Raw genomic sequence first — 111604 nt, forward strand, 5'->3', positions numbered from 1 at the left:
CGCGCGCCGCAATTACGCCATCGCCGCGCATTGACCGCGGCGCGACGTAACGCTAGGCGAGAAAGAACAGTGCCTGCAGGAGAGGAGCCGCAATGAACCGCAACGACGTCAATCCTGTGGGCGAATTGACCTTGCGGACGCTGGCCATGCCTGCCGACGCTAATGCTGCCGGCGACATCTTCGGCGGCTGGGTGATGGCTCAGATGGATCTTGCCTGTGGCATCCGGGCGGCTGAACGCGCCAAAGGCCGCGTCGTGACGGCTGCGGTCAAGGAGATGTCGTTCGCCAAGCCGATGAAGGTGGGCGATACGCTCTGCATCTATATCGACATCACCAGGGTCGGCCGCACCTCCATGACGCTGCGCGTCGAGGCCTGGGCGCAACGCTACCTCAGCGACCTGATGGAGCGTGTGACCCACGCCGATTTCGTGATGGTGGCGCTCGACAGCCAGGGTAAGCCGACGCCGATTCCCGACGAAAAGTAGCGACACCGACAATGTCTGCCCCGCTCACGCGCGCCGCCTATCTCGACCTTCTGGCGTTGGCGCGGCGGCATGCTTGCAGGGGTGTCGAGGCGGACGATCTTCTGCAGGATACGCTGGCGGTGGCGCTATCGTCCGGGCGCGCGCCTTCTATCGAAAACCGCGCATGGCTTGGCGGTGTGATGCGCAATCTTGCGCGGATGAGCGCGCGCAGCGCAGTGCGCAGGAGCAATCGCGAAAGTCAGGCAGTTTTGGCAGCGCCGGTGGCGGACGAGCCGCCGCCCTGTGCAGCGCTCCCTCAACTCGACGGACTGGCGCCATCTCTGCGGATCGTCGCGGTGCTCGCGCTATCGGGACACAACAAGGCCGAGATACGCTCTCTCCTGCGCATCTCCGACGAGGCGCTGCGCCAGCGTATTGCAGCACTCCGGCGCGCGTTGGCCCGGTTCGGCCGGGAAGTGCCGTCCGGCCTGCCGGCGCTGCACGGTGCGCTTGCGTTCGGCTCCATACGCCGCGGCCTGTTGCCCGTCGTGCGCGCCGGCTATGTCGATTTCGCCAGCCACGATCCAGACGGTCATCCGATCGCCTTCAGAATTTCTCGCCCGGAGACCTCACAAAACCACCACCGGCGGCAACTGACGGGCGCATGACAGATCAAGGAGCAAATCCATGCTTTCCAAATCCCGCATCGGCAATATCTGCTATTACGTCAGTGATATCGACCGCACGGAGGCGTTCTACCGCGATGTGGTGGGTCTCGACGTGCAGCGCATGGATGACGACGGCGACGGCAATGCGTGGCTGATCGCCAGCATCGCCAACAATATCGACCTCCTCTTCTTCAGAATGGAGTCCCGGCCGGGCAATTCGCCGATTGTCGTCTTCGATCTGGCTGAGGGCGGCATTGACGATGTCGTCGAGGGGCTCGCGCAAAAGGGCGCGACCATCGTCACGCCGGTAAGCCACGCGCCGGGCGGCTGGTCGAGCGAGTTCGCGGACCCCGACGGTCACCAGATATCGGTCTACCAGACCGAGGATGCGCCGCGTTCGCGCAAATAGCGTAACGTTTCGATCCTAGACCTGATCCGCATCGAAACGGGTGCGCGCGTTATTGATCTTGCCGATGTTTGCGCGCGCCCACAGCGCCAGCCCCTTGACCGGCACGCGCAGGTCGCGGCCCAAATCGGTCAGCTCGTAATCGACGCGCGGCGGGATCGTCGGATAGACGGTTCGCGTCACCAGCCCGTCGCGTTCGAGGCCGCGCAGGGTGGACGTCAGCATCTTCTGCGAGATGTTGCCGATCAGCCGGCGGAGCTCGTTGAAGCGCATGGGGCCGTCGCTGAGCAGTTCCACCACGAGCACCGTCCACTTGTCGCCGACACGGGACAGCACGTCACTGACAGCCTGACAGGCGGTATGGTCACGGTGACTGAGTGTCAACAAAGTGCCTCCTTGTGCGCTGCAAAACCAGTCTCCTATATAGCCCCAGTATCCAAAGGATACCATGCTTTCCGTGAAAGGACACAAAAATGGCAAAGCCAAGGATTGGGGTAATCATCGGTTCAACGCGCCCGGGCCGCTTCGGCGACAAGCCGGCGGAGTGGATCGCCGAGCGCGCAAAGGCCACCGGCGAGTTCGAGGTCGAGATAGTCGACCTGCGCGACTATCCGCTTCCGTTCTTCGACGAGCAGGCGTCGCCCGCATACGCCCCCTCGAACGCAGATGGCGCCAAGGCGTGGCAGGACAAGATCGCCAGCCTCGACGGCTACATCATGACCGCCGCCGAATATAATCGCGGTCCGACGGCAGTGCTGAAGAACGCGCTCGACTACGCCTACAATGAGTGGAACAACAAGCCGGTGGCCTTTGTGGGCTATGGCGGCGTCGGCGGTGCCCGCGCGATCGAGCAGCTTCGGCTGCATGCGGTCGAGCTTCAGATGAACCCGATCCGCAATGGCGTTCACATCGTCTGGGCCGACTACGCGCAGATCGCCTCCGGCGACAAGAAACTCTCCGATTTCGCGCACCTGAACGACGCGGCCGACGGCATGCTGAAGCAGTTCGGTTGGTGGACGAGGGCGCTCAAGACCGCCCGCGATGCCGACAAGGCCGCCGCCAAGGCTGCCTGACGATTATCTCTCCGGAACGGCGCGAACCCGGTTCGCGCCGTTCCGAGACCTCATGGCATATGTTCGCGGTGGGTCTTGATCGAGCGGATCGCCAGCACTTTGTCGATGCGGCGGCCGTCGAGGTCCACGACCTCGAAACGCCAGCCGAGCGCGTGCACGGACTCGCCGGTTGCCGGCAGGTGATGCATGTGCGACAGCACGAAGCCGGCAAGCGTCTGGTAGTCACGCTTTGCTGGCAGCGTTACCCCCAGCAGATCAGCCATCTCGTCAATCGGCATATAGCCGGCAAGCAGCCATGAGCCGTCGTCGCGCTGCACGGCGACAGCTTCTTCCTCATCATCCAGATCCGACTTGAAGACCCCGGTGATCGTCTCGAGGATGTCGGCGGGTGTGACCACGCCTTCAAAGTCGCCATACTCGTCATGAACGAGCGCCATTGGCATATCGGCTTCTTTCAAAGTCGTCAGCACATCGAGCGCGTCGGCGTTGTCGTGAACGATCGGCGCAGGATGGACGAGCGTACGCAGGTCGAACGTTCGCTTTCCGACAAGTGCGGCCAGCGCCTCCCTCGTGCGCACCACACCGATCATCTGGTCGACGCTGCCGTCGGCGACCGGCAGCAGCGCATGCCGCGCTTCCAACAGCTTGGTGCGCAGGTTGGCCTTGCTGTCCTTGGCGTCCAGCCAGTCGATCTCCGTTCGCGGCGTCATGATCGCGCGGACGCTGCGGTCGGCGAGCCGCATCACGCCCGCGATCATCTTGCGTTCGTCGCTTTCCACGACGCCGTGGCTCTCAGCTTCCGCGATGAGGCTTACGATCTCCTCGTCGGTCACCTTGGAGGCGCCTTCGTCCGACTGGCCGAGCAGGCTCAGCACCGTCTTGCCCGAGATGTCCAGCAGCCAGACCAGCGGAGCGCCGAGCACCGACAGGATATGCATGGCAGGCGCGACACGTGAGGCCACGCCCTCCGGGTTGCGCAGGGCAATCTGCTTGGGCACGAGTTCGCCGATGATCAGCGATCCATAGGTGATGAGCGCAACGACCGTGCCCACGCCGAGCGTGCCGGCCAGGTTTGGGGAAAGCCCCAGTTCGGTGAGCCAGGAAGACATCCTCAGGCCAAGCGTCGCGCCCGAGAAGGCGCCCGACAGCACGCCCACGAGCGTGATGCCGATCTGAACCGTGGAAAGGAACCTGCCCGGATCGGCGGCAAGTTTCGCGGCCTTTGCGGCTCCCGTGTTACCACGCTCGGCCATCGCGGCGAGACGCGCCGGCCGCGCCGAGACGACCGCCAGTTCCGACATGGCCAGCAGGCCGTTGACGCAGATGAGAACAACGACGATGGCGATTTCGACTGTAAGCATGATTTCCGCTTAGCACCGACAATGCCTTCGCGCGACAGGAAACTTGCTGCGCTTGCGCCCGACAGGCCTACTTGCAGGCGACGTAACCGTTGCGGCGGTTCTTGATGTCGAAGTGGAAGTGGTCAGCGTGCGCTGCGTTGTAGCCCGGTCCGAGAACGGTGCTGAAATAGTCGCAGCCACCTGTGCGGACATTGTTGAGCAGGCTGCGCTGGCGGAAACTGAACCAGCCCGGCTTGCGCACGTCGATGTCGCTGCCGTTCTTGAGCTCGATGCGCATAACGTCGAGCGCGTTGCCCTTGGAATGCTCCGAGGCGACGCCACCCGAACCGGCGATGTTGCGGCAGGAATAGCTGGAGCCCTGATGGATGGTCTTCACACCGCTCAGATAGCGCCAGCGCGCAGCGGGCGCGAGTTCTTTCTTGGTCCAGCTCGCAAAGGCCAGCGCCATGTCGCAGCTCAGCGTTGCGGCCGGCTTCATCTGGATATTGCCGGACAGGCGGCTCACCTGCACCGGGTGGTCGATGCGGCAGGACCCTCCCTGGTTGATCGGCGCCAGATCCTGATAGGTGGCGCCCATCCTGCGCAACTGTCGGCGGCACTCAACTTCGCTCGCGGGCATTGCCGCGCCGGGCGAGGCGCGAGGCGTCGACAGGCGAGGGTAGGCGGCCGTCATCGCGCTCAGTGGCGCGAGCCTTGCAAGTCCCCGCGGCTGCGAGATGGAGGAGGTCTGCGCGCCGACATCGACGGTCGGCGTCAGCACGCTGCTGACCGAGCATGAGGTGAAAGCGAGCGCACCCGCACCGATCGCCGCCGCCCGAACCAGGGTGCGCGCGCGTCTGCGGATCGATCCAAAGAGTTTCGCTGCCCCGCTACGCAATACTTTGGGCATCCCGTCTTCCCTGTCCCGTACGCTTGTAGTCTAGGCGGGAAGGGTAAAGGAAACCTGTGCGGGCGGATTCACCGCTGTGGCGGCAATGGGGCAGCTATTCGCACCACGTTCCACCGTTTCGCCTTCGGGCGAGATCGAAATGGAAGTGGTTGGCGTGGTCCGCGTCACTACCGGGGCCGAGCACGGTCTTGAAAGGACCGCACGCTGCCTTCTGGATGGCCTTGACCAGCCTGGAACGGCGCGGGGCCGCCGATCCATGCGCCTGGACCTCTATGCGCGTTCCATCTTCAAGCACCAGCGCACCCCAATCGAGCGCGTTGGCGAAAGCGTGTTCGGATAGCTTTTTGGAGCCGTTGCGTGGCCGGCACACATAGGCCGATACCTGTTCGATGGCGGCGAGATCCGATCCGAATGCGCCTCGCGTCAGCGGGCCGGCATGGTCCTGAACGAACCTCGCGGATGCTTCCGCCATCGCGCATGTCAGCACCGCAGGCGGGGTCAGTTCGACATCCTTTGAAAGCCGCGAGACCGTGACTGGATGCGTTGCCGAGCAGCCCAGGTCATCCGCGAGCGGCTCGTGCTCCTCGAAGACAGCGCCCAATGTCTCAAGCCGTTCTCGACATTGGGCTTCTTCGGCCGGCATGGCCGGTGGAGTTGTCGTTGCCGGTTGCGCCGGCTGGGTCTCGGTGGTCTGCGGCTTCGGGTCCGGCGCGGCCATCGTCGCAGGCAGTTCGCCGACCTCGGCTGCGTATGACCACCCCGGCAAGGTCAGGCTCGCCAGCAACAACAGCATCAGTCGGGATTTCTGAAGGAGGCGCATCATGTTGACGTGGGCGTCAGGGCAGGCGGCGGCAACAGTCGCGCCCTTCACTTACCGTAACGGAGCGTTGCAGGCATCAGGCTCCGATCGCTTCGAGGCCCTCTTCAAGCCAGTCGCCGAGCATCGGCATGCCGAGCAGATATTTCGTCGCGCGCCGTCCGGCACCGCGCTGGCGGGCCTCCGCGACGGCGGCCTCCCATTCGGAGGCGTCGAAATCGCCGCGACCGATCCAGGCGATCGCGATCAGTTCGGCGGCCTCGTCGACATTCAAGTCGTTCATGAGGGCGCGCAGCTCGCGCTCGGTCAGGTCTTCCGCCTCCTCCTCGGCCAGCCCGTCATGATGGTGCGAATCGTGCGAGCTGTCGTCCAGCTCGATCTCGTGTTCACTCCCTGCCTCGTAGTCGTGGTTAAGCGCGGCGCTGATCGCCTTCGCCTTCAGCACGAAGAGCCGCACCGTATCGGGGCCGATGGTCAGCTCCCATTCCTTCTGGATCCGTTTCTGCAACGTCTCGCTCCCTGAAGAACGGTTCATCATAGCGGATTTCTGGTGATTTTCATGTCGGAGTTGTGCAATGGCTGATCTTCGCTTTCCTCTCGCGCAAAACGGTCCCGCATGTCGTTCCTGCTGTCGCCCAAGGTGTTGCCGGTGCTGCTGCTTGTCGCGTCCAACGTCTTCATGACGCTGGCGTGGTACGGCCATCTCAAATTCAAGACCGCGCCGCTCTATATGGCGGTTTTTGCGAGCTGGATGATCGCGTTCGTGGAGTACTGGCTTGCGGTGCCTGCGAACCGGATCGGTCATTCGGTCTATTCGGCGGCCGAGCTCAAGACCATGCAGGAAGTCATCACTCTGGTGGTCTTCGCGGTGTTTTCGGTGCTTTACCTCAAGGAGGCGATCACCTGGAACCACCTTGCCGGCTTCGCCCTGATCGCGGGCGGCGCAGCCCTGATATTCAGGGGGTGAAGGGCGGGCGGCGAAGTGACGCTGGTCTGGACCAGTCAAAATTCTTCGTGAAAAACGCGGCAGAACCGTTATATTTGGTCGAACAAGCAATAAACGGTTCGTTGGCCGCGGCTGCCGGACCGTTTTCTTTTTGTGTCTCGCGCCATGGATGCGCGGACCGGAAAAAGACAAAGGAAAGGGTCGACTGACATGAACAAGGTCCCGATGACGGTCGGTGGGTTCGAGACGCTGAAGGAGGAGCTGCGCTGGCGCCAGCAGGAAGAGCGTCCGCGGATCATCGAGGCGATATCGGAGGCGCGTTCTCATGGTGACCTTTCGGAGAACGCGGAATATCACGCTGCCAAGGAATCGCAGAGCCTCAACGAAGGCCGCGTCAACGAACTCGAAGATCTGATCGCGCGCGCCGACGTCATCGACGTGTCGAAGCTGTCCGGCGACAAGGTCAAGTTCGGCGCGACCGTCGTGCTGGTCGACGAGGACACCGAGGAAGAAAAGACCTACCAGATCGTCGGCGACCAGGAAGCCGACGTGAAGGCCGGCCGCATCTCCATTTCCTCGCCGATCGCGCGGGCGCTGATCGGCAAGGGCGTCGGGGACGAGGTCGAGGTCAATGCGCCGGGCGGCGCGCGCGGTTACGAGATCGTCGAGCTGCGCTGGGCGTGAGCCAGGCGGAGCAGGCCGGGACACCGGCGCGCGTCGCCATGTCTCGCGTCCTTGCGATAGCGCCGAATTTCAAGCGCCGACTTTCAGGCGTCACGAGCACCATCATCCAGCTCGTGCCGCTGCAGGCCGCGTCGATCGGCATTGTGACGCTGGGCCCGGGCTTGCCCGACCATTTGCCGAAGATGCGATGGTGGCAGGTGCCGGCGCTGATCAAGCGCCCGGCGGGTGCACGCTTCCGGGTCTGGCATGCGCGCCGCAATGTCGAGATGCTCGGCGGCCTCATCCTCAGGGACGTGTTCCGCGCGCCGCTGAAGCTTGTCTTCACGTCCGCCTCACAGCGCGCGCATACCGGCTGGACGCGTTTCCTCATTCGCCGGATGGACGAGGTTGTCGCCACCAGCCGCAAGACGGCTGGCTATCTCGAAGTGCCACATAGCGTCATCATGCACGGCATCGATACCGGCCGGTTCCACCCGGCCGAGGAAAAGGCCGAGGCCGTTCGCGCGCTCGGGCTCGACCCCGCGTTTCGCTATGTCGGCTGCTTCGGGCGCGTGCGGCGGCAGAAAGGCACAGACCTGTTCGTCGATGCGATGGTTGCGCTGCTGCCGAAACATCCCGAATGGGCAGCCGTGGTCGCCGGACGTGCGACGGCGCAGCACAAGGCCTTCGAGGACGAGTTACGTGCACGCGTTGCCGCCGCCGGCCTGTCGGACCGCATTCTGTTCGTCGGCGAGCATCGCGACATCGAACGCTGGTATCGGGCGCTGTCGTTGTTCGTCGCGCCGCAGCGCTGGGAAGGATTCGGGCTAACGCCGCTCGAGGCGATGGCAAGCGGGGTGCCGGTCGTGGCCGCGGATGTCGGCGCGTTTTCCGAGCTTGTCGAGGAAGGCGAGACCGGCACGGTGATCGCTCCGGACGACCTCGCGGCAATGACGGCAGCGGTAGAAGATTACCTGCGCGATCCGGAGCGGGCGGAACTTCACGGGGAAAACGGCCGCCGGCATGTCGCTGCGCGGTTCCGGCTCGAAGGCGAGGCGGAGCGGTTGATCGAGATTTACAGGCGGCTTGGCGGAACGCCTCAGCCGAGCATGTAGAATGAATTGTAGCGCGAGCGCCCCACCGGTCGGTAGCCGCGGTTCTTGAAAGCAGCCCTGCAGGCCGGGTAGTCGTCGCTTCCGTTCGGACGTTCGATGACGATCCGCGCGGGAAGAAGTTCGCCGTCACAAGTCTCGAGAAACGGAGCCAGGACACGGTCCTCGTGCCCTTCGACGTCGATCTTGAGGCCGTCAATCCGAGTTGTTCCAGCTTCCGCGAGTATGGAAGGCAGGGTGCGGATCACGATGCCGCCTTCGCTGTCGTCGGCAAGCGCGGCGCTGGCAATGTTGTTCTTGCGCAGACTGAGAGACCCCGTGCCTTCATGGTCGCTCACGGCGCACGGGAAAATCGCGATGTTGTCGATGCCGGACGCCGTGGCGTTCCAGGCGAGCCGCCGTGCCATCAGCCGGTTCGCGTCGATAGCCACCACCTTTCCGGCTGGGCCTGCCCGCTTCGCAAGGGGAAGCGTGTAGAGGCCGATATTGGCCCCGATATCCAGAAAGGTGCCGCCCGAAGGAACGCCTTCGATCAGGAAATCCAGATCGGCCGCATTGTAATTCGGATTAAGCAGAAGCCCCGATTGAATCGAGTTGTCCAGGCCGCGAAGGCGATACGCGCAATCGCGGAACCGAACGTCCAGAGGTCCACCTGCGCTCCCCATAACGGCACGGGTGACCGCACCGCGGAAGAGGCCACGGTGTAGAAAGCTGGCGCGGGCAATCGCTATCAGCGCCTTCTGCCGGCCATCGGGCGCGAAGTGCCCGAATGGCAGGTGCTCGTCTCGATCGACGCCTTCATGCTCTTCGCTGGAAAGCGGTCTGGTTGTCGCGGTCATTGTCGAAACCCTATTCGCCGATGCCCACGAGCCCCTCGTCCTTCACCTGGCGGATAGTCAGTGCGGTACGCACGGTGTCGACGTTGGGGGCTGAGGTCAGTTCCTCGATGACGAAGGTCTGGAAAGCGGTGAGGTCGCTCGCCACGCAATGCAGCATGAAATCCGACTCGCCCGAAACCATCCACGCGCGCCGCACGATCGGCCAGTTGAGCGTGCGGGCGGCAAAAGCCTTCAATTCCGCTTCCGACTGGTGGTGAAGCCCTATCAGGCAGAAGGCGACGACATCGAGCCCCAGTTCACGCGCGTTGAGCAATGCCCGGTATCCACGGATGATCCCCGCATCCTCGAGGCGCTTGACCCGCCGCAGGCAGGGCGGGGCGGATATGCCGACGCGGCGCGACAATTCGACATTGGTCATCCGGCCGTCATCCTGAAGCTCCTTGAGGATCTTCCAGTCGATGGCGTCGAGGTCGGCCTTAATGGGCATCTGGTGGTTCCGGGTGGGCGAGGAGAGAGAATCTGTCGCGTTTCGGTCGCGAAACTAGCGGATAATGTCCCAGCATCCAAAGCTTTTTGGCCGCTTTGCGCCGGTAGGTGAGGCGGGAGAACGACTTTCCCCAGCCTTTGCCGGGCGGAACAATTCGTCGCCTTGCAACGGCCGGGCCACAACACCTAGATTAGCGGCAACAATTCCACAGCGATTTTGCGACGCGCTCCGGCGCGCAGCAGCAGCGGCAGAAGGCAACGTCATGACAGCGAAACACGCGCCTGTCCTCATCATCGGTTCGGGTCCGGCCGGCTATACGGCGGCGATCTACGCCGCGCGCGCAATGCTGGAGCCGGTGCTGATCTCCGGCATGCAGCAGGGCGGGCAGCTCACCATCACCACCGACGTCGAGAACTATCCCGGCTTCGCCGACCCTATTCAGGGGCCTTGGCTGATGGAGCAGATGCTGAAACAGGCCGAGCATGTCGGCGCCGAGATCGTCACCGACCTCGTGACCAACGTCGATCTGGACGTGCGGCCGTTCCGCATCTCGACGGATTCCGGCACGGAATACACATGCGATGCGCTGATCGTCGCTACGGGCGCGCAGGCCAAATGGCTTGGCCTGCCTAGCGAGCAGACTTTCATGGGCTTTGGCGTTTCGGCTTGCGCCACCTGCGACGGTTTCTTCTACCGTGGCAAGGATGTGGTGGTGGTCGGTGGCGGCAACACCGCGGTCGAGGAAGCGCTTTACCTTGCAAACCTCGCCAAGAGCGTGACGGTGGTTCACCGCCGTGACGAATTCCGGGCCGAGCGCATCCTGCAGGATCGCCTTTTCAAGAAGGACAACATCAAGGTTCTCTGGGATCATCAGGTCGACGAGATCGTCGGCGATGTGCGCAAGGCGCCGCTGCCGCCGTCGGTGACCGGCCTCAGGCTCAAGAACACCAAAACAGGCGAAGTGACTGAAATGTCGACGGATGGGCTGTTCGTCGCGATCGGCCATGCGCCGGCCGTGGAACTGTTCGCAGGCAAGCTCAAGCAGAAGCTGAACGGCTATCTGTGGACGGCACCGGATTCGACCGTGACCGATGTGCCGGGCGTTTTTGCGGCTGGCGATGTCACCGACGATATCTATCGCCAGGCGGTCACGGCGGCTGGTCTCGGCTGTATGGCCGCGCTTGAAGCCGAGCGTTACATCGCTGAAATGGAAGCGCACCGGGAAGCGGCGGAATAGCCGTCCCGCAATCTGGTTGAGGGGACCGGAAAATGGCTCTGGACTGGGACAAGCTGCGCGTTTTCCACGCAGCCGCGGAGGCTGGGTCGTTCACCCATGCCGCCGAGAGCCTGCGCCTGTCGCAATCGGCGATCTCGCGGCAGGTGAGTGCGCTTGAGCAGGATGTCGGGGTGGCATTGTTCCATCGGCATGCACGCGGCCTCGTTCTGACCGAGCAGGGCGAAATGCTCTACCAGGCGGCGCACGAAGTGCTGATGAAGCTCGAAAGCGTGAAGATGCGCCTCACGGAGGCCAAGGACCGGCCGTCCGGGCCGCTGCGCGTCACGACGACTGTCGGCCTCGGCTCCGGCTGGCTGACCGAGCGCGTGCAGGAGTTCCTCGACCTCTATCCGGAAATCCAGCTCCAGCTCATCCTCGCCAACGAGGAACTGGACCTGACTCTGCGCCAGGCCGATTGCGCCATCCGCCTGCGGCAGCCGCAGCAGCCGGATCTGATCCAGCGTCGCCTGTTTACGGTGCACTTCCACCTCTATGCAGCACCTTCCTACGTTAACAAGCACGGCAAGCCGCGCTCCATAGACGAGCTGGACCAGCACCGCATCGTCAGCTTCGGCGAGCCGGTGCCGTCGCATCTCGCCGACATGAACTGGCTGGAGACGGCCGGGCGTCCGGAGGGATCGAAGCGCGTGGCCTCGCTGCAGATCAACAACATCATGTCGATTAAGGCCGCAGTACAACGTGGTGCAGGCATCGCCATGTTGCCCGACTACATGGTCGAAAAGGATTCCGGACTGGTCCAGCTCATGCCCGAGACGGAGGTGCCGTCGTTCGACACCTATTTCTGTTATCCGGACGCGATGAAGAACCAGGTCAAGCTGCACGTCTTCCGCGACTTCCTGATCGCCAAGGCGCGGAGCTGGTCATATTGACGCCAGTCGCTGCCCGGCAGGGTGGCAGGTTGCCCGGCAAACAAGCCATGCGCGACCTGCATAGGTGCAATGCAAAATACCTTGCTTGCATTTTGGGCAGATAACGCTCATATCCTAATCATCTCCCGGGCGCGTTCCTCCTCCCATTAGCGCCCGCGAGTGTTCCCCTCTGGAGGTTTTGCCTAACGGCACTTCCAATAACTCAGCCGGATCTTCCCAGATCCGGCTTTTTTCTTGTCTGCATGCCTGATTGTTGCTCGTCCGCAGCCGCGAATGCCGGGAAAGCGGGCACGTAACGGTGACTTGTAACCCTCCGTAAGCTGCGCGAGCGCGCGCAGGTCGGTTAGAAGTTGAAGTCAGGACGCGGTGGCGCTGAGGCGTAGCGGGAGATGGGGGCATCTGTCGCAACGAAGAGGCGTTCAGGCAAACGCCGTGTCCCACTCACAACCGTCCCGGCTTGTTCCGGTAATATGCGGCGGGCCTGCCGAAATCGGACGACACGATGGCGGTCTGCAAGGAAACGGCGCCTGGCTATCATCCAGACGCCGTTTCTTGTTTGGGGATGGTTCTACGCGGCCTTGCCGTTCGCGTTCATCACCTCGTCGGCAAGCCTGCCGGTCAGCTCCGCCATGTGATCGAAAGTCGCCACATAGGTGGCGACGCCCGCGGTTGCGGATCGCAGCTCGACGATCAGGTTTCCAATCTCCGCCTGAGGCATCATCGCCTCGACCACGTCCCATCCGGGCCAGCCAGGTCGGCCGTCGAAGCCGAGGATCTGGCCGCGCCTTTGCGGGACGATCGCGGTGACCTTCGCGGTCGCTTCCGATGGCGTGTAGATTTCCACTTTCAGCACCGGTTCGAGCAGAACCGGCGAGCAGGCGGCCATGCCGTCCTTCATGCCCAGCCGTGCGGCCTGCTGGAACGCCATGTCGGAGGAGTCGACCGAATGGTAGGAGCCGTCGGCGAGGTTGACGGCCACGTCGACGACCGGAAAGCCTAGCGGCCCGGTCTTGAGATAGTCCCGTATGCCATGCTCGACCGACGGTATGTACTGCTTCGGTACGACGCCGCCGGTGATCGTATCGGTAAACTCGAAGCCCGCGCCGCGTGGCAGCGGCTTGATGTCGAGGACCACGTCGCCGAACTGGCCGTGGCCGCCGGACTGCTTCTTGTGCCGGCCGCGTTGAGTGACCGATTTGCGGATCGTCTCCCGATAGGGGACCTGCGGCGTGTGGGATTCGACCGGGATCTGGTATTTGCCCTCCAGCCGCTCGACGGTGACGCGCAGATGCATCTCGCCGTGGCCGGATATGATGGTCTCGCCGGTATCCTGGTTCTGCTCCATCGAAAGCGACGGGTCTTCCTGCAGCAATTTCTGCAGGCCGGTCGAAAGCTTGACGTCGTCCTTGCGCTCCCTGGGCCGCAGCGCGGCGGTGAAGACGGGAGAGGGCACATCGAGCTCGACCAGCCCGGATACGCCTTTCGATGTGCTGATCGTGTCGCCCGTCGCGAAGTCGTCGAGCTTGCCGAGCGCGACGGTTTCGCCTTCTTCCGCCGCCGGAATCTTGGACTGGTCCTTGCCAAGCATTCGATAGATGCCGGAAACCTTGCCCGTGGTGCCGGAGGAAGAGAACACCTCCGTCGCATCGGAGATGGTCCCGGACAGCACCCTCGCCAGCGACAGCTTGCCGCCATGCGGCGTGTGGATCGTCTTCATGATCTGAAGCGCGGATTGGCCGGACGGCACGCCAAGGCGCGCGCGTGTCGCTTCCGAATCGGGAGAATCGTGGCGGATCGCCTTCAGCAACCGGAGCACACCGTTGCCCTTTTCGGCCGCGCCGATCAGCACCGGGGTGACGACGCCTTCGCGCAGATCGGCGGCGAGGTCGTCGAAGATGCTGTCGCGCGGCGGCTCGATCTCCTCAAGAAGCTGTTCCATGAGGAGGTCGTCATGGTCGGCCAGCGTCTCCAGCATGGAGAAGCGCGCCTCGATCTCGCGTGCCTTGTCGTCGTCGGGAATGTCCGCGATCGAGCTTTCGGCATACTCGCGATAGATGTAAGCGCGCTCCAGGGCGAGGTCGATCGAGCCTATGACGATGCCGTTCTTGCGCAGCGGGATCTGCCGCAGCAGAAGCGGGATCGAGCTTGCCGGCTGCAGGAGCTTCAGCGTATCGCGCACGCCGACAGTTGCCTTGTCGATCTTGTTGAGAAACAGCATGCGCGGCACGCCCATCGCGTCGAGCTGACGCATGATGAGTTGCAGGGCGGGAAACTTCTTCTCGTCCGGTTCGGCGACCACCACCGCAAGATCGCAGGCAGCCAGCACTGGCTGGGCCTCGAAAGCGAATTCGACGGAACCCGGGCAGTCGACGAAGGTGATGCTCTCACCCAGGAATTCGGTGGTGGCGAAGGTCGCCTCGACGCTCATCTGGTGGGCACGGGCTTCCGGCGTGTGGTCGCCGACGGTGTTGCCCGACGACACCGCGTTCTGTCGCGGGATTGCGCCCGTTCGCGCCAGAATCGCATCGAAAAGCGTTGTCTTGCCGCTCGCGAAGGGACCGACGATGGCTATGCATTTCGGTCCCTTGCGTCGTTCTCCCGCTCTTGCACCCATGATGACCTGACCTCCTCTCACGCGTTACCTCATGAGCGGCGGCCGGCCTTCGGCCGTCGCATGACCACGACGGCTCTGCGGCCGTGCGGGGCCATGTGATCATCGTCCCACGGGATTTGGGCGAGAGCAAGTGGGCGCCGAGGAGGCAGTGGACGCCGATGGCTGCAGCGTCTATCGAGGCCGTATGACCATCGACAAGACACCAGCCGCCGAAGAAACCAGGTTCGCGGCGCTACGCGCGAAGCTTCGAAAGCTCTATCATGGGCGCACGCGCGCCGCCCTGCGGTTCCAGCTTGCCGTTACCGTCGTTGATCTGGCAGCCATCGTTTTCTTTATCGCGTCGCCGATGCTGCGCGACCGGCCGTCGTTCCTGTGGATCGACTACACCGTGGCCGCGATCCTCGGCATCGACATCGCCGCGCGTGCACTGGCTTCGAGCGATATCGGGCGCTGGTTCAGGCAGCCGACCATCTGGGTCGACTTGCTCGTGCTGGTGACGCTGCTCTTTCCGCAGACGCTCGCCAATCTGGGGTTCCTGCGCATCCTGCGCTTGTGGACGCTATCGCGCAGCGGCGTGCTTTGGGGGCCGCTCGAGCGCAACGGTTACGGCGAATGGCGCGAGACTGTGCACGCGGTCATGAACCTGCTGACCTTCCTCTTCGTGGTCACAGGTTTCGTCTACACCTTCTTCTTCAACGAAGGGTCGGGTGTGGTGGGGTATGTCGACGCGTTCTATTTCACCGTCGCAACCGTCACGACCACAGGCTTCGGCGATATCGTGCTGCCCGGCACGTGGGGCAAGCTGACGGCGATCGTGACAATGATCGTCGGCATATCGTTATTCGTGCGGCTGGCGCAGGCGATCTTTCGGCCGGCGAAGGTGTTTTTCCCGTGCCCGCAATGCGCGCTTCAACGGCATGAAATGGATGCGGTCTACTGCAAGGCCTGCGGCCACATGCTGAAGATCCCCGACGACAGCGACTGACCGACGCCGGGGAAGCAGGACTATTCCGCTGCTGTTGCGTGCTGCAGGGTCAGTCCCTTTGCGGTGCGATCCCCGAAGCCCTTCCAGTAGGTGTGCTCCGGCTTGGGATTGCCGTTCTCCTCCAGCGCGAAAACGCCGTCCGCCGCATTGGGAATAAGATCGAGATAGGCCTCCATCTCGTTGTCTTTTTTGAGATATTTGCCGAGGAACGCGGTGACGAAGTGCTGGGCGATGTTGTTCATGCGCACCGTATCCCACACCGCGTCGGCATAGTGTTCGAAGGGCGCGAACCCCAGCTTCTCCGAATGCTTCCACGATTGCGCCGGCGCCGGCATGGGCGCGGCCGCGTTGTGGTTCGCGTTCTCGAAAGTCAGCAGGAAGCGCTCCGGCGCGTTGACGCTTAGATCGTAGATCGTCTTCACGCCGCCTTCGTAGAGCGAGACATCGTCGACGCTGCCCGCAACGATGAAGACGGGCTTGGACACGCCCTTCAGCCCTTCCGCATCCCAGAAACCTGTATTCATGCCCCATGGCGCGAAAGCAACCACGGCCTTGACCCTCTCGTCCGGCAGCGTGGCATAGGTGTCGGACCCCGACAGATGGATCCCCAGCGTGCCGTCGGGTGCGCCCCAGTCATATTCCGTGCTTGCCTGGGTTACGCCGGCTCCGGCGCTGATCATCGCGCCGTATCCGCCCATCGAATAGCCCACTATCGCCGCGTTGTCGGGTTCAACCATGCCGGAGAGGAAGCCGTCCGCCTCGGCGGAAAGCCGCTCCATCTCGTTGAGGACGAACTTCTGGTCGAGCGGGCGATTGACCAGCGTTGAGCCGAACTTGTTCTGGTCGTTGTAAGTGGAGTCCGTGTGGTCGATGGAAGCAACCACGTAGCCCTTGGTCGCCAGGTTCTCGGCGAGATGGCTCAGAAGGAAACGATTGCCGGGATAGCCGTGCGAGATAATGACGAGCGGGTAGGGGGCGTTGTCGCCTGCCAGCGGCTCGGCATCGCGCACCGCCCTGCCGGTCAGTGTGACCTGCGTTTCGCCGTCGCGCAGATAGACACCTTCATAGGTCCCGCCCTGTTCCGTCGTATCGGCCGGATACCAGACTTCGACCGTCAGTGGACGGTCGTAGCGAGGATGATCCTTGCCAGCCTCGACATTGACGATGTCGATCTGGTCCGGGTTGACCAGTTCGATAGTTCGTACGCCGATCGCCTGCTGGCCGTGCGCGGCGAGCTCCGGCGCATCCGGGCGAACCATATCGATCCGGTTTTCCTGTGCCGCGGCGATCCCGCTCCACATTGCTGCTGCCGTTGCCACGATCGTAACCTGTTTCAGCATGGGTCTTCCTCCCTCGCGTTTTCGCCGGACGTTGCCGGCAGTTTGCACACGCAGACGACAATCGCACAACACAAAGTGCAGTGGAGGCTTGTTCAACGAAAGAGCCCGGCCGACGGGCCGGGCTCAGGGAGTGCCTCAAATGGCGAGGCGAAGCTGGCGCGTGTCGCGTCAGGTGAGCGAGCCAGCGAAGCGCTGGATGCGGGTGCAGGCTTCCTCCAGCAGCGCGTCCGACGTCGCGTAGGAGATGCGGAAGTTCGGGCCGAGACCGAAGGCCGAGCCATGGACCGCCGCAACACCTTCGGCCTCCAGCAGTTCCGAGACGAAATCCTCGTCGGTCTCGATCACCTTGCCTGCGGGCGTCTTCTTGCCGAGCAGATCCTGGCACGACGGATATACGTAGAACGCGCCTTCGGGCGTCGGGCAGGAGAGGCCGCGTGCCTGGTTCAACATCGACACGACCAGATCGCGGCGCCCCTGGAAGAGCGTCCTGTTTGTCTCGATGAAATCCTGCGGTCCGTTGAGCGCCTCGACTGCGGCCCACTGGGCGATCGAGCAGGCGCCCGAGGTCTGCTGGCCCTGCACCATGTCCATCGCCTTGATGATCTGAAGCGGGCCTGCCGCGTAGCCGATGCGCCAGCCTGTCATCGCATAGGCCTTGGAAACGCCGTTCATCGTCAGCGTTCGCTCGTAGAGGGCCGGTTCCACTTCGGCGAGCGTGCGGAACTTGAAGTCGCCATAGGTCAGGTGCTCGTACATGTCGTCGGTCAGCGTCCAGACATGCGGGTGCTTCATCAGCACGTCGGCCAGCGCGCGAAGCTCGGCCTCGGTGTAGGCCGCGCCCGACGGGTTGGACGGCGAGTTCATCAGGAACCACTTGGTCTTCGGCGTGATCGCCTTTTCCAGCGCCTCGGCCGTCAGCTTGAAGCCGTTGTCGATCGACGTCTCGGCAAAGACCGGGGTGCCGCCGCAGAGCGCCACCATCTCCGGGTAGCTGACCCAGTAAGGACGCGGGATCACGACTTCGTCGCCGGGGTTCAGCGTGGCGATGAAAGCGTTGAACAGAACCTGCTTGCCGCCGGTGCAGACAATGGTCTGCTCGGGCTTGTAGTCCAGATTGTTCTCGCGCTTGAACTTCGCCGCGATCGCTTCGCGTAGCGGCGTGATGCCGGCGACCGGCGTATATTTGGTCTCGCCGCGCCGGATCGCTTCGACGGCCGCGTTCTTGATATTGTCGGGCGTGTCGAAATCCGGCTCGCCGGCGCCCAGCGAAATCACGTCGCGTCCTTTCGCCTTCAAGTCGCGCGCTTTCTGCGTCACCACGATGGTCGCGGAAGGCTTTACGCGTGAAAGGGCATCGGCGAGGAAGGCCATAATCAAATCTCCGTTCCGGGAAAGGCCGCCCTTCGCGGCCGCGCGTTTAATGTCGCATTGCACACGGAATCGCAAGCGCGGAAAGCGCGAAGCGTTGGTGCAGCGCGGCTCCGGACTGCCGTTAACAGATAGTAAATCCTTCGGTGGGAAGGTCCCACGATGGGGTAAATGCGGGCAGCTTGGAGGACACTGCGTGTCGCGCAGCACAATCTTGGCGCACATCGAGGAGCAGGACGACGGCACTGCCACGGGCATATGGGAACCCTACGTGCTCAGGTCGGCATTTCAGCCGATATTTGCGCTTGGCCACGGCAAGCTCAAGGTTACGGCCTATGAGGGGCTGATCCGTCCCTTCAAAGATGAGCAGAGCGTCCCGCCTCAAGATTTCTTTCTGGCCATACCGGCGGCAGAGCGGCTCAACGTCGAGACTTTGACGCGTACTCTCCATGTGCTCAATGCGGGCAGGTTCCTCGATCCGGAAAAGATGCTGTTCGTCAATTTCGACCCGTCGGTTTTCCACGCGCGTCAGATTGCCGACATGACCTTGCATGAAATGCGCGTCACCCTGAACGAAGCCGGCATCGACCCGCGCAGGGTCGTCTGCGAAGTGACCGAGCAGAAGTCGTCGTCGCAACAGGCACTTGCCATTTTCGTAGAGACATTGCGCAGCAGCGGCTTCCAGGTCGCAATCGACGACTTTGGTGCGGAGGCCTCCGATATGGAACGCGTCGAAGCGCTGAGACCCAACATCGTCAAATTCGACGCGCGCTGGATTTCGCGGCTGATGGAAACCAAGCCGGGCTTCGCCCTGCTGTCAGTGATGGTCGAAGAGTTTGTGTCCAAGGGGATCACCGTTATCTTCGAGGGCATTGAAGAGAACTGGCAACTCGAGGCAGCGGAAGCCGCCGGCGCGCATATGGTGCAGGGCTTCCTTCTTGCGCGGCCGGAAGTCGTGCCTGGCAGCTTCGGCGCCGGTGCAAGCGCCGGCGCGACATCATCTGCTGGAGCAGCGCCGGCAGCTTTCGCCAGATATCCCCACCCAACCTTTGGACGGCGCAAGTCTTCATGAGACCGCAGCGGGTACCTGACGATGCGATTTCCGCTGACGAAATAGGGATCGAGACCGCGCGTCTCGGCGACTTCATCCTTCGCAGCGCGTTCCAGCCGGTCTACCAGCGCAAGGCAGGTGGTCTTGTCGCTGCGCATGCCGAAGGTTTCCTACGGCCTTTCAGAGACGGCACTCCAATGCCGCCGAGGCCCTATCTCGCCTCTCTGCCGGCCGGAGAGCGCGCCTTCGCCGAGCGTCTTGCGGCTGCGCTGCATCTCGGCAACTACCGACATTTCGATCTGCAGGGCCTGGACTGCATAATCGGGGTTGGCTCGTCGCGGGGATTTGCCGAGGACATCGCCAAGCTGCTGGACCGTGTGGAACTACCGGTCGATCGCATTACCAGCACTTTCCGCAACCTTGCCGCGTTCGATTTCGAGACCATACCTGATATTGTCCGGACGCTGCGAGGGCACGGCCTGCGTATCGCGCTTGGCGGCATCGCCGGCGAGCCGCCACCGCTGGACCTTATCCGTACGGTTGCACCGGACCTCGTGCGTATCGACGGGCTGTGGTTTCGGCGAGTGGCGGAAAGCGAAGGCGCTTCGCGGCTGCTGCCGCGGCTGGTCGAGGGGTTTCAGGCCGACGGCGCGCAGGTGTTGATCGAAGGTATCGAGACGAGGCGGCAGCTTTCGGCTGCGCTCGACGCCGGTGCGGACCTCTATCAGGGATTCCTGCTTTCCGCTCCGCAACTGGCCGGTACGGCAACGGATGCCGCCGAGATCGAATTCTCGGAGATGTTTGCCGGCGAAGCCAAGGTGATCCCTCTGTTCGGCGGGCGACGCTGAGACGCATCAACGCCGCTGAAGAGAAGAGCAATTCTTGTCATTGGCGCCTGTGACGGCGATCGCGGATAGTGCCACGACCGCGAACACAGGGAACAGCCATGCTCACAGTCTACGGAATGCACGACAGCGGCAATTGCTACAAGCCGCGCCTGCTGCTGGCCAAGCTCGGGCGCCCGTTCCGGCACGTCGAGGTCAACTCGATCACCGGCGAGACCCGGCGTCCCGACTATCTGGCGAAGAACCCCAACGGCAAGGTGCCGCTGCTGGAGTTCGAAAATGGCCGGCTTCTGGCCGAATCGAATGCGATGCTTCTCCACTTCGCCGAAGGGACGCGCTTTCTGCCTGACGACGCATACGAACGCGCGCTGGTCTATCAGTGGCTATTCTTCGAGCAATACAGCCACGAACCGTTCATCGCGGTTCGCCGGGCGCTGAGGAAATATCCGGAGCGGGCAAGCCAGGCGACGCCCGAACGCATGGAGCAGTTGCTGCAGGGTGGGCACGCCGCGCTCGCCGTCATGGAGGACCAGCTCGCGCATACGCCGTTCGTCGCGGGGCAGGCGCTCAGCATCGCCGACATCGCGCTGTTTGCCTATACGCAGGACGCGGACTACGCCGGCTACGAGATGGCGCGCTTTGCGAACGTCGTGGCCTGGCTCGCCCGGGTGCGCGCCGACGAAGGCCACGTGCCGATCGACTGGCTGCCCTAGAATCTGCGCGCGGTTTAAACGCAGACTTTCGCCTGATTTTCGTTTCGCTCGCGTTTCTCTGTGGAATGTTCGCCGCGAAATTTCATGAAAGTGAAACAAAACTGTTGCCGAGCCGTCATAGAGCGACAATACTCCCGATTGCGGAGCCGGCTACCGGCCGCGCAGCCTTGGGTTGCGCCTGGTATCCCGGATCTTTCGCCAACGAATTAAAGGGAGCGTAACATGAAGACCCAGGGCTTTGCGGCCGGACTCGCCGCGACATTCACCGTTCTGTCCACATCCGCGGCCTTCGCCGTCACCGAAATCCAGTGGTGGCATGCGATGACCGGCGCCAACAACGAGGTCGTGGAAACGCTCTCGAAGGAGTTCAACGAGAGCCAGAGCGACTACAAGGTCGTTCCGGTGTTCAAGGGCACCTATCCCGAGACGCTGAATGCCGGCATTGCCGCATTCCGCGCGAACCAGTCGCCGCACATCATTCAGGTCTTCGACGTCGGCACCGGCGTGATGATGGCCGCCGAAGGCGCGGTGAAGCCGGTGGCCGAAGTGCTGTCGATGGGCGGCGGAGCGTTCAACAAGGACGAGTACCTGCCGGGCATCGTCGCCTATTATTCCAAGCCCGACGGCACGATGCTCTCGTTCCCTTACAACTCCTCCTCGCCGATCCTCTATTACAACAAGGACATTTTCGAGAAGGCCGGCCTCGACACCGAAAACCCGCCCAAGACCTGGCCGGAAGTGTTCGAAGCCGCCAAGAAGATCAAGGAATCGGGTGCTGCATCGTGTGGCCTGACCTCGACCTGGCTCACCTGGATCGGGCTCGAGAACTTCGCTGCCTGGAACAATCTGCAGTACGGCACGCAGGAGAACGGTCTTGCCGGCACCGATGTCGAGCTGAAGATCAATGAAGGCCTCTTCGTCACCCACTTCCAGAACCTTGCCGATCTCGCCAAGGACGACACGTTCCGCTACGGCGGCCGCACCTCCGAGGCCAAGCAGCTCTTCCTGTCGGGTGAGTGCGCGATCCTGACGGAGTCTTCGGGCGGTCTCGGCGACGTGCTGAAGTCCGGCCTCAACTACGGTCTCGGCCAGCTTCCCTACTATCCGGAGGCAGAAGGCGCACCGCAGAACACGATCCCCGGCGGCGCCAGCCTCTGGGTGTTCGGCGGCCACGAGGACGCGGAGTATGAGGGCGTCGCGGCCTTCTTCAACTTCCTGTCACAGACCGAGATCCAGGAGCGTCTCCACCAGGTGTCCGGCTATCTGCCGGTGACGCTGGCAGCCTACGAGGCGACCAAGGCCTCTGGCTTCTATGACGAGAACCCGGGCCGCGAGATCCCGATCACGCAGATGATGGGCAAGGCACCGACCGAGAACTCGCGCGGCGTCCGCCTCGTTAACCTGCCGCAGGTGCGCGACATCGAGAACGAGGAGTTCGAGAAGATGCTTGCCGGCGAGCAGACTGCGCAGCAGGCGCTCGACAACGCGGTGGAACGCGGCAACGCTGCGATCCAGCAGGCGATCGGCAACTAGCAGTCCCGTCTCTCATCCCGGCCGCCCGCGCGACATTCGCGCGGGCGGCCCTTTCACCGTGGAGGAGGCTTCTTGTCCCCGCGCGTCACCTTTCCCAACAAGATCCTGCCCTATCTGCTGATCGCGCCGCAGCTCGTGATCGTGGGCATCTTCTTCTACTGGCCGGCGAGCCAGGCGCTCTACCAGTCGGTCTTGCGGGAGGACCCGTTCGGGCTGCGCAGCACCTTCGTGGGACTGGCCAATTTCCGCCGCGTGCTGGCGGAGCCGAACTACATCAACGCGCTGCAGAACACGGCTGTGTTCTCGATAGCAGTCGCTTTCGTGGCGATGTCGATTGCGCTGCTGCTCGCGGTGATGGCTGACAAGATCATCCGGGGCAGGGGCATCTATCGCACCATGCTGATCTGGCCTTATGCCATCGCGCCGGCGATTGCGGGCATGGTGTGGCTGTTCATGTTCAATCCGGCAATGGGCACCTTCGCCTACATGCTGCGCTCGTCCGGCTACCAGTGGGATCCATTGCTGCGCGGTGATCAGGCAATGGTGCTGGTGATCGCCGCTGCCGCCTGGAAGCAGATTTCCTACAATTTCCTGTTCTTTGTCGCCGGACTTCAGGCGATCCCGAAGACGCTCATTGAGGCTGCCGCGATCGACGGCGCCGGCGAGACCAAGCGCTTCTGGACGATCATCTTCCCGCTGCTGGCACCGACGACCTTCTTCCTGCTGGTCATCAACACGACCTATGCATTCTTTGATACGTTCGGCATCATCCATGCCGTCACCGGCGGCGGACCGGGCAAGGCTACCGAGACGCTGGTCTACAAGGTCTACAATGACGGCTTCGTCAATCTGATCCTCGGCGACTCCGCCGCGCAGTCGGTGATCCTCATGGTGATCGTGATCGCGCTGACGGCCATCCAGTTCCGCTACGTGGAAAAGAAGGTGCATTATGGCTGAGGCCGCCACCCAGCAGTCGACGGCGACCGCTCTCGGCCGGCGCGAGCAAGGCGCGATGCTCGGCATCAGCCGCAGATCGCGCTACATCGCCCATGCGATCCTCATCGTCGGCGTGTTCATCGTCGCGTTCCCGATCTACTACACCTTCGTCGCCTCCACCCATTCGCTGCAGACCATTCTGCGGCCGCCGCTGCCGCTGCTGCCCGGCGAGCACTTCTTCGACAATTATTACGAGGCGCTTTTCGGCGGTGTCGGCCGCATCGGCGGGGTGGGCGTCGGCACGCTGCTGTTCAACACGACCGTCATGGCGCTGGGCATCGCCATCGGCAAGATCGTCATTTCGGTGCTGTCAGCCTTCGCGATCGTCTTCTTCCGCTTCCCCGGCCGCATGTTCTTTTTCTGGGTGATCTTCATCACGCTGATGCTGCCGGTCGAGGTACGCATCCTGCCGACATACAAGGTCATGGTCGATCTCGGCCTGATCGATTCCTATACCGGCCTCATCCTGCCGCTGATGGCATCGGCAACCGCGACGCTGCTGTTCCGCCAGTTCTTCATGACCATACCGGGCGAACTGGTCGAGGCGGCCCGGGTCGACGGTGCAGGGCCGTGGCGCTTCTTCAAGGACATCCTGATGCCCCTGTCGAAGACCAATCTGGCGGCCCTGTTCGTCATCATGTTCATCTACGGCTGGACGCAATATCTCTGGCCGCTGCTCGTCACCAACAGCAACGACATGAACACGATCGTCATCGCTTTGCGGAAGATGATCTCGTTTGCTGATGCGGATACGGAATGGCACCTCGTAATGGTGACCTCGGTGTTCGCAATCCTGCCGCCGATCCTGGTGGTTCTGTTCATGCAGCGCTGGTTCGTGAAGGGCCTCGTCGAAACCGAGAAGTGAGAAACCAACCTCCATGGCGACCGTCGAACTCAAAGACGTAAGAAAAACCTATGGCGGCCGCGTCGAGGCCGTGAAAGGAATCTCGATCGACATTCCCGATGGCGCGATGTGCGTGCTCGTCGGCCCTTCCGGCTGCGGCAAGTCCACACTCCTGCGCATGATCGCGGGTCTGGAGGAGATCACCTCCGGTACGGTCTCCATTGGCGACAAGGTGGTCAACACACTGGGGCCGGCCGAGCGCGACATCGCCATGGTGTTTCAGAACTATGCGCTCTATCCGCATATGAAGGTCTACGACAACATGGCCTATGGGCTGCGCAATCGCGGCATGGACAAGGACGAAATCGACCGGCGCGTGCGCGATGCGGCTGGCACGCTTGGACTTGCCGAGCTTCTGGAGCGGCGCCCGCGCGAACTTTCCGGCGGCCAGCGCCAGCGCGTGGCAATGGGCCGCGCCATCGTCCGCAGTCCCAAGGCGTTCCTTTTCGACGAGCCGCTCAGCAACCTCGACGCCAAGCTGCGCGGCCAGATGCGCATCGAGATCAAGAACCTGCAGCGGTCATTGGGCGTCACAAGCGTCTATGTCACGCACGACCAGGTGGAGGCGATGACGCTTGCCGACACGCTGGTGGTGATGAACCAGGGGCTGGCCGAGCAGGTCGATACGCCCATCGCGATATACGAGAGGCCGGCGAGCATCTTCGTTGCGGGCTTCATCGGGTCGCCAGCGATGAACCTGCTTGCCGCCGAAGGCGGCGAAACGGGCAAAGGTCTGAAGCTCGCAGCCGGCGGCACGGTAAAGCCACGGGAAACGAGCCTTCCGGACGTCGGACGCAAGGTTCTGCTCGGTGTGCGGCCGGAGCATCTCACGCTGGTTTCGGCTCGCAACAACGCCGACATCGAGATGAAGGTCACCGCGGTCGAGGCGCTCGGCGCCGACACGCTTGCTCACGGCTATCCGGTTGACGGTGATGCGCGAGCGGGTGAGCTGATCGCGCGGCTGCCGGGTACCGTGCGCGTTGCCGACGGCGACGTGCTGCCACTCGCGATCGACGCCGGCATGGCGCATCTGTTCGACGCAGGCAGCGGCAAGCGTATCTGATATCTCGAAGCGGGAAATCACTCAGGGCAACCAGGCCGGCCGCGCGCGTGGCGGGCCGCCAGTACATCCGTGACTTGCCGCGCCATCACCGACACGGGTCGATGGCGCATGCGGCCAGCCATGATTGCCGAAGGTTCCTGCCGGCGCATTGCGCCATCTTTCGAGGAAAGACCGGTCAAGCGCCTCGCGGCGCGACCAGCAGGAACAGACCCTATGTGGTCACCGATCCCCGGCCTTTCAAGAGGCAGTCAGGAGACGTGCCTCCACCGAGCCTTCCCGCCATGGTCGCTCATGTTCGAAACGACATCGTTCAATGCGTCGATGTCGACATAATAGAAGCGCGAGAGCTGGACGGCGATCTCGTCGCTCCCGAAACCGCGCGCGATCAGAAATTCGGCGGCAACGGTGAGCTCGGCCGGTTCCGTCAGCCGGCGTTTGGCGTAGTCATCGGGTGGAAGCAGCATCATTTTCGATCCCTGTCGTTCTGTTCTTTTGGTTTTGACGCAGGCGCGCGTACCCGGAACCAGGGAACTCGGGGGATACAGGACGAATACTGGGAGAGAAGAACTAGTCGGGACAACCACGGTCGATTCGACATCCCAATTATGTCAGCTTCCCCTGCATTCACAAGAACAAGGGCTGCGCTCGGCAAGCTTAGGGAAAGCCGCCCGGGATGGTCCTAGAATGCGAAAGAGGCCTGTGCTGGCGGGGGAGGACCTAGCTGTACGCCCTCATGGGACAGCAGCCTCTCCTTGGTGACGGTGCCACCGGGCGCCGAAAAACCGCCAATCTTGCCTCCGGCGGCGAGAATACGGTGGCACGGTACAACGAGGGGCAGGGGATTGCGCCCGAGCGCAGCGCCGGTCTCACGCGCCATCTTTGGAAAGCCCGCGCTGTCAGCCAGCTCTCCATAGGTCGTCACTTCGCCCTGAGCCAGCTTGAGTGCTGCCGCATAGATCGCCCGCCGGAATGGGTCGATGCCGGTCAGGTCCAGCGGTAGTGCTGAAAAGTCGATCGCCTCGCCGGTCGCGTAACGCCGGATGAGGGCAACCGCCTCGCCAACGAAGGCCGGAGCCTCTTCCGCCTTTCCAGCCGCACCGGCAGACCAGCGCGCCGCGCGGTGCTCGGCAGCTTCATAACTCCCCTCGGGCAGAGCCAGATGAGTCAATCCCGTCTGGCTCCACGCAATCGCAATAAAACCGAGCTCCGTCTCGAACACGAGATGATGCTGGGAAGGGACTTCGCTCATCGACCCGGCCTTTTTTGACTCAAGCAGAGCGTATCACAATGGCGACACAGAACATAGAGGGAACGAAGTGTGCGCCCAATGTTCCTGACAGTTGCTGCACGGCACAACCTGTCTCAGTCGTCCAGATGCCTGGCGATGAAGTCGCCGGTTGCGCCGATGAGCTCGTCGACCTGCTCCACGCCGGCGAAGGCGTTGAAGACATGGTCCATCTCGCGGACGAACAGCGTGGCGTCATCATCGTCGTCGTCGCGATAGTCGAGCAGGATCTGGCCGGAGGCTGGCTGCGGAAACACCACGTCATCCTTGGTACCGACGGCGACAAAAAGCGGATCGTCGTATTCCGTGATCTCGGCGACCGGATCGACCTCGAACAGGCTCTGGAAGAATGCAGGCTTCAGCTCGATCTTGTCGCCCCAGGGTAGCGTGGCGGTCACCGGGGTATCGCCACCTGAAAGTCCTTTCTTGACCGTTTCCGGTCCGAACATCATCGTGATGGAGGCTGCCATGTTGACGCCTGGCGCCCAGAGCGCGACCGCGTCGAGGTCGTGCTCCGTGCGGCCGGCCACGGCCGCGCCAACCGCGCCGCCCATGCTCCACCCGACAAGTGCCAGCCGATCGTCGTCGACCCGGCCGGACCTTGCCAGCCAATCCAGCGCTGCAAGCCCGTCGGCGATGTGTGCATGCAGTGTCGAATCGGCGAAGTCGCCGTCGCTCTCGCCGTTGAACCGATAATCGATGCGCAGGCTGGCGATGCCTTTTTCTGCCCACATGCGCGCCGCGCGTGCGAAAATGCCTTCGCCGACCGCTGGGATTTCCAGCTCGTCGCGCGAGCCGGTGAAGCCATGCAACAGCAGGATCGCGGGCGGGTTGTTCACTCCATCAGGCAGGTTGAGCGTGCCGACGACCTTCATCCCCTCCACTTCGAACGAGATCGTCTCCTCGGCAGCCAGCGCGGGCAGGCAGGCGACGCAGAGTGAGGAAGCGAGTGCAAGGCCATGAAAACGGTTCGGCATGGGAGGTCTCCAGATTGGGCTGGATTTCATTCTACTGCCGTAAAACTGCGACCAGCAAGCGCGTCGCGCGGCGTTGCTTCGCGGCGCGCTTTCAGTTAAGGCAACGTTGGGTGGGACCACGAAATCAACGAATGATGGGCGCGGCCTTGCCTCGTTTCCGCTTCACAATCGCTGCCGGCGCACTGCTCTGTACCGCACTTGCATCCGGATGCACCTCGACCGATCTCGGCCTCGAGCCGGAAATGTCGTTCGCAAGCTCCGATCCGGTCCTGCCTGAAACGGTGGAAACGCTGCCGGCGTTTTCGACGGATGCGTCGACCGACGCCGTCGTGGCAAGTGCTTTTGCGGGACCGACGCCGGATAACCCTGCCGCGGCGGTTTTCATGCCCGGCAAGGCGGTGGCGCCACGCAGCCCGGAACTCGATGCGCTGATCGCACGCTACGCCGCTCAACACGAAATTCCTGTTTCGCTGCTACGGCGCGTCGTTGAGCGTGAAAGCACCTTCAATCCCGCTGCGCGCAACGGTCCCTATTTTGGGCTGATGCAGATTCTGCCGCAGACGGCGCGCACCATGGGCTATCGCGGTACGCCCGAAGGTTTGCTCGATGCCGAGACAAATCTCATGTACGCGGGCAAATATCTGCGCGGGGCCTACATTACCGCAGGCGGCGACCATGATCTGGCAGTGCGTTTTTATTCACGCGGCTACTACTACGACGCCAAGCGCAAGGGCCTGCTTGAGGAGACAGGACTGCGGCCGGCCCGCACGCGCATGGCGAAATCGTCCTGAGCGCGAAACCGAGGAAGAAGCCGATGACGTTGTCGCGAAAGCTGCTGATCCTTTCGGTCGTCGCCCTGTGCGGCGTCAGCCTGCCCGCCGCTGCGGACGAATGCGCCGATCCGCAGGACCAGACCACGATGAACATCTGCGCGGGCAAGGAATTCGATGCCGCCGACAAGGCGCTCAACACGGCCTATCGCGAGATCGTCGGCCGGATCGGTGACGACCACAAGACCAGGGCGTCGCTGACCGCAGCTCAGCGCGCGTGGATCGCGTTCCGCGACGGCGAGTGCGCGTTCCAGGCAAAGAGCGTCGAGGGCGGCAGCATCTACCCGCTGATCGTGGCGGACTGCAAGACGGCGCTCACCGAGGCGCGGACGGAACAGCTCAAGACCTATCTCGACTGCGAGGAAGGCGACATGAGCTGCCCGGTTCCACCGGCTGACTAGCCGTCCTCCTCAAGTCCCGATCGGCACCTTCAGCTCCTGCCCGGGGAAGATCACGTTCGGGTCGGTAACGAGCTGCGGGTTCGCACGCGCGATCCGCTGGAACTGTCCGGAATCGCCATAGTGCTGCTGGGCGATCTTCGACAGCGTATCGCCCGCCTTCACCAGATGCAGGCGGGACCCGACATAGCCCGGGACGATGCGTGGGCCGTAGATCACCGGCACGATCACCTTGTTGATCTCCGAGCCGTCCTGCGCGCTTTCCTCGAACACCTCGACGAACAGCCGGTCGAGCTGGAACGCGGCGCTGCCGATCGCCGCCTGCACCTGGAACTGGCCGTGCTCGCCGGTGCCGCCGCCGACATTGAAGAAGCCGGTGCGCTCGTCGTGGCCGTCATGGACGCGCCAGTTGAGCGTCGCCTCGAAGCCCTGGCCGACCCCGGCGATGAGCACCGGGTCGCCGACGATGTCGAAAGGCTGCGGCTGCTGTATGGAATTGGGCATGGCGATACTCCCTCGCTCGCTTCTGGTCTCGCCCGTCCGTCCCGTTTCCATATTAGGCGAAACTGAAACAGAAGGGGAGGACCTGTGCGTTGCAGATAAACTTGCCGTGAATCGGGAGATGGGACCGTGATTTCGCCGCCGGTTTCGCCTAGCTGCGAGACATGATAAGCATCACCCGCCGCACCGCGCTCACCCTTCCCCTGCTGCTGCCGCTTGCGACCGCCGCCCGCTCTCAGGACAACGAGGCCAACGCCGAAGCCGTCGCCGCCATTCTGGAACGGGCGGAGGTGCTGGAGCCACTGAAGGCGGTGGTGGTGTGTCGCGACGGACGCATCATCGCCGAGCGCGGCTATCGCGGCCATGCGCCGGGCGACCCCACGAATATCAAGTCGGCCTCCAAGTCGGTGGTGTCGGCAATGGTGGGGATCGCCATCGACAAGGGACTGCTGGAGGGAGCGGACCAGAAGATCGCGCCGCTGCTGCGTGCCGAGCTGCCGGCCGAACCGGACCCGCGGCTGGAGCAGATCACCATCGGCAACCTGCTTTCGATGCAGGCCGGGCTGGGGCGCACGTCGGGCCCGAACTACGGGCGCTGGGTGGCGAGCTCGAACTGGGTGCGCGCCGCGCTCGCCATGCCGTTCGAGGACGAGCCGGGCGGGCGCATGCTTTATTCGACCGGCTCGACGCACCTTCTCTCGGCGATCCTGACCCGTGTGAGCGGCCAGACCATGCTGGCGCTGGCGCGGGACTGGTTCGACCCGCTCGAGGGGTTCGCCATCGGCGGCTGGGAGCGCGACCCGCAGGGCATCTATCTCGGCGGCAACCAGATGGCGATGTCGACGCGCTCGCTCGCGGCCTTCGCCGAGCTCTACCGCAATGGCGGACGCACCCCCGACGGCACCCGGATCGTGTCGGCCGGCTGGATCGAACAGTCGTGGCAGCCGCGCACGCGCTCACCCTTCAACGGCTACCGCTACGGCTATGGCTGGTTCCTGCACGAGATCGGCGGGCAGGAGGTGCGCTTCGCCTGGGGGCATGGCGGGCAGATGGCCTATATCGTGCCGGCGCTGTCGCTGACCCTGGCGATGACTTCCGACGAGACCCGCCGCTCGGCCGAAAACGGCTACCGCAACAGGCTGAACGACCTGCTCGCGGAGATCATCGGAGTGGTGGTTTAGCTTTCGCTTGCCTTTGGTTTTCGCTCACGCGCCGTTTCGCCGCCTGCGGCGGCTGGCGCTCCGCGGGGGCGGGCCATAGGGCCCAACGCCCGGTCGGGCTTGCGGCCCGTGGCCGGTTGGTTCTGACCGCTCCATCATGACGTGTCGGGTCGCGACAGCGCTTGTTGAGCGAACCATTGCAGGTCGGCGAGGACTTCATGGATCTCGCGGGTGGAGCTACGCCGCGCGCCGGGCGGGCGACCGGGGCGCAGGGGCGACAGGCGGCGGACGCGCCCGGCCGTCACCTCGCGATCGCGCCGCGCCCGCCAGCGGGCGAAACGGCGGGCGTGCTTCGGCAAATCGTCAAGGGCATCCGCCAGAGCACGCAGCCTGAGGCCGAGCCGTGTCGCATCCAGCGGATCGTCGGGCGCCGGCGGCTGCGGGAGCGGCCGCCGGTCGGCCGCGCCGGGGAAGGAAATGCGCGGGGCGCGATGCGGCGGCACATGACGGCGGGGCCTCGGCAGGCGGATCGGGTCGACAAGCGACAGGCTGGGCGCCGGTCGCGGACGGGCAGGAGCTGTGATCGCGGCTGCCGCCCCGGTGGCCAACGGCGAAACGGCGATGCCGAGGCGGCGCAGAGCGGGCGCGGCCGGCTGCGGCGCGGGCTTTCGCGGGCGTGCCGGCGGCAGGGTGACGACGAGGTCGCGCGCAGCGACGACGATCAGCCGCCGTGCCGCCGCTTCCGCTGGACGCAGCAGCCGCAGCACGGCGCGGTGGAGATGACGGGGGAGCGCCGGGCGGCTTTCGGAACGCATCCCCTCCGGGTCCCCGCTGCCTCCGGCAGTGTCCCGGCCGTTCTCAGACGCTTCGTTGGGGCTAGCCACCTGTTGAGCCCAGCCCTCGGCTATGGCCATTTGCCCTTCCGGGCGTTCGACCCCCTCGAAAGGTCCACTGGACCTTCCGATGCCCCCGAAGGGCCACCGGGGTCTCACCGTTCGTTCGCCCGGAAAGCCAAATCGTTGGCTTTCCGTCCCGCTGCGCGGATCGCTCCTCACCATGGCGACGAGCATGGCAAGCACGCGTTTCAGCGCCTCCCGGTTCCTCTCGATCGCCACATGCCAGTCCATCGCCGTTCCTCATTCCGGTCCGGCGTGGGATTGTCGGGCGAGCTGGGGGGAGGTGGATGGATTTTTTGGGGGGGGGGAAGGAGCGGCCTCGATCGTTTCAGGTTTCACAGAAACGCCCCCTCCACCATGCTTCGCACGGTCCCCCTCCCCCGTGAAACAGGGGAGGATCCAGCGCTGCGGACGGCCACGCCCTCCGTTCCTCCCCTGCGAAGCGGTGGAGGGGGCATGCCATTGCTCAATGGCGCTTGCGGCCCGCGCCTATTTGGAAGCGTAGATGGTGCACCGGCCGGCAGAGGAGAGCTTGTAGTATTTGAAGGCGGCGTTGCAGTTCTCCAGCGCGCGCTCCTCGGCAACCTTCTGCGACGGGGCGTTGAAGGAATGCCCGCAGAAAAAGGCTTCGACGTTGAAGCTCAGATGGGTCTGCGCATAGGCGGAGTGGCCGGAGGCTTCGACATAGGCTTTGTAGACGTCCTGACAGACGCCTTCCGAGTCCATGAAACGCGGGCGGTGGCGAACCTGGCCGGCACTGCCGGCAAGCGACTCCGCAATAGCGGCAACCGGCCCGGACAACACAACAACCCCCGCGAGCATCAAGGCAGATGCTCGCCGCACCGATATCGCTTTCATGTATGCACCCCCGCATTGAAAGCGCCAGATTAGCTACAGTCTATGCGTGTGGAAAGTCTGTGGATCGCGAAATTCACATCTGTGGCGCAACGCGTCGCCGTTGTTACCGGCGGGCGGCTGAAAAGGGCAGATCGGGGCGGGGAGGGGGTGGACAGGCGGGGGTGAATTTTCTTCCATGGCACGACACCGCGCCGGCCCGGCGCGCCACGTTCACCGCCGAAAACACCCGGAGATGTCCCATGTCCAGAATGCCCCTGCCGCTTGCCGGATCGTGCCGCTGCGGGCGCGTCGAAATCCGCGTGACGAAACCGCCGCTCGCAACCAGCGCCTGCCACTGCCCCGGCTGCCAGAAGATGTCGGCCAGCGCCTATTCGCTGACCGCGATCATCCCCGCCGACGGCTTCGTGGTGACCAAGGGCGAGCCGGTGATCGGCGGCCTGCATGGCGACGACATCCATCATTATTGCTGCGGGCACTGCATGACGTGGATGTTCACGCGCGCCCAAGGCATGGACTGGTTCGTAAACGTGCGCCCGACCATGCTGGACGACGCCTCGTGGTTCCGCCCCTTCATGGAGACATACACCTCCACCCGGCTGCCCTTCGCGCAGACGGGCGCGGTGCGCAGCTTCGACAAATTTCCGGATATGGAGGAATATGAGGGACTGGTGAGGGAGTATCAGGCCTGGGTGGCGTGAGGAAGTCAGCCCACAAGCCTGTCATAATCGGCATGCGTGCCAATCCAGAACCAGATCATGTCGTCCCCATCCCTGACGGCCAGCGCGCGGTACTGGAGGCCGACACGAGCCGACCAGAAACGGCCAGCTTGTTTGAAATGCAGTGAAGGGTGGTAAGGATCGGCCTTCAGCCGTTCGAAGTTGCGATCCGCAATTCTTTGGACCGCCGCTGGCAATCTCTGGTAGCAATCCCAGAAATCGGCAGTGGCGAAATGGTTCACAGTGGACGCGTGCGGCCGTCGCGGTGGGCGGTGAGAGCCCGTTCGGCCAGCGCATCGAGTTTTCCGGACGCAGCATCGCTGTCGATACGGGCATCCCAATTGGCGGCATCGAAGGCGGCGAACCACGCGCGGAAATGTGAGAGCTCCTCGGGGCCGAGCGCCTCGATCTCCCGCTCGATTTTTTCAAGCTTGGTCATGACCGAAATTTAGCATTGCCAAATCCGGTGGCAAGGGGTGTTGCGGCGTGTCCTCCGCCCTTTCAATTTATGCTTGTAACGTGAGCCGCCTTGCGGGCAAAATGCTTGTGGGAATGGGGGGATTCATGAGCAAGCTGCCGAAGAAGTTCGTCGATCGGGTTGGCGCCAACCTGAAGAAATATCAGCGTGTGGCAATCGCACAGCAAAAGGCCGACGTGGCGGAGGCGGATACTGTCACCGTGGTCAAGGATATTCTGGCCGACGTCTTCGGCTACGACAAATATGAAGAGCTGACCTCGGAACACCAGATCAAGGCGACCTATTGCGACCTTGCGATCAGGATCGGCGGCAAGCTGCGCCTGCTCATCGAGGTGAAATCGGCGGGAAGCAGTCTTGCCGACAACCATCTGCGGCAGGTGATCGACTATGGCGCGCATCAGGGTATTCACTGGGTGATCCTGACCAACGCGGTCGAGTGGCGGCTGATCCGCATCTACGTTTCCAACCAGATCAGCCACGAGGAAGTCTGCCGCTTCATTCTGCCCGACATGACGCCGAGGAACGAGGACCATCTGAGGCAGATGTTCCTTTTCGCCAAGGAGGGGCTGACGACGGACGCGATGGACGCGTTCCATCAGCAGGCACAGTTGTTCAACCGGTTCACCGTTGCCGCGATCCTGCGCTCGGAGCCGGTCGTCGCCGTGGTGCGGCACGAGCTGCGGCGGCTGTTCCCGGACCTCAAGGTGGCGCCTGAAAACCTTGCCGCGCTGATCGAGCACGAGGTGATAAAACGCGAGGCGCTGGAGGGCGACAAGGCGAAGGAGGCGGCAGTGCGGATCAGGAAGGCGCAAGGGAAGATTGAGAGGGCGAGGAAGAAGGAAGTGGTGATGGTTGTCTGAAGTACAGCGATTCTCCGCGTCTCCATGGGCGATCAGAGTGGATCACAAAATCTCTGAAACTTCGGTAGAGGTTGATCCAATCTGCGGATTTGGATTTCTTCGCTGTTGTAATTACACGTGCAAGTTTTTGGGAGAATAAAATGAATGATTCCTTCTACGTCTGTTTCTATAAAGGTCGAGATGGAGATCGAATAGGCCATGGAGTATCATCCAAAAACGAATTTCCCAAAAAGCTTAGCATAACTATTGATCAAGATAATGGAAAATCTGATAAAAAATTTGGAGAAATATTTAAAGAATTTTGTGATTCAATGAATGGTTATATGGACATGATGCCTCTTCTTGCTGGAATTGGATCTGCTATAACATATAATATTCGTGAATCAGAATTGGTGAGATTCTGCGAAGAGAATTCTTTATCAAGATTATCAGATGGCAATAGAGAAATATTCGAGATTCCTCTTAGCAGAGTTGGTGACTTTAATTCAATTGATTTGCGTCATCGCGGCGGACAGCTCGTCTCAAAGCAAATTCCTAAGATGCTATTGATGGGTGTCGTAAGCAGTCTGGATCACCATATTGCTCAATTAATGAGGGAAGTTGTTCGCCGTAACCCTGCGATGCTTTCATCCAGCGAAAAAAATGTTTCTATTCAGGATGTATTTCTTGCTGATTCTATAGATGAGTTCAAAGAAATACTTATAGAAAGGGAGATTGAATCGGCAACAAGGGAATCGTTCGAGGATCAGATTGGGTGGTTTGAAAGGAAAATACCCATCAAAGAATCTATAAAGATGCAATACGATCTATGGGACGAATTAATTGAGGTTATTGAAAGAAGAAACCTATTCGCTCACGCTAATGGAATTGCTAATACTAGGTACATTAAGAAAACATCTAGGGGTGAAAGATCAAACAAGATATCGGTAGGTCATGAGTTATTTGCTTCAAGCAAGTATTTTTCTTCGTCATTAGACAACATATGCGAGTTTGGCGTGAAAATATGCCAAGTCATATGGCGAAAAATAGACGAAGATGATTCTGCTCAGGCAGATAAGCAACTTGGAGATTTTGGATTCAATCTTATTGAGAGAGGGGAGTATAAATTGGCGTGCCGAATACTGGAATTTTCTCTTAATCTTAGAGGAAAGAGAGATGAAGCGCGCCGGCGGGTTAATATCGTTAACCTGGCAAATGCTTACAAGTTGAGCGGTAGTGAAGAAAAATCACTTAAGCTTCTTGATGGTGAAGATTGGGAAATTGTATCAGACGAGTTTGCGGTTAGTGTTGCGGCGGTCCGGGGTGACGTCGATCGTGTCGGATATTATATGGCGAGGATGGCCCAATCTGGTGATTGGACTGGTGAAGAATTGGAGCAATGGCCAGTCTTTTATCATGTTAGAGATGACGCTCGATTTATAAAGGCATTTGAAGAAGCATATAAGCGAAAATATTCCCCGGCACCCAGAAGCCGCAACAGAATTCTTGAGAATTTCTACAAGGCGTCGAAATCAAAAAAAGGTCTGACGAAAACTGGGAAGCAACTGGAAGTGGTTATAGAGGCAGAGCGAGAACCATTGCCAGCATCTCTCCGTACACAAGAAAAACAACGAAAAAAAGCGACGAGAGCCCGAAAGATACGAGAAGTCATATCTTAAAAATACCCCTGCAGCGGCCGAACCTCCAAACTCCCCGCCTTGAGCGCGGCGATCGCTTGCGCGGCGGCGGCCGCACCCGCCATGGTGGTGTAGTAGGGCACCTTCTGCATCAGCGTGGCGCGGCGGAGGGATTTTGAGTCCGAGACGGCTTTCTGGCTGTCGGTGGTGTTGAAGACGAGCTGGACCTGCCGGTTGCGGATGGCGTCTTCGATGTGGGGGCGGCCTTCGAGGACCTTGTTGATCTTTTCCGCCGCCACGCCGTTTTCGGCCAGGAAGCGCTGGGTGCCGCCGGTGGCGAGCACGCGGAAGCCGAGGTCGGCGAGCTTCTTGACCGAAGGCAGGATCTTGACCTTGTCCTCGTCGCGCACCGAGACGAAGAGGGTGCCCGCGCGCGGCAGGTCGACGCCGGCGCCGAGCTGGCTCTTGGCGAAGGCGAGCGCGAAATCGGCGTCGAGACCCATGACCTCGCCGGTGGACTTCATCTCCGGCCCCAGCAGCGTGTCGACGCCGGGGAAGCGGGCGAAGGGGAAGACGGCTTCCTTGACCGCGACGTGGGAGAGGGCTGCGAGGTCGGGCTTTTCGCCATAATGGGCGAAGGCTTCGTCGAGGCTCTCGCCGGCCATGATGCGGGCCGCGATCTTGGCGATCGGGCGGCCGATGGTTTTCGCCACGAAGGGCACGGTGCGGCTGGCGCGCGGGTTGACCTCAAGGACGAAGATCTCGCCATCCTTGATGGCGTATTGCACGTTCATCAGGCCGCCGACGTTGAGGCCCTTGGCGAGCGCGGCGGTCTGGCGCTCGAGTTCCTCGACCACTCCCTTGGTAAGGGAGCGGACGGGGAGCGAGCAGGCGCTGTCGCCGGAATGGATGCCGGCCTCCTCGATATGCTCCATGATGCCGGAGACGTAGACGGACTTGCCGTCGCAGAGCGCGTCGACGTCGACCTCGATGGCCTCCGACAGGTAGGTGTCGAACAGCAGCGGGTTCTTGCCGAGCAGGGTGTTGATCTGGCCGGTCTTGTCGTTGGGGTATTTCTGCTTGATGTCCTCGGGCACGAGGCCGGGAACGGTGTCGAGCAGGTAGGTCTGCAGCATGCCCTCGTCGTGGATGATCTGCATGGCGCGGCCGCCCAGCACGTAGGACGGGCGCACGACCAGCGGGAAGCCGAGCTCGGAGGCGACGGTGCGCGCCTGCTCGACCGACCAGGCGATGCCGTTGTGCGGCTGCTTGAGGTCGAGCTTCTTCAGGAGCTTCTGGAAGCGGTCGCGGTCCTCGGCGAGGTCGATCATGTCGGGCGAGGTGCCGAGGATCGGGATGCCGGCCTTCTCCAGCGCTTCGGCGAGCTTGAGCGGGGTCTGGCCGCCGAACTGGACGATGACGCCGGCAAGCTGGCCGGCGGCCTGCTCGGCGCGCAGGATTTCCAGCACGTCCTCCGGCGTCAGCGGCTCGAAATAGAGCCGGTCGGAGGTGTCGTAGTCGGTGGAGACGGTCTCAGGGTTGCAGTTGACCATGATCGATTCGTAGCCGGCATCGGCCAGCGCGAAGCAGGCATGGCAGCAGCAATAGTCGAACTCGATGCCCTGGCCGATGCGGTTGGGACCGCCGCCGAGGATGACGACCTTCTTGCGGTCGGAGACCTTGGCCTCGTCGGCGAGCGCGCCGGCGAAGGGCACTTCGTAGGTCGAATACATGTAGGCGGTCGGCGAGGCGAACTCGGCAGCACAGGTGTCGATGCGCTTGTAGACGGGGTGGACGGCGAGCTTTTCGCGTTGCTTCGCAACGTCTTCGGCGTCCTTGTTGACAAGCGAGGCGAGGCGGGCGTCGGAGAAGCCCATCGCCTTGAGCATGCGCAGGTTCTCCGCATCCTGCGGCAGGCCGTGCTGGCGGATGCGGGCCTCCATGGCGAGGATGCCGGCGATCTGCTCGAGGAACCACGGGTCGATGCGGCACATCTGGTGCACGTTTTCCAGCGAGGTGCCCATGCGGATCGCCTGGGCGACCATGCGCAGACGGTCGGGCGTGGGCGTGCCGAGTGCGGCGCGGATGGCGTTCTTGTCGTCGCCGTGGTTGAGGCCGGGGATCTCGATCTCGTCGAGGCCGGTGAGGCCCGTTTCCAGCCCGCGCAGCGCCTTCTGCAGCGATTCCTGGAAGGTGCGGCCGATGGCCATGACCTCGCCGACCGACTTCATGGCGGTGGTGAGCACATTGTCGGCGCCGGGGAACTTCTCGAAGGCGAAACGCGGGATCTTGGTGACGACGTAGTCGATGGACGGCTCGAAGGAGGCGGGCGTCGCGCCGCCGGTGATGTCGTTGTCCAGTTCGTCCAGCGTGTAGCCGACGGCGAGGCGCGCCGCGACCTTGGCGATGGGGAAGCCGGTGGCCTTGGAGGCGAGCGCCGAGGAGCGCGACACGCGCGGGTTCATCTCGATCACGACGAGGCGGCCGTCGGCCGGGTTGACGGCGAACTGGACGTTGGAGCCGCCGGTCTCGACGCCGATCTCGCGCAGCACCGCGAGCGAGGCGTTGCGCATCATCTGGTATTCCTTATCCGTCAGCGTCAGCGCCGGCGCGACGGTGATCGAATCACCCGTGTGGACGCCCATCGGGTCGAGGTTCTCGATGGAGCAGACGATGATGCAGTTGTCGGCGCGGTCGCGCACGACCTCCATTTCGTATTCCTTCCAGCCCAGCACGGACTCCTCGATCAGGACTTCGGTGGTGGGGGAGGCGTCGAGGCCGGAATTGATGATGTCGAAGAACTCGGCGCGGTTGTAGGCGATGCCGCCGCCGGTGCCGCCCATGGTGAAGGACGGGCGGATGATGGCGGGCAGGCCGACATGGTCGAGCGCCTGGGCGGCGATGCCCATGGCATGCGCGATGTAGCGCTGCTTGCGGTCGCCTTCACCGAGGTTCCATTCGGTCTCCAGCGCGTCGAGCGCGGCGTCGAGATCGGCGGGGTTGGAAGCCTTGAGCTCGGCGCGGCGGGCCTCGTGCTGCTTGCGGTCGGCGTCCTTCACTTCCGACGCGTTGGCGAGCATGGAGCGCGGCGTCTCCAGCCCGATCTTGGCCATCGCCTCGCGGAAGAGCGAGCGGTCCTCGGCCTTGTCGATGGCCTCGGCATTGGCGCCGATCATCTCGACATTGTAGCGCTCAAGCACGCCCATGCGGCGCAGCGAGAGCGCGGTGTTGAGCGCGGTCTGGCCACCCATGGTGGGCAGCAGCGCGTCGGGGCGCTCCTTGGCGATGATCTTGGCGACGACTTCCGGCGTGATCGGCTCGATATAGGTCGCGTCGGCCAGCTCCGGGTCGGTCATGATGGTGGCCGGGTTGGAGTTGACGAGGATGATGCGGTAGCCCTCGGCCTTGAGCGCCTTGCAGGCCTGTGTGCCCGAATAGTCGAACTCGCAGGCCTGGCCAATCACGATGGGGCCGGCCCCGATGATCAGGATCGACTTGATGTCGGTGCGTTTTGGCATGGAAGCGTCCGTCGGTTCGGGCTTGCCCAAGCGCCGGACGGGGATTCTCCGTTTTGCGCTGACGCGTCGCGGAGGCCCTGCCGGTTCGGGGCAAGTGAAGATTCTGTCAGGCTAGGCGGGCCTTATAGGGTAAGGAGAAGGGGTAGGGAACCCCGGAAATGGGGCGAGCGGCGGCGAAGCGTCGCGGCGTGTGGACGTCGTGCTAGCGAAGCTGCCTGAAACGCTCCGAATAGGAGGGAAATGGCGCGGCTGCGCTGCGGCGTACGGTCTCGCTCGGGCGCTCCCCGAACTCGCAGCGATAGTCGGCTGCGAAGCGGCCGAGATGGCCGAAACCCCAGCGAAATGCGACGTCGGTGACGGAAACCGATCCTTCTCCCGCGATGAGCTCGTAGCGCACACGGCGCAGGCGTTCCCGGGTGAGCGAGCGCAGCGGCGAGATGCCGAGGACGGTACGGTAGCCGAGTTGCAGGGTGCGCGGCGCGACGCCTGCCGCTTCGGCGATGTCGAGCAGGGTGATCGGTCGGTCGGCGAAGGCACGGATATACTCTTCGGCACGGCGGACATGGCGCGGGGTCGCGCCCGACGGGGTATCGTCGAAGAACAGGCTGCAACTGTTGGGCTGGCCGCGCAGGAAGAGCTCCATCAGGCGCTGCTCGTTGAGGGCTGCCTGAAGCGTGGGGCCGCCGGCGGTTTCCTCCGCGGCGTGGAACATGGCGTTGGCCATGCCGCGCCAGGCGAGCATGTGCGGCCGGGTGAAGTCGATCAGCGGGTCGAAGACGACGGGGCCGGGAAGGCGTCGGTCGAGCAGGCGTTCGGCGAGCGCCATGAAAGGCGCCTTGCGCACCTGGATGAGGATCTGCGCGCAGCCCTGCCACCATTGCATCCGGGTGGCGAGGTCAGCGTTGAGCACCGAGGCGACGCTGCGGCTGGTGATGAACTCGCGGCCGCCGTGGCGGATGGTGGCGCCGCCATTGACCGGCATCTGGATCAGGTAGAAATCGCCAAGCTCGCCGGGATCGATCAGAACGTCCGCGCCGTAGCTGATGTAGTTGAGCGAGATGATGTCGCCGGGAGCGTGGTGGTGGACCGCGCGAAAAGGCTTCCTGTCACCGATGATCTCCAGCCGGTGACTGCAGAATTTCTCCGCAACCCGCTCCCGCGCGCAGTCGAGATCGTCTGACTCGAACAGGATATGTGCCGAAAGCGGTGCTGCGTTGCTATGCCCCTCTTTCATGTGCATGCCTGAACACTACCACATGACGATACGTCACAAAGCCGAAAGCGCGACGTGGAGCCGCAGCCGGTCGATTTTTGCGTTTTCCGGATAGTGGCCGCGTGATGCGGATAGAGGGCTGGAAGCCTGCTATCCTAAACAGGGAACGGAACCAATGACGGTCGCAAAGGCCGCATCCTCAAGCAGAATGGGAGCTTCACGATGAGCAAAGACCTCGACAAGGGCATCACCCGCGAAGGCACCGGCCACGCCGGCAAGACCTGGAACATCCTGGGCCAGGTCTATTTTCCCAAGGCGGTGTGCGACAGCACCTTTGCCTTCGAGACAAACAGCGAGCCCGGCCAGTTCGTGCCCGTGCACATCCACCCCACCCAGGACGAGTTCATCCTCGTGCAGGAAGGCGAGCTCGACCTGAAGCTCGACGGCGAGTGGGTGAAGGCCAAGGCGGGCGACCTCGTGCGCATGCCGCGCGGCATCCCTCACGGCTATTTCAACAAGTCGGACAAGCCGACGCGGGCACTGTTCTGGGTCTCGCCGGCGCGGATGCTGGAGGAACTTTTCACCAAGCTCGACAACCTCAGCGACCCTGAAGAGGTGGTGAAGATTTCGGCGATGCATGAGGTCGATTTCCTGCCACCAGAAGCCAACGACTAAAGTTCGGGTGAGGGCGGCCTGCAAATGGCGGCTTTCTGCGTCTGCGATGCTGACGTGCCTTAAACAAGTTCGTCGCCGCACGACCCTAAATCCGGCCATTTTTGGACTCGCCCTGAGCTGAGCTTCGGCAGACCCAACCTGACATGAACTGATCGGGACCGATCTCATCCGGCGCGCCTTGCGCGCCGGGCGGGGAAGCGCGTGCCGGGGTGAGAGGAAAGACGACAATGGTCGAGAGGAAGAAGGTCTTCGTCATTGGCGCGGGCGTGAGCGGGCTTGCAGCCGCCAAGGCATTCAAGGAGCGCGGGCACGACGTGACCGTGATCGAGCGCAGCCACGACCTTGGCGGCGTGTGGGAACCATCGCGGTCATATCCCGACGTTCAGACGCAGAGCCCGAAGGAGCTTTACCGCTACACATCCAAGCCGATGCCGGCCGACTATCCGGAATGGCCCAAGGGACCGCAGGTGCATGCCTATCTGCGCGACTATGCGGACGAGAACGGCATTGCGCCGCTGATCGCGTTCGATACGCGCGTGACGGGGATGAAGCGCCGCGCCGATGGCAGGAAGGGCTGGACGCTGACGCTGGACTCAAACGGCGCGGAACGGGAGGCGGATTGCGATTTCCTCGCCGTCTGCATCGGCCAGTTCAGCGACCGGAACGTGCCGGAATTTCCCGGACGGGACGAATTCGAGGCGGCCGGCGGCAACGCAATCCACTCGTCCGAATATACAGATCCTGCGATGGTGAAGGGAAAGCGGGTGACCGTGCTCGGCTTTTCCAAATCGGCCACCGACATTGCGGTCAATGCGGTGAAATCCGGGGCGAGCAGCGTGACGATCGTCTATCTGGAGTCGGTCTGGCGCATACCCTATTTCATCGGCGGGCTGATCAACTTCAAGCGCATCCTCTACATCCGGGCGCAGGAAAAGATGTTTCCCGGCTGGGGCCAGACGGCGATGGCGCGGCTGAACCACGCGATCGCCAGGCCGTTCGTGTGGGCCAACTGGCGGGCGCTGGAAAGCCTGCTGACGATGCAGCTCAAGCTGAAGAAAACGGGACTTCGCCCGACCAAGCCGATCGAGACCGGGCTCAACTGTTCGGTGCCCATCGTTACGCCCGGCTTCTTCGACATGGTCGCCGAGGGGCGGATAAAGGCCGTGCAGGGCACCTTCGCAGGCTACGAGGAGGGCGGGGTCGTGCTGACAGGCAGGGAGCGGGTGCCAACGGACATTGCCATACTGGCGACGGGCTGGAAGCTCGGCGTGCCCTTTCTGCCCCACGAATATGCCCGCAAGCTGGTGGAGCCGGACGGGCAATACAGGCTCTATCGCATCGTTGCCAATCCAGACCTGCCGGATATGGGGTTCGTCGGGTTCAACTCGTCCTTCTGCACGGTTTTGAGCGCGGAGCTCGCGGCGAACTGGCTGGTGCGCTACGCCGACGGCATGCTGGCGCGGCAGCCCAGCGCCGCGGAGATGAACGCCAATATCGACATGATGCTGCAATGGAAGCGGCACGAGCGGCCGGCCGCCGGCGTGTATGGCGGGCTATGCGTTGCGCCCTATCATTTCAAGCACTTCGACGAGCTGCTTGACGACATGGGGGCCAAGGTGCGCAAGCGCAATCCGCTGGCCGAAAACCTGTCGCCGCCCAACGCCGACGCCTACGCGCGGTACCTGAAGAGCGCGCCGGATTACCGGGCGGCGTGAGAACGGCATGGCCGCGCTGGCGGCGCGGCCATGTGGGAGCCAGAGGCCGGCAGGGTTCAGCCGAGATTGCTGCGGCGCTCGAGCTCGGCCAGTGTTGGTGTTTCCATGGCGAAAGAGCCGATCTGGACATCGCCGGCGCGCTCGTAACGCGTGATGAGGATGCCGTTGGGCGAGAGGCTCGAGGAGGCAAGCTTGAGCGTGCGGGGGGCGCTGCCATTGCCGAAGACGCGCTTGCCCTTGCCCAGCACCAGAGGGAAGATGAAAAGGCGCAGCTCGTCGACGAGGTCGTTCTCGAACAGGATATCAAGCAATTCGCTCGAGCCCTGCGTCATCAGGTCGGGGCCGTCACCCTGCCTGAGTTCGCGCAATGTGGCGACGACGTCGGTTCCGAGTGCCTGACTGTTCTGCCAGTCGAGCGACTCCGGCCGGTGGGTCGCAACGTATTTGGTGATGCGATTGAAGGTGTTGGCGATGTCGGCATTTATCGCATCGAAATCGCTCGCCTCCGGGTCAACCTGGATGTAGGGCCAGTGCGCAGCGAAGATGTCATAGGTGCGACGCCCGAGCAGCAGGTCGAAGGGCTCAGCGAAGTTCCTGTCCAGTGCGGCGCTGAGTTCGTCGTCCCAGAAATTCGGCAGCCAGCCGCCATATTCGAAGCCGCCGCTGGGGTCTTCCTCAGGGCCGCCGGGCGCCTGCATGACGCCGTCGAGCGTGGTGAATGCTGCCGCGATGATCTTGCGCATTGTCCGTTCCTTCCTTCCGTCAACCAACGTTTCGGACCAAGGACGCACGAGGGCAGCCAATCCCGACAACCGCGCACCAACTTTCTGCACGTGGTTACGCGGTCGCCTGGCCGGGCGCGATGACGTGGGTGGGAATTGACGGAAAAGGCCCGCAACATGGTCACGGGCCGGGTCAAGACGGCGATGAGACGCGGCAGGTCTCAGTGGCCCGACGAGAGCTTGAGGCCCACCATGCCGGTTATCAGCAGGGCTACGCTGAGGATGCGACCGAGGGTGGCTGCTTCGCCCATGACCACGATGCCGACAACAAAGGCGCCGACCGCGCCGATGCCGGTCCAGATGGCATAGGCGGTACCGAGCGGCAGGCTGCGCATGGCCAAGGCCAGCAGCCAGAAGGAGCCTGCCATAGCCACCAGCGTGATGACGCTCGGCGTGAGGCGGGTGAACCCCTCGGACTGCTTCAGGAACGAGGCCCAGACGATTTCCAGCAGGCCGGCAAAGCCGAGATAGAGCCAGGCCATGACTTTACTCCTTTCGATCCGATGCCGGCGACGGGTGACGTGCCGGAACTTCGATGCTATATATATCCGACCAGACGGTTTGAAAAGAGGAAAACAGATGGGCAGGAAGAGAACGATCGACAGGGATGCTATCCTGGATGCAGCCGAAGCGATCGTAACCGAGGAGGGGGCAGGGAGCCTGACCTTCGACGCGGTCGCACGGCGCGCCGGCGTCAGCAAGGGTGGCGTGCTCTATTGCTACGCCAGCAAGCAGGAACTGGTAGCCGCGATGACAAGGCGCGACATCGACCGGTTTCTGGGTGAGGTCGAGGCAAAGCGGGAGACGCTTGCGGATAGCGCGGAGGCCGGCATGCAGGCGCATCTGGCAGCGACCCGCGACGAAAACGACGCGCTTGCCGCGCGCGCCGCAAGCCTGATGGCGACGCTGGCGGAATCGCCCGGCCATGCCGAGGTGCTGCGCGACTACTATCGCGACCGGCTGAAGCTGTTCGGCCGTGACGAGCAGGCGCGCATTGCATTCTTCGCCGCCGAGGGGGCGTTCCTGCTGAGGGGGCTGGGGCTCGTCGATCTTCCCGACACGGCCTGGCGTGCGCTGTTCGACCGGATCGAGCGGGAGCTGGTGGTCTCGAGATAGCCAAGGGTTCGCAGCCAGACGTCGCGGACCGGGGGCGCGTCGCGAAAAATTATTCACCCAAATGGTTGACTAATTTTCGTGGGGCGTATATTCAACCATAAGGGTGAATGAATGGACGAAGAAGACCTGTCACGCATTCTGAAGGCCGCGGGCGATACCACGCGGCGCAGGATACTCACGCTCCTCGTACAGGAGGGCGCGCTGAGGGTGACGGCGCTCGCCGCCCATTTCGAGATGTCGCTGAACTCCGTTTCGAAGCACATCAAGGTGCTGGAGGAGGCGGGTCTCGTCACCCGCCGGACCGTGGGGCGCGAACATTTCATCGCACCCGAGCTCGGGCCGCTAAGGCTCACCGAGCAGTGGTTCGGTCAGTTGAAATCGATCTGGGAACTGCGCCTCTCGGCGCTGGAAGAGTTGCTGGTTACAGGAGACCAAGACGATGAGCGAACTGGAACTGACGATAAACCACAGGATCGCGGCCCCGCGTGAGAAGGTTTTCGAGGCGTGGCTGTCGCCGCAGATGCTGTCGAAATTCATGCGGCCGCCGTCCACGACGGGCAATGCGCGGGTGACGAACGATCCCGTGAAGGGCGGGCGGTTCTCGATCGTCATGGTGACGCCCGAAAAGGAAATCCCGCATGCGGGCACCTATCTTGCGATCGACCCGCATTCGCACCTGTCGTTCACCTGGGAATCGCCGCACTCGCTTGACGACAGCGTGGTGACGGTCGACTTTGCCGAGCCGGAGGCCGGCGCCACCGAGATCACGCTGCGGCAGGTCAAGTTCAGGAGCGAGGATTCGCGCGACGGCCACATCAAGGGCTGGACCACAATCCTTGAAGCGCTTGAAAAGTCCCTTGCCTGACTGCAGCCGGAGCACGCGAGAACATCATGTTACTGAATGACAGGAATGCGGTGATCTACGGCGCCGGTGCCATCGGCGCTGCCGTGGCCGAGGTGTTTGCAAGGGAAGGCGCGCGCGTCTTCGTTGCAGGGCGCAACCGGGCAAAGCTCGACCGGGTGGCCGATGCAATCGCCTCGGCCGGCGGGCAGGTGGAGACGGCCGAACTCGACGTGCTCGACGAACGGGCGGTGGACCGCCACGCGGCGGACATCGCCGAGCGCGCGGGAAGCATAGACATCGCGCTCAACGCGGTGAGCTTCCCGCATGACCAGGGAACGACGATCGCAGACCTGACGCTGGACGCCTTCATGCTGCCGGTGGACCGGTTCCTGCGGGCGCTATTCATCACGTCGAAGGCGGTCTCCCCGCATATGGGGCGGTCGCGGACCGGCGTGATCCTGACGCTGTCGGCGCCGGGCGCGACCATGGCGGTGGGCGGGCATCTCGGCCACGCCGCATCGCAAGCGGGGGTCGAGGCGTTCTCGCGCACGCTGGCGGACGAACTGGGGCCACGCAACATCCGGGTCGTCTGCATCAGGCCGCATGCGCTGGGCGATGCGCCGGCGGCCGGCTCCTATACGGGCGAGCTGTTCCAGCCGAAGGCCGAAGCCATGGGACTGACCCTCGACCAATGGCTTGGCGGTGCGGCGCAATCGACCATGCTGAAGCGGTTGCCGCGCATCGAGCATGTGGCCGAGACGGCCGCGTTCCTGGCCTCGGACCGGGCCGGTGCGATGACTGGCGCAGTCGCCAACCTGACATGCGGCGCGATTGCGGAGTAGGCTTGCGGGTGTGACCTGAATGAACCTGGCCCTCTCCCCGACAGCGGGGAGAGGGCTTTTACCGTAGGTGGCCGTTGCGCTCAGAAATGCAGGCCGCAGGCTTCGCGGATGGCGACTTGGACAGGTGACGGCGGCAGGTCTTGCCCGAACGGTCCGGTCGGCAGCAGCGGCGGCTGGGCCAGGAAACGCGGCGTTGTTCCGCGATGCGGCTGGGCGCTGTGGACCAGGAACGGGTGGCACAGATAGACCGTGCCGGCCGGTCCGGTCGCCAGCGTTTCAGCGCAATCCACGCTCTCCGCAAAGCCGTTGGCTGCGAGTTCGCGCAAAGTCAGGCCCGCCTCGCCATGCGGCAGCAATTGCCGCGCGATCTGCCGGTGCGAGCCGATGCGGATGCGTGTCGGCGCGTCGTCCTCGCCGATGTCGGAGAACAGGAACAGCATCAGCAGGGCGCGGCCACGGCTGACCACGTTGGCACGCCATTGCATGAAGTCCGGCTCGTTAGTCCCGAAGCTGACCTCGACATGCCAGCCGATGTCGCCCGGTTCGTCGGCGCTCGGAAACCGCACCGGAAAGGTGCCCATCGCGGCCGGCGCCTGCCAGCGGCCGGGACCGACGAGTGCATCGTAGGCCGCGTGCAGGCGCGGGGTGTTGGCAGCGGCAATGAACGGCTGCTCGGTGAACATGCCCAGCCGTATGACGGGTTGGGTCCAGCCGGCCGGCTCCTCGGGCGACAGACCCATCGCCCGCCACAGGATGGCGCGGGCGTCTTGCGCCAGCTTGGACGCAAACGCATCGTCGATCCTGATGAAGCCGTCCGAAATAAAGGTTGAGATTTGCGCCGGGCTCAGCCCGTGCAAGGTGTCGTTCTGCATGTCGAAATCCTCTGCTCGGCCGCTGGCATAGCCGGGCCGTCATCTTCCTGGCGCACCGCAATGCGCCGGCCTGAACGCGCGGTTCAGCCCAGGAAGAAGGTCGAGGAGGATTTGAATGCGAACTTCATAGCGCCGGCTGGATAGCACGGTCGGTGCTTCAGGTGAAGCCGCCGCCCTCCGAAAACCGGGGCAATCGCCTATGGCTGTTCTCCCCCTCTCCGTCTCGGCTCCGCCTCGACACCTCTCCCCCGCAAGCGGGGGAGAGGAAATGCCGGCCGCAATGCTGGGCGCCTTTCCTCGCCCCCACCACGTGGGGGAGAGGTGGCCGCGAAGCGGACGGAGAGGGGGTGAACGCCCATGGGCGATTGCCCTGCCTGCGAAGCGGTGGAGGGGGCCGCCGGCCGAAGGCGGTGGAGGGGGGCGCGCATCTTTCCCACAAGCGATTGCCCTGCCCGAAAGCGAAGGTCGCCTGGATTTGATGTTGCGGCGCAGCAACGAATTGCCTAAGACCACCCCATCCCGTCAGGACCCGGTGAAAGTCCGGGTGGCTCTTCCGGCCGCCAATCCGCCGGACAACGAACATGCCTGAAACGCCATGCGACCCGCCCGGGCCGACCGTCAGGCTTTCGATACTGCTGGAAATTCATGAAATCCTTGTCCGCCTACCGCGCGCAGTGGTTCGGCAACGTGCGCGGCGATCTTCTCGCCGGCCTCGTCGTCGCGCTTGCGCTTATCCCCGAGGCCATCGCCTTCTCGATCATCGCCGGGGTCGACCCGAAGGTCGGGCTCTACGCCTCGTTCTCGATCGCCGTGCTGATCGCCTTCGTGGGCGGCAGGCCGGGCATGATCTCGGCCGCGACGGCGGCGACCGCCGTGCTGATGGTGACGCTGGTGCGTGACCACGGGCTGCAATACCTGCTGGCCGCGACGGTGCTTGCAGGCCTGCTGCAGATTGGTGCGGGCTTCCTGAAGCTCGGCTACGTGATGCGCTTCGTGTCGCGCTCGGTGATGACCGGCTTCGTCAACGCGCTGGCGATCCTGATCTTCATGGCGCAGCTTCCCGAGCTGATCGGCGTGCCGTGGCTGACCTATGTCATGGTCGCGGCGGGACTGGCGATCATCTATCTCTTTCCACGCCTCACCAAGGCCGTTCCGTCGCCGCTGGTGTGTATCGTCGTGCTGACGACGGTCGCCATTGCCTTCGGCTTCGACGTTCGCACCGTGGGCGACATGGGCGAACTGCCTTCGACGCTGCCGGTGTTCCTGATCCCGGACATTCCGCTGACGCTGGAAACGTTGCTCATCATCCTGCCCTATTCGGCGGCGGTGGCGGTGGTGGGCCTGCTGGAATCGCTGATGACGGCACAGATCGTCGACGACCTGACCGACACGCCGTCCGACCGCAACCAGGAGTGCATCGGACAGGGCATCGCCAATACGGCGACCGCCTTTATCGGCGGCATGGCGGGCTGCGCCATGATCGGCCAGTCGATCATCAACGTGAAGTCCGGCGGGCGCGGACGGCTGTCGACTTTTGCCGCCGGCATGCTGCTGCTGTTCATGATCCTGGTTCTCGGCGACCTCGTCAGCCAGATCCCCATGGCCGCGCTGGTCGCGATCATGATCATGGTGTCGATCGGCACCTTCTCGTGGTCGTCGATCAGGAACCTGCGGGATCATCCGCGCTCGTCATCCATCGTCATGCTGGCGACGGTGGTCGGCGTCATCTTCACGCATAATCTCGCCATCGGCGTGCTGATCGGCGTGCTTCTGTCGGGCATCTTCTTTGCCTGGAAGATCGCGCAGCTCTTCGCCGTTTCCTCGACGCTCAGCGCGGACGGCCGGCACCGCACCTACACGGTCGAAGGCCAGCTCTTCTTTGCCTCGGCGGAGGACTTCATGGCGGCCTTCGATTTCAGGGAGACGCTGGAGAAGGTCACCATCGACGTCTCGCGCGCCCATATCTGGGACATCTCCAGCGTGGCCGCGCTCGACATGGCGGTGCTGAAGTTCCGCCGCGACGGCGCGGAGGTGGAGATCGTCGGCATGAACCTGGCGAGCGAAACGATCGTTGACCGCCTTGCCATCCACGACAAGCCTGGCGCGCTCGACAAGCTCATGGCGCATTGATGATAGCTTATCTTGCACCGTTTGCGACGTTTCGACTTCGCGGCTTAACCTGCACGGCAGGGAGGACACAATGACCGACAAACTCATCGCGCTGGTGGACGGTTCGACCTATTCCAGAAGCGTTTGCGAATATGCGGGCTGGATCGCGGGCCGCACCGGGGCGCCGGTGGAACTGCTGCACGTGCTCGGACGTCGCGAAACCGCAAGCTCCGACCTGTCGGGCTCGATCGCGCTTGGCGCCCGAACCGCTCTGCTGGAGGAGCTTTCGACGCTTGACGAGCAGCGTGCGCGCCTGGCGCAGAAGCGCGGCCGGGCGATCCTCGAGGATGCCGAGGTCGTTCTGAAGCAAGCCGGCGTCGAGACGGTGAGCGCGCGGCTGCGCAACGGCGATCTGCTGGAGGCCGTTGCGGAGGCCGAAGTCGACGCGCGCGGCATCGTGATCGGCAAGCGGGGCGAGGCGGCGGATTTCGCCAAGCTGCATCTCGGCTCCAACATGGAGCGGATCGCGCGCGCGTCCAAGAAGCCGGTCTTCGTTGCCGCGCGTACATTCAGGCCGGTTCGCAAGGTCCTGATCGCCTATGATGGTGGGCAGAGCGCGATGAAGGCCGTGGACCATGTGGCGCGCTCGCCGCTTTTCGCAGGTCTGGACATCCGGCTTCTGATGGCGGGCACCGAGAGCGTGGAGGGGCGGCGGGCCCTGGAGGGCGCGCAGGCGACGCTAAAGGCCGGAGGGCACGAGGCAGCCGCCGAGCTGGTGCCCGGACAGCCCGACAAGGTCATTTCAGAGACGGTGGAACGCGACGGGATCGACCTGCTGGTCATGGGCGCCTATGGCCATTCCCGTATCCGGTCGCTGTTCATCGGCTCTACCACGACGGAGATGATCCGGTCGTGCAAGATCCCGGTGCTGTTGTTCAGGTAGCGGCGTTCAGCGCGTGACCGGCAGGGCGCCGCGGCGCTGCGCACCGCCGGGCCACGCATAAAGGCGGGCTTCCGGCAATGGCGGGGCCAGCGTGTAGACGATGCGGGCCTCCGCACGCGACTGGACGCCGAGGGGGCTTGCGCCCCAGCCCTGCTGGTTCTGCATGCCACCGCGCATGGCGCGCGTGAGGTAACCTCGCCCGAGGCGGAAGAACAGATCGAGGTTCTTCTGCGCGGCGAGTTCGATCAGCGGTGCGAGAGGCGCGGGCGTGGTCATGCTGGGCCGGTTTTCTGGATGGTTGCACGACGCTAACCGCCCTGGTTTAACGCTTCATTAACGCTGACGCGTGCTGCGGGCGATGCGAGAAAGCGGATGACCCGGTGCAACGCTTTCGCTAGTTTGCAGTTGTATTGCGCTTGGCCGAGTGGGCACAGGCCGGGACTTGCGAGGAGCAGACCATGCGTTGGAGAGGCCGTCGGCAGAGCAGCAATGTCGAGGACCGTCGCGGACAGAGCGGCGCACCCGGCGGTTTCGGGCGTAGCGGCAGGCCGATGCAGATCCCCATCGGCCGGGGCGTCGGCGGGGGCGGGCTTTCCGGTATCGTTATCCTGGTTGTGCTGTTCTTCGTGCTGCGCGCATGCGGCATCGACCCGCTGCAGATCCTGGAGGGCGGCAGCGGGCCGGCCAATCCGCAGGTCACTCAGGATGAGGCGCCCGGCAGCCAGCCGAGCGATGCGGAGGCGCAGTTCGTCTCGGTGGTGCTCGCGGAGACCGAAGATGTCTGGAACGGCATCTTCCAGGCTGAAGGCCAGACCTATACCGAGCCGCGCATGGTGCTGTTCACCGATCAGGTGCGTTCGGCATGCGGTTTTGCTTCGGCTGCTTCCGGCCCGTTCTACTGCCCCGGCGATTCGCGGGTCTATATCGACCTCGGCTTCTTCCGCGAACTCTCGCAGCGCTTCGGCGCGTCCGGCGATTTCGCGCAGGCCTATGTGATCGCACATGAGGTCGGCCATCACGTGCAGAACCTGATCGGCGTGCTGCCGGAATTCAACCGGCAGCGCCAGACCATGGGACAGGCCGAGGCCAACCGCATGTCGATGCGGGTTGAGTTGCAGGCCGACTGCTTCGCCGGCATCTGGGCGCATTTCACCGCGCAGAAGGGCCTGCTCGAGGACGGCGATATCGAGGAAGCCATGAACGCGGCGCACCAGATCGGCGACGACACGCTGCAGCGGCGCACGCAGGGCTATGTCGTGCCCGAGAGCTTCAACCACGGCACGTCGGAGCAGCGCGCGACCTGGTTCGCCAACGGTCTGCGCAACGGCCGGCTTGCGGACTGCGATACGTTCAACAACCCGATCTGACGCGCCTTTCCCGACGTGTCAGGTCAGATGTCGATCTCGTAGTAGCCGAGCGCTTCCTCGAGTTCTTCCTGCTCGTAGCCGAAGTGGGATACGACGACGCGTTCCAGCGTCTCGAACGATTCGCGCAGGCTGGCAAAGGTTTCCGGGCCGGGCTCGTTCATCGCGGCTCGGGCTGCGGCCTCCATGCGCTCTATCAGGTGATGGATGACCTCGTGCTCGGCGGCGAGGCGCTCGACCACCTTGCGCAGACCGTCATTGTCCTGCGCCGCAAGCGCCGGAAACAGCATCCGATCCTCGGCGGTGTGGTGGAAGGTGAGCATGCGGCACTCCTGACCGCAGAGACTGCCGAAGACCCGGTAGTTGTGGCTCATCTGCATGTCCGACAGCGCTTCGCCGAGCGCGTCCACCTGCATTTCGCCGGCCGTGACATGCTCCATGACCTGCCGGACTTCGGCCATCTGGCGCAGGTGCATTGCGTGGATCATGGCGAGCCGGCGGCCCTGCATGCGCTGCGGCTCGGTGACGCCCTCGATCCTGGGCGCCTTCGGCCGTGTCGCGTCGTCGAGAAGATCGATGGTGAAACTCATAGGTAAGGGCGTTCCTGCGGTGGGAAGTCGGTTCGAACGAGGGCGGTATCTTTTGGTAACCGCTTCCCTAGATAGGCTGCGGTGACGTTTACGCAAGACGGCACCTTTACGTCACCCGGTCACCTCGATGAAACCATGGCGGTGGCAGGGACGTTGGAGAGGGTCTTTGGGTGCGCCGCGGTGGCGGCGGCAGGATAGCGGGAGGAAGGCTGGTGGCGATCATGCGCAGAACGGCAGTCATGGCGGGCGGGATCGCCGTGGCGCTTGCGGCCGGCCAGGCACCGGAGTTCGCGCAACAGTACAGGCAGCGGCTGGGCGGCGCGATCGAGGAGATGCAGGCCGTGGTCGCGCGCTTCGACGAGGACGCAGCGCGCAGCGGGCTGAGCCGCGAGGAAGCGCTGGCGCTGTACAGCGAATCCGCGGAGACGTTCTTCCGCGACCGTGGCATCAGCATGCGCGAGGCGGTGGCGCGCTATGAAAGCCTTGCCGAGCAGGTGGAGCGCATGGGCGCGATGCCGCCGATCGCGCGGCCGCTGGCGCTGACTCGCGGATACGACGAAAGGCTCGTGCAGGGCGCGTGGCGCGACTTCGAGCCGGCGCTGCCGATCACGCCGCACGGGCTGGCATGGGCGGCAGCCGGGTTCGGGATCGGCGCGCTGGTGACGATGGCGATCGCGCGCCTGCTGGGTTTCGGCCGCAGGCGACGGCGTGCCGGGGCCAGGTAGGCCAGACTAGCGCTCGGCGAGTGCGGGTTCGCCCTTGCGGGCGCGGATGAGGTTGGCGAAGCGGCGGAAGAGGTAGTGCGAATCCTGCGGGCCCGGCGAGGCTTCCGGGTGATGCTGCACGGAGAAGACCGGCTTGCCGGCAAGCGCGATGCCGCAGTTGGAATTGTCGAACAGCGAAATGTGAGTCTCTTCAACGCCTTCCGGAAGGGACTTCGAATCCACCGCGAAGCCGTGATTCATCGATACGATCTCGACCTTGCCGGTGGTGTGGTCCTTCACCGGGTGGTTCGCGCCGTGGTGACCCTGGTGCATCTTGACCGTCTTGCCGCCAACGGCGAGCGCCAGCATCTGATGGCCGAGGCAGATGCCGAAGATCGGCAGGTCGGCTTCCAGAAGCTCCTTGATGACGGGCACGGCATAGTCACCGGTGGCGGCCGGATCGCCGGGGCCGTTGGACAGGAAGATGCCGTCCGGCTTCATCGCCAGAATGTCCTCGGCCTGGGTCTTTGCGGGCACCACGGTGACCTTGGCGCCGAGACCCGCCAGAAGGCGCAGGATGTTGCGCTTCACGCCGTAGTCGATGGCGACGATGTGCATGGCGGGCTCGCCGGCCGTCTCGCCATAACCCTTGTTCCACTCCCAGGGCGTCTCGTTCCACACCGAGGACTGGCCGGAGGTGACATCCTTTGCCAGATCGAGGCCGACGAGGCCGGACCAGGCCTGCGCTTCCTTCGTGAGGGCCGCGACGTCGAAATTGCCGTCCGGCGCGTGGGCGATGACGGCGTTGGGCGCGCCCTTTTCGCGGATCAGGGCGGTGAGCGCCCGCGTGTCGATGCCGCTCATGGCGATGATGCCGCGCCGCTTGAGCCAGTCATTCAGGCCTTCGGCGGAGCGGTAGTTCGACGGTGCGGTGATGTCGGCCTTGAAGACCGCGCCGACGGCGCCGGCGCGCGCAGCCGGGTTCAGGTCCTCGATGTCCTCGCCATTGGCGCCGATATTGCCGATATGCGGGAAGGTAAAGGTGACGATCTGGCCGGCATAGGACGGATCGGTGAGGATTTCCTGGTAGCCGGTGAGCGCGGTGTTGAAGCAGACCTCGGCAACGACGTGGCCGGTCGCGCCCAGTCCGAAGCCTTCGATCACCGTGCCGTCGGCGAGCACCAGAAGTGCGGTGGGCTTCGTCTGCGCCCAGGGCGCGCTCGTGCTCGCGTCGTTCTTGTCGACCATCGCCGTTCTCCGTTCCTGAGAGACCGCGCTTGCAATCATCCCGTCGGCGGGACATATCGCGCAGACTGCAGCCTGGCGGGGACCTTCTGGCCTTCGCCGCGTTATAGATAGTATGGTCCGGTCCATAGGCGAAGGCCTTGGCGCGGTCAATGATCGGCAACGCACGCCGGCGAAACAAAGGAACAGTCATGCGCGACACAATCGCCCAGGCATTGAGGGATGCGCAGAAAAGCCAGGACAGGATCCGCGTCGCGACGCTGCGGCTGATCACTGCTGCGATCCAGGACAGGGACATCGCCAATCGCGGCGTCGGCAAGGAGCGGGTCAGCGATGACGAGATTCTCCAGATCCTGACCAAGATGGTCAAGCAGCGCGAGGAATCGGCCAAGGCGTTCGCCGATGGCGGGCGCCCTGAACTGGCGGCCGCGGAGCGCGCCGAGATCGAGATCGTCAAGGAATTCCTGCCGAGACAGATCGGCGAGGACGAGCTGCGGCGCATCTGCGCGGACGTGATCGCCGAGACGGGGGCGGCCAGCCTGCGCGACATGGGCGCGGTGATGGCCGTGCTGAAAGAGCGTTATCCGGGCCGGGTCGACTTTTCGCGCGCCAGCGCCTTCGTCAAGGAATTGCTGGCCTAGGCTGGAACGCGTCGGCAGGCTTCGTCCTCTTAACCGATCCGTGCGACCATGGCGGGCGTGAGGCCCGCTATGCGATGGGCCATCTGCTCGGCGTTTTCGGGCGCCGGTTCGCCCCGAAGCCAGCGGATGGTCAGCCACATGACGCCGCCCGCGGTGACGGCGATGAGGTCGTCGGTCTCGGCCCCTCCCTCCCGCGCGGCGATCTCGAAGACGTCCGGCAACATGCGACCGGAGACGAAGGATACGATCTCCTCGAAGAAGGCGACGTTTCCCGCACCGTCGAGGATGCGCAGATAGAAGACGCGGTGCTCGCAAAGGTGACGCAGAACCGGCTCGACGTGGCCGACGATATGCGTGCGCAAGGCTTGCGGCGTCAGCGTCCCCAGATCGGACAGCGGCTCGGGCGGCGGGAATGCCGCCTCCAGTCTTGCAAGGCCGGCCACCCTTGCCGCAGCCGGCACGTCGGCGAAGTGCTGGTAAAAGGTGGGGCGGGTGACGCCGGCGGCCTCAACGACCCGCGTTATCGAGATTTCAGCAAGCGAATGCGCCTCGACGAGGCCGGTGACCGCGTCGAGGATCGCCGAGAGGCTGCGTCTGTAACGGGGGTCGTCTTCCCGCGATTTTCTGTTTTTGACATCCGCCACTTTACAAGCCCCTGCCTGCTTACTATTTTACATTTGTAATTTAGTTGTCTGCCGGCTGACCGTCAAGCCCCGGCTTTTTCCAGAGGTGCTTTCATGCCCGCAACGAACCATGTACCGCAACCGCCGCTGAAGCCGATCATCGGCAACCTGACAGAGCTGGACGCGCAGAACCCGGTCCAAAGCCTCATGGGGCTTGCCAGGACGTACGGCCCCTTCTTCAAGCTGAAGATCCTCGATCGCGAGATGTATGTGGCGAGTTCGCAGGAACTCGTGAACGAGCTGTGCGACGAGACGCGTTTCAACAAGCGCGTGCACGCGCCGCTGGAGGAAATCCGCGCCTTTGCCGGCGACGGGCTGTTTACCGCCCATAGCGAAGAGCCGAACTGGGGCAAGGCGCATCGCATCCTGATGCCGGCATTCGGGCCGATCGGCGTGCGCTCGATGTTCGACAAGATGCTCGACATCGCCGACCAGATGTTCGTGCGGTGGGAGCGGTTCGGCCCCGACGCGGTGATCGACGTGCCCGACAACATGACGCGGCTGACGCTTGACACGATCGCGCTGTGCGCTTTCGACTATCGCTTCAACAGCTTCTACCAGAATGAGATGCACCCGTTCGTGGGGGCGATGGTGGGAGCGCTGGCTGAATCCGGCCAAAGGGTGCGCCGGCCAAAGCTGGTCAGCAACCTGATGCTTTCCACGGCGCGTCAGTACCAGGCCGATTCCGACCTGCTTCGCGGCGTCGCGCAGGACCTGATCGCGGAACGCAAGAGCGATCCGAAGGGGGCTGAAAAGGACGATCTTCTCAGCCGCATGCTCAACGGTGTCGACCCGGAAACGGGCGAAAAGCTCTCGGAAGAAAACATCGCCTATCAGATGATCACGTTCCTGATCGCCGGGCACGAGACGACGAGCGGGCTGCTTTCGTTCGCGACCTATCTGCTTCTGAAAAACCCCGAGGTGCTGCAGAAGGCGCGCGCCGTGGTCGACGAGGTGCTGGGCGACGAGGTGCCCCGCGTCGAACATCTGGCACAGCTTCGCTACATCGAGCAGGTGCTGATGGAGAGCCTGCGTATCTGGCCGACCGCCGCCGCCTTTGCGGTCAAGCCGCTGGAAGACACCGTCCTTGCGGGCAAATACAACCTGACGACACGCGATACCGTGATGATCCTGGAGCCGATGCTGCATCGCGATCCGGCGGTGTGGGGCGAGGACGCGGAAGCATTCCGCCCCGAGCGCTTCGCGCCGGAAAGTGCAGAGCGGCTTCCGCCGAACGCGTGGAAACCCTTCGGCACCGGCAAGCGCGCCTGCATCGGCCGTCCATTCGCCATGCAGGAAGCGCAGCTTGTGCTTGCGATGATGCTGCAGCGGTTCGACTTCGTCTTCGACGACCCGGCCTACCAACTCAAGATTCACGAGACGCTGACGATCAAGCCGGACAACCTGAAGATCCGCGCCAAAGCGCGCCGCTCGTCTCAGACGCTGACGCGCGGCAAGCCGCTGACCACGCCGCAAAAGCCGCTTGCGGCTCCGGCAAAGGTTTCGCTGCCGGAGGGCGAAGCCGCGACCCGGCTGCTGGTGCTCTACGGGAGCAACACCGGCTCGTCCGAGGCGTTTGCCGGCAGGATCGCGGCGGACGCGGCCGCCAACGGGTTCGACGCCGTCGTCGCGCCCATGGACGACTATGCCAACAACCTGCCGGCTGAAGGAGCGCTGGTGGTTGTGACCGCATCCTACGAAGGCCAGCCGCCGGACAATGCACGCCAGTTCGTCGCTTCGGTGGAAGACCTGAAGGCGGGGTCGCTGGAAGGGCTCACCTTCGCCGTCTTCGGTTGCGGCAACCGCCAGTGGGCGCGCACCTATCAGGCGATCCCCAAGCGGGTGGATGCCGCACTTGAAAAGGCGGGCGCAAAGCGGGCCGGCGAGCGCGGCGAAGCAGATTCTGGCGGCGACTTCTTCGGCAGCTTCGATAGCTGGTATGCGGGGCTGTGGCCGGCGCTGGGCGAGGCATTCGGGCGGACAATCGCGGTCGCGGAGCCAGCCGCCACGCTCGAACTCGAATTCGTGAAGGGCGGGCGCGAAAGTGCGCTGCGGCTGGGCGACCTCGAACAGGGCGTCGTCACCGAAAACCGGGAGCTGGTCGACATGACGGCGCCCGGCGCGCGCTCGAAGCGGCATATCGAATTCAGGTTGCCGGAAGGCATGACCTACCGCGCGGGCGACTATCTGGCCGTCCTGGCGCGCAACCTCGAGGCCGCCGTCGATCGCGTTCTGCGCCGGTTCGGGCTGGCGGCGGATACGATGGTCGTCATCAACCGTGCGCAGGGTGCGTCAGGTCTGCCGGTAGGCCACCCCGTGAGCTGCGCGGAGCTTCTGTCGAACTATGTGGAACTGTCGCAGCCTGCAACGCGGGCGCAGGTCGGGGCCCTTGCCGCCGCAACGCGTTGCCCGCCGGAGAAGGCGGAGCTGGAGCGACTTGCCGGTGGCGGGTACGACGCAGACGTCCTTGGCCGGCGGTGCAGCGTCATCGACCTGCTCGACCGGTTCCAGTCGTGCCCCGTCACGTTCGAGACCTATCTACAGATGCTGCCGCCGATGAAGGCGCGGCAGTACTCGATCTCGTCGTCGCCACTGTGGAAGCCGGATCATGTGACGCTGACGATCGCTGTGGTCGATGCGCCGGCTCTCTCGGGCGCCGGCCAGTACCGGGGCGTGGCGTCGTCCTACCTCGCATCGCTGCAAGCGGGCGACCGCGTTTCGATCGCGGTTCGGCCCTCCAATGCGCGCTTCCACCCGCCGGCAGACCCGGCAAAGCCGATGGTGATGATCTGCGCCGGCTCCGGACTTGCGCCGTTCCGCGGCTTCCTGCAGGAGCGCGCGGCGCAGAAGGCCGGCGGGCAGGAGGTCGGCCCTGCGCTGCTGTTCTTCGGCACCAACCACGCCGATGTCGACTATCTCTATCGCGACGAGCTGTCGGGCTGGGAGAGGGACGGGGTCGTCACCGTGCTGCCGGCGTTTTCGGAACAGCCTGACGGCGAGGTCACGTTCGTGCAGCATCGGGTCTGGACGGAGCGGCAGCGCGTGGAGGCGCTCTTCCGGCAGGACGCTACGGTCTTCGTCTGCGGCGACGGCAGGCACATGGCGCCCGCCGTTCGCGAAACGCTGATCCGCATCTACCGCGAGGCTTCGGGCGCAAGCGAGGCGCAGGCGGAAGACTGGGCCGACACGGTGGAGCGGGACCACGGGCGCTATGTGGCGGACGTTTTCGCCTGAACGAGGACGGCTTGGAGGGAGGCGGCGGCCATTCCGCCGCCTTCAACCGGGCAGCGCCCAGCATGCCGCCCCCCTCCAACCCCGGATTGGCGATTGAGGCGGGCAGGGCCTTGATCCTCACTCCACAAAGACATGGCCGGCGCGCTCAAGCAAAGCCCGCGATTTGTCCCAGTCGCGGTCGAGAACGAGGATATGTTCCCCGTCGAAGGTGCAGACGACGAAGACGCCGACGCCCTGCGTGGACAGGGGTTGAATCAGCGAGAGCACGATTCCGGTCGCATCGAACGCGAACGGGCCGAGACTGCGAAAGCAGCGCCAGTTGCGGTCTGCGTCCACCTGATCCGGTATCCGGTCCTGCGGGCAGACGATGGTAAGCTCGTCGTCGGCGCGGACTACCGCTGAAAAGCCGGGACCATTGGCCCAGTCCGGGATGGGGGCGTCGCCGGCGAGCCGGGCCAGACCGTAGATGCCTGGAACGACGCGCAGCTTGATTGAACGAGACGGAGCGTTCCGCTTCTTACCGACCGGGTCTATGCGCTCTACTCCGCCGCCTTGAGCCGGGTGCCGCCCAGCATGCCGCGCTCCTCGAGCACAGGATAGGCGATGGAGGCGAGCAGGGAGTTAATCTGCTTCAGGTCGCGGATCGTGTCGAGGTGCAGCGAGCTCGTCTCCACGCTGCGCGGCGTTCCTTCGCGCAGACGCTCGAAGTGGCTGCGGCTGGTCGCGCGCTCGACATCGCGCAGCCGGTCCTTCTCGCGCACGAGCTGCAGCGCGGTTTCGGTGTCGCGTGAGATCAGGACGTTGAAGGCGAGGCGGGCATTGGCAACCACCGCCGCATGCAGGTTCAACAATTCGCGCCAGCCTTCCGGCGTGAAGTTCAGGCCACGGTCGAGCTTCTTGCCGACATGGACCAGCATGTTGCGCACGATGATGTCGCCGACCTGCTCCAGCTTCACGCAGGCGCCAAGAAGCTCCTGCGTACGCCGGGCTTCGTCGTCATTCATCTGGCCGGTGGTGATGCGCGCCAAATAGAGCTTGATCGCCGCGTGCCTGCGGTCCACCCGGTCGTCGAGCGCGGCAAGCGCCGCCATGCGCGCACGATCGGGCTCCTCGTAGAGCTCCATGATGTTCTTCAACATCACCTCGATGGTCTCGCATACGCCGACGACGGCACGGGTTACGTTGGCGAGCGCGCGCGACGGTGTGCCCAGCGCTTCGGGATCGAGCGCGTTCGTATCCTTGTCCTCGAACGAGACCGGAACCGGCGGCGCGGCATAGGCGAGCAGCCGCTCGATCGTGCGGGCGACGAGGCCAGCAAACGGAATGCCCGCAATCACGAGCGCCACGTTGAAGACAATGTGAGCGTGGACGATCTGCAACGGCACGCTCGCGCCCAGCAGTTCCAGCGGCGGGTGCAGCCAGACAATGCCGGCCAATGCCAGCAACGCGCCGATGGCCCGGATCGCGAGATTGCCGAGGGGCACGACGCGGCTGGGCGGCGACATGGTACGCGACAGCATCGCCGCGATCAGCCCGCCGCCGAGGTTTGCGCCGAGCACCATGACGATGCCGAGCTCGGCTGGCACGAGGCCGCGCGCGGCCAGCGCGACGATGAGCAGGATGAACGCGACGCTGGAATGGAAGAGCCAGGTTGCGACGGCCGCGATCAGGAACGCGGTGACGGGGTCGGCTGCGAGGTAGTTGACGACAACCGGCAGGATGCCGCTCTCACGCAGGGGCTCGGAGGCTTCGCCGATGAGGCGCAGCGACAGGATCAGCAGGCCGACGCCGACCAGGATGCGCCCGAACTGGCGCCATGCGCGGCGCTCGGTGGCCAGAAAGATCGTCGTGCCGACGAAGAGCGCGATCGGCACGAGCAGTGGCAGATCGAAAGACAGGAGCTTGACGACGAAGGCGGAGCCCAGATCCGCGCCGAGCACGGCGACCAGGCCTGCCGCACCCGTAACGATACCGGACCCGGCGAAGGAGCCGACCAGCAGGGAGACGGCGGTTGCGCTCTGGAATGCAATCGCCAGGGCACCGCCGGCTGCGACGGCGAGCAGCGGATTGCGCAACGTGCCGCGCAGCTTGCGGCGCAGGACGTCGCCATAGGCGCGTTCGACGCCGGTGCGGACCATGCGTGTGGCCCACAACAGCAGCGCAACGGCGCCTGCGAGATGGATGAGGACGACGGAGCCCGTCATCGCGAGTTGGCCGCGCGGCGGGCGCGGCCGGCTTGGTTCACATGTGAGGCCATGGCCTGCAAATCACCGGAAAGCGTTTTGGTTCCGACAATTATAGCTTAGCCGAATAAACTTTAAATGGCCTATTTCCGACGATGCACAAGTGCTCTGGTCTAGGCGGCGGAGGGCGTTGCTACCTTGTCATCCTTCATGGATGACAGCGGCGCCGGACGTCCGAGGAGATAACCCTGGCCGATCTGACAAAACTCGCTTGCGAGGAATTTCAGCTCCTCGGTGGTCTCCACGCCTTCGGCCAGCACAGGCAGGCCGAGACCGCGCCCGATGCCCAGCACCGCCTTGACGATGGTGGCCGCCTGCCTGTTGGTGTCGACAGAGCGCACGAAGGAACCATCGATCTTGATCTTGTCGAATGGGAACGCCCGCAGGTTCGAAAGGGACGAATAGCCGGTGCCGAAATCGTCCATCGCCACCATCACGCCCAGCGTCTTGAGCTGGCGCAGCGTGGCCAGGGCGCGGTTCATGTCGCGAACGAGGGCCGTCTCGGTGATCTCGATCTCGAGCCGCCGCGGAGGAAGGCCGGTCCTGAGCAGGATCTCGTGGACCTTGTGCGCAAATTCAGGGCTGTGAAGCTGCACTGCCGAGACGTTCACGGCGACAGTGACGTGGCTGTCCCACCCGGCCGCGTCGTTACAGGCCGTTTCCAGGACCCACTCGCCGATCGGGACAATCGCGCCGCTGTCCTCCGCGACGGGCACGAATACGGCCGGCGAGATGCTGCCTCTCTCGGGATGGTGCCAGCGAAGCAGCGCTTCGAAGCCGATCGTCTCGCCGGTGTCGAGCTTCTTCTGCGGCTGGTAGACGAGGCTGAATTCGTTGCGCGACACCGCGTGGCGCAGCTCATGCTCCATCAGCCTGCGCATGCGCACTTCCTGGCCCATCTGCTTTTCGTAGAAGCGGAACGTGTCCCGGCCGTCTGCCTTGGCGCGGTAGAGCGCGGTGTCGGCCTGACCGACCAGCGTCTCGGCGTCGGTGGCATCGGACGGGCAGAGCGCAATGCCGATGCTTGTGGAGATGACCCCGTCGCTGGCCGCGTCACGATTTTCTACACGGAAGGCCTCGAGGACCGCCTCGGCGAGGCGGCTGGCTTCGTGACAGCCCTCGACGCCGGGCGCGATGATGGCAAACTCGTCGCCACCAAGACGCGCAAACATCTGGTCGCTTCCAAGCACGCCGGCCATGGACTGCGCAACGCGCTGCAACATGGCATCGCCGGCTGCATGGCCGAAGAGGTCGTTGATTTCCTTGAAGCGGTCGAGATCGAGGCACAGCAGCGCCAGCTGGCGGCCGTCGTCAGCGCCGTGGGTGGCGATCTCCTGCTCCAGCCGCTCGTTGAAGGCACGGCGGTTGGGCAGGCCGGTCAACGCATCATGCAAGGCCAGATGGCGGATGTCGGCCTCGGCCTTTTTGCGTTCGCGCAGATCGCGCACCGCGTAGACGGTATGCGGGACGCCGTTGTAGCTCATGGTGCGCGCCAGCACCTCGACCGGCAGCCGCTTGCCGTCGGCACGCAGCAGCAGCGTCTCGTCTTCGGGCGTCTTGGTTGCCTGACGCATGATCAAGCGGTCGAAGTCGACCCCGATCACATCCGACAGGGCGAGGCCCGAAAGGGTGAGGAAGCTGGCGTTGGCCGTGACGACGGTGCCGGCCTGGCAGACGACCAGCCCCTCGATCGCTGCATTGGCGAGATCGAGCAGGTGTTTTCTCTCGACATCCGAGCGGCGCAGGTCGCGCAGGTCAACCCACAGGGCCACCGCCGAAAGCAGAAGGATGACGAGCGCGGCGACGGCCACCGCAACGGCAAGCCAGGTCGCAGGAACGGCCGACGGCGCAATCGTCACGGAAGCGTCGGGCCGGATGGAGACGGCAGCCATGGCGATGAAGTGCAGGCTGCAGATCGCGAGCGTGAGAACGAGCGCGGCGACCGGCTTGCTCCAGCGTCCGGACATGGCGAGTGCCGCGCGGATCGCGCATGCACCGAAGATGACGGCGGCGACGAGGGATACGGCGACGTAGCGCTGGTCCCACATGAGCACGCCCTCGACCTCGAAGGCTGCCATGCCGATGAAATGCATGGCGGCGATGCCGCCGCCGATGATCGATCCACCGACGAGGTGGTGGTCAATGTTCTCCCTGATGGTCGCAAGATAGATGCCGAGGCCCGTTATCAGAACGGCCGCCCCAAGCGACAGAAGCGTCAGCGGCATATCGTAGGCCGCCGGCAGGGAAGGCGCAAAAGCGAGCATGGCCACGAAATGGGTGGCCCAGATGCCGAAGCCGATCGAGCAGGCGGTAAGGGCCGTCCATGCCAGATGCACGCGCCCTGTCGCCTTCTTGACGTGATCAAGAAGTGAAACCGCGGTCAGCGAGGATATGGCGCAGATGATCGCGGCGAGCAGCACGAGCCGCACGTCATGGTCTTCGACGATGCAATTGTAGACGGTCAGCATGCAGACAAGCCCCAACCCAGAAGATGAGTCACCAGAAGTACTTGGCTGGATTAGCTGAAGCTTGTTGAGAAACGCTTAAATGGCCGTCGGGCTTTTGACCGAACTCTGCGTCACCGGCCTGCTCGGATGGCAGGCCGGTGACGCAGGAGGCTTTTCGTCCGCAACGGAAGAGACGAGAAATACTCTAGTTCAGCGGGACTGAGACGCCGATCTTACCGCTGTAGCTTCGGGTATCGCCGCCGATGCCGGAGTAAGTGAAGGTCAGCCCCAGCGAGGCGCCGCCCGGCGTTCTGATGTCGGTGCCGGCCTGGATGCGTGCGTGGAAATCTTCGCTGCGCCCACCCGACGCCTCGTTGCGGAACTCGGCAACGCCTTCAAGGCGCAGCTTCGGCTCTATCACGTATCCGCTCTCCGTCAGGTGACGATAGGAGACACCGGGTCCGAACGCGAACTGGCCGACGCTATAGTCGACCGACGGAACGGTCACGCCCAGGCTGTCGACATAGGCCTTCGTGCGCTCGCCGAACCAGGAAAGGCCCGCGCGAGGTGCAAAGGTCCATGCGCCGTGGGTCCACTGGCCGCTCAATTGCGCGCTTGCGAGCCAGCGGCGCGCGTCGAAGTCGTCGGTGAAGGTGCCGAGCGGGTTGATGGTGTTCTGCGACGTGCCGGCCGCGCCCACCACATCGAGGAACAGATGCTCGGAAAGCCTTGCGGTGACATACGGGCCGGCAAGCCAGCCGGTGCCGCGCACGAAGCTGCCGTCCGCCAGCGGGGACTGGCTGAGATGATCGACCTGGAAGAAGGCGCCGACCAGCAGGTTGCGGTTGACCAGATAGTCCGCGCCGACAGAGGCGACGGCGAACTTGCCGTCAGCGCTGTCGCCGTCGAACCGACCATAGGTGCCCTCGAACCATATGTCGAAACGCGACTGCTTTTCCTTGCCGGCCAGCCTGTCCACCTGCGCGAGGCTGGTGGACATCGACAGCACACCGCCGTCGACAATGCCCGGGAGATAGGCCGAAAGCATCGAGACCGGATTGCCCATGGAGGGAGCGGTGCCGTTGAGACGGTCGATGCGGCGCTGCATGTCGGTCTGGTGCGAGAGGATGAGTGCGCCGCGGGCCTCGAGGAACTCGCCGATCATCTGAGTCGCCTTGTCGGCGGAGCTGAGCGAATTGAACGTGCAGGTGACCGTTTCGCCGGCGGTGAGGTTGATGGTAGCGGTGCGGGCCTCGATATTGCCCGCGCTGTCACCGTCGTCGCACGCGATGCCCACGAGCGCATAACCCTCGACACGTCGATCACCGGCGGTGACGACATAGCTGCCGGCCATGAGCCCTATCGGGCCGCTTTGTCCGGAGCCGTTTGCGGTGGCGATCGACAGATTGAGTTCCGGTGTGGCGGACGAGAAGTCGAAAGTGCTGTCCGTTCCGCTGACGGTCTGGCGGATGACGACGGTTCCTAGTGCGCGCACGCGCTGGAGCAGCGACGGTGATGTGCTGCCCGAGTAGCCGCTGCCGCCATTGTAGGTTGCCACGATCGTGTGGTCGCCTCCGGACAGTGCATTGGTTGTCAGCACCGCCGTGCCGCCGGAGAGCGCGACAGCGGGCTGCGCCGTCCCGTCGATCGTGAAGGTGACCGTGCCTGTGGGCGTGCCACTGCCGGTCACCGGTGCGACCGTTGCGGTGAAGCTGACGCTCTCGCCGAGATTCGATGGGTTGCTGCTGGAAGTGACGACGGTGGTCGTCGCCACCTGATTGACGGTCTGCGACAGGGTATCCGACGAGGCGAGGTAGGTCGTATCGCCCCCGTATGCAGCCTCGACCTGCCGCGAGCCCGGCGACAGCGTCGTCGTCGATACGCTCGCCTGTCCGCTCGCGTCTAGCGCGACCGGGGCTTGCGCCGTTCCGTCGATGGAGAAGGTGACGGTGCCAGTCGGCGTGCCGCCGCCCGATGCCGCAGCGATCGTTGCCGTGAATGTTACGGTCTCGCCGACAGTGGACGGATTGGCACTCGAAACGAGCGCTGTTGTCGTTCCGATCTGGTCGACGGTCTGGGTGAGGGTATCGCTGGAGGCGGTGTAAGCGGCGTCGCCGGAATAGGCAGCCTCGATGGTGCGGTTGCCCGGCGCGAGCGCGTCGGTGGCGAAGTTGGCCTGGCCGTTGCCGTCCAGAGCTACCGGAGCCTGCGCGACGCCGTCGACGGTGAAGGTGACGGTGCCCGTGGGTGTGCCGCCGCCGGATGCCGCTGCGACCGTTGCGTTGAAGGTGACGCTGTCGCCGCCGTTGGACGGATTCTGGCTGGATGTCAGCGCCGTCGTCGTGCCGATCTGGTCGACGGTCTGGGTGAGGGCATCGCTGGAGGCGGTGTAGGCTGCGTCGCCGGAATAGGCAGCCTCTATGGTGCGGTTGCCCGGCGCGAGCGCGTCGGTGGCGAAGCTGGCCTGGCCGTTGCCGTCGAGAGCTACCGGAGCCTGCGCGACGCCGTCGACGGTGAAGGTGACGGTGCCCGTAGGTGTGCCGCCGCCGGATGCCGCCGCGACCGTTGCGACGAAAGTGACGCTGTCGCCGCCGTTGGACGGGTTCTGGCTGGATGCCAACGCGGTTGTGGTTGCGATCTGTTCGACGGTCTGCGTCAGCGTGTCGGTCGAGCCCGTGTAGGTGGTATCGCCGGAATAGGCTGCCTCGATGGTCTTGCTGCCGGGAGCGAGCGACGCGGTCGTGAAGGTGGCCTGGCCGCTACCGTCGAGCGTGACCGGGGCCTGTGCGGTTCCGTCGACTGTAAAGGTGACGGTGCCGGTCGGCGTGCCGCCGCCGGATACAGCCGTGACCATGGCGGTGAAGGTGACGCTGTCGCCTCCGTTGGACGGATTGAGACTCGAGGCGAGTGCGGTCGTGGTGCCGATCTGGTTGACCGTCTGTATCAGCGAGGCGGTAGATGCAACGTAGTCGGTGTCGCCGGAATAGTCGGCGGCGATCGTATGGGCGCCTGACGCCAGCGCAGCGGTCGTCAGGCTTGCCTGGCCGCTGCCGTCGAGCGTCACAGGGGTCTGCGGGGTGCCGTCGACGGTGAAGGTGATCGTGCCGGTGGGCGTGCCGCCGCCGGATGCAGCAACCACGGTTGCGGTGAAGGTCACACTGTCACCGGGAGCGGAGGGGTTGAGGCTGGACGCAAGCGAGGTCGTGGTGCCGATCTGGTCGACGGTCTGCGTCAGCGAGGTGTTCGAGGCGACGTAATTGGTATCGCCCGAATAGTCAGCAGCGATGGCGTGGGCCCCAGGCGCAAGAGCGGCGGTGGAGAAGCTCGCCTGGCCGCTGCCGTCGAGCGGCACCGGTGCCTGCGGTGTGCCGTCGACCGAGAACGTGACCGTGCCGGTTGGCGTACTGCCGCCGGTCGTGGCTGCGACCGTCGCGGTGAAGGTAACGCTGTCGCCCAAACTGGACGGGTTCTGGCTGGAGGCCAGCGAGACCGTCGTGCCGATCTGGTTGACCGTTTGCGTCAGCGCGTCGTTGGAGGCGACATAGTTGGTATCGCCGGAATATGAAGCGCCGATCGACCTCGAGCCGATTGCAAGACCGGCGGTGGAGAAGCTGGCCTGGCCACTGCCGTTCAGCGCCACCGGCGCCTGGGGTGCGCCATCAACGGTAAACGTGACGGTGCCGGTGGGTGTGCCGCCGCCGGAGTTGGCTGTCACCGTGGCCGTAAATGTCACTGAATCGCCGACAGAGGAGGGATTCGCACTGGATGCGAGCGCAGTGGTTGTGGCGATCTGGTTGACGGTCTGCGTCAGGGAATCGTTCGAAGCGACGTAGTTGACGTCGCCGGAATATGAGGCGCCGATCGTGCGGCCGCCCGGTACGAGCGCTGCGGTCGAAAATGTCCCCTGTCCACTGCCGTTGAGCGCCACCGGAGCCTGCGGCGCGCCATCGACCGTGAAGGTGACGGTGCCCGTGGGCGTGCCACCGCCGGAAACGGCCGCCACCGTGGCCGTGAAGGTGACCGAGTCCCCGACATTCGACGGGTTGGCGCTCGATGCGAGGGCGGTGGTGGTTGCGATCTGATTGACGGTCTGCGCCAGGGAGTTGCTGGAGGCTACATAGTTGACGTCGCCGGAATATGACGCGCCGATCGTGCGGCCGCCCGGTACGAGCGCCGCGGTCGAAAATGTCGCCTGTCCACTGCCGTTGAGCGCCACCGGAGCCTGCGGCGCGCCGTCTATGGTGAAGGTGACGGTGCCGGTCGGCGTGCCGCCACCGGAATTGGCCGTCACCGTGGCCGTGAAGGTGACCGATGTTCCGACATTTGACGGATTAATACTCGAAACGAGCGCAGTGGTTGTGGCGATCTGGTTGACGGTCTGGGTGAGGGCGGTCGCCGTCGATGAAACGTTGTTGGTGTCGCCGCTGTAGCTTGCACCGATCGTATGGGGGCCGACCGCAAGCGCACTGGTGGAGATCGTCGCCTGTCCGCTGCCGTTGACCGGGATCGGTGTCTGCGGTGTGCCGTCGATGGTGAAGGTCACGGTGCCGGTTGGCGTGCCGCCGCCGGAATTCGGTGTGACGGTGGCCGTGAAGGTGACCGAGGCGCCTACACTGGACGGGTTGGCGCTTGAAGCGATGACCGTGGTCGTGGCGATCTGGTTGACGGTCTGGGTGAGGGCGGTTGCCGTCGACGAGATGTTGTTGGCGTCGCCGCTGTAGCTTGCACCGATCGTATGTGGACCGACCGCAAGCGAACTGGTGGTGAGTGCGGCCTGCCCGCTGCCGTTGACCGGGATCGGCGTCTGCGGCGCGCCGTCTATCGTGAAGGTCACGGTGCCGGTCGGTGTGCCGCTGCCGGAAACCGGCGCAACGGTGGCCGTGAAGGTGACCGCGGCTCCGACGTTCGAGGGATTGGCGCTTGAGGCGAGAACCGTGGTCGTGGCGACCTGGTTGACGGTCTGGCTGAGAGGCGCGGCGCTCGACGAATTGTGGACGGTGTCGCCGTTGTAGGTTGCGCCGATCGACCGTGTGCCGACCGCAAGCGAACTGGTGGTGAGCGTGGCCTGTCCGCTGCCGTTGACCGCGACCGGGGTCTGCGGCGCGCCGTCTATTGTGAAGGTGACATTGCCGGTCGGCGTGCCGCCGCCGGAAGTGGCCGTGACCGTGGCGGTAAAGGTGACGCTGGTTCCGCCCGTGGACGGGTTGAGACTTGAGGCAATCTGCGTGGTCGTGTCGCTCTTCACAACATGATTGGCGCCGGTGCCACTGCTGGCCGCGCAATTGTCGGAGCCAGACGGGGTGAACTGCGCGCTGACCGGATGGGAGCCGACCGGGAGCGCGGTGGTGCTGAACGAGGCATTTGCGCTTGGCGAAATGCCGCTCGGCGGCACGACCGTGATTGCCCCCGACGTCACCGACCCGATCGTGAATGTCATCGTACCGGAAGGCGCCAGGCCGGAATTACAGCCCATCGAACTGACGGACGCGTTGAAGGTGGCGTTGGCCCCCGCGGTCGTTGGATTGACCTGCGACTGAACGGTGGTGATGGTCGGCCCGCCGCCCTGCTGCGACATGGAGAAGAAGTTGCTGTTGGCGTTCCAGCCGCCGCCGATGCGCTGGCCGCTCATCGTGATGGTGTGCGAGAGATTCCCGCTCGACATGTTGGCCGAGGTGATCGCGTAGGTGCCGCTGCATGTCATGGTCTCGTTCGGCTCAAGCGTGCCACCGGGAATTGCGGGACAGCTTGCCGATACTCCGGGGCCATTGGCGGGATCAGGATTGCTCGGGGTGATCGTGTCGATGCTCGTGATCGTGAAGGCTGTCGGGTTCGACAGCTCGTAGGTGAAGGTGATGATCTGACCTTGGCTGTTGTAGCTCGAGGGGTTTGCGCTGATCGTGATGACCTGGGCGTAAGCTGCGGGCGCGGCGAAGGCGAAGCCGACCAGGGCAAGTACAACCGGCAGGCCGGCACGAATCGCGCGGACCGGCAAGTTCGCCAGGGTCGAAATACTCTGAAAGAAAACTGACAAAGCGCGTCTAAACGCGCCGCGTACCAGACGTAGCATTAGCTGCCCCCCGCGTTCGGTATTCTTGTGCCCGGCGCACAAAATGCCGATTATTTGAGCAGCAGAAGCAGTATTGACCCGAGGGTAGGTGAGTCAAGGTACGCGCGCGAAACTATTTCGAGGCACGCGCAATGGTCGCAGCGACGCGGCTAGAGCAGAAGACGGTTGCCGGTCGGCTGTGAATACCGGGCAAGGCGGCGTGCGGCGTGTCGCTTTGCGGGGCGGGCTCGCCTATATGGGGTGATAAAAGAGTTCCGCCGATGCGCTTTTCGCCCTCATTCCTCGACGAGATACGCGACCGTGTGCCGATTTCATCGGTGATCGGCGCTCGCGTGACGTGGGACCGGCGCAAGACGAATGCCCAGCGCGGCGACTACTGGGCCTGCTGTCCGTTTCATGGCGAGAAGTCGCCATCGTTTCACTGCGAGGACAAGAAAGGCCGCTATCACTGCTTCGGTTGCGGGGTATCGGGCGACCATTTCCGCTTCCTGACCGAGCTGGACGGCATGAGCTTTCCCGAGGCGGTCGAGCGGGTGGCGGAGATGGCCGGTGTGCCGATGCCGGCACGCGACGAGCAGGCCGAACGACGGGAGCGCGAGCGCACCACGCTGACCGACGTGATGGAGCTGGCGACGAAGTTCTTCCAGGAACAGCTACAGTCCGCCAGCGGCGCGAAGGCGCGCGCCTATCTGCGCGAGCGCGGCCTCTCGTCGGTAACGCAGCAGGCCTTCCGGATGGGCTATGCCCCCGACAGCCGTAACGCGCTGAAGGAGTTTCTGGCCGGCAAAGGCGCGAGCAGGGAGCAGATCGAGGCGTGCGGGCTGGTGGTGCACGGACCGGATATCCCCGTTTCATACGACCGGTTCCGCGACCGGGTGATGTTTCCGATCGAAGACAGCCGCGGCAAGGTGATCGCGTTCGGCGGGCGAGCGCTTTCGGCCGACGTACCGGCGAAGTACCTGAACTCGAACGATACCGAGCTCTTCCACAAGGGCAATGTGCTCTACAATTTCGCCCGCGCCCGCAAGGCACAGGTGAAGGCCGGCACGGTGATCGCCGTCGAGGGCTACATGGACGTGATCGCGCTGGCGCAGGCCGGCATCGAAAACGCGGTCGCGCCGCTCGGCACGGCGTTGACCGAAAACCAGCTAGAGCTGTTGTGGCGCATGACCGGCGAGCCGGTGTTGTGTTTCGACGGCGACCAGGCCGGGCTGAAGGCGGCGCACAGGGCGGCCGAACTGGCGCTGCCGCTGGTGCAGGCGGGGCGGACGTTGCGCTTCGCGCTTCTGCCGGAGGGGCAGGACCCTGACGATCTGGTGAAGGCCGGCGGGCCGGAAGCGTTTCGCGAGGTGCTGGCGCAGGCCCGGCCGCTGGCGGAACTGCTGTGGCTGCGCGAGACGTCCGGCGGCGTGTTCGACACACCTGAACGCCGCGCCGAGCTAGAACGGACACTGCGCGATCTCACCAGCCGCATCCGCGACGAAAGCGTGCGGCGGCACTACCAGCAGGATATGCGCGAGCGCGTGCAGGCCTTCTTCGGAAGCAATCGCGGGCGCGACAACCGCTTCGGCGGGCAGGAGCGCGGCGGCTACGGTGCAGGGCGCGGGCGGCCGGGGCAGGCTTCGGGCCGGCTGGCGGTGAGCGACAGCCTCGCGCGGTCGGCACTCGTTCGCAGCAGCGGAGGGCCTCTGCCGCTGCGTGACACGGCGATGCTGGTGGCGATGGTCAACCACCCGACATTGCTCGACGATTATTTCGATGCGTTCGAGCATATGAACCTGCAGCACCCCGACCTCAAGCGGCTGCATGCCGCACTGCTCGACGCGCTGGCCCACGGCGCGGCGCACGAGCGGTCGACGCTTGTCGGCGCGCTGGAACAGGCCGGGCTGAGCGGCACGTGGGATAACGCCGTCGCGCTGGTGCGCCGGGCGCGCCTTTGGCCGGCGCTGGAAGATGCCGCACTCGACGACGTGCGGGAAGCCTTCGGCCAGCTTGCCGCACTTCATTCGCGCACCCGCGAATTGCGCGAGCAGCGCTCGAGCGTGGAAGCCGCACTCGCGGAAGCGGTGGAGGGCGGCGAAGAGCAGTCATGCCAGCACCTGCTGCACGTGCTGAACGCCATCAGCGCCGACATCGCCAATCTGGAACGGCTGGAAGCGCTGATCGAGGGGTTCGGGGTTTCGTCCGGGCGGGTGTAGCGGCTGGTCTTCGCTGCGACCATGGCCGCGACTTAAGGCCAATTTGACGCACCGACACACCGCAAGTCTGCTGGCACGTTCCAGCCGGCACCCCTATGACGTCGCCGTTGGGCAGCCGCGCAATCTCGCAGGGACATCATGCATAATCGCTATGGGAAGCTCGCTTCGTGGGTCTACGATCTCGACAAGCCGGTGGGACGGTCCTTCGGCGATGTCGAGTATTATCTTCAGCGGCTTGCCGGATGCGATGGTCCGGTGCTGGAGCCCGCCGTCGGCAACGGACGGATTCTCGTGCCGCTGCTCGAGGCCGGTCTCGCCGTCGAGGGGTTCGACGCTTCGGAAGAGATGCTTTTTTATTGTCGCCAGATATGTGGCGCTCGCCACTTGCCGGCCAATCTGACACGCCAGACGTTCGATACATTCTCTTATGACAAGCGCTTTGCCGCCATCATCGTGCCGGCCGGTTCATTCCAGCTTGTGACCGACGTTGGAACTGCACGGGCGGTGATCGCGCGGTTCCGCGACCATTTGCAGCCCGGCGGCAGACTTATCCTTGATCTCGACCCGGCTGGTGCATTTGGGGGGCCTGCAATGTCGGTACGAAGCTGGGAGACGGATGATGGCGGCCTGCTGACGCTGACCGACCAACGCGTGGAAACCGATCATGTGGCGCAGGTGACGCTGTCTCATCTTCGCTATGAGCTGTGGCGCGAGGGCCGGCTCGTCGACACCGAACTGGATCTCTTCAGGCTGCGATGGTGGGGTGTCACGGAGTTCGGATTGGCGCTCGAGGCCGCTGGCTTCACGGATGTTACGGTCTCCGGCAACTACGCCTTCGGACGCGCACCGCGAGACGGAGACAACATTATCACCTTCGAGGCGCGCTGGCCCGGTTGACGGGAGCATCGTGCGGCCATCTCTTTCGCGAGCGCCCCTTGTCGAAACTTCGACGGCTCTCTACATAGGCGCAGCGAGGCGGATGGCTTCGCAGGATACCCTTGACCGCTTGACGGTTGGGGCAGGCTGAGGAGCATTTGATTCGCTTTTTTATGCCGAATCAGCTCTAGCCGCTTGACCTTCCGCGTGAATGACGGAATCAGGACGATCGCAATCGTGACGGACGAGGTCTGGGCCTCGCTGGGGTAAAAAGGATGCGGCTGCCGTTGGACGGCCGGGATATGCGCCTTATATGCCGTATAGCAGGGTTAATCGGGAATTAAGGCAAACGCAGCTATCGCGGTCTAGGCGCAAGTAGAAACCGATCTTGCCGCGCACGCAGGGGCTTTGACGCCTCGACGAAGCTTCTGCCGCTTGGAGAAAAAACAATATGGCGACAAAAGAGAAGGAAGAGGTCGAAACCGAACGCGAGGGCACGACCGACGGTCCCCTGCTCGACCTTTCCGACGACGCTGTCAAGAAGATGATCAAGGTCGCCAAGAAGCGCGGCTATGTCACGATGGACGAGCTCAATGCCGTCCTGCCCTCCGAAGAGGTCACGTCCGAACAGATCGAAGACACGATGGCGATGCTGTCCGACATGGGCATCAACGTGGTCGAGGACGACGAGGCGGGCGAGGAAGCGGACAACAACAACAACTCCGACGCCGAGGAAGACGCCAACGAGCTGGCAGAGCAGACCGGCACGGCCGTTGCCGCGACGCCGGCCAAGAAGGAGCCGACCGACCGCACCGACGACCCAGTGCGCATGTATCTGCGCGAGATGGGTTCGGTTGAGCTGCTTTCGCGCGAAGGCGAAATCGCCATCGCCAAGCGCATCGAGGCCGGCCGCGAGACGATGATCGCGGGCCTGTGCGAGAGCCCGCTGACGTTCCAGGCCATCATCATCTGGCGTGACGAGCTCAACGAAGGCAAGATCCTGCTGCGCGAGATCATCGATCTCGAGGCGACCTATGCCGGTCCCGAGGCCAAGCAGGCACCGACAGTCGAGCGCGTCGAGGAAGACGACAAGCCCAAGACAGAGGATGCCCGCGGCGGACGCCGTGGCCGCGAAGACGACGACATCACCAATGTCGGCGGCGAGAGCCGCGCCGAGGAAGAGGACGACGAGGAAGACGAGGCCAACCTGTCGCTCGCCGCGATGGAAGCCGAGCTGCGCCCGCAGGTGATGGAGACGCTCGACGTCATCGCATCCACCTACAAGCGGCTGCGCAAGCTTCAGGACCAGCAGGTCGAGGCACGCCTTGCAGCCGCCGGCGCGCTGTCTTCCAGCCAGGAGCGTTCCTACAAGAAGCTCAAGGAAGAGCTGATCACGGCGGTGAAGTCGCTGTCGCTCAATCAGGCGCGCATCGAGGCGCTCGTCGAGCAGCTCTACGACATCAACAAGCGACTGGTGCAGAACGAAGGCAAGCTGCTGCGTCTGGCCGAAAGCTACGGCGTTCGGCGCGAGGATTTCCTGAAGGAATATCAGGGCACCGAGCTCGACCCGAACTGGATGAAAGCGATCGCCAACCTGTCCAGCCGCGGCTGGAAGGAATTCTACCAGAACGAAAAAGAGACCATCAAGGAAATCCGCTCGGAAATCCAGAACCTGGCCACCGAGACGGCGATCTCGATTCTCGAGTTCCGCAAGATCGTGAACCAGGTGCAGAAGGGCGAGCGCGAGGCAGCCATCGCCAAGAAGGAGATGGTCGAGGCAAATCTGCGCCTCGTGATCTCCATCGCCAAGAAGTACACGAACCGCGGCCTGCAGTTCCTCGACCTGATCCAGGAAGGCAATATCGGCCTGATGAAGGCGGTGGACAAGTTCGAGTATCGCCGCGGCTACAAGTTCTCCACCTATGCGACGTGGTGGATCCGGCAGGCGATCACCCGTTCGATCGCCGACCAGGCGCGCACGATCCGCATTCCGGTGCACATGATCGAGACGATCAACAAGATCGTGCGGACCTCGCGCCAGATGCTGCATGAGATCGGTCGCGAGCCGACGCCGGAGGAACTGGCCGAGAAGCTGGCGATGCCGCTGGAAAAGGTGCGCAAGGTTCTCAAGATCGCCAAGGAGCCGATCTCGCTCGAAACGCCGGTCGGCGACGAGGAAGACAGCCACCTCGGCGATTTCATCGAGGACAAGATGGCGATCCTGCCGATCGATGCTGCGATCCAGGCGAATCTGCGCGAGACGACCACGCGCGTGCTCGCTTCGCTGACGCCGCGCGAGGAGCGTGTGCTGCGCATGCGCTTCGGCATCGGCATGAACACCGACCACACGCTGGAGGAAGTTGGCCAGCAGTTCTCGGTGACGCGCGAGCGTATCCGTCAGATCGAGGCCAAGGCGCTGCGCAAGCTCAAGCACCCGAGCCGCTCGCGCAAGCTGAGAAGCTTCCTCGACAGTTGAGTCCGGAAGCAAGCTCAAGCGTTTGAAGCTAAATCGAAAAACCCGGCTACACGCCGGGTTTTTCTTTGTCCGATGAAGTGGGCCGAGAGGCGGGAGCATCCGGCGCCAGCCGCTCCAGCGCGCGCAGCATTTCCCTGATGCCGCGGGTGAGCGGCTTGTCGCGCCGCACGACGCTCGCCAGGGTGCGATGCAGCTGCGGCGACAGGCGAGAATACGAGGCTGCGCCTTTTCGTTTCTCCGCGCCGAGCGACGATGCCGGCAGGATCGAACAGCCGAGGCCGGCCGCGACCAGTTCCTTGATCGCCTCGACGCTGCCGAGCGACATCGCCGGCCTGAACTGGATGCCGGCAGAGGCAAACCATTGATCGACGATACGGCGCGTGTTGCCGCCGGGCTCGAAGAGCAGCAACGGCATTTCCGCCAGTGCGGCAGGGGTCGCAGGATCGGGCAACACGGTGCCCGGCGGGGCGATTGCCACGAATTCTTCCTCCATGACCGGCTGTATTTCGAGAATGCGGCCCGATGCCGGCATGGTGACCAGAGCGATGTCGAGCGTGTTTTCCTCGACGGCCCGGACGATTTCAGCCGTGTTGCCGGTGCTGACGGTGATTTCGAGATCAGGAAAGCGCTCGCGCAGTTCGCGCAACAGCGGCGGCAGGAGGAAGATGCAGGCGGTCGCGCCGGTGCCGAGCCTCACGAGGCCCATCGTGCCGGATGCATAGCGCCCGACAGCGTCAAGCGTGGCCGCGACCTCGCCTTCGATCCTTCCCGCGTGGTGTAGAAGTTCCGCGCCTGCGGGCGTGGGGCGTGTGCCGCGTCCGACGCGTTCGATGAGCCTGACGCCCAGACGCTTTTCGAGCTGGCGGATCTGCAGGCTGACGGCCGGTTGCGTCAGGCCCAGCCGGGTGGCCGCCGCCGAAAAGCCCCCGTGCTCCACGACGGCAACGAAGGTGCGCAGGTAATCCAGATTGAGGCCTCTCATATCAAAGAAAATCTCATATGAATCATCAACAGGCAAATCTTTCCTTATTCTAAATCATCGCGCATGATGGCGGGCATGCAACGTCGAGCGAGCAGGTGAAGCCATGGCTGATGCGGGTGCCCCCAGGACAAGCGTAATCGTTCGCGATGCGGGCGATGCCGATATGGCGGCGATCCGGGCGATCTACGCGCATCATGTGCTGCATGGGCTGGCGACCTTCGAGGAGGTGCCGCCGGCGGTCGAGGAGATGCTGGCGCGGCGTGCCGCGGTGCTTGCAGCGGGGCTTCCGTATCTTGCCGCCGAACTGGACGGACAGGTGGTCGGTTACGCCTATGCCACGGCTTACAGGCCGCGGCCGGCCTATCGGTTTTCGATCGAGGATTCCGTCTATGTCGCCGACGGGCTTGCGGGAAAGGGCATCGGCAGCGCGTTGCTGGGCGAGCTGATTGCGCGTTGCGAAAAGGGGCCGTGGCGGCAGATGCTGGCAGTGATCGGCAACAGCGGCAACGAGGGCTCGATTGCGCTGCACAGGCGCATGGGATTTGCCCATGCCGGAACGTTCACCTCGGTGGGCTTCAAGCTCGGCCGATGGGTCGACACCGTGCTGATGCAGCGGCCGTTGGGTGCGGGCGACACAACGCTGCCTTCAGCGCTGAACGCAGGGTAGCCCGCCAGATCAGCTCTTTGCGGCCACCAGCGCATCGATGACGGCGGCCAGCACCTTGCGGTGATCCTCCGGCGGGGAGCCTGCCTCGATAGCGAGTGCCGCGCGGTCGAACATCGCGCCGAGCTGGGCGGCCAGCGCATCAAGTGGGAGGGCGGACAGGTCGCCGGCCTGCATGGCTGCTTCCAACCCTATCTTGAGGGTGCTGTTGGCGTGGCGGGCATCGATCTCGTCCATCGCCGCGCGGCCCAGTACGGCCGGCCCATCGAGCAGCAGGAGCCGGGTGCGGCCCGGCACTGCCATCGCTTCCAGAAAGGTCTCGCCGCCGCGCACAAGCGCATCGCGCGCCGAAAGGGCCTCGGGGGCCGCGCGGTCGATTTCATCCGCCACGGCCTGCGATTCCGCTTCGACAACGGCGCGCAGCAGGGCCTGCTTGTCGGCAAAGTGGTGATAGAGCGCGCCGCGCGTGACGCCGGCGGCGGCCACGATTTCCGGCGTGCCGGTCTCCGCATAGGATTTTTCGACGAACAGTTTTCGTGCGGCATCGAGCAGCGCGGCGCGGGTTGCCTCCGTGCGCTCGCGGTTGGAGCGGCGCGGGGAATTTGCTTCTTGCATACATGCAGCCTGTATGTTAATTGAATAGATACATGCAGATTGTATGTTAATGGCAAGCGAAAGGGAAGACCATGAAAGCGACCAGCTATTATCCCGTGATCATGACCGGCGACGTTGCCGGCACGACGGCATTCTATGTGGAGCATTTCGGCTTCACGCCGATGTTCGAAAGCGAGTGGTACGTGCATCTGACATCGAGCGAGGACGAGACGATCAACCTCGCGATCCTCGACGGCAGCCATGAGACCATCCCCGAACAGGGCAGGGGCCGCGTGTCTGGCCTGCTGCTCAACTTCGAGGTGGAGGACGTGGATACCGTGCACGACCGGCTGGTGGCCGCCGGGCTGCCGGTGCTGCGCTCGCTGCGCGACGAGGATTTCGGACAGCGCCACTTCATTACCGCCGACCCCAACGGCGTGCTGATCGACATCATCAAGCCGATCCCGCCAAACGCCGAATACGCGGCGCAGTATGCGGAGGAGGCACTGCCGGTCTGACGTCTAGCCGGTGGAGTGAGATCGTCCCGGCTCCGGGCCCACATAGCGGGCGCGGGGCCGGATGAGCGTGCCGGTCTCCAGTTGTTCGATGCCGTGCGCGACCCAGCCGGCCGTGCGGGCGACGGCGAAGATCGCCGTCTCGTGTCCGACAGGCATGCCGAACATGCGCATCATCACCGCCAGCGCGTAATCGATGTTGGGATGGAGGCCCGTCGCCTCGGTAACGAGCGCCGGGGCCTCGGCCGCCAGCCGCCTGTCGACCCCGGCCTTGACGAGCGCGCGCAGCAAAACATCCGCGCGCGGGTCGCCATCCGCGTAGACGCTGTGGCCGAAGCCGGGGATGGTTTCGCCCAGTTCCACGCGGTCGGCCACCCTTTCGGCGATGTCGCCCTCGGCAAGCTCCGTCACGAAACGGGCCGCAAGCGGGCCGGCGCCGCCGTGGCGCGGACCCTTCAGCGCGACAAGGCCGGCAATCAGGGCGTCGTGGAGGCTGAGGCCGGTGGAGACGGCGCTGCGCACGGTCCAGGTGGAGGCGTTCAGCTCATGGTCGGCAAGAAGCACGAGCGCGCGGCGGACGAGCTCGCCGGCGCGGGCCTCGCCCGGCATCCAGGCATCGGCCAGTTGCAGGTGCAGCGGACGCGGCGATGGGTCCGTGCCGAGGATCGCGGCTGCGACGAGGCGCATGACGCGCGCGCCGGCGGCCATGCGGCCTTCGGGCGAGCGGTTGTGGGCGCGGGGATCGGCATCGCAGGCCAGCGACAGGGCGGCGATCGCGCGCGGCAGCGGCTTTGCCGGCAAGGCCGCCTGCATGATTGCCTGCATCTCCGTGCTGACCACCGGCATGTTTCCGGCCTCGAACGGGTCGGCACCGCGCGCGTCCCACAGGATCTGCGCCGTCTGCTCCAGCGTAGCCGTATCGGACAGGGCGACTGCAGGCACGCCGCGATAGATCGGGCCAGCCTCGGTGATCGTTGACACGGAAGAATCGAGCACGGGCATCGCCGCTTCGCCCTGGGTCGTTGGCGAAGCGTTGCGGCGCGCGCGCAGGGCGCGGATGTCGTCGGCGCGATAGCGGCGGCTTCTGCTGTCGCCAACCGCCTCGGAGCGGATCAGGCCGCGGCTGACATAGGCGTAGAGGGTCGCGGGCGTGACCGAGAGCTCGGCAGCGGCTTCGCGGGCGGTGAGATAAGCGGGCGTCGGCGCATTTTTCATATTGATCAAGCTAATCAATATTGATCAATGATGGAAGGGACATCACCTTGTTGCGATGCAGCAGGAGATAGATCGATGATCATTCACACCAAATCGGCAGCAGGACTCGACGGGGTTGCGGCAGCAGTGACCGCGCTTTCTCACGTCGATGGCGAGCACGGCGAACTGATCGTTGCCGGCACGCGTATCGGCGACCTCGCCGAGCGGACAGACTTCGAGGGTCTTGTCGCGCGGCTGTGGAGCGCTGCTTCGGCCAAGCCCGTGAATGAGACGGACGTGCGGCGCTGGCTGGGCGAGGCCAGGGTTGCCGCCTTTGCACGGATGAAAACGGTCCTGCCGGTGACCGATGGCGTGCCGACGATCGAGGCGTTTCGCATCGGCGTCGCGGGAATCTCGCCGGCCGACGGCATGCCGCTGGAGGCAGCCATCGTCGGTGCGATGCCGGTGATTGCCGCATGCCTCGTGCGCCAGGCGCAGGGCGAGGCACCGGTCGAGCCTGACCCGTCGATGGGACACGCGGCGGACCTTCTGCGGATGATGCGGGGCGAGGTTGCGTCGGACGACGAGGCGAAGGCGCTCGATGCCTATCTGGTGACGGTGGCCGACCACGGCATGAACGCCTCCACCTTCGCCGCGCGGGTGGTCGCTTCCACGCAGGCCGACCTCGCGATGTCGGTGCTGGCCGGCTACTGCGCGCTGACGGGGCCGCTGCACGGTGGGGCGCCCGAACCGGTGCTCGACATGCTCGACACCATCGCGACGCCCGACCGGATCGGCGAATGGATCGATGCCGCCCTTGCGCGCGGCGAGCGGCTGATGGGCTTCGGCCATCGTATCTACAAGGTGCGCGACCCCCGGGCCGATGTGCTGAAGCAGGCCGTGGAGCGGCTTGGCGGGCGCGGAACCGACCTTGGTTTCGCGGCCGAGGTGGAGGCCTATGCGCGTCGGGCGCTGGAGATCGCCAAGCCGGATCGCCGGCTCGACACCAATGTCGAGTTTTACACGGCGATACTGCTCGACGCGCTGGGCATTCCGCGGCGGGCGTTCACGCCGGTGTTCGCGGTGGGCCGCAGCGCGGGCTGGACGGCGCACGCCATCGAACAGCAGCGCACGGGCAGGTTGCTGAGGCCGACCGCGATCTATACCGGAGCGATGCCGGAATAGGCATTGCCAACCCTAACGGCGCGCAGGCCGATCACGTTGGACCTATCTCGTCCAGCGAGGAGATTGCAGGAACCGCGTTGTCAGGATGATCATGTCGCGGGGGCTGGCCGACTTGCGCCAGTGCCTCGCCGCTGGTTGACTGGCCCCGGCAAAGGTCGAGGCGGCGTCTGTGGACAAGGTTGATTTCAAGAAGACGATGAAGGCGCTGTGGCAGCCGCCGGCTGGGCGCTTCACTGTGGTCGACGTTCCGCCGATGCAGTTCGTCAAGGTCGACGGGCATGGCGACCCCAACACCGCGCCGGCCTACAAGCGCGCGGTCGAATGGCTCTATTCGGTCAGCTATCCGGTGAAGTTCATGTCGAAGAAGGAATTGGGCCGCGACTATGCGGTGATGCCGCTCGAGGGATTGTGGTGGGCGCAGGACATGTCCACCTTCCTGAGCCGCGACAAGGATGCTTGGTCGTGGACGATGATGATCATGCAGCCGGAGTGGATCACGCAAGCCATGTTCGAGGCGGCGGTGGACAAGGCAGAGGCGAAGTTCGGCGTGCCGCCGGAGACGCTGCGGCTGGAGGCTTACGATGAGGGGCTGAGCGTGCAGGTCATGCATGTCGGCTCCTATGACGACGAGGGGCCGGTGCTGCGCCGCCTGCACAAGGAATTCCTGCCGGAGAACGGGCTCGCCGAGACCGGGCACCATCACGAAATCTACATTTCGGACCCGCGCAAGACGGCGCCGGAAAAGCTCAAGACCGTGCTGCGCCAGCCGGTGCGGCGCTTGTGAGGCACGCCATGCAGACCCAGATCACAGTCGCGACCACCGGCCCCGGCCTTTACGAGATCACCGAGGAAGCGCTCGCCTTCGTTCGCGAGGCGCGGGTGGATGCCGGCCTGCTGACGCTGTTCGTGCGGCACACCTCCTGCTCGCTGCTGATCCAGGAAAACGCCGACCCGGACGTGCGGCGCGACCTCGACGCCTTCTTCCGTCGGCTGGTGCCGCCCGCCGATGACCCATCCATGGGCTGGGTGGTTCATACGACGGAGGGGCCGGACGATATGCCGGCGCACCTCAAGGCGGCGCTGACGGCGGTTTCGCTATCGATCCCGGTGGTGGGGGGGCTGCCGGCGCTGGGCACATGGCAGGGCATCTACCTGTTCGAGCACCGCGAGCGGCCGCATCGGCGCGAGATCGTGCTGCACTTGAGCGCATGATGGCGGTTTCCCTTGGCGCGCCGCTGCCGTTATAGATAAGGCAGTCGGTAGCGGCTGCGCCGTTCGCGCGGCCTGACGGGAGAATTCTGCGATGTCGTTCTGGAAGAAGCTTTTCGGTGGTAGTGGTGGCGAGGCGGCAGAGGAAGCCGCAGGCGAACCCGTGGAGCATAACGGCTTCACCATTCGCGCCACGCCCTTCACCGAGGGCGGCCAGTACCAGACCTGCGGGGTCATCAGCAAGGAGATCGGCGGCGAGGTGAAGGAGCATCGCTTCATCCGCGCCGACCGGTTCGCCGCGAAGCAGGATGCGATCGACGTGACCTTGCGCAAGGCTAGGCAGGTCATCGACGAGCAGGGCGAAAAGATCTTTGGCTGATATTCTGCGATATGCCGTTCTGGCAGCGCTGGTGGCCGCCGTTTCGGCTTGCACGGTCTATGGCGGCGCGGCGACGGCACGCGTCAGCGGAACGTCGGTTGAAACAGCGTCGAGAAGCGCCAGCGTCGGGACGCAGGGCGTCGAAACGCGCTCCAGCCGGACACGTACGGAACTGATATTGCCTGAATAGACCCGCCGGGCCGGGAGGAGGATTTCATGTCGCTCAAGGGAAAGACGCTGTTCATCTCGGGTGGCTCGCGCGGGATCGGGCTTGCGATTGCGCTCAGGGCCGCGCGCGACGGCGCCAACGTGACCATTGCGGCCAAGACGGCCGAGCCGCACCCGAAACTGCCGGGCACCATCTATTCGGCGGTGGAGGAGATCGAGGTGGCGGGCGGCCGTGGGTTGCCGGTGCTGTGCGACATCCGCGAAGAGGAGCAGGTTTCAGCCGCGGTGAAGAAGACGGTCGAGGCTTTCGGCGGCATCGACATCTGCGTCAACAATGCCAGCGCGATCCAGCTTACCGGCACGCTTCAGACGGACATGAAGCGCTTCGACCTGATGCACCAGATCAACACGCGCGGGACGTTCCTCGTCTCCAAAATGTGTATTCCGCACTTGAAGTTGTCGGATAATCCTCACATTCTGAATCTGGCGCCGCCGCTCGACATGGAGGCCAAGTGGTTCAAGAACCACGTGGCCTACACGATGGCGAAGTTCGGCATGTCGATGTGCACGCTGGGTATGAGCGCCGAGTTTGCCGGCGACGGCATTGCCGTGAACTCGCTGTGGCCGCTGACGGCCATCGACACGGCCGCCGTGCGTAACCTGCTCGGCGGCGAGGCGGTGGCTGCGATGAGCCGCTCGCCGCAAATCATGGCGGATGCAGCCCACGCCATCCTGACGCGGCCGTCGCGCGAGGCGACAGGGAACTTTTTCATCGACGAGGAGGTGCTGCGCGCGGAGGGCGTGACCGACTTCTCCGCCTATGCGCCGGGCGCCACAGGCCCGCTCGCGGCCGATTTCTTCGTGCCGGACGAGGTGCTGGCACGGACGGGGACGAAGCTGGCGGGGACGTTCAGCTAGAAACGACCGCCATAAGAGCCTGCGACAGTTCGGCGGCGTTCTCGGCTCCGAGATGGCCCGCAACCCGGACCACGCGCGAGACATCTACGGTGGCGATCTTCCACGGGCGTATGACGGACGGCGCCAGCAGTCCAGTGTCGTTGTCCTGCGGGATAGGGATGTCGCACTCCCATCCCGAATTTGCGGCGCTGGTTATCATCGCAACCCAGATGATGCCGTGCCGGTCGGCCGTCTCCGGTTTGGAGATCACCACGGCCGGGCGGCGCTTCTCGGCAAGACGATCGGCATAGGGAAAAGGCAGGACGACCACGTCCCACTGGCGCGGGACGGGCGCGCTTTCAGAGGTCGGCATAGGCCTCGTCGTCAGCCTCGGTTGCCCACTCGGAGAACGTGGCGAACGGATCGTCTTCTCGCGTCCTCGCCTTTTCGATCAAGATGCCATCGACCGTTTCGACATAACGCAGAACGTCGCCCGGTCCCACGCCCAGCCTTTCGCGGACGGCGGAGGGGATGATCGTCCTGCTCCTGGAGGTAAGCCTTGATGTGAAGCGTCTTCTGCTCATGGTGATAAAATGTCCTGCGGCCACGCCGATTTCAAGGCGGCTCACATAAACATCAGTCCCTGCACGAAATCCGGCACGAGCTGCGTGGCCTTGAGTGCTGCCTTGAGGTCTGAGCGGACGGGCGTGGGAAGCGTTGCGATCTCGACCTTGTTGGAGACTGGGATGCCGGCTTCGAGGTCGCGGCTTTGCTGCTCCAGCATCAGTGTCATGAACAGGCGATGCGCCTCGAGCAGCCTCGCGATCTCGCCGACATTGCCGAGGCCGCGTTCGGCAAGGCCTTCTAGCCTTTGGCGGGTAGAACGGCGGCGGATGTCGTGGCGGATTGCCAGGACGCGGGCGGCAGCGACGATCGGGAAAAGGCCGTGCAGCTTGAGATCGATGCGGCCCTCATCGGTCCGGATATTTCCGAGCAGTGTGAACGGGTTCGAGGCGGAAAACAGCTTTTCGCCCATCAGCTTGGCGAAGACCGGCTGGTTGGCGGCCGCATCGAAAGCGCTATCGAACAGCCGCGCGCCGAGCGACAGGTCGCCATGGACCGGGCGCTGGTCGAAGACGATGTCGACGTTGAGCAGGTCGGCGCCGTTCGACCGCCCCACCCAGTCGGCGATGCGAGCCTGCCAGGTTTCCCGCGAACCGCGCCAGGCTTCGTTTCTGGCCATGACGCCGCCGGTGCAATAGGGGATACCGGCGGTGTCGAGGATGTCCGAGACGTGGCTGCCGAGTTGGGCGAACCAGCGGCAGGCTTCGCTGCCCGGAGCGCCTTCGGTAAAGACGATGGCGTTGTCCTGATCAGGCGCAAGCAGGCTTTCGCCGCGCCCGCCGGAACCCAGCACCAGAAGCGCGTAGGGGCATGGCGGAGAACCGTGGCCGGCCTCCTTCATCGCGGTCTCGGCGAGTTCGGCCGCGCGGCGCGTCATCACGCGCACCTCCTCGCTGACGACGCCGGCGATGATGCGGGCGTCAAGCTCCTCGGCACCGAGACTGCGGGCGACAGCGGGCAAGGTCGCCCAGGCCTGAGCCATGGCTTTGGCGCTGCTGGCCGAACCGATGGCATCGTCGAGGCTGATCGCCGCGCCGGCGCGCAGACGCAGGAGGTCGCGCGCGGAAATGACGCCGACGAGCCTGTCGCCTTCGTCGCGCACCGCCAGGTGGCGGATGTGCAGCCGCTCCATGCGGCCGACGGCGCGATAGACAAAGGCTTCGGCGGCGATGCTGGCGAGCGGACGCGTGGCGATCTCGCCGGCCGACATGTCCAGCGCCTGCGCACCATGGGCGGCGATGCGGCGCATCACGTCGCGCTCGGTGACGATGCCGTAGGCGGACAGCGGTCCATCGGGCGTGCCGTCGGCCGACACGAAGATCGAGCTGATGCGGCGTTCGGCCATCAGGTCGACGGCGTCTTTCGCCGTGGCGTTTTCCGCGATCGCCACGACCGGACTGGCCATCAGGTCGTCGACGCGGTGGCTGTAGGCATAGGGGTCGATCGCGCCGGTGGAGGTGGACAGGTCCGGGCGGGAAACCGGTTCGACCCAGCCGGCACGGTGACCGTCTTCAAGCCGGGTGGACAGGCCCAGGCAGGCGCGTTCCGCTTCGGCGAGCGTTCGCACGTGGCGTTCGGCGAGGTGAGGCAGCAATGCGACGAAAATCTCGGCGGCGGCGCGCGCATCGCCCTTTGCGCTGTGACGGCCGGAAATGGAAATGCCGAGCCAGCTTGCCAGCGTATCCAGCGATTGGTCATGAAGGCGGGGGTTTGCGACCACACCGAGCAGGCGTACGCAGAGCGAGCGGGGTTTCGCCCACGGCAGGCCCGCGCGCGTGGCCTCGCCCTGAAGTACAGCCAGGTCGAAGCCCATCGAATGACCGACGAGCACCCGACCGGCGCGGAACGCGGAGAAGGCGGCAAACACCTCGGCGAAGGAGGGAGCGTCCCGGACATCGCCGTCGCGAATGCCGTGGATCTCGCTCGATGCTTCGGGGATAGGCTCGCCCGGGTCTATCAGTGTCTCGAAAGCTTCGTCTGGCTTGACCCGGCCCAGTTCGATGCCGATGCCGGCGAGTTGAATGATGCGTGCCCGCGCGGTGTCGAGGCCGGTCGTCTCCGTGTCGATGGCAACCGCCTCGAGTGCGGCAAGCGGCATGGCTCCGCTGATGGGCTTCATCGGTTTCCTCCCTCCGCCACACTGTCGCACCGCGCGATGCGTTCGTCACCGGGACGAAAGTTCAACGCCCAAATGAAAAGCCCGGCCGGGGAGGGGGATCCGGCCGGGCTTTCGCCATCATTCCCGTCTGGCGGGAACGGGGCAGGGAACTATCGGCTCGCCACCGGCGAGACGAGGGGCGTGATGCGGCGTATGGCAACGCGGCGGTTCTCACGCGCAGGCTCTTCCGTATCCATCTTCAGATAGGTTTCGCCATAGCCCTGTGTAACCAGATTTTCGGGCGGAATTGCGAACACGTTGGTCAGTGCGATCGCAACCGATTCCGCACGCTGGTCTGACAGGGCCAGATTCGCCTCGTCGGAACCGACAGCATCCGTATGGCCTTCGATCAGGAAGGTTTCCGCCGGATTTTCCTCCAGCAGGCGCTCCATCGCGGTTGCCACACCTTCGAGGCGCGGAATCTCGCTCTCGGAGATCGAAGCGGAGCCGAACTCGAAGGTGATGGTGTCGAGATCGACGCGGCGCACACTGTCGCGAACGCGGGCCGAATACTTCACCTCATCGACGGTGTAGAGGCGACGCACCGGCTCGACCGGCGGCTGGTCGAGGAACTGGTAGTAGGCGTCCTCGTTCTGCACGCGGCGGGCGTCGAGAATGTACTCGTCGCGCGGGATGGTGAGGCGCAACGGCGGCAGGTCTCGGGCCGGGTCGCGCCATTCGCGGCGTTCCTCGCGGTCGCGGCGATCGGTATAGACCAGCACGTATTCCTGACCGTCGGGCATGAAGCGCGAACGGCGGACCACGTCGCCATAGCGATCGCGCACCGTCACGACCTGCACGCCGTTGGGGCGCACAATCGTCTCACGGACACGGCCTCGCGGCAGCTCCTCGTAGTAGACCTCGTCGGCGTCGCGGCCGATACGCTCGCGATCGTCGCTCTGAACCACGACTTGGTTGTTGAGCTGGATCACGAAGCGGTCACCGATCTCGCGTAGAACATCGGTACCTTCGCGGCGCTCGCCACGGTCACGACGTTCGATGCGGCGACCTTCCTCGGCGCGAAGCGACTCGACTTCGACAGGTTCCTCAAGCTTCTGCGCTTCGGCATCCGACGCGGGCGGAGGCCCGGCTTCTTCCTCGAAGGTCAAGCCCTGCTCTTCCGTTTCGCCTTCGCCTTCCGGCTGCTGCTGCGCGGCATCACCTTCCTTCTGGCTGTCGAGGATCGGGGCTTCCTCGCCGGTCGCCTCCTCGTCAGGCGCACCCTCGCCAGACGGGACAGGCTGCGGCTCATCGGCCGGAACAGCCGCGCCTTCACCGGAAGGGATGGGCTGTGGCTTGTCGGTCGGGACGGGTTCGCCCTCGCCGGACGGGATCGGCTGCGGTTCGTCAGCCGGGGCCTGCTCCTCCTCGAACTGGAGACCGGGCTCATCAGCCTGAGGAGCTTCCTCCTCGGCTGCGGGCTCCTGCGCAGGCGCTGGCTCGGGCGTCGGAGCGGGCTCATCGGCTTCCGGAGCGGGTGCTTCCTCTGCGGCCGGAGCTTCCCCGGGCTGCTCGTCTGCGGCCGGAGCTTCTTCTTCCATGGCCGGCTCTTCTTCGGCGGGTGCAGGGGCAGCCTCAGGTGCCGGTGCGGCCTCTTCGGCGGGTGCCTCCTCATCCTGCTCGAACTGCAGGCCGGGCTCGTCATCGGGCGCTGGCGCGGCTTCGGGTTCCGGCGCTGCCTCTGGCTCAGGCGCAGGTTCGGCCGCCGGCTCTTCAGCGGGTGCTGCCTCGGCCGGTGCAGGCGCTTCCTCCGCGGCGGGCGGTGCTTCTTCCGCAGGTGCTGCTTCCTCGGCGGGAGCCTGCTCTTCTGCGGCCGGCGCCTCTTCCTTTGCCTTTTCCTCGGCCTCGCGCTGACGCTTCAGCAGTTCTTCTTCGCTGAGCTGCTCGTCTGCCTGGGCAAGAACAACCGGTGCGGTCGCGCGCGCCTCGCTCACCTTCATTGCTGCCACGGATGGCGCGGCCTGAGCCTGTGCTGCGGCCATGACCAGCGCCAAGGCTGTGCCTGTGAGGATGGGTGCTCGTTTCATCGTGCGGTAAACTCCTGTCCGATCGTCCCGTTCGCCACAGCAACTCGACGCGCCTCCAATGGTTCCGCCGAAGGGGCGAGATGGTCGAAAGCCGGGCAATTTCGCGGCGAAAGCAAGGCGCGTCTCCATGGCGCTTGACCGGACGGGCTCAAGCGCGCAAACCGGCCCGATGACGCAGCCATTCTGGAAAACGAAGACGCTCGAGGCGATGACGCCGCAGGAATGGGAGGCGCTGTGCGACGGGTGCGGCAAATGCTGCCTTTCCAAGCTAGAGGACGAGGATAGCGGCGAGATCTACTGGACGAGCGTCGCCTGCCGGATGTTCGATGTGGATGCCTGCCGCTGCCACGACTACGAACACCGACTGGCGGTGGTGCCGGACTGCGTGGGGCTGACACCTCAGAACGTGCCAACCATCCGGTGGCTGCCGCAGACATGCGCCTATCGGCTGGTTGCGGAAGGCCGCGACCTCTACTGGTGGCATCATCTCGTTTCCGGCAGTCGCGAGACCGTGCACGAGGCAGGCGTTTCCGTGCGCGGCAAGGTGACGGCCAGCGAGACCGACCTTGCCGAACCGGAGGACTATTTCGATTATATGCTGGATGAGGAGCCCTGAAGCCGGCGACACGTCGCTGCCACGGCTTCCGCTGCCGTTTTCCATCCATCCGACTTGCCGCGCGGTGGCTAGAAAAAAACCAGACTGCAGAAAAGGACCAGACCGACATGAGCGAAGCCGAGACCCGCACGCTGATCGAGCGCTACGTCGCCGCCTTCAATTCGGGCGACCGGGACGCCATGCTGGCCTGTCTTTCCGAGGACGTCGCCCATGACATCAACCAGGGCGGTCGCGAGATCGGCAAGGAAAAGTTCCGGTGGTTCCTCGGCATGATGGACGGGCACTATCGCGAGGAACTGTCGGACGTGGCGATCATGGTCAACCAGGGCGGCGGCCGCGCCGCGGCCGAATTCACCGTACGCGGGACCTATCTCGCAACGGCGGAGGGGCTGCCCGAGGCCAATGGCCAGACCTATTCGCTACCGGCCGGCATCTTCTTCGAGATCGATGACGGGCTCATCTCGCGCGTGACCACCTATTACAACCTTGCTGACTGGACCGCACAGGTGGCGAAGGACTGAACGGGTGGACGTGCGCAGGCTCGCCCGCGCGGAAGCCGAAGCGGCCTTCGACGATCTCGCGCGGCTGCGGATCACGGTCTTCCGCGATTATCCATATCTTTACGAAGGCGACCTCGACTACGAGCGGCGCTACCTTGCGACCTATATGGAATCTACGGGCGCTGTCGTGATTGGTGCCTTCGACGAGAACCGGCTCGTGGGGGCAGCGACGGCCTCGCCGCTCAACGATCATTTCGAGGCATTTGCGGAACCGTTCGCGAAGCGCGGGCTGGACCCCGCGAATTTCTTCTACTTCGGCGAATCGGTGCTGGAGAAGCGCTATCGCGGGCAGGGGGTCGGGGTGCAGTTCTTCGAGGAACGCGAAAAGGCGGCGGCGGAAGCTGGCTTTGACGCCTGCGTCTTCTCCGCCGTCATAAGGCCGGCGGATCATCCGTTACGGCCGGCCGGCTATCGACCACTCGACGATTTCTGGCGGCACCGGGGCTATGCCCGCATCGAGGGGCTGACCACCGGATTCTCCTGGCGCGATGTCGGGCAGGCGCAAGAGACAGTCAAGACAATGGAATACTGGACAAGGCGGATCGACCGGGCCGGCTGAACGCAGGATGAACGGGCGGTTCGCGGCAGGTTCAGCTTGCCGGTGGCAGTGTGCGGCCCATCGCAACACGCACAGCGCTTCCGGAGACGACCATGCTGAAGATCATCAAAACCGCCGCCCTTTCCACCCTTATCGGCCTCGGAGCACTGTCGGCCATGCCGGCTGTCGCGCAGGCGCAGAACGGCGGCATCTATTTCGGGTTCGGCAATTCCGGTCCCAATGTCGGGCTTCATTTCGAGGATCGCGGCCGTCATGATTATCGCGAACGCCGCGGTTATCGCGACCATCGCCGCCACGCCTATCGCGACCGTGGCTGCTCGCCCCGGGAGGCGGTTCGCAAGGCCTATCGCATGGGCCTGCGCGACGTTCGCGTGATCGGTTCCGGCCCGCGCACAGTGCGCGTGAAGGGTCGCGGCCACGGCTACCGAACCGCGATCATTACCTTCGCCGACCGGCACAACTGCCCGGTGATCCGCTGATCGCGGGTATTTGAGGCGGAATTGGTGGGCCCGGAGGGACTCGAACCCCCAACCAAGCGGTTATGAGCCGCCGGCTCTAACCATTGAGCTACAGGCCCCACCGCCGCTGACCTAGTTGCTTTTTTGCTTCGGCACAAGACTGCCGCCGCAATCCACCCATAATCGCTTCCTATGCCGATCCCGTCTCGGGAAAACAACTTATTGGAGAACCAGATGAACCGCAGATACCTGCCGATGCTGCTCGCGGCAGCGATGACCCTGCCAGGAGTGGCCATGGCTCAGGACTCTCAACCCCGGAATACCCCGCGCGTCGTTGTGACCGGTGAAGGCGAGACCGCTATCGCGCCCGACATAGCGATTGTCAGCCTCGCGGTGATGCGGGAAGCCGAGACCGCGCGCGATGCGCTCGACGCCAACAACGAGGCCATGAGTGCCGTCATCAAGGCCATGAAGGATGCGGGTATCGAGCAGCGCGATATCCAGACCGCCGGCCTGCAGATCAACCCGCGCTATGTCTACCCGCAGAACAATTCTGGCGAAGAGCAGCCTCGGATAGTCGCCTATCAGGTCTCCAACACGCTGACGGTGCGCGTGCGTGACATCGCGACGGTGGGTGAGGTAATCGATCGCTCCGTGACGCTTGGCGTCAACCAGGGCGGCAACATCACTTTCATCAACGACGATCCGGCAGCCGCCACCACCGAGGCGCGCAAGCGCGCGGTCGAGGACGCGATGGCCCGTGCCCGGACGCTTGCCGAAGCCGCCGGCGTCGAGCTCGGGGGCATCCTGGAACTCTCGGAGCAGTCCTTCGCACCGCCGCCGATGCCGCTCGGCGCCAAGGCCTATCGGATGGAGGCGGCTTCCGACGCGGTGCCCGTCGAGGCGGGCGAAAACACCTACAGGGTTCAGGTCAACGTGACCTTCGAAATCAAGCAGTAACAGAACAGGGCCGGCGCGAAGCCGGCCCTTTTTCGTTGGGCGAATGGCCAAAAATCCCGGACGGCGATCGTCGCCGTGGTTTGATACGACGATTGCACGCGTGCTATAGGCAGGCGCGCCCGTGAGGCCGCAGCACGGCGACGGGCGGTGCTGTTGAAACCTGTCAGGAGGTCGAGTTGGTGGTGACAACAAGCGTTAGCGGGGCTGGGGCCCGCGTGGAAGGCGTCGGCCCTGTCGGAAACGCAAGCGCGCTAACGCTTAAGTTGGCGCTGGTCGCGTCGGCTTTGACACTCCTTTCGGCCTGCGGCTCATCGGGTCCGATGTATCGCGGCGCGCCCCCGGCGGGCATGACCGACGCCGAGTACCGATGCCAGCTGGACCGGTCGCAGTGTCCCGTCCAGATGTCGTGGCCGGAAATGAAGGGGCCCACCGGCGATATGGGCGCCCCCAAGTAGAGGCAGCCCTTCATGACGCTATCCCGGTAGATGCGGGCGGAAGCCGAAAGCGCCGGGGAGTGCCGGCATCATGTCGCGTGAAAGAATGCCCGACAGCCGTGCGAAGGCTCGGAAGGCCTGTTGAGCTTTTTCGGCTGCCTCGACATCGACCGTCGCGGCAAAACAGGCCTTCAAGGCCGCTTCGTAGACCCGGCCCTGATGATGCGGCCATGCCAGCAGGAGATCCAGCGCCTGCTCGGCGCTGTAGACTTCACTGATCGGTTCGCCCGGTGCTGACTGGATACGCACCGGCAAGCGGAATTGTGCGGCGTCCATCTGACTTTTTCCCTGTATCTTTTTGGGCAAAACGCACGACACGGCATTGAGTTGCGACAGGGGTGCGGGGCGGGATGGTCAGGACTGCGCGACCGAAGGTGCCCGGACGCGCGTTGATTCGAGGGGCTGGCCCTGCCGATCCCAGTCCTCCCAAGCGGGAAAAGCGAGCGTGGGTGCTCTTCCGATGGTTTCCAGCCGATGCTGCCAGCGATCGAGCTGCGTGGTGAGTCTGGTCGAGAGGCTGTCGTCCTGTTCGTAAACATAGCCGTGCCCCTGCACACCGAAGGTCCAGAACGGGGCGAGCACCGTAAAGCCCATATAGTGGAGCGAATAGTGCAGCGGCCACAGCATGGTTTCCGGGTCGCCGCCCCGTGCGCCTGGACCGAACGCCGCTTCGGGCGCGCCCGTTGTGATCGATAGAATTGCCCTGCGACCGCGAAAATGGCCCGCGTCGTAGCGCTTGCGGCTGGTGTAGAGCCCGCCATTCATGAACACGCGGTCGAACCAGCCTTTCAACATGGCGGGCGGCCCGTGCCACCAGAGCGGGAACTGGATGACCAGCAGATCGGCCTTCGAAAGCGCCTCGATTTCACGGGCCACATCAATAGGCACGGTGTCGGTCTGCCATGCGTGGCGTTGCTCTGCGAGCGCGGAGAAGGCCGCTGGGTCGGAGCGATTGCGATAGTGCTCCGCCGCCTCGACGGGATCGAAACGGGACGCGTAGAGATCCGATACGGTGACTGCTGCGCCGGTCGCCTTAAGGATGGTTCTCGCGCGCTGCGTCAGCGCGGCGTTGAACGAGGCGGGTTCCGGATGAACGTGAACGATGTGAGCCTGCATGTCGATCTCCCGATCTCTTGTCCAGGAGAGGGTAATGTGTTCAATTTTGTTTATCGATAGACAGAAGTGGCGACGGGAGTTTCAGAATTGAAAGGAGCGATGGACTGGCCCGATTATTCCGTGCTGCTGGCGATTGCCGAATCGGGGTCGCTGGCGGCAGCGGCGCGTTCGACGGGCCAAAGCCATCCGACGATGATGCGTCGCCTCAACGCCATCGAGGCGCGGCTCGACGCGCGCGTATTCGAACGGTTTCGCGACGGGTATCAGCCGACCGTGGCGGGCGAGGCGCTTCTGAAGGCGGCGCGCGACATGCGCGAGATCGCAACGGAGGCCGAACGCAAAGTGGCCGGACGCGACAATCGTCCGACCGGCAGCGTCGTCCTGACGACGACGGATACGCTGTTTGCCAGCTTGCTCGCGCCGATACTTGCGCCTTTCCGAAATGCTTTTCCGGGCATTGTGCTCGATATACGCGTTTCGAACGATGTGTACGATCTGGCGCGTCGCGATGCCGAGATCGCGCTGCGGCCGTCTTCGGACCCGGAGCTCAATCTGGCGGGGCGGCGGCTGGGGCTCATCCGGCAGGCCCTGTACGTGCCGGCGGAAACGAACGGGACTGTCGATAAGGTGCCGATGCTGGGTCTGTCGGCAGACATGCCTTATGGCGCGCTTCACGCGTGGATGAAGGGTGCGGGACTGGATGCGCGTTGCGTGCTGCGCTTCAACTCCATTCTTTCGATGTATAACGCCGCGCGTATCGGTGCGGGAGCGGCGATCCTGCCGACCTATCTCGCCGATGACGATGCGTCGCTGCGCAGGACAGGCGAACCCATCGCGGCGCTGGAGACGGAGCTCTGGCTGCTCGTTCATCCCGATCTCAGGAAGACGGCGCGCGTTCGCGCCGTTCTCGACTATCTCGCCGGCAATATCCGTCTCGACTGACGGGCACGTGCCGGTCGCGGCCATTCGACCGCGCCCGGCGTCGACGGATCAATCGTCAAGTACGAAGGTGACTTTGAGGATGACCTTGTAGGATGCGATCCGGCCGTTCTCCACGGTCACTTCCTGATCCTTGACCCATGCGCCCTTGAGGTTGCGCAGGGTGTTCCCGGCACGTTCGATGCCGACATTGATGGCGTCCTCGAAGCTTTTGGTCGATGTCGAGGAGATTTCAGTGATGCGTGCTACGGACATGGTCTTCTCCCTTGCTGCCCCACCCAGTCTCGCAACGGGTGCCAACGGCGATCGTTCCGTAGCGGCTTGCCCGCGTCGGGCGGCGCGTGCTCAATGGCGGCGCCAGGGCAAATGGAGGCGCAGGTGGCGAAAACGGTTGGCGTGATCCTCGCGGGCGGCCGCGCTTCACGCATGGGCGGCGGCGACAAGGCATTGCTCGAGTTGGGCGAATCGACCCTGCTCGACCACGTGATCGCCCGGCTGCGACCGCAATGCGCGGCGCTGGCCATCAACGCCAATGGCGACCCGGCCCGCTTTGCGCGTTTAGGCCTTCCAGTAATTGCAGACACGATCGGCGGCCTGCCGGGGCCGCTGGCTGGCATTCTGGCCGGGATGGAGTGGGCCGCCGCGCGTGGCGGCGATTCGCTGGTTTCGGCCGCAGGGGACACGCCGTTCCTGCCGGGCGACCTCGCTGAACGTCTAAGGGATGCCGGTGGCGGTGGGTTGGCGCTTGCGGCCTCCGTCGATGGCGAGGGCGTGCAGCGGCTCCATCCGACCTTCGGCCTGTGGCCGGTGGCATTGCGTGGGGATTTGCGGGCCGCGCTGGAGCGTGGGGAGCGCAAGGTCGCCACATGGGCGCAGAATCACGGCGCTGCCGTTGCGCAGTTTGCTGCCGGGGAGGGCACGGATCCGTTCTTCAACGTCAACACACCCAACGACCTTGAGCGCGCGCGCGCGCTGCTTGCCTCGAATCCTGCCTGAACTCAGGTGATGAAGGCGACGGTCGAGGCGATGGCCATGACCACCGCGACAAGGATGAGCACGGCAAGAAGGCGAGGCAAACCGAAGACCATCGCATAGCCCGCAACCCACGCGGCCGTGGCGGCGCCGAGCGCGTAAAGGAAGGTGCTGCGGTCGCCGGCGGCGATGCCGGCCGCCATCAGCCCGCCTACGGCCAATGCACCGAACACGACGATGATGGCGATGGCGTATCTTTCGAGGTCGTTTTCCATTGTCTGTCCCTTGGCGCATGCGGAAAGGAAACGGCTGGCAACGTTCTGACAATCAATCGCGGCGCACACAAGACCATCGTTGCGCAAAACGTGTGGGGGGTGCGTTGAAGCTGAGGGCCGCAGGTGCGATTGTCTCCCGCTACGCCGGAGGAGGGCGGTGCGACGACGATGCGCATATTGCTGGTGGAGGACAACGAGGATCTCGGCGAGGCGATCGAGCGCCGGCTGCGCGATGCGGGTCATTCCGTCGAATGGCTGCGCAACGGCGACGATGCGATCGAGGTGGCCGCCAGCGAGACGTTCGACGTGGTGGCGCTCGATCTGACGCTGCCCGGCCGCGATGGCATCTCGATCCTTGGCGAGCTGCGGGGCCGCAAGTCGGAAACACCGGTTCTGGTGATGACGGCGCGCGCGGAGATCGACGACAAGGTGAGCCTGCTCGACCTCGGCGCCGACGACTATCTGGTCAAGCCGTTCGACCTGCGCGAGCTGGAAGCGCGGCTGCGTGTGCTGATGCGCCGGCCGGCGGGGCAGGTGACGAGCCTTGCAACGGTGGGCGACGTGACGGTCGATCTCGCCAACGGCTTCGTGAGCGTCGGCGGACGCAAGGTCGAGCTGGGGCGGCGCGAGTTCCGGCTGCTGGAAATCCTGCTCGCGCGGGTGGGGCAGGTGGTGGCCAAGGAGCGGCTGATGGCGCAGCTCTTCAATTTCGACGAGGATGTCTCGGTCAACGCGCTGGAGCTTCAGGTCTCGCGCCTTCGCCGCAAGCTGGAAGGCTCGCGGCTGGAAATCGAGACGGTGCGGGGCGTGGGTTATCTGGCGCGGGCTGCGGGCGGCGATGGCAAATAGCGCGTTCTCGATCCGCCGGCGTATCTTCGCGCTGGCCGTCTCGCTTCTGCTGGTCGCAGCCGTGGCGCTCGCCGCCTTCATCAACGATTACGCGGAGCGCGCGGCCGACCGGGCCTTCGACCGGCTGCTGGCGGCGTCCGCGCTGACGATCGCGGGCGCGGTGCAGATCGAGGACGAGACGGTGCTGGTCGAGCTGCCGTTCGCGTCATTTGCGATGTTTTCGGGCAGCGACAGGCTGTTCTACACGGTCAGGGCACCCGACGGCGTGCTGGTGACCGGCTATGACGACCTCGCCAACGACCTGCCGCCGGCAGATTCGGCCGAGCCGGTCTTCCAGGACCTCGATTATCGCGGTGAGACACTGCGACTGGTGAGCCTTGGGCGGCTGATCTCGTCGGCGGATGAAGCTGCCTGGGTTACGATCCGCGTGGCGGAGACGCAGAACGAGCGCGAACTGCTTTCGGCCGAAATCCTTTCCAACGCCATGCTGCCGCTGGCCGCGCTGACGCTGCTGGCGATCGGCATCGTGTGGTTCGGGCTCGGCCGCACTTTCGCGCCGCTCTCGACGCTGGAGCAGGAGCTGCGCGCGCGCTCGCCCGACGACCTGTCGCCGGTTTCGGTGCCGGTGCCGGCGGAAGTCAGCCAGCTTGTCGTTGCGCTGAACGGCTTCACCGACCGGTTGCGGCTGGCGATAGAACGGCTGAGCGGACTGGTAAGCGAGGCCGCGCACGAGGTGCGCACACCGCTGGCCTCGCTTCGCGCGCAGGCCGAGATCGCCATGGACGAGCAGGACCCGGAGAAGCTGCGCGCGCGGGTCTCGCGCATCCACCAGAGTGCTGCACAGGCGAGCCAGCTCGTCTCGCAGCTTCTGATGGACGCAACGATCTCGCACCGGCTGGATATGCGCGATGCGCGGCCCACCAGCGTCGACGCGCTGATCGAGGAGGTGCGGCAGCGGCTTGAGCCGGCGGCCGCCGCGCGGCTTTCCGTGTCGGTGGAGAAGGACGCCGGTGCCGCGGAGCTGTTCGCCGACCGGGTGGTGGTGCGCGAGATGCTGCGCAACGTGGTCGACAACGCGATGCTCTATTCGGCGGGACCGGTCGAGATAGCGGCGACGTCGCCCGAGCTGGGCACCGTGCTGCTTTCGGTTAGCGATCGGGGGCCGGGCATTCCCGATCCGGAGAAGGAAACGGTGCTTCAACGTTTCAAGCGGGGCAGCGCCGGGGAAGGCAAGACAGGCTCGGGGCTGGGGCTCGCCATCGTCAAGCGTGTCGTCGATTCGCATGGCGGCAGCCTCCGCTTGGCAGACCGCGACGGCGGAGGGCTGACGGTGGAGATCACGCTGCCGCTGCGCCGCAGGAAACCGGCCGCGCACACGGCAGCGGCGGCTGTCGCCGGGGCGACGCTTCTTGCCGCCGCGCTGGTGCTTGTGCCGGGGCAGGGGGAGGCGGCCGAGAACCGCTATCCCGCCCCGCAGCCTCCGCCCGAAGGAGAGCGCTCGCTGACCATCGTCGGCACCACCGACACCCCGCTCTTCGCGCGGTTCGTGGAGGGTTTCCAGAAGATGCGACCCGATGTCGAGGTGATCTACCGGGAGACCGACACGCTGGTGATGTATGAGGAATTCCTCGGCGGCAGTATCGCGCCGAAGCCGGACCTGATGATCTCGTCTGCGGCGGATCTGCAGCTCAAGCTTGCCAATGACGGCCACGCGCTCGCTCATTCGTCTCAGTACCTGCAATCGGTGCCGGGCTGGGCGCAGTGGCGCGGCGAGGTGATCGGCTTCACCTTCGAGCCGGCCGTCATCATCTATAATCCCGGCCTCGTGCGCGAGGACGAGCTGCCGCGCACGCATCTGCGGCTTGCCGAACTGCTGGAGGAACAGCCCGAACGCTTTCGCGGGTTGGTCGGCACCTACGACATTGCCAAGAGCGGCGTCGGCTACCTGCTGGCCGCACAGGACCAGCTCATCTCGTCGAACTTCTGGCGGCTTGCGACCGCATTCGGGCGGATCGGCGTGCATCTGAGCGGGTCGAGCCCGGATATTCTCGACCGGGTCGCGCGGGGCGATCTGGCGCTCGGCTACAACGTTCTCGGTTCCTATGCACTGGCGCGACAGGCCGCGGGCGCCGAGATCGGCATCATCGTGCCGGACGACTACGTGCTGGTGCTGACCCGCACGATGCTGATCCCGCGCGACGCATCCGAGCCGGACCTTGCGCGGGCGTTCGTGGATTTCGCGCTGTCGCCGCAGGGGCAGGCGATCTCGGCTGGCGACGCGGCGCTGGGCTCGATCGTTCCGGGTTCGACCGGGCCGTTTACTTCGGAGGCGATCTCGGCGCGGGGCCGGGGCGCGGTTCAGCCGCTGGCGCTGGGGCCATCGCTGCTGGTTTCGCTCGACCAGCAGCGGCGCAGCCGTTTCCTGGCGACATGGCGCGAGATCGTCTCTCCCCGCTGAGAGATCGCCCCATAACTCTACTCCGGCGGCAGGTGACGCCGTTTTCTGCGCTTCCGATGCTCGCGTACCCAAAAATACGCTCCGCTTGGGTTCTCGAAACCCGCGTCACCTGCCTCGCCGGAGCACCTTCTCAAACGATCTCTGAAAGACGGTGACAGGCGGATGACAGGTTCGGCTGCTAGAATGCCCGCAACCGGGAGGATACCGGCTGGCCGCACGCGGCCGTCATGACAGCATTGTCTGGGAGGACATCATGAGAATTTTCGCGCTTGCCGCAGCCGTCGGGCTGCTTTCCGCAACGTCCGCTTTCGCGCAGCTTTCCGAACTGAAGATCATGGCGCCGGCCGCACCCGGCGGCGGCTGGGACCAGACCGCGCGCACGATCCAGTCGACGCTGCAGTCCGAGGGCCTCGTCTCCAACATCCAGGTAGAGAATGTCGGCGGCGCCGGCGGCACGATCGGCCTGCAGCAGTTCGTCAACAATTCGAACGGCGACGGATCGGCGACCATCGTCGGCGGCTACGTGATGGTCGGCGCCATCATCGCCAACGATTCGCCAGTGAGCCTTGCCGACGTCACCCCGATCGCGCGGCTTACCGGTGAATATGTCGTGGTGGTCGCTCCGGCCAACAGCGAGATCGACAATGCAGAACAGCTTGCCGAGGCGCTGCGCAACGATCCGGGCGCCGTGACGTGGGCGGGCGGCTCGGCCGGTGGCGTCGACCATATCGCGGCCGGCATGTTCGCCAAGGCGGCAGGCGCCGATCCCGCGGCGATCAACTACATTCCCTATTCCGGCGGCGGCGAGGCGCTGGCCGCGCTACTCGGCAACCAGGTTACCGTTGGCGTCTCCGGTTACAGCGAGTTCTCGGCGCAGATCGAGGCGGGCGCGCTGAAGGTGATCGGCATCACGGCGCCGGAGCGCCAGTCCTATCTGGACGCGCCGACCTTCGTCGAGCAGGGCTTCGACGTCGACGTGCAGAACTGGCGCATGATCGCCGGCGCGCCGGGCATCAGCGACGAGCAGCGCGACACGTTGACCTCGACCATCCGCACGATGGCCGAATCCGATGCCTGGAACAAGGAGCTGGAGACCAAGGGCTGGGTGAACACCTATCTCGACGGTCCTGATTTCGCCGAATACCTGAAGGGCGAGATCGAGCAGACCGGCGCTATCCTTGGAGAGCTGGGCATCACCCAGTAAGGGAGACGGCGATGTCCACCGAGACAGAAGGAGCCGGCGAGAGCCGGCTCCCCTCCGAGCCGCAGCACACCACCGGCCGTGATCTGGCCGGACTGGCCATCGCCCTCGGCCTGTTCGCGCTGGCGATCCTAATCTGGTGGGATGCGTCCAGTTACCCGGCCAGGCGCAACTATGCCCAGGTCGGCCCGGAAATCTTTCCCTATGTGGTGGCGGCCGGGCTTGTCGTGTTGGGCTTCCTGACAGTGCGGCTTGCGATCCTGAGCGAGTTTCCGGAGCGTTCGGAGATGAACTGGCCGCCGGTGGGCTGGATCGTCGGCGCCGTCGTTGCCGAAATCACGCTGCTGAGCATCGGGGCGGGCTTCATTCTGGCCTCCGGCGCGCTGTTCGGTCTTTCGGCGCGCGGCATGGGGCGCAGGCCTGTGTGGTTTACCGTTCTCGTCGGCGTCTGCATCTCGGCCCTTCTCTACATCCTGTTCCGCCATGGCCTGGGGCTTTCGCTTCGCGCCGGCCCGCTTGAACGGCTGATCGACAGCCCGTTCCGCCGCTAAGGAAGGCAAAGCTTCATGGATACATTCTCGCTTCTCCTGAACGGACTTGCGGTTGCAATCGAGCCGATGAACCTGCTGTTCGCGTTGATCGGCGTGATCCTCGGCACGGCCGTCGGCGTGATGCCGGGCATCGGCCCTGCGCTGACGGTGGCGCTGCTGCTGCCCGTCAGCCTTTCCTTCGGCGCCACCGGTTCGCTCATCATGTTTGCCGGCATCTATTATGGCGGCATGTATGGCGGGGCGATCTCGTCGATCCTGCTCAACACGCCCGGCGAAACCGCATCGATCATGACCGCCGTAGAGGGCAACAAGATGGCCCGCGACGGTCGCGGCGGCAAAGCGCTGGGTGCTGCCGCGATCGGCTCGTTCTTCGGCGGCAGCTTCGCGACGTTGGGGCTGGCTGTGGTCGCGCCCTTCATGGTGATGGTTGCCTTGTCGTTTGGCCCGGCGGAATATTTCGCGCTGATGGTGCTTTCGTTCATGACCGTTTCGGCGGCGTTCGGCGGCTCGATCATCCGGGGCCTGACGGCGCTGTTTCTCGGGCTCGCCATCGGCCTCGTCGGCATCGACAAGCTGACAGGGCAGGCGCGGCTTGCCTTCGGGGTCGCCGAACTGCGCGACAACATCTCGATCGCCATCGTGGCGGTCGGCCTGTTCGCGGTCGGCGAGACGCTCTACATCGCCTCGCAGAAGCACAATGTCGGTGAGAAGGTCGAAGCCATCAAAGGCTCGGTCTGGCTTACGCTCGCCGACCTCAAGCGCTGCATCCGACCCTATATTCGCGGCACGCTGCTGGGCTTCAGCTTCGGCCCGTTGCCGACAGGCGGTGCCGAAATCCCGACTTTCCTGTCCTATTCGACCGAGCGCAAGACGGCGAAAGGCGTGGCCAAGGAGGAATTCGAGGGGCCGAAGGGCGCCATCGAGGGCGTCGCGGGGCCTGAGGCCGCCAACAATGCCTCGGCTGCCGGCACGCTGATCCCGCTGCTGACGCTGGGCCTTCCGACCTCGGCGACCGCGGCAATCATGCTGGCCGGCTTCCAGCAGTACGGGCTGCAGCCGGGTCCGCTGCTGTTCACCAACAACCCGGACATCGTCTGGGGGCTGGTTGCCAGCCTGTTTATCGCCAATCTGATGCTGGTCGTGCTCAACCTGCCCTTCGTCGGCGTGTGGGTGAAGCTGCTGATGATCCCGCGGCCGTGGCTCTATGCCGGCATTCTCACCTTCGCGACGCTGGGCATCGTGGGGGCGGAAGGGTCGGTCTTCGCACTCGTGCTGCTGCTTGCGTTCGGGTTGCTGGGCTTCCTGATGCGCCGATTCGGCTATCCGCTGGCGCCGGTACTGGTGGGAACGATCCTCGGTCCGCTGGCCGAGGAGCAGCTTCGGCGCGGCCTGATGATCAATCGCGGCGACTGGACCTTCCTGTTCACCTCGCCGATCGCGCTGACGATCTATGCGATCGCATTTGCGGCGGTGCTGGGGCCGGTGATCTGGCGCGCGATGCAGCCCAAGGGCGCAAACACAGCCTTTGCGATGGACGGGGACTGAGCCTGCAATCGCATCGCCGGATGGACCGGCGGGTACGCGACCTGTAACAAGAGATGGCGCATCGCTGGCAGGCGGTGCGCCATTGTCTTGAAAGCGATGCCCGAACCGAACCCCATGAGCGAAACCGAACCCTTATCGGAAGAGACCTGTTCGGCCGGTGACGCGTCGCGGCCGGTGTCGCCCGACATTGCCGCAGCGCGCGCTGTGGCGATTGCTGGTGCGGTCGCCGAGACCGAAACGATCGATCTTGTGGACGCGCAGGGCAGGGTGCTTGCAGCAGACGTCATCTCGCCGATGGCGGTGCCGCCCTTCGACAATTCGGCGATGGATGGCTACGCGGTGCGGCTTGGCGACCTCACGGGAGACGGGCCGTGGACCTTGCCCGTCGCCGGCCGGATCGCCGCTGGTGCGAGCTTGCAGGGCTCGACGCCCGGCGAGCCTCAGGCCCTGCGCATCTTCACCGGTGCGCCGGTGCCGGACGGCTTCGACGCAGTCGTGATGCAGGAACGCTGCAAGCGCGATGGCGATCAGGTCATCATTTCAGGCAAACGGCCGCGGGCGGGCGAGAACATCCGTCTTGCGGGCGAGGATGTGGAACGTGGTGCGCTCCTGGCCTCCAGCGGCGAGGCGCTGTCGCCGCAAAAACTCGCGCTGCTGGCGGGGGCCGGCGTGAACAGCCTATCCCTTTTCCGCAAGGTGCGTATCGGCCTGATCTCCACCGGTTCCGAACTGCGGGAGCCCGGCGAGACGTTGGCACCGGGGCAGATTTATAACTCCAACCGGGTGGTGCTGCGCGCCATGCTGTCGCGGCTGACATGGGCGCAGGTCGAGGATTTCGGCATCGTGCCCGACGACAGGTCGCTGCTGGAGCGGACGCTGAACGCGGCATCTTCGACCTGCGACGTGGTCGTCACCACCGGCGGCGTATCGGGCGGGGACGAGGACCATGTCGCGGCGATCATGCGCGACGAGGGCACGCCGTTGGAGGTGGTGAAGGTCGCCATGCGGCCGGGCAAGCCGGTCAAGGTCGGCAGGCTGGGCCAGGCGGTGTTCTTCGGCCTTCCCGGCAACCCGAATGCCGCGCTGGTGACGTTTCGCCAGATCGCGCTGCCGGCGATCCGCACGGTCGCGGGGCTCCGCGACGTCGTCCCTGCCTGGCAGCCGGCAGTGGCTGGGTTCGAGTATGGCAAGAAAGCGGGCCGGACGGAGTTCGTGCCGGTTCGCATAGCGGGGCGCAGCGAGGCGGGCGTGCCGATCGTGGAGATGCTGGGACGCGGTTCGTCAGCAAACCTTTCTGCGATGGCGGCGGCCGACGGCATCGCCCTTCTGCCGCCTGAAGACGAGACGATCAGACCCGGAATGCCGCTTCGTTACGAGGCTTTCAGGATGCCCTGAAGCCCGCAGGCGCGACTAAAGGCGCGCATGCCGCGCGACGATCGGACTTGACCGGGCTTGAGAGCCGGTGTCACACAACCGATATGCTTACAGCCCAAACACCTTGTACCGAACGAAAAGGCCCTCTTCCCGGGATAGCCCACTGCCAATGAACCCTCGCGACGTGAAGCCGATCGAACAACCGCAGGAGCCGCGCTGGCTGGGCACCACCGCGTCCTCGCGCATCGGCCTCATACCGCCTATTTCGGCGGCGCGCTGGCTGCTGGTGGCTGTGCTGGCCGCCGGGATCTATTTCTTCCACGGCTTCCTCGTGCCGGTGCTGGCGGCGATGGTGATCGGCTTTGCGAGCTGGCCGATCTATCGCGACATCCTGCGGCGCTGCGGCGGAAACCGCACGATCGCGGCGACGATTGCGATCCTGCTGATCCTCACCTTCCTGATCGTACCGATCGTGATCGCGGTCAGCTACACGATCACCGAGGTCGGGCAGTGGTTCAACTGGGCGGTCGAGACCAACCGCACGGGCTCGACGACGCCGGAGTGGATGGCTGCGCTGCCGGGCATCGGCCAGTGGATCGACGAGCAGTGGTATCGATATATCGGGCACCCGGGCGCGATCGGCGAGCTTGTGCAGATCGTCAGCGGCGCCAATATCGGCAGCATCTATCGTGGAGTGCTTGCGGCGGGCACCGGCCTCTTCGACCTGCTTTTGACGCTGCTGTTCATGATGATCGCGCTGTTCTTCGTCTATCGCGACGGCGAGAATTTCGTGGCACAGCTCGATACTCTGGGCGAACGCATCCTGCCGATGCGCTGGGAGCGGATTTCGCGGGTTGTGCCGGCGACCATCAGCTCCACCGTCATGGGCATGACGCTGATCGCCATCGGCGAAGGTATCGTGCTTGGCATCGCCTACTGGATCGCGGGCGTGCCGTCGCCCGTGACGTTGGGCGTGATTACGGGCGTCATGGCGCTGGTGCCGGGCGGTGCGCCGCTGTCGTTCACGCTGGTGTCCGTCTATCTGGTGGCTTCCGGCTCGCCGGTGGCCGGTGTGGCGCTTTTCGCCTGGGGGGCTACCGAGCTTTTCATCGTCGACAAGACGCTGCGCCCGAGGTTGGTCGGCGGACCGATCAAGCTGCCGTTCCTGCCGACATTCTTCGGCCTCATCGGCGGCGTGAAGACTATGGGCTTTCTGGGGCTCTTCATCGGTCCTGTGCTGATGGCGCTGCTGGTGGCGATCTGGCGCGAATGGCTGCACGAGATGCGCACCACGACCGCAGTCGCCGTTCCGCCCGAACACGTACAGGCACGGCCACCCGCGCCGCCGCCAGCCTGATCCGCGCCTTGGGCGTTGCGCCCAGAGCACCCGATAGCGTCATATCGATGCGGTGTGAAATTACCGGCTTGACGGGAGCGGGCCTAATGCCGCTTTTCAGTGATGCGCTCCGGGCTCGCCCGGCATTCTCGATTCGAACAAACCAACCTGGTGCATGACCGAAGCAAACCTGCTCTTGCTCCTGATTTTGCTGCCTTTCATGGGCAGCGTGCTGGCGGCCATGCTGCCAGGCAACGCACGCAACGCCGAGGCGTGGCTTTCGGGCGGGTTGACCATCGTCGCGTTCGCGATCACCACATCGCTGTTTCCGTCGGTCGCGAATGGCGGCGTCGTGCGTCGACAGGTCGAGTGGCTGCCGGAGTTCGGACTGAATTTCACGCTGCGGATGGACGGCTTCGGCTGGATGTTCTCGATGCTGATCACCGGCATCGGTTTCCTCGTCGTGCTCTATGCGCGCTACTACATGTCTCCGAAGGACCCCGTCCCGCGCTTCTTCTCGTTTTTCCTGGCGTTCATGGGCGCCATGCAGGGCATGGTCATCTCCGGCAACCTGATCGTGATGGCGATCTTCTGGGAGCTGACCAGCATCTTCTCCTTCCTGCTGATCGGCTACTGGCACCACAATGCAGCGGCGCGCGACGGCGCGCGCATGGCGCTGACGATCACCGGCATCGGTGGTCTCTGCCTGCTCGTCGGGCTCATCATCATCGGCCATATCGTCGGCAGCTACGAACTGGACGACGTGCTGGCGTCCGGTAACCTGATCCGCGAGCATGAGCTCTATACGCCTGCCCTTCTGCTGATCCTGATGGGCGCGCTGACCAAGAGCGCGCAGTTCCCGTTCCACTTCTGGCTGCCCAACGCAATGGCCGCGCCCACGCCTGTCTCGGCCTACCTGCATTCCGCGACCATGGTGAAGGCCGGGGTCTTCCTGATGGCGCGACTATGGCCGGTGCTGTCCGGAACAGACGAATGGTTCTTCATTCTCGGTTTCGCGGGCATGAGCACGCTGCTGATCGGTGCGTTCTTCGCGATCTTCCAGCAGGACCTGAAGGGGCTGCTGGCCTATTCGACGATCAGCCATCTCGGCCTCATCACGACACTGCTCAGCCTTGGCAGCCCGCTGGCGGCCGTGGCGGCCATCTTCCACATGATGAACCACGCGACCTTCAAGGCATCGCTCTTCATGGCGGCGGGTATCATCGATCATGAGGCGGGCACGCGCGACATGCGGCGCCTGTCGGGGCTCATCACCTTCATGCCGATCACGGCGACGCTGGCGATGGTGGCCAGTGCCGCCATGGCGGGCGTGCCGCTGCTGAACGGGTTTCTTTCGAAGGAAATGTTCTTCGCCGAGACGCTGGAACAGCACCACGGCTCGATGCTCGACGGCCTGACGCCTTACGTCGCAACGATCGCAGGCGCATTTGCCGTCACCTATTCCGTCCGGTTCATCCATACGGTCTTCTTCGGCCCCAAACCCACGGACCTGCCGCGCGTGCCGCACGAGCCGCCCCACTGGATGCGGGTGCCGATCGAGGTTCTGGTGCTGATCTGCCTGATCGTGGGCATCGTGCCGGGCATTACCGTTGGACCCTATCTGCACGCAGCCGTGGTGGCGGTGCTGGGCGATCGCACGCCAGACTACAGCCTCTCGGTGTGGCACGGCTTCAACATGCCGCTGATCATGAGCCTTCTGGCGTTCGCGGGCGGCATCTTCCTCTACCTGGCGCTGCGCCGCTACCTTGCGACCTGCGAGGACGGAACGCCGTTCCTGCGCAACCTCAAGGGTCAGCGCATCTTCGAACGCATCCTGGTCACGATTTCCTGGCGCTGGGCGCGCTGGATGGAGACTGCCTTCGGGACGCGGCGGCTGCAGCCGCAGTTGCGGCTCGTCCTGTTCCTGGCGCTGGTGGCGGGCGCGTGGCCCGTGCTGCGCATCGGCTTTGTGCCGGAGACGCCCACACTCGGAGGCATCGACCCGATCTTCGCGGCGATCTGGGCTGTTGGCGGCATCTGCGCGCTGGGCGCGGCCTACAAGGCCAAGTATCACCGCCTCGCCGCGCTGGTGCTGATGGGCGGCGCGGGCATCGTGACCTGCATCACCTTCGTCTGGTTCTCCGCGCCCGATCTGGCGCTGACCCAGCTTCTCGTTGAGATCGTGACGACCGTGCTCATCCTTCTCGGGTTGCGCTGGCTGCCCAAGCGCCTCGAGCAGGTCGACAACGCGACGACGTCGATTGCGCGCATGCGCCGGCATCGCGATTTCGCGCTGGCGGTCGCGTGCGGCGGTGGCATGGCTTTCGTGTCCTACGTGATGATGACGACGCCGTGGCCGGAATCGATTTCCGAGTTTTTCCTGCTCAAAGCCTATCCAGAAGGCGGCGGCACCAATGTCGTCAACGTGATCCTTGTCGATTTCCGTGGCTTCGACACGTTTGGCGAGATCGTGGTGCTCGGCATCGTGGCGCTGACGGTCTTCGCGCTGTTGCGACGTTTCCGCCCCGCTGCCGAGAGCATCGGCGTGCCCGAGCAGCAGCGCATCCAGGACGCTTATGACGACGACCGCTCCGACAGGGAGGTCGGCGAAACAGTGCGCGATTACCTGACGATTCCGTCGGTCATCATGCAATGGCTTTTCCCGGTCACGATCCTGCTTGCGGCGTATCTGTTCCTGCGCGGTCACGACCTGCCGGGCGGCGGCTTTGCCGCAGGTATCACCATGGCAATTGGCTTCCTGCTCCAATATCTGGCAGGCGGCACGCGCTGGGTTGAAGACAGGCTGCGCATCCTCCCGGTGCGCTGGATCGGCTTCGGCCTGCTGATGGCCGCCTTTACCGGCATCGGTTCGTGGCTGTTCGGCTTTCCGTTCCTCACATCCTACTTCCAGTACACCGAGGTGCCGTTCATCGGGAAAGTGCCGACGGCGACCGCGCTTCTGTTCGACCTCGGCGTCTTCTCGCTGGTGGTCGGCGCGACCGTGCTGATCCTTATCGCCATCGCGCATCAGTCCATACGTAGCCACCGTGCGCGCGCGATCGAGGCGACGAAGGCCGAAGAACTGGAAGAGGAGTTCGTCTGATGGAACTGACGCTCTCCCTCGGCATCGGTCTTCTGGTCGGATCCGGCGTCTGGCTGATTCAGCGCCCGCGCACCTATCAGGTTGTCATCGGTCTGGCGCTGCTGTCCTACGCGGTGAACCTCTTCATCTTCTCCATGGGACGCCTGACTAACCGGCTTGCCCCCGTGATCGACACCTCGGTCGAGGTAGATCCGTCGGCTTTCGTCGACCCTGTGCCGCAGGCGCTGGTGCTGACGGCCATCGTCATCGGATTTGCGACCACCGCACTGTTCCTGGTGGTCTTGCTGGCCGCCCGTGGCCTCACCGGTACCGACCATGTCGACGGCAGGGAGCCCGAGCGATGAGCGTGGCGCCCCAGCACCTCGTCATCGCACCGATCCTGCTGCCGCTGGTGGCGGGAGCGCTGCTGCTGTTCTTCGACGATCGCGAGCGCCTGCTGAAGGCGACGGTCTCAATCCTGACGTCGGTGGCCCTGCTGGCGATCTCGCTGCTGTTGCTGCGCATGGCGCATGCCGACGGCGAACCCGACAAGGGTCGGGTCGTAGTCTACCTTCTGGGCAACTGGCCGCCCCCCTTTGCAATCAACCTTGTGCTCGATCGGCTCTCGGCGATGATGCTGGTGCTGACCAGCCTTCTCGCCATCCCCTCGCTGGTGTTCTCGATCGGCCGCTGGCACCGCGCTGGCCCGCATTTCCATACGCTGTTCATGTTCCTGCTGATGGGGCTCAACGGGGCATTCCTGACCGGCGACCTCTTCAACCTGTTCGTCTTCTTCGAGATCATGCTCGCGGCATCCTACGGGCTGATGCTGCACAGCTCGGGCACGCAGCGCGTCAAGGCAGGCCTGCACTACATCGCCATAAACCTGCTGTCGGCGCTGCTTTTCCTGACAGGCGTGGCGCTCATCTACGGCACGACCGGCACGCTGAACATGGCGGACCTGGCCATCCGCATTCCGCTCGTGGATCCCGGCAGCCGCATCTTCCTCGAAACCGGCGCGGCCATTCTCGGCGTCGCGTTCCTCATCAAGGCCGGCATGTGGCCGCTGTCGTTCTGGCTGCCGACGACCTACACTGCGGCGCCGGCGCCGGTTGCCGCGATCTTTGCGATTCTCAGCAAGGTAGGCGTCTATGTCATCCTGAGGCTGTCGCTGCTGTTCTTCGTCGAGACGCCGGACAGCTCGCCCGGATTCGGCTCCTGGCTGCTTTTTGTCGGCGGCATGGCCACGATCGCCTTCGGCACATTCGGCGTCCTGGCCTCGCAGGCCCTCGGGCGGCTCGCGGGCTTCTCGGTGCTCGTCTCATCCGGCACGCTGCTGGCGACGATGGGCCTGCTGCAGGTCGACGTGACGGCGGGCGCGCTGTTCTATCTCGTCTCCTCCACACTGACGATCGGGGCCTTTTTCCTGCTGATCGAGCTGATCGAACGCGGCCAGGACTCGATTGCCAACGTGCTCGCGGTGACGATGGAAGCGTTTGGCGAGGACGGCGACGAGGAGGAAGAGGAAGAGGTGGTCGGCGTGTCGATACCCGGCACGCTCGCGATCCTCGGCATAAGCTTCGGCGCCTGCGCGATCCTGCTGGCCGGCCTGCCGCCGCTGTCGGGTTTCGTCGCCAAGTTCGCGATGCTGACCGCGATGCTGAATCCCGACGGTTTCGGGCAGGGCGGGACGATCCCGCAAAGTGCGTGGTGGCTGGTCGCCATGCTGATCGCATCCGGTCTCGCGGCCCTGATCTCCATGAGCCGTGCCGGCATCCGCGCGTTCTGGGCACCGCTTGAGGTGCGCGTGCCGCGCGTGCTTCTCATCGAGATCGCGCCGGTGGTGGGGCTGCTGTTCCTGACGCTGGCCCTAACGACGCAGGCCGGGCCGGTGATGCGCTATATGGAGGCGACCGCAACGAGCCTCTACGCGCCGCAATCCTATATCGAAGGGGTGATGGAAGCGCCGCGGGCGACGCGGCCGCAGCGGGAGCAGGGCGAATGAGCCGCGTCTTTCCCTATCCGCTGCTGACCGCGTCGCTGGTGACGATGTGGCTGCTTCTGACGAGTTTCTCGCTCGGTCAGTTCATCGTCGGCTTGGCCGTCGCGCTTGTTGCCGCGCAAGGCATGGCTGCGCTGCACCCATCGAAGCCGCGCCTGCGGCGCTGGGACCTGATCGGCAAGCTGGTCGTGACCGTGCTCTATGACATCGTGCGCTCGAACATCGATGTAGCCCGTATCCTCCTGCAGGGTTCGCGCCGCCCGAACACGTCGGGCTTCATGACGATTCCGCTGGAACTGCGCGACCCGACCGCGCTTGCGCTGCTGGCGGTGATCCTGACGGCTACGCCCGGCACGGCCTGGCTCGACTACAACGCCTCACGCGGCACCCTGCTGCTCCATGTTTTCGACCTCGTCGACGAGGAGACGTGGTACGAACTCATCAAGACGCGCTACGAGCACCTGCTGATGGAGATATTCGAATGAGCGTCGCGATCCTCACCCTGGCCGTCACGATCGCGCAGGCCGCACTCGCCGTCGCCATGGCATTCGCGATGGTGCGGATGATGCGGGGACCACGCGCGCAGGATCGGGTACTCGGGCTCGATACGCTCTATGTGAATTCGATGCTGATGCTGCTGGTTTTCGGCATCCGCACCGGCAACACCCTTTATTTCGAAGTGTCGCTGATCATTGCCGTGCTGGGTTTCGTGGCGACGGTGGCGCTGGCGAAGTTCCTGATGCGGGGGGAGGTGATCGAATGAGCCATATCGCCGAGCTTCCGCTGTGGGCCTCCGTGCTGGTCTCGATCTTCCTCCTGATTGGAGCGGGACTGACGCTGATCGGGTCGTTCGGCTTCTATCGGCTGGGTTCGTTCTACGACCGGCTGCATGCGCCGACGCTTGGCACGAGCTGGGGCGCGGCGGCGATTCTGATCGCGTCGATGATCTGCTTCAGCGTGCTGCAGTCGCGCCCGGTTTTCCATGAACTGCTGATCGGGATATTCATTACGATCACGACACCGGTGACGCTGATGCTTCTGGGGCGCGCCGCGCTCTACCGCGACCGGGCCGAGGGTAATCCCGAAGTGCCGGCGATGGATCCGCCGAAGGGCGTGATCGAGCCGGGCGCTGCCCAGGAGTAAGCGTACGGAACCGGCCACCGGGAACTGGACAGGTACGATGCAGTCGATCACCCGCCATATCATCACCGGAGTCCTGACGGTCATTCCGCTGTTCGTCACGGTCTGGATCGTCTGGTTCGTGGTGGACATGCTGATCTGGACGGGCAGGCCGGCGACGCTGGCGCTGTCCGGCATGGTGCGTCCGACGTCGCCCGAAGTGGCCGACCTCATTCTGGCAGGCTGGTTCCAGTCGGGCCTGGCACTGCTGCTGGTGCTGATCTTCCTCTACGTGCTCGGCAGGGTCGCAAACGCCGTCGTGGGCCGGCGCTTTCTCGGCATGGTCGACAGGCTGGTGGACGCCGTTCCGCTGGCGCGTACCATCTACGGCGCGACACGCACGCTGATCCGCTCCATGGGCGGCGATGGCGTGGCAGCCGGTCAACGCGTCGTGCTGATAGAGTTTCCGTCGCGCGATATGCGTGTCGTCGGCATCGTCACCCGGATTTTCCCCGCGACCGAGGACCAACCGGAACTGGCCACGGTCTATGTGCCGACGACGCCGAACCCGACGTCAGGGTTCGTGGAGATCGTGCCGACATCCCGGTTGACCTGGCTCGACTGGAGCAAGAACGACGCCATGGCATTCATCGTTTCCGGCGGCTCGATGTCGCCCGACACGTTCCCCATCAACTGGCCGGAGGACATCCGGCGCCCGATCATTCCTTCTGATGCGCAAGCTGGGTCCGCTCGAAACCCAGAACCACAAACAGGGCAATGATGAAGGGTATGATCAGGTAAAGCAGCCTGAAGACGAGCAGGGCGGCCAGAACGTCGGCAGGGTCCATGTCAGATAGGCCGGTGATGAACACCAATTCGAGAACGCCCAGCCCACCCGGCGCATGCGAGAGCAGGGCGGCCGAGAACGATACCAGGAAGATGCCGAGGACGATCATGAAGCCCGGGTTGCCGGCTTCCGGCAGTGCGAAATAGATGATGGCCGCTGCACCGATCAGTTCGAGCGGCGCGATCACGAGTTGGCGGGCGACGATGGGCAGGCGCGGATAGTGGATTTCGAAGCTTCCAAGCTTGAGCGGCTTCAGGTGTAGCGCGCTGCCGACGACGTAGAGCAATACAAGCGCAAGCAGCAGCAAGCCGGTGGCCGCCGAGGCTTCCACCGGAAGCACGTCGACGAAGCGTTCGGCAAGGCCGGGCTCCAGGATCAGCACGAAGCCGGCCAGCATGATCGTGCCGAGCGCGAACGTGA

110 protein-coding genes, 1 tRNA gene, 1 pseudogene and 1 other annotated feature (1 of these 113 cut by a window edge) are annotated in these 111604 nt (G+C 64.4%); of the genes and pseudogenes, 67 read left to right on the forward strand and 45 right to left on the reverse strand.

The genetic code is table 11. The annotated features are described in order from the left end of the window. Positions 1–92 precede the first annotated feature (92 nt). The 3 genes from V1479_RS17990 to V1479_RS18000 are packed head-to-tail and all read left to right on the forward strand — an operon-like array spanning position 93 to position 1541. The gene (locus tag V1479_RS17990; protein WP_173192631.1) at positions 93–485 is read left to right on the forward strand and encodes an acyl-CoA thioesterase; all 393 of its coding nucleotides are present in this window, start codon (positions 93–95) and stop codon (positions 483–485) included. Between the two features lie 11 nt (positions 486–496). Next, positions 497–1132 (forward strand): RNA polymerase sigma factor, encoded by a 636-nt coding sequence (locus tag V1479_RS17995; protein WP_368804156.1) that lies wholly within the window; start codon positions 497–499, stop codon positions 1130–1132. A gap of 19 nt (positions 1133–1151) precedes the next feature. Then, the gene (locus V1479_RS18000; RefSeq protein WP_173192629.1) at positions 1152–1541 is read left to right on the forward strand and encodes a VOC family protein; all 390 of its coding nucleotides are present in this window, start codon (positions 1152–1154) and stop codon (positions 1539–1541) included. A 15-nt stretch (positions 1542–1556) separates the two neighbouring features. Here the strand turns inward: V1479_RS18000 and V1479_RS18005 are convergent, their stop codons facing one another. Beyond that, a complete protein-coding gene (locus tag V1479_RS18005; RefSeq protein ID WP_368804157.1) occupies positions 1557–1922 on the reverse strand; it encodes a winged helix-turn-helix transcriptional regulator in 366 nt (121 codons plus the stop codon). 89 nt (positions 1923–2011) lie between these two features. Here V1479_RS18005 and V1479_RS18010 point away from each other — a divergent pair, with 89 nt between their 5' ends. Next, positions 2012–2611, forward strand: a complete 600-nt coding sequence (locus V1479_RS18010) for an NADPH-dependent FMN reductase (protein ID WP_368804158.1) — start codon at positions 2012–2014, stop codon at positions 2609–2611. A gap of 50 nt (positions 2612–2661) precedes the next feature. Here the strand turns inward: V1479_RS18010 and V1479_RS18015 are convergent, their stop codons facing one another. From V1479_RS18015 to V1479_RS18030, 4 genes are all read right to left on the reverse strand, one after another. Continuing rightward, positions 2662–3972, reverse strand: coding sequence for a hemolysin family protein (locus tag V1479_RS18015; RefSeq protein ID WP_368804159.1), 1311 nt, complete (start codon positions 3970–3972; stop codon positions 2662–2664). A gap of 67 nt (positions 3973–4039) precedes the next feature. Next, on the reverse strand, positions 4040–4861 hold the full coding sequence (locus V1479_RS18020; protein ID WP_173192621.1) for an extensin-like domain-containing protein: 822 nt from the start codon (positions 4859–4861) through the stop codon (positions 4040–4042). 94 nt (positions 4862–4955) lie between these two features. Further along, entirely contained in the window at positions 4956–5684 is a 729-nt protein-coding gene (locus V1479_RS18025; protein WP_368804160.1) for an extensin-like domain-containing protein, read from the reverse strand. A 73-nt stretch (positions 5685–5757) separates the two neighbouring features. Beyond that, positions 5758–6186, reverse strand: a complete 429-nt coding sequence (locus V1479_RS18030; RefSeq protein WP_368804161.1) for a DUF3775 domain-containing protein — start codon at positions 6184–6186, stop codon at positions 5758–5760. A gap of 108 nt (positions 6187–6294) precedes the next feature. Here V1479_RS18030 and V1479_RS18035 point away from each other — a divergent pair, with 108 nt between their 5' ends. The 3 genes from V1479_RS18035 (at position 6295) to V1479_RS18045 (ending at position 8402) form a co-directional block, all read left to right on the forward strand. Continuing rightward, entirely contained in the window at positions 6295–6645 is a 351-nt protein-coding gene (locus tag V1479_RS18035) for a DMT family protein (RefSeq protein ID WP_368804162.1), read from the forward strand. A gap of 189 nt (positions 6646–6834) precedes the next feature. After that, on the forward strand, positions 6835–7308 hold the full coding sequence (greA, locus tag V1479_RS18040) for a transcription elongation factor GreA (RefSeq protein ID WP_173192615.1): 474 nt from the start codon (positions 6835–6837) through the stop codon (positions 7306–7308). Between the two features lie 38 nt (positions 7309–7346). Next, a complete protein-coding gene (locus V1479_RS18045; RefSeq protein WP_368804163.1) occupies positions 7347–8402 on the forward strand; it encodes a glycosyltransferase family 4 protein in 1056 nt (351 codons plus the stop codon). Here the strand turns inward: V1479_RS18045 and V1479_RS18050 are convergent. Together V1479_RS18050 and V1479_RS18055 are read right to left on the reverse strand one after the other, a co-directional pair. Continuing rightward, the gene (locus V1479_RS18050; protein ID WP_173192611.1) at positions 8387–9238 is read right to left on the reverse strand and encodes an FkbM family methyltransferase; all 852 of its coding nucleotides are present in this window, start codon (positions 9236–9238) and stop codon (positions 8387–8389) included. The two genes, V1479_RS18045 and V1479_RS18050, sit on opposite strands and share 16 nt — an antisense overlap. A 10-nt stretch (positions 9239–9248) precedes the next feature. Beyond that, positions 9249–9725: an Lrp/AsnC family transcriptional regulator gene (locus V1479_RS18055; protein ID WP_173192609.1), complete on the reverse strand. Its 477-nt coding sequence runs from the start codon at positions 9723–9725 to the stop codon at positions 9249–9251. A gap of 262 nt (positions 9726–9987) precedes the next feature. Between V1479_RS18055 and trxB the strand changes: the two genes are divergently transcribed. Beyond that, on the forward strand, positions 9988–10962 hold the full coding sequence (trxB, locus tag V1479_RS18060) for a thioredoxin-disulfide reductase (RefSeq protein ID WP_368804164.1): 975 nt from the start codon (positions 9988–9990) through the stop codon (positions 10960–10962). A 32-nt stretch (positions 10963–10994) separates the two neighbouring features. Beyond that, positions 10995–11891 carry a LysR family transcriptional regulator gene (locus tag V1479_RS18065; protein ID WP_173192607.1) on the forward strand — a complete coding sequence of 299 codons (897 nt, stop codon included), beginning with the start codon at positions 10995–10997 and terminating at the stop codon, positions 11889–11891. A 568-nt stretch (positions 11892–12459) separates the two neighbouring features. On the opposite strand, the gene V1479_RS18070 is transcribed toward V1479_RS18065, so the two are convergent. After that, positions 12460–14505 (reverse strand): elongation factor G, encoded by a 2046-nt coding sequence (locus tag V1479_RS18070; protein WP_368804165.1) that lies wholly within the window; start codon positions 14503–14505, stop codon positions 12460–12462. A 184-nt stretch (positions 14506–14689) separates the two neighbouring features. Between V1479_RS18070 and V1479_RS18075 the strand changes: the two genes are divergently transcribed. Beyond that, on the forward strand, positions 14690–15490 hold the full coding sequence (locus tag V1479_RS18075; protein WP_368804166.1) for a potassium channel family protein: 801 nt from the start codon (positions 14690–14692) through the stop codon (positions 15488–15490). 20 nt (positions 15491–15510) lie between these two features. On the opposite strand, the gene V1479_RS18080 is transcribed toward V1479_RS18075, so the two are convergent. Both V1479_RS18080 and V1479_RS18085 read right to left on the reverse strand, forming a co-directional pair. Beyond that, positions 15511–16830 carry an alpha/beta hydrolase family protein gene (locus tag V1479_RS18080; protein ID WP_368804167.1) on the reverse strand — a complete coding sequence of 440 codons (1320 nt, stop codon included), beginning with the start codon at positions 16828–16830 and terminating at the stop codon, positions 15511–15513. Between the two features lie 168 nt (positions 16831–16998). Beyond that, positions 16999–18201 carry a pyridoxal phosphate-dependent aminotransferase gene (locus tag V1479_RS18085; RefSeq protein WP_173192601.1) on the reverse strand — a complete coding sequence of 401 codons (1203 nt, stop codon included), beginning with the start codon at positions 18199–18201 and terminating at the stop codon, positions 16999–17001. Positions 18202–18394: 193 nt separating this feature from the next. Between V1479_RS18085 and V1479_RS18090 the strand changes: the two genes are divergently transcribed. The 7 genes from V1479_RS18090 (at position 18395) to ugpC (ending at position 25303) form a co-directional block, all read left to right on the forward strand. Beyond that, positions 18395–19270 (forward strand): EAL domain-containing protein, encoded by an 876-nt coding sequence (locus tag V1479_RS18090; protein ID WP_368804168.1) that lies wholly within the window; start codon positions 18395–18397, stop codon positions 19268–19270. After that, positions 19267–20097: an EAL domain-containing protein gene (locus V1479_RS18095; RefSeq protein ID WP_368804169.1), complete on the forward strand. Its 831-nt coding sequence runs from the start codon at positions 19267–19269 to the stop codon at positions 20095–20097. The genes V1479_RS18090 and V1479_RS18095 overlap by 4 nt, the downstream gene beginning before the upstream one ends. A 98-nt stretch (positions 20098–20195) precedes the next feature. Beyond that, positions 20196–20807 (forward strand): glutathione S-transferase family protein, encoded by a 612-nt coding sequence (locus tag V1479_RS18100; protein WP_368804170.1) that lies wholly within the window; start codon positions 20196–20198, stop codon positions 20805–20807. Between the two features lie 222 nt (positions 20808–21029). Continuing rightward, a complete protein-coding gene (gene ugpB, locus V1479_RS18105; protein WP_368804171.1) occupies positions 21030–22340 on the forward strand; it encodes a sn-glycerol-3-phosphate ABC transporter substrate-binding protein UgpB in 1311 nt (436 codons plus the stop codon). 72 nt (positions 22341–22412) lie between these two features. Beyond that, on the forward strand, positions 22413–23297 hold the full coding sequence (gene ugpA / locus V1479_RS18110) for a sn-glycerol-3-phosphate ABC transporter permease UgpA (protein WP_173192591.1): 885 nt from the start codon (positions 22413–22415) through the stop codon (positions 23295–23297). Positions 23298–23352: 55 nt separating this feature from the next. Beyond that, entirely contained in the window at positions 23353–24201 is an 849-nt protein-coding gene (gene ugpE, locus V1479_RS18115) for a sn-glycerol-3-phosphate ABC transporter permease UgpE (RefSeq protein ID WP_173193664.1), read from the forward strand. 13 nt (positions 24202–24214) lie between these two features. Then, complete coding sequence (gene ugpC, locus V1479_RS18120) at positions 24215–25303, forward strand: sn-glycerol-3-phosphate ABC transporter ATP-binding protein UgpC (RefSeq protein WP_368804172.1); 1089 nt, start codon at positions 24215–24217, stop codon at positions 25301–25303. Between the two features lie 248 nt (positions 25304–25551). Here the strand turns inward: ugpC and V1479_RS18125 are convergent, their stop codons facing one another. The 3 genes from V1479_RS18125 to V1479_RS18135 form a co-directional block, all read right to left on the reverse strand. Continuing rightward, entirely contained in the window at positions 25552–25767 is a 216-nt protein-coding gene (locus tag V1479_RS18125; RefSeq protein ID WP_368804173.1) for a hypothetical protein, read from the reverse strand. Positions 25768–25982: 215 nt separating this feature from the next. Beyond that, positions 25983–26552 carry a methylated-DNA--[protein]-cysteine S-methyltransferase gene (locus V1479_RS18130; protein ID WP_368804174.1) on the reverse strand — a complete coding sequence of 190 codons (570 nt, stop codon included), beginning with the start codon at positions 26550–26552 and terminating at the stop codon, positions 25983–25985. Between the two features lie 113 nt (positions 26553–26665). Then, positions 26666–27565 carry an alpha/beta hydrolase family protein gene (locus V1479_RS18135; RefSeq protein WP_368804175.1) on the reverse strand — a complete coding sequence of 300 codons (900 nt, stop codon included), beginning with the start codon at positions 27563–27565 and terminating at the stop codon, positions 26666–26668. A 131-nt stretch (positions 27566–27696) separates the two neighbouring features. Here V1479_RS18135 and V1479_RS18140 point away from each other — a divergent pair, with 131 nt between their 5' ends. Beyond that, positions 27697–28356, forward strand: a complete 660-nt coding sequence (locus tag V1479_RS18140; protein ID WP_368804176.1) for a transglycosylase SLT domain-containing protein — start codon at positions 27697–27699, stop codon at positions 28354–28356. 23 nt (positions 28357–28379) lie between these two features. Then, complete coding sequence (locus V1479_RS18145) at positions 28380–28796, forward strand: lysozyme inhibitor LprI family protein (protein ID WP_368804177.1); 417 nt, start codon at positions 28380–28382, stop codon at positions 28794–28796. A 9-nt stretch (positions 28797–28805) separates the two neighbouring features. On the opposite strand, the gene V1479_RS18150 is transcribed toward V1479_RS18145, so the two are convergent. Next, positions 28806–29297, reverse strand: coding sequence for a Gmad2 immunoglobulin-like domain-containing protein (locus tag V1479_RS18150; RefSeq protein WP_368804178.1), 492 nt, complete (start codon positions 29295–29297; stop codon positions 28806–28808). 170 nt (positions 29298–29467) lie between these two features. On the opposite strand from V1479_RS18150, the gene V1479_RS18155 reads away from it, so the two are divergent. After that, a complete protein-coding gene (locus tag V1479_RS18155; protein WP_438620743.1) occupies positions 29468–30475 on the forward strand; it encodes a serine hydrolase domain-containing protein in 1008 nt (335 codons plus the stop codon). A 134-nt stretch (positions 30476–30609) separates the two neighbouring features. Here V1479_RS18155 and V1479_RS18160 read toward each other — a convergent pair whose 3' ends face one another. Beyond that, positions 30610–31581, reverse strand: a complete 972-nt coding sequence (locus tag V1479_RS18160) for a hypothetical protein (protein WP_368804180.1) — start codon at positions 31579–31581, stop codon at positions 30610–30612. Positions 31582–31839: 258 nt separating this feature from the next. Next, the gene (locus V1479_RS18165; RefSeq protein ID WP_173192575.1) at positions 31840–32208 is read right to left on the reverse strand and encodes a hypothetical protein; all 369 of its coding nucleotides are present in this window, start codon (positions 32206–32208) and stop codon (positions 31840–31842) included. Positions 32209–32447: 239 nt separating this feature from the next. Between V1479_RS18165 and V1479_RS18170 the strand changes: the two genes are divergently transcribed. Continuing rightward, on the forward strand, positions 32448–32906 hold the full coding sequence (locus V1479_RS18170; protein WP_368804181.1) for a GFA family protein: 459 nt from the start codon (positions 32448–32450) through the stop codon (positions 32904–32906). A gap of 5 nt (positions 32907–32911) precedes the next feature. Here the strand turns inward: V1479_RS18170 and V1479_RS18175 are convergent, their stop codons facing one another. After that, positions 32912–33166: a type II toxin-antitoxin system RelE family toxin gene (locus V1479_RS18175; RefSeq protein WP_368804182.1), complete on the reverse strand. Its 255-nt coding sequence runs from the start codon at positions 33164–33166 to the stop codon at positions 32912–32914. Continuing rightward, positions 33163–33363: a hypothetical protein gene (locus tag V1479_RS18180; RefSeq protein WP_173192568.1), complete on the reverse strand. Its 201-nt coding sequence runs from the start codon at positions 33361–33363 to the stop codon at positions 33163–33165. Before V1479_RS18180 ends, V1479_RS18175 begins: the two co-directional genes overlap by 4 nt. A 125-nt stretch (positions 33364–33488) precedes the next feature. On the opposite strand from V1479_RS18180, the gene V1479_RS18185 reads away from it, so the two are divergent. Continuing rightward, positions 33489–34262: a hypothetical protein gene (locus V1479_RS18185; RefSeq protein ID WP_368804183.1), complete on the forward strand. Its 774-nt coding sequence runs from the start codon at positions 33489–33491 to the stop codon at positions 34260–34262. Between the two features lie 140 nt (positions 34263–34402). Then, positions 34403–35920 carry a hypothetical protein gene (locus V1479_RS18190; RefSeq protein ID WP_368804184.1) on the forward strand — a complete coding sequence of 506 codons (1518 nt, stop codon included), beginning with the start codon at positions 34403–34405 and terminating at the stop codon, positions 35918–35920. Here V1479_RS18190 and carB read toward each other — a convergent pair. Both carB and V1479_RS18200 read right to left on the reverse strand, forming a co-directional pair. Next, the gene (carB, locus tag V1479_RS18195) at positions 35917–39396 is read right to left on the reverse strand and encodes a carbamoyl-phosphate synthase large subunit (RefSeq protein WP_368804185.1); all 3480 of its coding nucleotides are present in this window, start codon (positions 39394–39396) and stop codon (positions 35917–35919) included. The genes V1479_RS18190 and carB overlap by 4 nt on opposite strands. Positions 39397–39598: 202 nt before the next feature. Continuing rightward, the gene (locus tag V1479_RS18200; RefSeq protein WP_368804186.1) at positions 39599–40630 is read right to left on the reverse strand and encodes an AraC family transcriptional regulator; all 1032 of its coding nucleotides are present in this window, start codon (positions 40628–40630) and stop codon (positions 39599–39601) included. A gap of 201 nt (positions 40631–40831) precedes the next feature. On the opposite strand from V1479_RS18200, the gene V1479_RS18205 reads away from it, so the two are divergent. Together V1479_RS18205 and V1479_RS18210 are read left to right on the forward strand one after the other, a co-directional pair. Then, the gene (locus tag V1479_RS18205) at positions 40832–41284 is read left to right on the forward strand and encodes a cupin domain-containing protein (RefSeq protein WP_173192552.1); all 453 of its coding nucleotides are present in this window, start codon (positions 40832–40834) and stop codon (positions 41282–41284) included. A gap of 227 nt (positions 41285–41511) precedes the next feature. Then, on the forward strand, positions 41512–42999 hold the full coding sequence (locus V1479_RS18210) for a flavin-containing monooxygenase (RefSeq protein ID WP_368804187.1): 1488 nt from the start codon (positions 41512–41514) through the stop codon (positions 42997–42999). Between the two features lie 56 nt (positions 43000–43055). Here V1479_RS18210 and V1479_RS18215 read toward each other — a convergent pair whose 3' ends face one another. Both V1479_RS18215 and sugE read right to left on the reverse strand, forming a co-directional pair. Further along, positions 43056–43742 carry a dihydrofolate reductase family protein gene (locus tag V1479_RS18215; RefSeq protein ID WP_368804188.1) on the reverse strand — a complete coding sequence of 229 codons (687 nt, stop codon included), beginning with the start codon at positions 43740–43742 and terminating at the stop codon, positions 43056–43058. Positions 43743–43942: 200 nt separating this feature from the next. Continuing rightward, a complete protein-coding gene (gene sugE, locus V1479_RS18220; protein WP_368804189.1) occupies positions 43943–44263 on the reverse strand; it encodes a quaternary ammonium compound efflux SMR transporter SugE in 321 nt (106 codons plus the stop codon). Positions 44264–44360: 97 nt separating this feature from the next. Here sugE and V1479_RS18225 point away from each other — a divergent pair, with 97 nt between their 5' ends. From V1479_RS18225 to V1479_RS18240, 4 genes are all read left to right on the forward strand, one after another. Then, positions 44361–44897, forward strand: a complete 537-nt coding sequence (locus V1479_RS18225; RefSeq protein ID WP_368804190.1) for a TetR/AcrR family transcriptional regulator — start codon at positions 44361–44363, stop codon at positions 44895–44897. Positions 44898–45008: 111 nt separating this feature from the next. After that, entirely contained in the window at positions 45009–45386 is a 378-nt protein-coding gene (locus tag V1479_RS18230) for an ArsR/SmtB family transcription factor (protein ID WP_368804191.1), read from the forward strand. Continuing rightward, on the forward strand, positions 45337–45762 hold the full coding sequence (locus tag V1479_RS18235) for an SRPBCC family protein (RefSeq protein WP_368804192.1): 426 nt from the start codon (positions 45337–45339) through the stop codon (positions 45760–45762). Before V1479_RS18230 ends, V1479_RS18235 begins: the two co-directional genes overlap by 50 nt. Before the next feature lie 26 nt (positions 45763–45788). Then, positions 45789–46583, forward strand: coding sequence for an SDR family NAD(P)-dependent oxidoreductase (locus V1479_RS18240; RefSeq protein WP_368804193.1), 795 nt, complete (start codon positions 45789–45791; stop codon positions 46581–46583). 80 nt (positions 46584–46663) lie between these two features. On the opposite strand, the gene V1479_RS18245 is transcribed toward V1479_RS18240, so the two are convergent. Then, on the reverse strand, positions 46664–47455 hold the full coding sequence (locus V1479_RS18245; protein ID WP_368804194.1) for a phytanoyl-CoA dioxygenase family protein: 792 nt from the start codon (positions 47453–47455) through the stop codon (positions 46664–46666). A gap of 522 nt (positions 47456–47977) precedes the next feature. Continuing rightward, positions 47978–48033: a sequence feature (sul1 is cis-regulatory element that is thought to sense ions involved in sulfur or methionine metabolism; They are found in Alphaproteobacteria), on the forward strand. A gap of 67 nt (positions 48034–48100) precedes the next feature. Between V1479_RS18245 and V1479_RS18250 the strand changes: the two genes are divergently transcribed. Then, a complete protein-coding gene (locus V1479_RS18250; protein ID WP_368804195.1) occupies positions 48101–49585 on the forward strand; it encodes a SulP family inorganic anion transporter in 1485 nt (494 codons plus the stop codon). A gap of 70 nt (positions 49586–49655) precedes the next feature. Beyond that, a complete protein-coding gene (locus V1479_RS18255) occupies positions 49656–50507 on the forward strand; it encodes a universal stress protein (protein ID WP_368804196.1) in 852 nt (283 codons plus the stop codon). A gap of 6 nt (positions 50508–50513) precedes the next feature. On the opposite strand, the gene V1479_RS18260 is transcribed toward V1479_RS18255, so the two are convergent. Then, the gene (locus V1479_RS18260; protein ID WP_368804197.1) at positions 50514–50783 is read right to left on the reverse strand and encodes a hypothetical protein; all 270 of its coding nucleotides are present in this window, start codon (positions 50781–50783) and stop codon (positions 50514–50516) included. 182 nt (positions 50784–50965) lie between these two features. Between V1479_RS18260 and ypfJ the strand changes: the two genes are divergently transcribed. Next, complete coding sequence (ypfJ, locus tag V1479_RS18265) at positions 50966–51874, forward strand: KPN_02809 family neutral zinc metallopeptidase (protein ID WP_368804198.1); 909 nt, start codon at positions 50966–50968, stop codon at positions 51872–51874. Positions 51875–51897: 23 nt separating this feature from the next. Here ypfJ and V1479_RS18270 read toward each other — a convergent pair whose 3' ends face one another. Next, positions 51898–52461, reverse strand: coding sequence for a hemerythrin domain-containing protein (locus V1479_RS18270; protein WP_368804199.1), 564 nt, complete (start codon positions 52459–52461; stop codon positions 51898–51900). 221 nt (positions 52462–52682) lie between these two features. Between V1479_RS18270 and V1479_RS18275 the strand changes: the two genes are divergently transcribed. Beyond that, positions 52683–53186 (forward strand): DUF2937 family protein, encoded by a 504-nt coding sequence (locus V1479_RS18275; protein WP_368804200.1) that lies wholly within the window; start codon positions 52683–52685, stop codon positions 53184–53186. Positions 53187–53192: 6 nt separating this feature from the next. Here V1479_RS18275 and carA read toward each other — a convergent pair whose 3' ends face one another. Beyond that, positions 53193–54413 carry a glutamine-hydrolyzing carbamoyl-phosphate synthase small subunit gene (gene carA, locus V1479_RS18280; RefSeq protein ID WP_368804201.1) on the reverse strand — a complete coding sequence of 407 codons (1221 nt, stop codon included), beginning with the start codon at positions 54411–54413 and terminating at the stop codon, positions 53193–53195. 188 nt (positions 54414–54601) lie between these two features. On the opposite strand from carA, the gene V1479_RS18285 reads away from it, so the two are divergent. Further along, positions 54602–55051 carry a GatB/YqeY domain-containing protein gene (locus V1479_RS18285; protein ID WP_368804202.1) on the forward strand — a complete coding sequence of 150 codons (450 nt, stop codon included), beginning with the start codon at positions 54602–54604 and terminating at the stop codon, positions 55049–55051. A gap of 29 nt (positions 55052–55080) precedes the next feature. Here V1479_RS18285 and V1479_RS18290 read toward each other — a convergent pair whose 3' ends face one another. Continuing rightward, positions 55081–55695: a TetR/AcrR family transcriptional regulator gene (locus V1479_RS18290; RefSeq protein ID WP_368804203.1), complete on the reverse strand. Its 615-nt coding sequence runs from the start codon at positions 55693–55695 to the stop codon at positions 55081–55083. A 93-nt stretch (positions 55696–55788) separates the two neighbouring features. Between V1479_RS18290 and V1479_RS18295 the strand changes: the two genes are divergently transcribed. Next, positions 55789–58968, forward strand: coding sequence for a bifunctional cytochrome P450/NADPH--P450 reductase (locus V1479_RS18295; protein WP_368804204.1), 3180 nt, complete (start codon positions 55789–55791; stop codon positions 58966–58968). Positions 58969–59085: 117 nt separating this feature from the next. On the opposite strand, the gene V1479_RS18300 is transcribed toward V1479_RS18295, so the two are convergent. The 5 genes and pseudogenes from V1479_RS18300 to V1479_RS18320 form a co-directional block, all read right to left on the reverse strand. Then, positions 59086–59304, reverse strand: coding sequence for an ACT domain-containing protein (locus V1479_RS18300; RefSeq protein WP_368804205.1), 219 nt, complete (start codon positions 59302–59304; stop codon positions 59086–59088). Between the two features lie 15 nt (positions 59305–59319). Further along, positions 59320–59502: pseudogene (locus tag V1479_RS18305) on the reverse strand (hypothetical protein); the annotation flags it as partial. Between the two features lie 5 nt (positions 59503–59507). Next, entirely contained in the window at positions 59508–61172 is a 1665-nt protein-coding gene (locus tag V1479_RS18310; RefSeq protein WP_368804206.1) for a Na/Pi cotransporter family protein, read from the reverse strand. A gap of 152 nt (positions 61173–61324) precedes the next feature. Further along, positions 61325–63679 (reverse strand): EAL domain-containing protein, encoded by a 2355-nt coding sequence (locus V1479_RS18315; protein WP_368804207.1) that lies wholly within the window; start codon positions 63677–63679, stop codon positions 61325–61327. 184 nt (positions 63680–63863) lie between these two features. After that, a complete protein-coding gene (locus tag V1479_RS18320; RefSeq protein ID WP_368804208.1) occupies positions 63864–69650 on the reverse strand; it encodes an Ig-like domain repeat protein in 5787 nt (1928 codons plus the stop codon). 335 nt (positions 69651–69985) lie between these two features. Between V1479_RS18320 and dnaG the strand changes: the two genes are divergently transcribed. From dnaG to rpoD, 3 genes are all read left to right on the forward strand, one after another. After that, positions 69986–71923, forward strand: a complete 1938-nt coding sequence (gene dnaG, locus V1479_RS18325) for a DNA primase (RefSeq protein ID WP_368804209.1) — start codon at positions 69986–69988, stop codon at positions 71921–71923. A 138-nt stretch (positions 71924–72061) separates the two neighbouring features. Further along, positions 72062–72820 carry a class I SAM-dependent methyltransferase gene (locus V1479_RS18330; protein WP_368804210.1) on the forward strand — a complete coding sequence of 253 codons (759 nt, stop codon included), beginning with the start codon at positions 72062–72064 and terminating at the stop codon, positions 72818–72820. Between the two features lie 430 nt (positions 72821–73250). Beyond that, positions 73251–75275, forward strand: a complete 2025-nt coding sequence (rpoD, locus tag V1479_RS18335; RefSeq protein WP_368804211.1) for an RNA polymerase sigma factor RpoD — start codon at positions 73251–73253, stop codon at positions 75273–75275. 46 nt (positions 75276–75321) lie between these two features. Here rpoD and V1479_RS18340 read toward each other — a convergent pair whose 3' ends face one another. Next, positions 75322–76257, reverse strand: coding sequence for a LysR family transcriptional regulator (locus V1479_RS18340; RefSeq protein WP_368804212.1), 936 nt, complete (start codon positions 76255–76257; stop codon positions 75322–75324). Positions 76258–76360: 103 nt separating this feature from the next. Between V1479_RS18340 and V1479_RS18345 the strand changes: the two genes are divergently transcribed. After that, positions 76361–76924: a GNAT family N-acetyltransferase gene (locus tag V1479_RS18345; RefSeq protein ID WP_368804213.1), complete on the forward strand. Its 564-nt coding sequence runs from the start codon at positions 76361–76363 to the stop codon at positions 76922–76924. Between the two features lie 9 nt (positions 76925–76933). Here the strand turns inward: V1479_RS18345 and V1479_RS18350 are convergent, their stop codons facing one another. Continuing rightward, on the reverse strand, positions 76934–77536 hold the full coding sequence (locus V1479_RS18350; protein ID WP_368804214.1) for a TetR/AcrR family transcriptional regulator: 603 nt from the start codon (positions 77534–77536) through the stop codon (positions 76934–76936). Positions 77537–77607: 71 nt separating this feature from the next. On the opposite strand from V1479_RS18350, the gene V1479_RS18355 reads away from it, so the two are divergent. Then, positions 77608–78033, forward strand: coding sequence for a VOC family protein (locus tag V1479_RS18355; protein WP_368804215.1), 426 nt, complete (start codon positions 77608–77610; stop codon positions 78031–78033). 3 nt (positions 78034–78036) lie between these two features. Here the strand turns inward: V1479_RS18355 and V1479_RS18360 are convergent, their stop codons facing one another. After that, on the reverse strand, positions 78037–79245 hold the full coding sequence (locus V1479_RS18360) for a citrate synthase family protein (protein ID WP_368804216.1): 1209 nt from the start codon (positions 79243–79245) through the stop codon (positions 78037–78039). A 75-nt stretch (positions 79246–79320) separates the two neighbouring features. Here V1479_RS18360 and V1479_RS18365 point away from each other — a divergent pair, with 75 nt between their 5' ends. The 6 genes from V1479_RS18365 (at position 79321) to V1479_RS18390 (ending at position 83083) form a co-directional block, all read left to right on the forward strand. Continuing rightward, the gene (locus V1479_RS18365) at positions 79321–80409 is read left to right on the forward strand and encodes a citrate synthase/methylcitrate synthase (RefSeq protein WP_368804217.1); all 1089 of its coding nucleotides are present in this window, start codon (positions 79321–79323) and stop codon (positions 80407–80409) included. Between the two features lie 169 nt (positions 80410–80578). Beyond that, a complete protein-coding gene (locus V1479_RS18370; protein ID WP_368804218.1) occupies positions 80579–81193 on the forward strand; it encodes a GyrI-like domain-containing protein in 615 nt (204 codons plus the stop codon). Positions 81194–81201: 8 nt separating this feature from the next. Then, a complete protein-coding gene (locus tag V1479_RS18375) occupies positions 81202–81621 on the forward strand; it encodes a secondary thiamine-phosphate synthase enzyme YjbQ (RefSeq protein WP_368804219.1) in 420 nt (139 codons plus the stop codon). A gap of 91 nt (positions 81622–81712) precedes the next feature. Further along, on the forward strand, positions 81713–81997 hold the full coding sequence (locus V1479_RS18380) for an HlyU family transcriptional regulator (protein WP_368804220.1): 285 nt from the start codon (positions 81713–81715) through the stop codon (positions 81995–81997). Then, complete coding sequence (locus tag V1479_RS18385; RefSeq protein WP_368804221.1) at positions 81990–82187, forward strand: hypothetical protein; 198 nt, start codon at positions 81990–81992, stop codon at positions 82185–82187. Before V1479_RS18380 ends, V1479_RS18385 begins: the two co-directional genes overlap by 8 nt. Before the next feature lie 26 nt (positions 82188–82213). Continuing rightward, a complete protein-coding gene (locus V1479_RS18390; protein WP_368804222.1) occupies positions 82214–83083 on the forward strand; it encodes an SDR family oxidoreductase in 870 nt (289 codons plus the stop codon). Here V1479_RS18390 and V1479_RS18395 read toward each other — a convergent pair. The 4 genes from V1479_RS18395 to V1479_RS18410 form a co-directional block, all read right to left on the reverse strand. Beyond that, positions 83076–83435: a type II toxin-antitoxin system PemK/MazF family toxin gene (locus V1479_RS18395; protein WP_368804223.1), complete on the reverse strand. Its 360-nt coding sequence runs from the start codon at positions 83433–83435 to the stop codon at positions 83076–83078. The two genes, V1479_RS18390 and V1479_RS18395, sit on opposite strands and share 8 nt — an antisense overlap. Then, the gene (locus V1479_RS18400) at positions 83422–83646 is read right to left on the reverse strand and encodes an AbrB/MazE/SpoVT family DNA-binding domain-containing protein (RefSeq protein ID WP_368804224.1); all 225 of its coding nucleotides are present in this window, start codon (positions 83644–83646) and stop codon (positions 83422–83424) included. The genes V1479_RS18395 and V1479_RS18400 overlap by 14 nt, the downstream gene beginning before the upstream one ends. Before the next feature lie 41 nt (positions 83647–83687). Continuing rightward, positions 83688–85805 carry a DUF294 nucleotidyltransferase-like domain-containing protein gene (locus V1479_RS18405; RefSeq protein ID WP_368804225.1) on the reverse strand — a complete coding sequence of 706 codons (2118 nt, stop codon included), beginning with the start codon at positions 85803–85805 and terminating at the stop codon, positions 83688–83690. A 149-nt stretch (positions 85806–85954) separates the two neighbouring features. Then, complete coding sequence (locus V1479_RS18410) at positions 85955–87871, reverse strand: OmpA family protein (protein ID WP_368804226.1); 1917 nt, start codon at positions 87869–87871, stop codon at positions 85955–85957. Positions 87872–88040: 169 nt separating this feature from the next. Here V1479_RS18410 and V1479_RS18415 point away from each other — a divergent pair, with 169 nt between their 5' ends. From V1479_RS18415 to V1479_RS18430, 4 genes are all read left to right on the forward strand, one after another. Beyond that, positions 88041–88487: a YcgN family cysteine cluster protein gene (locus V1479_RS18415; protein WP_368804576.1), complete on the forward strand. Its 447-nt coding sequence runs from the start codon at positions 88041–88043 to the stop codon at positions 88485–88487. A gap of 107 nt (positions 88488–88594) precedes the next feature. After that, positions 88595–89008, forward strand: a complete 414-nt coding sequence (locus V1479_RS18420; RefSeq protein WP_173192493.1) for a ketosteroid isomerase-related protein — start codon at positions 88595–88597, stop codon at positions 89006–89008. A gap of 4 nt (positions 89009–89012) precedes the next feature. Then, positions 89013–89606, forward strand: coding sequence for a GNAT family N-acetyltransferase (locus V1479_RS18425; RefSeq protein ID WP_368804227.1), 594 nt, complete (start codon positions 89013–89015; stop codon positions 89604–89606). A gap of 92 nt (positions 89607–89698) precedes the next feature. Beyond that, positions 89699–90085, forward strand: coding sequence for a hypothetical protein (locus tag V1479_RS18430; protein ID WP_368804228.1), 387 nt, complete (start codon positions 89699–89701; stop codon positions 90083–90085). A 22-nt stretch (positions 90086–90107) separates the two neighbouring features. Here the strand turns inward: V1479_RS18430 and V1479_RS18435 are convergent. Continuing rightward, positions 90108–90183, reverse strand: a tRNA-Ile gene (locus tag V1479_RS18435). Between the two features lie 115 nt (positions 90184–90298). Between V1479_RS18435 and V1479_RS18440 the strand changes: the two genes are divergently transcribed. After that, complete coding sequence (locus V1479_RS18440) at positions 90299–91024, forward strand: SIMPL domain-containing protein (RefSeq protein ID WP_368804229.1); 726 nt, start codon at positions 90299–90301, stop codon at positions 91022–91024. 473 nt (positions 91025–91497) lie between these two features. Here V1479_RS18440 and V1479_RS18445 read toward each other — a convergent pair whose 3' ends face one another. Beyond that, complete coding sequence (locus tag V1479_RS18445) at positions 91498–91794, reverse strand: DUF982 domain-containing protein (RefSeq protein ID WP_173192485.1); 297 nt, start codon at positions 91792–91794, stop codon at positions 91498–91500. Between the two features lie 78 nt (positions 91795–91872). Next, positions 91873–92634, reverse strand: coding sequence for an NAD(P)H-dependent oxidoreductase (locus tag V1479_RS18450; RefSeq protein ID WP_368804230.1), 762 nt, complete (start codon positions 92632–92634; stop codon positions 91873–91875). 99 nt (positions 92635–92733) lie between these two features. Here V1479_RS18450 and V1479_RS18455 point away from each other — a divergent pair, with 99 nt between their 5' ends. Further along, the gene (locus tag V1479_RS18455; RefSeq protein ID WP_368804231.1) at positions 92734–93576 is read left to right on the forward strand and encodes a LysR family transcriptional regulator; all 843 of its coding nucleotides are present in this window, start codon (positions 92734–92736) and stop codon (positions 93574–93576) included. Positions 93577–93624: 48 nt separating this feature from the next. Here the strand turns inward: V1479_RS18455 and V1479_RS18460 are convergent, their stop codons facing one another. After that, entirely contained in the window at positions 93625–93828 is a 204-nt protein-coding gene (locus V1479_RS18460) for a dodecin family protein (RefSeq protein WP_173192479.1), read from the reverse strand. A gap of 123 nt (positions 93829–93951) precedes the next feature. Here V1479_RS18460 and mobA point away from each other — a divergent pair, with 123 nt between their 5' ends. Beyond that, positions 93952–94569: a molybdenum cofactor guanylyltransferase MobA gene (mobA, locus tag V1479_RS18465; RefSeq protein ID WP_438620674.1), complete on the forward strand. Its 618-nt coding sequence runs from the start codon at positions 93952–93954 to the stop codon at positions 94567–94569. Positions 94570–94571: 2 nt separating this feature from the next. On the opposite strand, the gene V1479_RS18470 is transcribed toward mobA, so the two are convergent. After that, positions 94572–94820 (reverse strand): hypothetical protein, encoded by a 249-nt coding sequence (locus V1479_RS18470; RefSeq protein ID WP_173192475.1) that lies wholly within the window; start codon positions 94818–94820, stop codon positions 94572–94574. Positions 94821–94988: 168 nt separating this feature from the next. On the opposite strand from V1479_RS18470, the gene V1479_RS18475 reads away from it, so the two are divergent. The 14 genes from V1479_RS18475 to V1479_RS18540 all read left to right on the forward strand — a co-directional run bounded on the left by V1479_RS18475 (position 94989) and on the right by V1479_RS18540 (position 111118). Beyond that, the gene (locus V1479_RS18475; protein WP_368804578.1) at positions 94989–95669 is read left to right on the forward strand and encodes a response regulator transcription factor; all 681 of its coding nucleotides are present in this window, start codon (positions 94989–94991) and stop codon (positions 95667–95669) included. Then, complete coding sequence (locus V1479_RS18480) at positions 95659–98127, forward strand: extracellular solute-binding protein (RefSeq protein ID WP_368804232.1); 2469 nt, start codon at positions 95659–95661, stop codon at positions 98125–98127. Before V1479_RS18475 ends, V1479_RS18480 begins: the two co-directional genes overlap by 11 nt. Before the next feature lie 253 nt (positions 98128–98380). Next, positions 98381–99331 carry a Bug family tripartite tricarboxylate transporter substrate binding protein gene (locus tag V1479_RS18485; protein ID WP_368804233.1) on the forward strand — a complete coding sequence of 317 codons (951 nt, stop codon included), beginning with the start codon at positions 98381–98383 and terminating at the stop codon, positions 99329–99331. Between the two features lie 11 nt (positions 99332–99342). Continuing rightward, a complete protein-coding gene (locus V1479_RS18490; RefSeq protein ID WP_368804234.1) occupies positions 99343–99879 on the forward strand; it encodes a tripartite tricarboxylate transporter TctB family protein in 537 nt (178 codons plus the stop codon). A gap of 15 nt (positions 99880–99894) precedes the next feature. Further along, positions 99895–101424 carry a tripartite tricarboxylate transporter permease gene (locus V1479_RS18495; RefSeq protein ID WP_368804235.1) on the forward strand — a complete coding sequence of 510 codons (1530 nt, stop codon included), beginning with the start codon at positions 99895–99897 and terminating at the stop codon, positions 101422–101424. A 114-nt stretch (positions 101425–101538) separates the two neighbouring features. Beyond that, entirely contained in the window at positions 101539–102819 is a 1281-nt protein-coding gene (locus V1479_RS18500; RefSeq protein WP_368804236.1) for a molybdopterin molybdotransferase MoeA, read from the forward strand. Between the two features lie 148 nt (positions 102820–102967). Beyond that, complete coding sequence (locus tag V1479_RS18505) at positions 102968–104155, forward strand: AI-2E family transporter (protein ID WP_368804237.1); 1188 nt, start codon at positions 102968–102970, stop codon at positions 104153–104155. Positions 104156–104309: 154 nt separating this feature from the next. Next, positions 104310–107237, forward strand: coding sequence for a monovalent cation/H+ antiporter subunit A (locus V1479_RS18510; RefSeq protein ID WP_368804238.1), 2928 nt, complete (start codon positions 104310–104312; stop codon positions 107235–107237). Beyond that, positions 107237–107581 (forward strand): Na+/H+ antiporter subunit C, encoded by a 345-nt coding sequence (locus V1479_RS18515; protein ID WP_173192463.1) that lies wholly within the window; start codon positions 107237–107239, stop codon positions 107579–107581. Before V1479_RS18510 ends, V1479_RS18515 begins: the two co-directional genes overlap by 1 nt. Then, complete coding sequence (locus V1479_RS18520) at positions 107578–109221, forward strand: monovalent cation/H+ antiporter subunit D (RefSeq protein ID WP_368804239.1); 1644 nt, start codon at positions 107578–107580, stop codon at positions 109219–109221. Before V1479_RS18515 ends, V1479_RS18520 begins: the two co-directional genes overlap by 4 nt. Beyond that, a complete protein-coding gene (locus V1479_RS18525; protein ID WP_368804240.1) occupies positions 109218–109703 on the forward strand; it encodes a Na+/H+ antiporter subunit E in 486 nt (161 codons plus the stop codon). Before V1479_RS18520 ends, V1479_RS18525 begins: the two co-directional genes overlap by 4 nt. Then, positions 109700–109981: a K+/H+ antiporter subunit F gene (locus V1479_RS18530; RefSeq protein ID WP_368804241.1), complete on the forward strand. Its 282-nt coding sequence runs from the start codon at positions 109700–109702 to the stop codon at positions 109979–109981. The genes V1479_RS18525 and V1479_RS18530 overlap by 4 nt, the downstream gene beginning before the upstream one ends. Next, the gene (mnhG, locus tag V1479_RS18535) at positions 109978–110361 is read left to right on the forward strand and encodes a monovalent cation/H(+) antiporter subunit G (RefSeq protein WP_173192455.1); all 384 of its coding nucleotides are present in this window, start codon (positions 109978–109980) and stop codon (positions 110359–110361) included. The genes V1479_RS18530 and mnhG overlap by 4 nt, the downstream gene beginning before the upstream one ends. A gap of 37 nt (positions 110362–110398) precedes the next feature. Then, a complete protein-coding gene (locus tag V1479_RS18540) occupies positions 110399–111118 on the forward strand; it encodes a DUF502 domain-containing protein (protein ID WP_368804242.1) in 720 nt (239 codons plus the stop codon). Here V1479_RS18540 and V1479_RS18545 read toward each other — a convergent pair. After that, positions 111057–111604: the 3' portion of a lysylphosphatidylglycerol synthase transmembrane domain-containing protein gene (locus V1479_RS18545; RefSeq protein WP_368804243.1), read on the reverse strand. The gene runs 385 nt beyond the window's last position; only the last 548 of its 933 coding nucleotides appear in the window; its start codon lies beyond the right edge, outside the window; its stop codon occupies positions 111057–111059. The two genes, V1479_RS18540 and V1479_RS18545, sit on opposite strands and share 62 nt — an antisense overlap.

This window comes from Neoaquamicrobium sediminum, from assembly GCF_040970315.1.
Classification (GTDB): domain Bacteria; phylum Pseudomonadota; class Alphaproteobacteria; order Rhizobiales; family Rhizobiaceae; genus Aerobium; species Aerobium sediminum.

Coding starts and splice junctions, on each gene's coding strand:
- V1479_RS18395 (WP_368804223.1), bottom strand. CDS start 83,435: ATGCCGACCTCTGAAAGCGCGCCCGTCCCGCGCCAGTGGGACGTGGTC.
- V1479_RS18540 (WP_368804242.1), top strand. CDS start 110,399: ATGCAGTCGATCACCCGCCATATCATCACCGGAGTCCTGACGGTCATT.
- trxB (WP_368804164.1), top strand. CDS start 9,988: ATGACAGCGAAACACGCGCCTGTCCTCATCATCGGTTCGGGTCCGGCC.
- V1479_RS18350 (WP_368804214.1), bottom strand. CDS start 77,536: ATGCAAGAAGCAAATTCCCCGCGCCGCTCCAACCGCGAGCGCACGGAG.
- V1479_RS18375 (WP_368804219.1), top strand. CDS start 81,202: ATGCAGACCCAGATCACAGTCGCGACCACCGGCCCCGGCCTTTACGAG.
- V1479_RS18245 (WP_368804194.1), bottom strand. CDS start 47,455: ATGCAGAACGACACCTTGCACGGGCTGAGCCCGGCGCAAATCTCAACC.
- V1479_RS18010 (WP_368804158.1), top strand. CDS start 2,012: ATGGCAAAGCCAAGGATTGGGGTAATCATCGGTTCAACGCGCCCGGGC.
- V1479_RS18045 (WP_368804163.1), top strand. CDS start 7,347: ATGTCTCGCGTCCTTGCGATAGCGCCGAATTTCAAGCGCCGACTTTCA.
- V1479_RS18460 (WP_173192479.1), bottom strand. CDS start 93,828: ATGTCCGTAGCACGCATCACTGAAATCTCCTCGACATCGACCAAAAGC.
- rpoD (WP_368804211.1), top strand. CDS start 73,251: ATGGCGACAAAAGAGAAGGAAGAGGTCGAAACCGAACGCGAGGGCACG.
- V1479_RS18510 (WP_368804238.1), top strand. CDS start 104,310: ATGACCGAAGCAAACCTGCTCTTGCTCCTGATTTTGCTGCCTTTCATG.
- carA (WP_368804201.1), bottom strand. CDS start 54,413: ATGGTCGACAAGAACGACGCGAGCACGAGCGCGCCCTGGGCGCAGACG.
- V1479_RS18445 (WP_173192485.1), bottom strand. CDS start 91,794: ATGGACGCCGCACAATTCCGCTTGCCGGTGCGTATCCAGTCAGCACCG.
- V1479_RS18095 (WP_368804169.1), top strand. CDS start 19,267: ATGAGACCGCAGCGGGTACCTGACGATGCGATTTCCGCTGACGAAATA.
- V1479_RS18295 (WP_368804204.1), top strand. CDS start 55,789: ATGCCCGCAACGAACCATGTACCGCAACCGCCGCTGAAGCCGATCATC.
- V1479_RS18025 (WP_368804160.1), bottom strand. CDS start 5,684: ATGATGCGCCTCCTTCAGAAATCCCGACTGATGCTGTTGTTGCTGGCG.
- ugpE (WP_173193664.1), top strand. CDS start 23,353: ATGCTCGGCATCAGCCGCAGATCGCGCTACATCGCCCATGCGATCCTC.
- V1479_RS18470 (WP_173192475.1), bottom strand. CDS start 94,820: ATGGAAAACGACCTCGAAAGATACGCCATCGCCATCATCGTCGTGTTC.
- V1479_RS18215 (WP_368804188.1), bottom strand. CDS start 43,742: ATGCGCAAGATCATCGCGGCAGCATTCACCACGCTCGACGGCGTCATG.
- V1479_RS18135 (WP_368804175.1), bottom strand. CDS start 27,565: ATGCCGAACCGTTTTCATGGCCTTGCACTCGCTTCCTCACTCTGCGTC.
- V1479_RS18035 (WP_368804162.1), top strand. CDS start 6,295: ATGTCGTTCCTGCTGTCGCCCAAGGTGTTGCCGGTGCTGCTGCTTGTC.
- V1479_RS18340 (WP_368804212.1), bottom strand. CDS start 76,257: ATGAGAGGCCTCAATCTGGATTACCTGCGCACCTTCGTTGCCGTCGTG.
- V1479_RS18365 (WP_368804217.1), top strand. CDS start 79,321: ATGATCATTCACACCAAATCGGCAGCAGGACTCGACGGGGTTGCGGCA.
- V1479_RS18140 (WP_368804176.1), top strand. CDS start 27,697: ATGATGGGCGCGGCCTTGCCTCGTTTCCGCTTCACAATCGCTGCCGGC.
- V1479_RS18240 (WP_368804193.1), top strand. CDS start 45,789: ATGTTACTGAATGACAGGAATGCGGTGATCTACGGCGCCGGTGCCATC.
- V1479_RS18200 (WP_368804186.1), bottom strand. CDS start 40,630: ATGAAAGAGGGGCATAGCAACGCAGCACCGCTTTCGGCACATATCCTG.
- V1479_RS18495 (WP_368804235.1), top strand. CDS start 99,895: ATGGATACATTCTCGCTTCTCCTGAACGGACTTGCGGTTGCAATCGAG.
- V1479_RS18180 (WP_173192568.1), bottom strand. CDS start 33,363: ATGACCAAGCTTGAAAAAATCGAGCGGGAGATCGAGGCGCTCGGCCCC.
- V1479_RS18415 (WP_368804576.1), top strand. CDS start 88,041: ATGACGCAGCCATTCTGGAAAACGAAGACGCTCGAGGCGATGACGCCG.
- V1479_RS18520 (WP_368804239.1), top strand. CDS start 107,578: ATGAGCGTGGCGCCCCAGCACCTCGTCATCGCACCGATCCTGCTGCCG.
- V1479_RS18390 (WP_368804222.1), top strand. CDS start 82,214: ATGTCGCTCAAGGGAAAGACGCTGTTCATCTCGGGTGGCTCGCGCGGG.
- V1479_RS18170 (WP_368804181.1), top strand. CDS start 32,448: ATGTCCAGAATGCCCCTGCCGCTTGCCGGATCGTGCCGCTGCGGGCGC.
- V1479_RS18250 (WP_368804195.1), top strand. CDS start 48,101: ATGAAATCCTTGTCCGCCTACCGCGCGCAGTGGTTCGGCAACGTGCGC.
- V1479_RS18125 (WP_368804173.1), bottom strand. CDS start 25,767: ATGCTGCTTCCACCCGATGACTACGCCAAACGCCGGCTGACGGAACCG.
- V1479_RS18015 (WP_368804159.1), bottom strand. CDS start 3,972: ATGCTTACAGTCGAAATCGCCATCGTCGTTGTTCTCATCTGCGTCAAC.
- V1479_RS18150 (WP_368804178.1), bottom strand. CDS start 29,297: ATGCCCAATTCCATACAGCAGCCGCAGCCTTTCGACATCGTCGGCGAC.
- V1479_RS18515 (WP_173192463.1), top strand. CDS start 107,237: ATGGAACTGACGCTCTCCCTCGGCATCGGTCTTCTGGTCGGATCCGGC.
- V1479_RS18050 (WP_173192611.1), bottom strand. CDS start 9,238: ATGACCGCGACAACCAGACCGCTTTCCAGCGAAGAGCATGAAGGCGTC.
- V1479_RS18235 (WP_368804192.1), top strand. CDS start 45,337: ATGAGCGAACTGGAACTGACGATAAACCACAGGATCGCGGCCCCGCGT.
- V1479_RS18490 (WP_368804234.1), top strand. CDS start 99,343: ATGTCCACCGAGACAGAAGGAGCCGGCGAGAGCCGGCTCCCCTCCGAG.
- V1479_RS18400 (WP_368804224.1), bottom strand. CDS start 83,646: ATGAGCAGAAGACGCTTCACATCAAGGCTTACCTCCAGGAGCAGGACG.
- V1479_RS18230 (WP_368804191.1), top strand. CDS start 45,009: ATGGACGAAGAAGACCTGTCACGCATTCTGAAGGCCGCGGGCGATACC.
- V1479_RS18475 (WP_368804578.1), top strand. CDS start 94,989: ATGCGCATATTGCTGGTGGAGGACAACGAGGATCTCGGCGAGGCGATC.
- sugE (WP_368804189.1), bottom strand. CDS start 44,263: ATGGCCTGGCTCTATCTCGGCTTTGCCGGCCTGCTGGAAATCGTCTGG.
- V1479_RS18440 (WP_368804229.1), top strand. CDS start 90,299: ATGAACCGCAGATACCTGCCGATGCTGCTCGCGGCAGCGATGACCCTG.
- V1479_RS18085 (WP_173192601.1), bottom strand. CDS start 18,201: ATGGCCTTCCTCGCCGATGCCCTTTCACGCGTAAAGCCTTCCGCGACC.
- V1479_RS18410 (WP_368804226.1), bottom strand. CDS start 87,871: ATGAAACGAGCACCCATCCTCACAGGCACAGCCTTGGCGCTGGTCATG.
- V1479_RS18020 (WP_173192621.1), bottom strand. CDS start 4,861: ATGCCCAAAGTATTGCGTAGCGGGGCAGCGAAACTCTTTGGATCGATC.
- V1479_RS18100 (WP_368804170.1), top strand. CDS start 20,196: ATGCTCACAGTCTACGGAATGCACGACAGCGGCAATTGCTACAAGCCG.
- ypfJ (WP_368804198.1), top strand. CDS start 50,966: ATGCGTTGGAGAGGCCGTCGGCAGAGCAGCAATGTCGAGGACCGTCGC.
- V1479_RS18355 (WP_368804215.1), top strand. CDS start 77,608: ATGAAAGCGACCAGCTATTATCCCGTGATCATGACCGGCGACGTTGCC.
- dnaG (WP_368804209.1), top strand. CDS start 69,986: ATGCGCTTTTCGCCCTCATTCCTCGACGAGATACGCGACCGTGTGCCG.
- V1479_RS18420 (WP_173192493.1), top strand. CDS start 88,595: ATGAGCGAAGCCGAGACCCGCACGCTGATCGAGCGCTACGTCGCCGCC.
- V1479_RS18500 (WP_368804236.1), top strand. CDS start 101,539: ATGAGCGAAACCGAACCCTTATCGGAAGAGACCTGTTCGGCCGGTGAC.
- V1479_RS18130 (WP_368804174.1), bottom strand. CDS start 26,552: ATGAGCGAAGTCCCTTCCCAGCATCATCTCGTGTTCGAGACGGAGCTC.
- ugpC (WP_368804172.1), top strand. CDS start 24,215: ATGGCGACCGTCGAACTCAAAGACGTAAGAAAAACCTATGGCGGCCGC.
- ugpB (WP_368804171.1), top strand. CDS start 21,030: ATGAAGACCCAGGGCTTTGCGGCCGGACTCGCCGCGACATTCACCGTT.
- V1479_RS18315 (WP_368804207.1), bottom strand. CDS start 63,679: ATGCTGACCGTCTACAATTGCATCGTCGAAGACCATGACGTGCGGCTC.
- V1479_RS18055 (WP_173192609.1), bottom strand. CDS start 9,725: ATGCCCATTAAGGCCGACCTCGACGCCATCGACTGGAAGATCCTCAAG.
- V1479_RS18070 (WP_368804165.1), bottom strand. CDS start 14,505: ATGGGTGCAAGAGCGGGAGAACGACGCAAGGGACCGAAATGCATAGCC.
- V1479_RS18345 (WP_368804213.1), top strand. CDS start 76,361: ATGGCTGATGCGGGTGCCCCCAGGACAAGCGTAATCGTTCGCGATGCG.
- V1479_RS18160 (WP_368804180.1), bottom strand. CDS start 31,581: ATGGACTGGCATGTGGCGATCGAGAGGAACCGGGAGGCGCTGAAACGC.
- V1479_RS18330 (WP_368804210.1), top strand. CDS start 72,062: ATGCATAATCGCTATGGGAAGCTCGCTTCGTGGGTCTACGATCTCGAC.
- V1479_RS18205 (WP_173192552.1), top strand. CDS start 40,832: ATGAGCAAAGACCTCGACAAGGGCATCACCCGCGAAGGCACCGGCCAC.
- V1479_RS18430 (WP_368804228.1), top strand. CDS start 89,699: ATGCTGAAGATCATCAAAACCGCCGCCCTTTCCACCCTTATCGGCCTC.
- V1479_RS18275 (WP_368804200.1), top strand. CDS start 52,683: ATGCGCAGAACGGCAGTCATGGCGGGCGGGATCGCCGTGGCGCTTGCG.
- V1479_RS17990 (WP_173192631.1), top strand. CDS start 93: ATGAACCGCAACGACGTCAATCCTGTGGGCGAATTGACCTTGCGGACG.
- V1479_RS18145 (WP_368804177.1), top strand. CDS start 28,380: ATGACGTTGTCGCGAAAGCTGCTGATCCTTTCGGTCGTCGCCCTGTGC.
- V1479_RS17995 (WP_368804156.1), top strand. CDS start 497: ATGTCTGCCCCGCTCACGCGCGCCGCCTATCTCGACCTTCTGGCGTTG.
- V1479_RS18450 (WP_368804230.1), bottom strand. CDS start 92,634: ATGCAGGCTCACATCGTTCACGTTCATCCGGAACCCGCCTCGTTCAAC.
- V1479_RS18065 (WP_173192607.1), top strand. CDS start 10,995: ATGGCTCTGGACTGGGACAAGCTGCGCGTTTTCCACGCAGCCGCGGAG.
- V1479_RS18260 (WP_368804197.1), bottom strand. CDS start 50,783: ATGACCACGCCCGCGCCTCTCGCACCGCTGATCGAACTCGCCGCGCAG.
- V1479_RS18210 (WP_368804187.1), top strand. CDS start 41,512: ATGGTCGAGAGGAAGAAGGTCTTCGTCATTGGCGCGGGCGTGAGCGGG.
- V1479_RS18480 (WP_368804232.1), top strand. CDS start 95,659: ATGGCAAATAGCGCGTTCTCGATCCGCCGGCGTATCTTCGCGCTGGCC.
- mnhG (WP_173192455.1), top strand. CDS start 109,978: ATGAGCCATATCGCCGAGCTTCCGCTGTGGGCCTCCGTGCTGGTCTCG.
- V1479_RS18080 (WP_368804167.1), bottom strand. CDS start 16,830: ATGCTGAAACAGGTTACGATCGTGGCAACGGCAGCAGCAATGTGGAGC.
- carB (WP_368804185.1), bottom strand. CDS start 39,396: ATGCCAAAACGCACCGACATCAAGTCGATCCTGATCATCGGGGCCGGC.
- V1479_RS18225 (WP_368804190.1), top strand. CDS start 44,361: ATGGGCAGGAAGAGAACGATCGACAGGGATGCTATCCTGGATGCAGCC.
- V1479_RS18310 (WP_368804206.1), bottom strand. CDS start 61,172: ATGACGGGCTCCGTCGTCCTCATCCATCTCGCAGGCGCCGTTGCGCTG.
- V1479_RS18405 (WP_368804225.1), bottom strand. CDS start 85,805: ATGAAGCCCATCAGCGGAGCCATGCCGCTTGCCGCACTCGAGGCGGTT.
- V1479_RS18530 (WP_368804241.1), top strand. CDS start 109,700: ATGAGCGTCGCGATCCTCACCCTGGCCGTCACGATCGCGCAGGCCGCA.
- greA (WP_173192615.1), top strand. CDS start 6,835: ATGAACAAGGTCCCGATGACGGTCGGTGGGTTCGAGACGCTGAAGGAG.
- V1479_RS18270 (WP_368804199.1), bottom strand. CDS start 52,461: ATGAGTTTCACCATCGATCTTCTCGACGACGCGACACGGCCGAAGGCG.
- V1479_RS18360 (WP_368804216.1), bottom strand. CDS start 79,245: ATGAAAAATGCGCCGACGCCCGCTTATCTCACCGCCCGCGAAGCCGCT.
- V1479_RS18380 (WP_368804220.1), top strand. CDS start 81,713: ATGTCGTTCTGGAAGAAGCTTTTCGGTGGTAGTGGTGGCGAGGCGGCA.
- V1479_RS18485 (WP_368804233.1), top strand. CDS start 98,381: ATGAGAATTTTCGCGCTTGCCGCAGCCGTCGGGCTGCTTTCCGCAACG.
- V1479_RS18455 (WP_368804231.1), top strand. CDS start 92,734: ATGGACTGGCCCGATTATTCCGTGCTGCTGGCGATTGCCGAATCGGGG.
- V1479_RS18505 (WP_368804237.1), top strand. CDS start 102,968: ATGAACCCTCGCGACGTGAAGCCGATCGAACAACCGCAGGAGCCGCGC.
- V1479_RS18165 (WP_173192575.1), bottom strand. CDS start 32,208: ATGAAAGCGATATCGGTGCGGCGAGCATCTGCCTTGATGCTCGCGGGG.
- V1479_RS18525 (WP_368804240.1), top strand. CDS start 109,218: ATGAGCCGCGTCTTTCCCTATCCGCTGCTGACCGCGTCGCTGGTGACG.
- V1479_RS18190 (WP_368804184.1), top strand. CDS start 34,403: ATGAATGATTCCTTCTACGTCTGTTTCTATAAAGGTCGAGATGGAGAT.
- V1479_RS18285 (WP_368804202.1), top strand. CDS start 54,602: ATGCGCGACACAATCGCCCAGGCATTGAGGGATGCGCAGAAAAGCCAG.
- V1479_RS18185 (WP_368804183.1), top strand. CDS start 33,489: ATGAGCAAGCTGCCGAAGAAGTTCGTCGATCGGGTTGGCGCCAACCTG.
- V1479_RS18000 (WP_173192629.1), top strand. CDS start 1,152: ATGCTTTCCAAATCCCGCATCGGCAATATCTGCTATTACGTCAGTGAT.
- V1479_RS18075 (WP_368804166.1), top strand. CDS start 14,690: ATGACCATCGACAAGACACCAGCCGCCGAAGAAACCAGGTTCGCGGCG.
- V1479_RS18255 (WP_368804196.1), top strand. CDS start 49,656: ATGACCGACAAACTCATCGCGCTGGTGGACGGTTCGACCTATTCCAGA.